We start from the raw sequence: 113,758 nt of genomic DNA on the forward strand, positions 1-113,758 counted from the left end.
CCGGGCGCTCACGGGGGCGATGGAGTTCAGCAAGGTGTGCGAAGAGCTCGGCGCACCCCCAGCGGCCGTGGCCCAATACGAAGCAGCGGCCGAAGCCCTCCTGGCAGCCACCGTCTCGGCCCGCCAAGACCGACTGACACAGGAGCACTTCGCGGCCGTCGCCCACTCGCCCGGCGGCGACGGCGGACCCGAGTCGGACCGGGCGGTCGTGGACGAGATCGTCCGGAGCTTCGACGAGGAGCAAGCACAGGGCTAGAAGGTTACGCACCGTTTTGACTTGCGCACGGACGATCATTCCGGACAAGATCCACTGATCGTTCTGTCTGTGTTGAAACGGGGACGCATGACTTCCCATGCCTTCGACCGCATCGGCGCCACCACGCGGCAGGGACTCGTGCCGCCCCAACGCCGCCCTGCCCGTGTGCCCGCCCGTGCGGCCTACTCGCCATGGGACAGCGCCGAAGAACTCGGCCTCCACATCCGTTACGCGCCCCTGCGCGACTCCTGGGCATGGTGGGTGCCCTCCCGCCGGCTGATCGTGATCGCCGACCGACTCACCCGCGCCGAAGAACGCTGCGCACTCGCTCACGAGATCGAACACGCACGCTTCGGCGACACCGAATGCCGCCGCACCAGCGCCGCCGAACGGGTCTGGGCGCGCCGTCAGGAAGACCGCGCGGACGAGGCTGCGGCCCGCAAGCTCATCCCGGCCGTCGACCTCCAGTCGACGCTGCACTGGGCGACCACTTACGAGGAAGCGGCCCAGGAGCTGAACGTCACCGAACACATGCTCCGGGTGCGCCTCCGCATACGCAGGATGGAACTTGAATGCCTGGATACATCGAGGACCGCTGGCTGACCAAGAAGAAAGACCCGGTCACCGGCAAGCGCCGACGGACCAGCCGTTACGGCAAGGGGAAGCGGTACCGAGTCGCCGGCATACCCGGCGTCTCGGACGCCTCCTTTGGGATCGAGCAAGACGCGAAGGACTGGCTGGCCGCCGCTCAGACGGACGTGAGCCGCGGAACCTTCGCCGACCCCAGAGACGGCCTGATCACCCTCTCCGAATACATCAACTCCGTCTGGTTGCAAGGCAAAAGCGGCACGGAGAAGAGCAAGCGGAACATCGGCCATCAGCTCAACCACATCCACGACTTCCTCGGTGACCGCCCTCTGCTGAACATCGATGCTGCAGCCGTGCGAAGGTTCATCGTCCTGCTGGACGAGGTAGCCAAGCTGGCGAACACCTACGCGCACAGCATCTGTTCAACTCTGCGCAACATCCTCGATGTTGCGGTGGACGACAAGCGCATCGGAACGAACCCCGCCCGCTCCAAGTCAGTGGTCTTCCCCTCGAAGAAGATCAAGGAGAAGAGGGAAGCGTGGGCGGCGGCGGTCGTCCAGCGGGTCCTGGCGGCGATCAACCGCCGTCATCGTCTGACGGTCGCGCTCGGCGCCGGGTGCGGTCTGCGGCAGGGTGAGGTGTTCGGCCTCGCGGAGGAGGACTTCGACTTTGAACGGCACGTGATCCATGTGCGCCGACAGGTGCAGATGATCAATAACCGGATCTTCTTCAAGCTCCCCAAGGGCGAGAAAACCCGCATCGTGCCCATGGCCCCGTCGGTCGAGGCAGGGGTAATCGATCACATCGCGGAGTTCCCGCCGGTCGCGGTTGAACTTCCGTGGGGCAAGTCGACGTCCGAGGAGACGCAGACCCACCGGCTGGTACTGACCACGGTCAACGGCCGTGTGAACAACTTCAACACGTGGAACATCCGCACCTGGAAACCCGCCCTCGTCACGGCCGGCGTGATCCCCCCGTCTGCCCCGGGAGCCCGGCGCGGGAGTTTCAAGATGCCCCGCAAGTTCGGCTTCCACATCACCCGCCACACGTACGCCTCCACCGTGCTCCAGGGCGGCGAGGACATCGTCACGCTCTCTCAGTGGCTCGGCCACGAGACGGCTACGATCACCTTCGAGCACTACGCGCACTTCATGCCGCAGTCCGGCCACAAGGGCGCCGCGGCGGTCGACCGGATGATGGGCTACACCCCGCCCGCCGCTCCCCCGGTGCTCATTCTCCCCAGATTCTCCCCAGAGCACATATGGAAGCCCTACCCGTACTACAAACCGGCAGGTCAGGATGTGCGGACAGGGGAGACGGCTCAAGCCTCCCCCCTCTTGGCTTGAGCCGTCACAGCCGGCCGGAGAACACACGACGGGCCGTGCGACCAAGGCTAGTTGACTCTGCGTCAGTGTCCAATCACGCGGGCGACACATCCCTATCGACTTATTTATAGTTCCCGTACCGACGGGTGTCCCGGCCCAGGGGAGACAGCATGGATCTGACCCTCTTACGCACCTTCGTCACCGTGCACCGGGCCGGGTCCTTCACGCGGGCCGCCGCGCTCCTCGGGCTCTCCCAGCCGGCCGTCACCAGCCAGATACGCGCGCTGGAGAAGCAGCTGGGGCGCCCCCTCTTCCTCCGGCAGGCGCGCGGCGTCACCCCCACCGGCATCGGCGACGAACTCGCCCACAAGGTCGCGCCCCACGTCGACGCCCTCCTGGAGATCGCCGAGGCCGGCGGGCTGGACGACCCGTCCGCCACCACCACGCTGCACCTCGCCGGCCCGCCCGAATTCCTCGCCCTGCGCGCCCTGCCCGCACTCACCCCGCTCATCACCCAGGGCCTGGCGGTCCGCGCCGCGCACGGCACCGCCGACGAGCTCTTCGAGGGGCTCGCGGCAGGCCACCACGAGCTCGCGATCACCACCTCGCGCCCCCGCGGGCGCCTGCTCACCGCCACCCCGCTCTGCGACGAGGAACACGTGCTGGTCGCCGCCCCGCGCTGGGCGGCCCGCCTCGGCGGCGCGGCCGTCCTCCGCGACAAGGGCGCCCCGGCCCTGGAGAACCTGCCCGTCGTCGAGGTCCACGAGAGCCTGCCGCTCGTGACCCGCTACTGGACGGCCGTCTTCGACACCAAGCCCGTCACCGACGGCAGCGTCATCGCCCCCGACCTGCGCGCCGTCCTCACCTGCGTCACCGCGGGGGCCGGGCTCGGCGTGCTGCCCCGCTACCTGTGCTCCGACGCGCTCGACACCGGCGAGATCGTGGCCCTGCTCGACCCGCCCGTCCCGCCGCTGCGCACCTATTTCCTGGTCGTACGCACCGGCAGCCTGGCCCACCCGCACCTCGCCCGCGCACACGAGTGGCTGCTGCGCGCTGCCGACTCCTGGTGAGAAAGGCCCGCACGGAAGGGTTTCACCAGGGCGGTCACGCGGCAGATGTCCCCTATGACCGAACGTCCAGTGGTCAAGCGCACCGCCCGTGCCATCCTGCTCGACAGCACCGCACCGGGATCCACCGGCGACTCCGACCTCGAAATGATCCTCATCAAGCGGACCAAGCCCGGCGAGGCCCCGTACTGGATCACCCCCGGCGGCGGCATGGAGCCCGAGGACTCCACCGTCGTCGCCGCCCTCCACCGCGAGGTCGACGAGGAGCTCGGCGCCAAGGTCGTCGACATCGTCCCCGCCTTCGTCGACACGGTCTCCCACTCCACTCACCATGCGGCCCACGGCGTCAAAGTGCAGCACTTCTTCGTCTGCCGCCTCGCCTCCATGGACTACTCGCTGCGCCACGGCCCCGAGGTGGACGAGCCGTGCGGGACGTACGAGGTGGTGCGCATCCCCTTCAGCCGCGCCGGGATCGCCTCCGTCGAGCTGGTGCCGCCGTCCCTGCGCGCCTACCTCGACGCGAACATCGAGGGCGTACGGGCGCTCCTGGCGGACGACCTCGGCTGACGCGTCAGCCCGGCGTCACGCCTTGGTCGCCGAAGGAGTCGTGTCTGATCCGGTCCGGGGGAACGCCGATGCGTCTGAGGGTGTCCACGCCGCTGCGGATCATCCCCGGCGGGCCGGAGAGGTAGGCGTCGTAGGCGTTCCACGGGCCGTACTGCCGGACGATGTGCGGCAGTTGCCCGACCAGCCCGCGGGTCGGCCCCTCCGCGACGACCGGGCGGACGGACAGCCAGGGGTGTGAGCGCTGCAACCGCAGCATGGTGTCGATGTCATAGAGGTCGCCGTCGTGGCGGGCGCCGTAGAAGACCTCGACGGGACGCCGTCTGCCGTGCTCCGCGACGTCCTCGACCAGCGCCTTGATGGGTGCGATGCCGGTGCCGCCGCCCAGGCACAACAGGCCGTTGTCAGTGGTGTGGTCCACAATCATGGAACCGGTGGGAGGACCGAGCCGCAGGACGTCGCCCGGGCGGGCGCGATGGACGAGCGCACCGGACACCCACCCGGCCGGAACGGCCTTGACGTGGAAGGAGAGCAGCCCGTCCTGGCGGGGCGCGGCGGAGAAGGAGTAGTGCCGCCATATGCGCGGCCACCAGGGGGTTTCCAGGCTGGTGTACTGCCCGGCGACGAAGGGATAGGGCTGATCGGGCCGTACGGTCACGACGGCGACGTCCGGCGTGCGCAGTTCATGGCCGATGATCTCGGCCTGCCACCAGGCGGGGGAGCACGCCTCGTCCTCGGCGGCCGCGTCGATCATGATCTGTGAGATCGCGGTGTAGATCCGCACCCAGGCGGCCTCGGCCGCCTCGTTCCAGGAGTCCCCGGCGTAGCGCGCGAGCGAGGCGATCAGGCACTCGCCGACGGCGGGGTAATGCGTGGGCTGCGTGCCGTACTTGCGGTGTCCGCGCCCGAGTCCGGAGAGGTAGGCGGTGAGCGTGGGGGCGTCGTCGGCGTGGCGTGCGGCGGTCAGCAGCGCCTTGAACAGCCGGTCACGCTGGAGATCCATCGCGGCGGGGAAGAGGGCCCGCAGATCGGGGTGGCGCACGAACAGCAATGCGTAGAAGTACGAGGTGGCCTTGTCGGCGACGGGCTCGATCCCGGCCAGCGTCCGCCGTATCAACTGGGCGTCGGGAGACGGGGATTGCCCGGAAGCGGGAGGCGGAGCGGGACGGGTGGGGCGGTCCGGCGGGCCGTCGGCCGGGCGCTGGTGCTCGCCCTGCGGTCCTGACGCGAACCACGGTGGTTCCGGGGCCGGTTGACGAGGAAGCCGCTCGTCAGGGCGGTGCGGGAGGCCCGTCGGGCGTTCAGGTGGGGCAGCAGGGTGTTCGGGCGGCGCGGCCGGATGCTCCCACCGCTGCTCCTGCCGCAGCTCCGGCCGCTGCCCAGGCCGCACGGGTCTGCCGTCCGGTGGATTCGCGTAGTGGCGGCGTACGGGGTCCGCCGGGGGGCGGTCCACGGGGCGGTCGGGGGCCACCGCCCGCACGGGCACCCACTTCGCGGCCCGTACGGCGGGACGCTCCGGCGCGCCGCCCGGCGGGTCGTCGGCCGGGCGGCCGTCGTGCTCACCCGGGGGGCTGCCGTCCGCGCGCTGCCCGGGGGTGGTGAACCAGCCCCGGTCACCCCGGCCGGCGTCGCTGCCGCCGTCGCCTGTCGTGGTGGTCGGAGCGTCCCTCATCGTCTCGCCTCGAACATGTCTCGGTCGGTCCTCCCCCTTCCGGCCGCGCCGGAAGGTGCCGTCCGCGCAGCATGTCACTTTCCTGGGGGACTCCGGGGAAATAGTGAGAACTCCGGGTAATCACACGGCGGTTGAGGCTAGGCTGACCCGCTCCCGGGCCCGGCTGGGGCCCCCGGCGGTTCCCCGCGAGTCAGCCCTGCCGACAGACAGGCGAGCGTCGGCCGCGGCAGGTCAGCGCACCAGCTCGTAGGCCGCCCTGAGGTCCGTGCCCGTGTACGCGTGCGCCGCCACGTCCCGCACATGGTGATCCGCGTTGACCGCCACCGACACCGGCACGGCGGCGAAGAGCTCGGTGTCCGACATCGAGTCCCCGTAGGCCACGCAGTCCGCCCGGCCCAGTCCGTAGCGCGCGCAGAGTTCGTCGGCGATCCGCACCTTGGCGTCCGCGTCGAGGATCGCCGTCGGGTCGACGGGGTCGCGGAAGGGGACGGCGGGCCAGCGGGAGCCGTGGGCCGCGTCCGCGCCCCAGGTCAGCAGGCGGTCCACGAAGAAGCTCGGGGACAGTGAGATCACCGCGCAGCGCTCGCCCCGGGCGCGGATGTCCGCCCATACCTCCCGGATGCCCTCCATCCAGGGCGCGCCCTCGAAGGCGGCGGCGACGTGTTCCTCGGTGAGTTCGCTCCACAGCTCGCACGCCAGGGCGGCGAAGCGGGGCGGGGTCAGCTCACGGGCGGCGAAGGCCCGCTCCAGCTCGGCGATCTCGCGCTCCAGGCCGAGTTGCCGGGATATCTCGACGGCCGCCGCGGACCCGCGCATGAGGGTCCCGTCCATATCGAAAACGTGCAGTCTGGTCACAGTGTCCGAGCGTAGGCGCACCCGCCCGGCCTCAGCGCCTGATCATCTGGGTGGCCTGCTCGTCGAGGTCGCCGACGGGCTCGGGCGGTGGCTTGCGCGCAGAGTCGCTGATCTTCAGCAGCACCGCGATCAGCACCCAGTTGGCCACCTGGGAGGAGCCTCCCGCGGCGAGGAACGGCAGGGCCTTGCCGGTCAGCGGCAGCAGCCCGGTGACGCCTCCGGCGACCACGAAGACCTGGAGGGCCAGCGCGCCGGCGAGGCCGGTCGCCAGGAGCTTGCCGAAGGAGTCCCGGGCGTCCAGCGCCGTCCGCAGGCCGCGCTCGATCAGCAGCGCGTACAGCAGGAACACGGCCATCATGCCCGCGAGCCCGAGCTCCTCGCCGACCGTGGTGAGGATGAAGTCGCTGCGCCCGGCGAAGCCGATGAGATCGGAATGCCCGCGTCCGAGGCCGGTGCCGAGGACGCCGCCGCTGCCGAAGCTGAACAGCGCCTCCGCAGCCTGCGGGGAGGTCAGACCGGTCGGCGGGTGCGGAAGGTAGTAGTCCATGGGGTGCAGCCAGGCGACGATGCGGCCGTGCACATGCGGCTCCATGGAGCCCACGACGAACGCCCCGACGGCGAACATGCCCAGGCCCGACACCACCCAGCTCGGCCGTTCCGTCGCGGCGTAGAGCATGATGACGAACAGCCCGAAGAAGATCAGCGACGTGCCGAGGTCCCGCTCGAAGATCAGCACGAGCAGGCTCAGCACCCACACCGCGGCGATCGGCCCGAACTGCCGCCCGCGCGGCAGATAGAAGCCCAGCACCCGCCTGCTGGCGAGCGCGAGCGCGTCCTTGTGCATGGTGAGGTAGCCGGCGAAGAACACCGCGATGGCGATCCTGACGAACTCACCGGGCTGGAAAGACAGCGCCCCGAGCCGGATCCACCGCTTCGCGCCGTAGGAGTCACCGGGGAAGAAGGCCGGTGCCATCAGCAGCACCAGGGCCGCGAAGACGGTGACGTACGCGTAGCGCTGGAGGTGGCGGTGATCCTTCAGGAAGACCAGGACGGCCAGCAGGACGGCCAGTCCGATGGCGCTCCACATCACCTGGTTCGAGGCGGCCGGCGGGGAGTGGTAGCGAATGGCGTACGAGATGTCGAGCCGGTGGATCAGCACCAGGCCCAGGCCGCTCAGCGCGAAGGCGAGCGGCAGGATCAGCGGGTCGGCGTGCGGGGCGAAGCGCCGCACCGCGAAATGCGCGAGCGCGGCCGCGGCCACCAGCCCGAAGGCGTAGCCGAGCAGCTCGCCCGGCAGCTCACCGGCCGTGGCCAGCCCCACCGAGGCATAGCCGAACAGCGTCAGCAGCACCGCTCCGCCCAGCAGCAGCAACTCCGCGTTCCGGCTGCGCGCCGTGCGGGCCGTGGCCCTTCCACCAGCGCTCATCCTGTCTCCCTCGGCTCTGACGGCCCCGCTTTTCCGACGGCGACCGCACTTCTCCTTCACTCAAGGAGGGATGGGACGAGGGAAAAGGTTGCGTGATCGCGCAACCTTTGTGGAGGGCTATCTCACGCGGACCCGGCCGGAAGGGCGCGGGGGCCCGGCTCCGGGGCCCCCGCGGGCGGTCAGGCGACCGGCAGTGCCGCGGTCGCGGCGGTCGCGATGGCGTGGTCCTGGTCCGGCGCGCCGCCGCCGACCCCGATCGCGCCGATCAGCCGGCCGTCGCGGCGCAGAGGGACCCCGCCCGCGATGAAGAGCAGCGGCCGGTCCAGGGCGGTCGGCAGCGTGTGGAAGAGCCCCTCCGGCCGCACGGCCTCGACCAGGTCGGCGGTGGGCGCGTCCAGCTGCGCCGCGGTGAACGCCTTGCGCGTGCTCGTCTCCCCCGCGATCAGCACGGCCCGGTCGTCCCGGCGGAAGGCCAGCAGGTGGCCGCCCGCGTCGAGGACGGTGACGGCGATCCGTACGCCCTGCTCGTCGGCGGCCCGGCGGGCGGCGGTCACGAGAGCGTCCGCTTCGTCCGTGGTGAGCGGGCGGACGGAGGCGGAAGTGGTGTCGGTCATGAGGTGGTGCTCCTAGCGGGATGCGTACGGTGTTCCGGTGATGGCCTGAGGTGTCTGGGGCTCCTGAGGGGCGGGAGCCGTGGCGGACCGTGCCGCGATCCGGCCGCCGCCCCCGCCCGCGCGCCGCTCCAGGGCGGCGGACAGCACGGCCAGGGCGACCGCGGAGGCGGCCATCGCGGCGCCGACCCAGGTGGGGGCCGCGTAGTCGAAGCCGGCCGCGATGACGAGCCCGCCGAGCCAGGCGGCGATGGCGTTGCCCAGGTTGAAGGCGCCGATGTTGACGGCGGAGGCGAGCGTCGGCGCGTCGGAGGTCTGGTCGAGGACGCGCTTCTGCAACGGGGGCACGGACGCGAAGCCGAAGGCCCCGATCAGGGGGACGGCGACGGCGGCCGCGGCCTTGCTGTGCGCGGCGAACGGCATCAGCGCGAGGACGATCGCGAGCGCGCTCAGCGAGACGTACAGCAGGGGCATGAGCGCCCGGTCCGCGTACCGCCCGCCGACGAGGTTGCCGATGACCATGCCGATGCCGAAGAGCACGAGCAGCCAGGTCACGGACGACGGCGCGAAGCCCGTGACGTCGGTCATCATCGGCGCGAGGTAGGTGTTCATGGTGAAGACGCCGCCGAAGCCGAGCACGGTCATCCCCATGGCGAGCAGGACCTGCGGGTTGCGGAAGGCGGCGAGTTCGCCGCTGACGCGCGCCCGCTCGGCGCGCGGCTCCTCGGGCAGCCGGGGCACGAGCGCGGCGATGCCGAGCACCGCGAGCACGCCGAGCCCGGCGATGAGGAAGAAGGTCAGGCGCCAGCCCGCGTTCTGGCCGACCACGGTCCCCAGCGGCACACCGACCACATTGGCCACGGTCAGGCCCGTGAACATCATCGCGATCGCGCCCGCCTTCTTCTGCGGGGCGACGAGCCCGGCGGCGACGATCGCGCCGATGCCGAAGAACGCGCCGTGCGCGAGCGAGGCGACGATCCGCCCGGCCAGCATCAGCGCGAAGACGGGGGAGACGGCGGAGAGCACGTTGCCCGCGACGAACAGCCCCATCAGGGCCATCAGCATCCGCTTCCGCGGCACGCGGCTGCCGATGATCGCGAGGATCGGGGCGCCCACGACCACGCCGAGCGCGTAGCCGGTGGTCAGGTAGCCGGCGGTGGGGATGGAGACGCCGAACTCCGCCGCGATCTCCGGCAGCAGCCCGGAGGTCACGAATTCGGTGGTGCCGATACCGAAGGCGCCGATGGCGAGCGCCAGCAGTGCAAGGGGCATGACAGGGGTCCTTCAGCAAAGGGAGGGGGTGGCCGCGCCCAGGAACGCGTGATTGCAGGCGAGCCTTATGAGCGTCGACAATAATTGCATACGCGGGTTATTTGCAAGCGCGGGCTATTGCGGTGGAGGGCTATCCTGTCCGTACGGGCCCAGCGGGAAGCGCCCGCGGCCGCGCGCCCCGCGCGTGACCCCGGACACCCGGCGCGTGCACTCCGCACGCGCGCCCGCCACGAAGACTCCGCATGCGAAGGAGGACCCGCCCCATGTCCCGCACCCCGGATCCCGCTCTGCTCGGGCTGGCACAGGGCTGGTGCGCGCTCTCCGCGCTCCACGGCCGGATCGAGTCGCACATCGAGCGCGCCCTGCAGGCCGGGCACGGCCTGAGCGTCCGCGAGTTCAGCGTCCTCGACGTGCTCAGCCGCCAGCACAGCGGCGAGGGCGGCCACCTGCGCATGAACCAGGTCGCCGACTCCGTCGTCCTCAGCCAGAGCGCGACGACCCGCCTGGTCAACCGGCTGGAGGACCGCGGCCTGCTGACGCGCTACCTCTGCCTCACGGACCGCCGGGGCATCTACACGGACGTGACGGAGGCGGGGCTGGCGCTCCTCGCGGAGGCCAGGCCCACGAACGACAAGGCGCTGCGGGAGGCGCTGGACGAGGCGTCGAAGCGACCGGAACTGGCGCCGCTGGTGGCAGCGGTGGAGTCACTGGCGCCGGTCGTCTGAGCGCTCAGCTGCAAGTGCGGTCAGCTGGAAGTGCGGTCCGGCCGCCGCGGGCCGGTGGGGGATTGATCGCGCCCACGCTGCGGGGCCGCATATCGAAAGAGCCCCGCGCCCCTTACGGCCTACCGCTGACGCGACCGGTACGCCCTCTGCCGGCACGCCCCACCGCAGTACCGCGCCCGCCGCCCCGTACGCGCCGTGGCCACCGGCCCGCCGCACTCCGCGCAGGCCGTTTCGTCACGCTCGACCGCGACAGCGGGCAGTTTCGTCACGTTCCGGCCCGGCCGGAGGCTGTCGCACATCAGCGCCGTCATCCTCCCGGGCGCTCCCGCCGTCCCCCGCCGCCGCTCCATGGACAGGCAGCCGGAGAGCAGCGTGACGACGTCCTCGACGTCGACGTCCCGCCTTACGGCGCCCGCTTCCTGAGCCCGCGTCAGCAGTACGCCCAGTGCCTCCTGGAAGCCCTTCTCCACTCCCGGGGTGGGCTCGAAGAGGCCCTCGGCGCTCGCGTCCAGCGCGTCCAGGAGCGCCCTGTTCCGCGCCGAGAGCCGCACCACCGCCGCGAGATAGCGGAAGAACACCGTGCCGGGTTCGTCCGCGTCCGCCAACTCCCGTGCGGCGTCCGTGAAAAGCCTGATCCGGTCCACGACCGTGGCCCTGAACAGCGCTTCCTTGGAAGGGAAATGGCGGTGAACGGTGCCCGTGCCGACGCCCGCGCGGCGCGCGATCTCCCCCAGCGGCACCCCCAACCCCCGTTCCCCGAAGGCCGATCGCGCGGCGTCGAGGATGAGCGCCCTGTTGCGCCGGGCATCCGCGCGGAGAGCCGCCGAAGCGGTCACCGGCACCGTCGCGTTCCTGCGGCGCGTCATGCGGGGAACCTCCGGAGGGCGATCGAACGAAACGGGCTGGGCATTCCGATTCTATCCGGGCAGTTGAACGAGGTGCGGCAGTGGCCATAACGGGGCGAAGACATAAAAAAGCCGCTGTCGGCGCATAACGCACCGACAGCGGCTCACGCTGCTGCCTTGAGGATCAGGACGCGTCAGGGCGTCAGCTCCCGGTCACCGCGTCCCAGGCGACGGCCGCGGCATCCAGGGCCTCGTCCGTCCCACCGGCCTCGATGCCCAGCGCCCGCAGCGCGGCGCCGAGCGCCGAGAGGGAGTCCAGGACGACAGCACGGTCCGCGGCGAGCCCGTAGTGGTTCACGCGAATCATCTCCTTGGCCAGCGCCCCGCCCGCCGCCTGCACGGGCACGGCCGGGCCGGCGGCCAGGGCGGCCGCGACGATCTCCCGGGCGTCGACACCCCCGGGGGCACGCAGGGTGGTCGCCGCGGGCGCGGCATCCGCGTCCCGTGTGACGTACGGGGAGAGCGCGCCCAGCACGCGCGCACCGGCGCGGGTGGCCGCGGCGGCGGCCCGGTGGCGGAGGATCACGGCGTCCAGGCCGGCCGCCTCGATCCGGTCGACCGCCTGCTCCAGCGCGAGCATCTCCAGCTGGGCGGGGGCGTGCGGCAGGACCTCGCGCCCCCCGTCGATCCAGCGCTCCTTCCAGTCGAGCAGGGAGAGGTACGAGCGGCGCGGGGCCTGCTCGTTGGCGGCGATCCGCTCCCACGCGCGGGCGCTGACCGACACGGCCGACACGCCCGCCGGGCCCGCCATCGCCTTCTGCCCGCCGATGACGCACAGGTCGACGCCCCACTCGTCCGTGAGGAGCGGCTCGGCGGCCACGGACGCCACCGCGTCCAGCATCAGCAGCGCGCCGTGCTCCCGTACGACGGCGCCGATCTCCGCGACCGGGTTGGTGTTGCCGGTGGCCGCCTCGGCGTGCACCAGGCTCACGAAGTCGATCTCCGGATGCGCGCGCAGCGCCTCGGCCACCTGCTCCGGGCCGGCCGCGCCGCTGAACGGCGCCGCCACCGTGATCACTTCGGCGCCGCAGGAACGCAGCCAGCCGCCGAACGTCTCCCCGTACGGGCCCGTGATGATGTTCAGCGCGGTGCTGCCGGGGCGCACGGCGGAGCGGATGCACGCCTCCAGGGGCAGCAGCGCCTCGCCCTGCATCGCGACGACGCTCTCGCGCGTGCGCATCAGTGCGGCGACCTTGTCCTCGATGCGCGCGAAGTGCGCCGCGTCGAGCGGTGCGAGGTCGAGCAGGACCGGTGCGGTGTTCGCAGTCACGGTGGCCTTCCAGGGGTGGTATCGCGCCGCATACGGGCGCCCGCCAATCTCTCCCCGACCCTACGTCCGCGCCGCGCGGGCCGCCCCTGCCCGGTGCCGGCCCGCCTTCGCCCGACCCGGTGCCCGGCGGGCCCTACCGCCAGCCGGCCTTCCCGACCCCGCCGGGCACCGCGTCGCCCTGCTCGTAGGGCTCGCGGGTGAGCACGAAGGTGCCGACGTCGAGGTGGCTGACCGCGTACTCCGCATTCCGCACGACCGTCAGCGTCTCCCCCGCGTAGTACGCGTCGAGGCCCGTCCAGGTGCCGTCGTCCTCCGCGCGGAACCGCGAGCCGCGGCCCGTGCCGGAGAGCGGGGTCAGCTCCAGGCCGCGGTCCGCGCGCAGGCGCAGGGCGAACGGCGCGGCACCCCAGTACCAGGGCCCGGTCAGCTCCAGCAGCGTGCTGTCCACCTCGCCGAGCGGGCGCCAGGTCTCGGGGATCCGCGGCTCGTTGCGCGCGACCGTGTCCACCAGCGCGGCGGCCGCCGCGTCCACCCCGGGGCAGGAGGTCCGGTTCGTCAGGACCACCCCGGCCAGCGCCTCGTCCGGGCTCGCCCACAGGGTCGCCACGAAGCCCGGCATCGATCCCGTGTGACCGATCAGCGTGCGGCCGTTCCGGCGGGTGAGCTGCACGCCGAGGCCGTAGCCGAACTTCCAGCCCGGGTCCTGCGGGCCGGACTCCGGCACCCGCATCCTCGCGACCGCCTCCCGGCCGAGCACGCGCTCGTCACCGTCCAGCAGGAACGCGGCGAACCGGCACAGGTCCGCCGCCGTGGACCAGACCTGCCCGGCGGGTGCCATCCGCCCGGTGTCCACCGCCGGTTCCGGAAGAAGCGCGTCCGCCCAGGGGTGCACGGCCCAGCCCTCCGCGTGCGGCGCCTCGGGCAGGAGGGTCGTACGGTCCATGCCGAGCGGCACCAGCACCTCCCGGCGCAGCACCTCGCCCCAGGGCTTCCCGCGCAGCCGCTCCACGAGCGCGCCGAGCAGCGCGTAGCCGGGGTTGGAGTAGTGGTACGTCCGGCCGGCCGGGTGCCGCTGGGGGCGCTCGCCGAAGATGTCCGCGAGCTCGGGGCGCAGCGCGCCGTCCGTGCGCTCCCACCAGGGGCCGCGCGCCTCGGCGGCCAGCCCGGAGGTGTGGGCGAGCAGTTGGGCGACGGTGGCCTCGCCGGCCTCCGGGGTGTCGAGATAGGTGGCGAGCGGGGCGTCCAGGTCGACGCGCCCCTCCTCGTAGAGCCGCATGACCAGGACCGCGACCAGGCTCTTGGTGATCGATCCGATGCGGTACTGCGTATCGGCCCCGGGCGCCCGCCCGGCGACCTCCCCCCGGCCCGCTGACCACACCATCCGCCCCTCCCGCATCACCGCACCCACCAATGAGGGCGTGCGGCCCTCCGACTGCGCGGTGGCGATGCGGTGCAGGAGGGCCCGCCGGGTACCAGGGAGCAACTCGGTGAACTGGGGGCCATCCATGGATACTTCGTACGACGCGGTCATGTCCGCACCCTAACCAACCGCGCCGCGCCCCGGCCCTGGCGTTGACGTCCACGTCAACGTCTACGGTCGTGTCCATGCGCATCGGGGAACTGGCCCAGCGGGCGGGCACCACCACTCGCACCCTTCGGCACTACGAGTCGCTCGGCCTCCTGCCGGCCCGCCGGGCCGGCAACGGCTACCGCACGTACGACGAGGACGACCTGCGTCTCCTCCAGCAGATCCGCGTCCTCCAGGACTTCGGGTTCGGGCTGGAGGAGACCCGGCCGTTCGTGGACTGCCTGCGCGCTGGCCACCCGGCGGGCGACTCCTGCCCGGCCTCGCTGGAGGTCTACCGCCGCAAGCTGGCGGAGCTCGACGACTGCATCGACCGCCTCCGGCGCGTACGGGCGGAGGTGAGCGCCCAACTCGCCCGCGCCGAACGGGAGACCGCCGCCCTCAGGGCCGCCGCGGAGGTCCCGGCGGCCCGCCCCCGCTCTGCGCCCTCACCCCACCCGGCCCCGAAGAGGAGCTCAGCACGCCATGACGACCACCGCAGACCCCACATCCGCAGCGCCGATCCCTTCCGTCACGGACGACACTTTCGCCACCGAGGTCCTCGCGTCGGAGCTCCCCGTACTCGTCGACTTCACCGCGGCCTGGTGCGCGCCCTGCCGCATGATCACACCCGTACTCGCCGAGCTGGCCCGGCAGGAGGCGGGCCGCATCAAGATCGTCCAGCTCGACGTGGACACCAACCCGCGCACACAGGCGACGTACGGCGTCCTCTCCATGCCGACCCTCCTCCTCTTCCGCGCCGGCACCCCGGTCCACTCCCTGGTCGGCGCCCGCCCCCTGCGCCGCCTCCGCCAGGACCTCGCCTCCGAACTGCCTTGGATCGCGCCGGAATGAGACCGCCCTGTCACGTGATCACGCGTCTTCCGCGCCGACGCGACAGTGGCGATCTCCGCCCGTACCGGGCAGAGCGTTTTCGGTGGCAGGTGTAGGTTCCGCGACTGAGCGTCGAATGGCGGAGCGTTGAGCTGGGGTTTCCTTCGGGTCCGCGTCAGTTGTCGTCGACGTCTGTCCGCAGAGTCGTGTCCAACCCTCGTGGTCAGCCGTTCGTGCCGAGGACGATCCAGTCGAGTGCGGATCCCAGGAGGGCATGGAGTTCTTGCTCGGTTTGGAGGTCTCGATGCTCGGGACGGTTGTCACCGCTGCTGAGGTCCATAAAGTCGAGTTCGGCTTCACCGCTGTTCCAGACGGTGATCTGTATGGCCCGGTTCCCGGCCTCGGCAGTCAGCCATGCGCTGTTCTTGAGTCGGCCGTCTTCTGGGGAGTGCCGCAGTTCAGCGGTGATCCCACGTGTGCGGAGAAGCGCTCCGTTCTTGGCAAACCATGTCGTGAGCGCGCCCGGAAGGTTCGGCGGTCGATGGCTGCTCTCGAAGATCATCACTGCGACAGGGTAGTCGTGCGGTCGCAGTAGGGACCCGGCCTTCAGGGCCGGGTCCCGTCAGCTGGCCCTAGCCCGCACCGGCCTTTCGTGCTCCCTTGAGGCGACGCCTACGTCTGCGCCATGTCGACGAAGCGCGAGTAGTGGCCCTGGAAGGCCACCGTGATCGTGGCCGTCGGGCCGTTTCGGTGCTTGCCGACGATGATGTCCGCCTCGCCCGCGCGGGGCGACTCCTTCTCGTAGGCGTCCTCACGGTGGAGCAGGATGACCATGTCGGCGTCCTGCTCGATGGAGCCGGACTCACGGAGGTCGGAGACCATCGGCTTCTTGTCCGTGCGCTGCTCGGGGCCACGGTTCAGCTGCGAGAGCGCGATGACCGGCAGTTCGAGCTCCTTGGCCAGCAGCTTGAGGTTTCGGGACATGTCCGAGACCTCCTGCTGGCGGCTCTCGGCGCGCTTGGCGCCGCCGGACTGCATCAGCTGGAGATAGTCGATGATCACGAGCTTGATGTCCGCGCGCTGCTTGAGACGGCGGCACTTGGCGCGGATCTCCATCATCGACAGGTTCGGGGAGTCGTCGATGTAGAGCGGCGCGGCCGAGACGTCGGGCATCCGGCGGGCCAGGCGCGTCCAGTCCTCGTCGGTCATGGAGCCGGAGCGCATGTGGTGCAGCGCCACCCGCGCCTCGGCGGACAGCAGGCGCATCGCGATCTCGTTGCGGCCCATTTCGAGCGAGAAGATCACGCTCGGCATGTTGTGCTTGATCGAGCAGGCGCGGGCGAAGTCCAGCGCGAGGGTCGACTTACCCATGGCGGGACGGGCGGCGATGACGATCATCTGGCCCGGGTGCAGGCCGTTGGTCAGCGCGTCGAGGTCGGTGAAGCCGGTGGGGACGCCGGACATCTGGCCGCTGCGCGAGCCGATGGCCTCGATCTCGTCGAGCGCGCCCTCCATGATGTCGCCGAGCGGGAGGTAGTCCTCGCTGGTGCGCTGCTCGGTGACGGCGTAGATCTCGGCCTGGGCGTTGTTGACGATGTCGTCGACGTCGCCGTCGGCCGCGTATCCCATCTGCGTGATGCGCGTGCCCGCCTCGACCAGCCGGCGCAGCACGGCGCGCTCGTGGACGATCTCGGCGTAGTACTCCGCGTTCGCCGCGGTGGGGACGGACTGGACCAGCGTGTGGAGATACGCGGCGCCGCCGACGCGGGTGATCTCGCCGCGCTTGGTGAGCTCCGCGGCCACGGTGATGGGGTCGGCGGGCTCGCCCTTGGCGTAGAGGTCGAGAACGGCCTGAAAGATCGTCTCGTGTGCCGGGCGGTAGAAGTCGATGCCCTTGAGCACCTCGACCACGTCGGCGATGGCGTCCTTGGAGAGCAGCATGCCGCCGAGGACGGACTGCTCGGCGTCGAGGTCCTGCGGGGGGACGCGCTCGAAGCCCTGCGTCCCGTGGGAGGAGGAGCCGCGGTCCCAGGAGCCACCGTCGTCGCCACCGCGGTCGTGGCGCTCACCGCGGGACTGGCCGTCGCCGCGGCGGGGGCGGGAGACGGGGAGCCGGTCGCCGGGGCCGGCGTCCGCCCAGGGGTCGTCCATGGGCTCGGGGATGCTCACCCCGCCACCTCCTCCCGTCCGCTGTGCGGACCTCGCCGTGCTGTTCTTTCTTACGGCACGGCTCTGACAAATAGCCCGCCCGACTCCGGTTGGCGTGCGTCGAGTTCGTGTCGATCTCGTAAGGTCTTCGAGGCCGGAACAGGCGGCGGGCGCCGGTCCACGGTAGGCCCGCGGGCACCGTCAGCCAATCTGGTTATCCACAGGGCGTGTGGATGATGGCCCCCATCCTGTGGAGAACCCCGCGGATCCTGTGTACGGCACGGGGGAAAGCGCTGTGGACAAACACACAATCACTCCCTCGCTACCCGCCTGACCTGCGGTTTCCCCATCCACCGGCTGTTGAGGAGAAAAACTTTCCCGCTCGGCGCAAGATCGCGACAAACGTCGCAGAGAAGATCGCCGCAGCGCGCCGAATGTAAGGGTCACTAATGGCTTGCAGTGATTACCTGTGGAAGATTAGGTTGAGCGCATGACCAAGGCCACCGCGCGAGGACCGCACAGCGCCCGAGGCCACGACCGCGAGATCCTCTCGCTGGCCGTGCCCGCCTTCGGCGCACTCGTCGCGGAACCCCTCTTCCTCATGGCCGACAGCGCCATCGTCGGCCACCTCGGCACACCCCAGCTCGCCGGCCTCGGGGTCGCCGCGGCGCTGCTCACCACCGCCGTCAGCGTCTTCGTCTTCCTCGCCTACGCCACCACCGCCGCCGTCGCGCGGCGCGTCGGCGCCGGTGACCTCCAGGCCGCGATCCGCCAGGGCATGGACGGCATCTGGCTCGCCCTCCTCATCGGCGTCGCCGTCATAGCCGTGACCCTCCCCGCCGCGCGACCGGTCGTCGAGCTCTTCGGCGCCTCACCGACCGCCGCCCCGTACGCGACCACGTATCTGCGGATCAGCGCCATCGGGATACCGGCCATGCTCATCGTGCTCGCCGCCACGGGCGTGCTGCGCGGCCTCCAGGACACCCGCACGCCGCTGTACGTCGCCATCGGCGGCTTCGCCGCCAACGCGGCCCTCAACCTGGGCCTCGTCTACGGCGCCGGGCTCGGCATCGCGGGCTCCGCCTGGGGCACCGTCATCGCGCAGTACGGCATGGCCGCCGCCTACCTCACGGTCGTCGTCCGGGGCGCCCGGCAGCACGGCGCCTCGCTCCGCCCCGACGCCGCGGGCATCCGGGCCTGCGCCCAGGCGGGGGTGCCCCTCCTGGTGCGCACGCTCTCGCTGCGCGCCGTCCTCATGATCGCCACGGCGGTGGCGGCCCGGCTCGGTGACGCGGAGATAGCCGCCCACCAGATCGTGCTGACCCTGTGGAGCCTGCTCGCGTTCGCCCTGGACGCCATCGCCATCGCCGGCCAGGCCATCATCGGGCGCCATCTCGGCGCCGGTGACGCCGACGGGGCCCGGGCGGCCTGCCGCCGCATGGTGCAGTGGGGGATCGCGTCAGGGGTGGTGCTGGGGGTGCTCGTGGTGGCCGCGCGGCCGCTCTTCATCCCCATGTTCACCTCCGACGCCGCCGTACGGGACGCGCTGCTGCCCACGCTCCTGATCGTGGCCCTCAGCCAGCCCGTCTCGGGCGTCGTCTTCATCCTGGACGGCGTCCTGATGGGCGCGGGGGACGGGCCGTATCTCGCCTGGGCGATGCTGGTCGTCCTCGCCGTCTTCGCCCCCGTCGCGCTGCTCGTGCCCACCCTCGGCGGCGGCCTCACGGACCTGTGGTGGGCGATGACGCTGATGATGACCGTGCGCATGCTGAGCCTGTGGCTGCGCGCCCGCTCCGGCCGCTGGATCGTCACCGGGGCCGTACGGGCCTGACGGCGTCTCCCCGAGCGGCCCCGGGCCCGGCCCGGAACGGCGGAAGGGCCGCACCCCGAGGGGTGCGGCCCTTCCCACGTCACCGATCGCCAGGCGATCAGGCAGCGACGACCTCGATGCCGAGCTTGGCAACGACGTCGGCGTGCAGACGCACGGAGATCTGGTGCGAGCCCAGCGTCTTGATGGGCGAGCCCACCTCGACACGGCGCTTGTCGACCTTCGGACCACCCGAGGCCTCGATCGCGGCAGCGATGTCGGCGGGGGTCACGGAGCCGAACAGGCGGCCGGCGTCGCCGGCACGGGTCGCCAGGCGCACCTTGGTGCCCTCGAGCTGACCCTTGACCTCGTTGGCCTGCTCGATCGTGGCGATCTCGCGGATCTTGCGACCGCGACGGATCTGCGCCACGTCCTGCTCGCCACCCTTGGTCCAGCGGATCGCGAAACCGCGCGGGACCAGGTAGTTGCGGGCGTAGCCGTCCTTGACGTCCACGACGTCGCCGGCGGTGCCGAGGCCGGAGACCTCGTGGGTGAGGATGATCTTCATTTTTCGGTCACCCTTCCCTTATCGCGCGGACGACGTGTAGGGCAGCAGCGCCATCTCACGGCTGTTCTTCACGGCCGTGGCGACGTCGCGCTGGTGCTGGGTGCAGTTGCCGGTCACGCGACGGGCACGGATCTTGCCGCGGTCGGAAATGAACTTCCGCAGCATGTTCGTGTCCTTGTAGTCCACGTAAGCGGTCTTGTCCTTGCAGAACGCGCAGACCTTCTTCTTAGGCTTGCGCGGAGGCGGCTTCGCCATTGTCTCTCTCCTGTGTGATCAAGAAGTTGTGGTGCTTCGCCCTCGGATCCGCGAGGACCCGGGCCCGTGAAGGGCCTAGAAGGGCGGCTCGTCCGAGTAGCCGCCGCCGGAGTTGCCGGAGCCGCCGCCCCAGCCGCCTCCGCCGCCGCCCTGCTGGCCGCCGGACGGAGCGCTGGTCGCCCACGGGTCGTCGGCGGGAGCCCCGCCGCCACCCTGCTGGCCGCCGGCGGGGCCGTTGCCCCAGCCGCCGCCCTGCTGGCCGCCACCGCCGCCACCAAAGCCACCACCCTGGCCACCGCGACCCGAGGTCTTGGTGACCTTCGCCGTGGCGTTCTTCAGGCTGGCGCCGACCTCTTCGACGTCGAGCTCGTAGACCGTGCGCTTGACGCCCTCGCGGTCCTCGTAGGACCGCTGCTTCAGCCGGCCCTGCACGATGACGCGCATGCCTCGCTGGAGCGACTCGGCGACGTTCTCCGCCGCCTGCCGCCACACCGAGCACGTGAGGAAGAGGCTCTCGCCGTCCTTCCACTCGTTGGTCTGGCGGTCGAAGGTGCGGGGAGTGGACGCGACGCGGAACTTCGCGACCGCCGCACCGGACGGGGTGAAGCGCAGCTCGGGGTCGTCGACGAGATTGCCGACGACCGTGATGACGGTCTCGCCTGCCATGGATGAACCTCTCGGCGGGTGTGCTGCTGGCTGCTTGCTACTCGTTGCGATGCAGCCCGATTACCTCTGAACCGCTGGGGTTCAGTGGGTCTCGGGACGGAGGACCTTGGTCCGGAGGACCGACTCGTTCAGGTTCATCTGGCGGTCGAGCTCCTTGACGACCGCAGGCGTGGCCTGCAGGTCGATGACCGAGTAGATGCCCTCGGGCTTCTTCTTGATCTCGTACGACAGACGACGACGGCCCCAGGTGTCGACCTTCTCGACCTTTCCGTTGCCCTCACGGACGACGGAGAGGAAGTTCTCGATCAGCGGGGAGACAGCGCGCTCCTCGAGATCGGGGTCGAGGATGACCATCACCTCGTAGTGACGCATGTGGAACCCACCTCCTTTGGACTCAGCGGCCACGGTCGTTCCGTGGCAGGAGGGTCGTGATGCGTAAGCAACGGTATCGGCCGACACTGACATTCAGCGGAGAGTCCCTGGGTCGCCCCTGGGACCGAAGCTGGGTCTGGGCAGACACCGGTGCAGACCGTACACAGTACCCGCACTCGGGCTTCCGGTTGAAATCGAGCGGTCCCGCACCGCAATCTGGACGCATCGGGTGTGACCGGCGCTACAGTGCGCCGCCTGCCTTCAGGAGGTAGCCCCATGACACAGGCAGCTCGCCAGCCCCGCGGCCCCCGGGCGCTGATCAACTCCGCTCTCAACAGCGACGGCAAGCCCCACCCCCTCGAGAACACCTTCGCCGCGGTGACCATCGTGCTCGGCGCCCTGGCCTTCATCAGCTCGGCATTCTCCAACCTCCACCTGCTCAGCTCCTGGAGCGGCCTCGTGGGCATCCTCACGGGGGCGTACGGCCAGTTCATATCGGCGACGACCGGCGAGCGCTTCCTGCTGATCATCGGGCTGGGGGCGTCGGCCGTCGGCTTCTTCCTGGGCATGGCGCACGGCGGGCTCTTCGGAGGTCTGATCGGGTAGCGGTGGGTACGCCCAGACGAGGCGCTCCTTTGTCGCAGTAGGCTTCGGCGCGAGAGCCGGAGCCCCGACCCTGGGGACACACCTGCCGAGGAGCGCCCCGCATGAGCCTGACCCTGAGGACAATCAGCCGAGAGCAGCATCTGGCATACATCCAGAGCCTGCCCGCGGCGAGTCACATGCAGGTGCCGGCGTGGGCCGATGTGAAGGCCGAGTGGCGCTCGGAGAATCTGGGCTGGTTCGACAAGAACGGCCAGATGGTCGGCGCGGGCCTGGTGCTCTACCGCCAGCTCCCCAAGATCAAGCGCTATCTGGCCTACCTCCCCGAGGGCCCGGTCATCAACTGGCTCTCGCCGAACCTCGAGGACTGGCTGCGCCCGATGCTCGCCCACCTCAAGCAGCAGGGCGCCTTCTCCGTGAAGATGGGCCCGCCGGTCGTCATCCGGCGCTGGGACTCGAACGCCATCAAGTCCGGCATCGCCGACCCCGACGTCAAGCGGCTCCGGGACGTCGAGGCCACCCACATCGAGCCCCGCGCCTTCGAGGTCGCCGACCAGCTGCGCCGCATGGGCTGGCAGCAGGGCGAGGACGGCGGCGCCGGCTTCGGTGACGTCCAGCCGCGCTACGTCTTCCAGGTGCCGCTGTCGAACCGCTCCCTCGAGGACGTCCACAAGGGCTTCAACCAGCTGTGGCGCCGCAACATCAAGAAGGCCGAGAAGGCCGGCGTCGAGGTCGTCCAGGGCGGCTACGAGGACCTGCCCACCTGGCAGCACCTCTACGAGATCACGGCCGAGCGTGACAAGTTCCGCCCGCGGCCGCTCAGTTACTTCCAGCGCATGTGGTCGGCCCTCAACACCGAGGACCCCAACCGCATGCGGCTGTACTTCGCGGTGCACGAGGGCGAGGCCGTCGCCGCCGCCACGATGCTGATCGTCGGCGGACACGTCTGGTACTCCTACGGTGCCTCCGCCAACCACAAGCGCGAGGTCCGTCCGTCGAACGCGATGCAGTGGCGCATGCTGCGCGACGCCTACGCCCTGGGGGCGAGCGTCTACGACCTGCGCGGCATCGGTGACTCCCTGGACGAGAGCGACCACCTCTTCGGCCTCATCCAGTTCAAGGTGGGCACCGGCGGCCAGGCCGCGGAGTACCTCGGCGAGTGGGACTTCCCGCTCAACAAGCTGCTCCACAAGGCCCTCGACATGTATATGTCGCGTCGCTGACCTCTCCGTTCCACCACGCAGCACCGCCGTCAGGCACACGATCACGTCATCCAGCAGGCACAGGGAAAGGCTCCGGGACCGGCCATGGCGCTCACGCTCTACGTCGACACCGCGCGTTGGCGGGCACACCAGCAGTCCATCCTCCAGCAGTTCCCGGGCATCGTCCCGGTCTGCAAGGGCAACGGCTACGGCTTCGGCCACGAGCGGCTGGCCGACGAGGCGACGCGCTTCGGCTCGGACATCCTCGCCGTGGGCACGACCTACGAAGCGGCCCGGATCAAGGACTTCTTCAGCGGCGACCTGCTGGTGCTCACCCCCTTCCGGCTGGGTGAGGAGCCGGTGCCGCTGCCCGACCGCGCCATACGGTCCGTGTCCTCGGTCGAAGGGGTGCGCGGCCTGGTCGGCGCCCGGGTCGTCGTCGAGGTCATGAGCAGCATGAAGCGGCACGGCATCAGCGAGGAGGACCTCCCCAAGCTGCACGCCGCCATCGAGGACGTGCGCCTGGAGGGCTTCGCGATCCATCTCCCGCTGGACCGCACGGACGGCTCCGACGCGGTCCAGGAGGTCAGCGCCTGGATGGAGCGGCTGCGCAACGCCCGGCTGCCCCTGCACACCATGTTCGTCAGCCACCTGAAGGCCGAGGAACTCGGGCGCCTCCAGCAGCAGTTCCCGCAGACCCGCTTCCGCGCCCGCATCGGCACCCGCCTGTGGCTCGGCGACCACGACGCCACCCAGTACCGCGGCGCGGTCCTGGACGTCACGCCGGTGACCAAGGGCGACCGCTTCGGCTACCGCCAGCAGAAGTCCCCCGGCGACGGCTACCTCGTGGTGGTGGCGGGCGGCACCTCGCACGGCGTAGGCCTGGAGGCGCCGAAGGCGCTGCACGGCATGATGCCGCGCGCCAAGGGCGTCGCCCGTGCGGGCCTCGCGACCATGAACCGCAACCTCTCGCCGTTCGTCTGGGCGGGCAAGCAGCGCTGGTTCGCGGAGCCCCCGCACATGCAGGTCTCGATCCTCTTCGTGCCGGGTGACGTCGCCCCGCCGCAGGTGGGCGACGAGCTGGTGGCCCACCTGCGGAACACCACCACCCAGTTCGACCGTCTTCTCGACCACTGACCCACTCCCCCTGGGTACGGGGCCCGGAGCCGCCCTACTGCGGGCGGCGCTCCGTCCCCCATTGGACATACGTGCCGTGGGCGTGCTCCGTGGGCCGGGACCGGCGCGCGGAGCCGAGGACGAATATGTCGGGAGCTCCGTCCAGCACCCCGCCCGAGGGGTCGTCCGAGCCGTCCCGGCGGACGACGTCCCGCTCCGGCAGCAGGATGTCGCGCACGACGATCGCGCAGAGATACAGCGTCCCCAGCAGGTGGACGGTGATGGCCAGTTGATAGCCCTCTGTGGGCAGGCCCTGGTGCTTGTCACCGCTGCCCGTGTAGGCGAGATACATCCAGATGCCGAGGAAGTAGAGCACCTCGCACGCCTGCCAGACGAGGAAGTCACGCCACTTGGGGCGCGCCAGCACCGCCAGCGGGACGAGCCACAGCACGTACTGCGGCGAGTAGACCTTGTTGGTGAGGATGAAGAGCGCCACCAGCAGGAAGGCCAGCTGCGCGAAGCGCGGGCGCCTGGGGGCGAACAGCGCCAGGGCGCCGATGCCCAGCGAGCCCACGATCATCAGCAGCGTCACATACGTATTGGCGTTGCTCAGCGGGTCGCCCGTGCGCTGGGAGATCAGGAGCCAGACCGAGCCGAAGTCGATGGGGCGCTCCTGGCTGAAGGTGTAGAACTTCGCCCAGCCTTCGCGGATGTGGAACCCGCTCCCGTCGTGCGTGATCATGACTGGCAGGTTCACCACCAGCCAGGCGGCGGCCGCGGACAGCGCCGCCGTACGGAAGGCCCGCAGCCGGCCCGCCCGCCAGCACAGGACGAGCAGCGGCCCCAGCAGCAGCACGGGATACAGCTTGGCGGCGGCCGCGAGCCCGATCAGCACGCCCGCCAGGGCAGTCCGGCCGCGTGACCACATCAGCATCGCCGCCGCGGTGAGCGCGACCGCGAAGAGGTCCCAGTTGACGGTGGCGGTCAGGGCGAAGGCGGGTGCGAGGGCGATGAGCAGGGCGTCCCAGGGCCTGCGCCGGTGAGTGCGGGCCGAGCAGACCGCGATGACCGCGGTGCAGGCCATCAGCAGGCCCGCGTTGACGAACCAGTTGAGCTGCTCGCGGTGCTGAAGGGTGCCGCCGCCGGGTGTGAGCCAGGCGGCGACCTGCATGAACAGGCCGGTGAGGACCGGGTATTCCAGATAGTCCATCCCACCGGAGACCGCCTGGGGAATGCGGTCGAAATACGGGATCAGCCCGGTGTCGAAGCCGCGCCCGCTGTACAGATGCGGGATGTCGGAGTAACAGGCATGGGTGTACTGGGTGGTGGCGCCGAAGAACCAGCCGTAGTTGTAGCAAGGCATCTTCTGCACCATGCCGAGCGCGAACATCCCGATCGCCACGAGCGCGACCACCCGGACGGGCGTCCACCAGCTCACGCCGGTCAGCGCCCGGCGCCCCACCGGGCCGCCGATGAGCTCGCTGCCGGCGGCGGCCACCCCGTCCTCGACGGTGGGCCGTACAAGCTGATCGTCCCGCTCGCTCCTCATGCGACCATCCTGCCGTACGGCGCCAGTCGCCGTCGGAGCCTGTGGATAACCTCGAGGGCCGCCTCGCGCGAACGCGGGACGGCCCTCGGGTCGGATGGCTCAGCCGAGTCTCTCGGCCTGGTGTTTCAGCTGGTCAGCCGCGCATTCCGGCGAACAGCCCACCAGGGCGCCCATAACTGGGCTCCGGGGACGGCGACTCGCCCGGATTCCCGCCGGGGCCGCCGATGCCGCCCGGTCCGCCACCGGGACCGCCGTCGGCCCCGCCGTTGTGACCCCCGGGCGGGCAGTGCCGGTCGAACGGCGAGCAGGGCTTGCTGGCCGACGGGCTGGGCGAAGCGGGCTTCGACGGGGTCGCCGACGGGGTCTGCGACGGGCTCGCCGAGGGGGGCGCGGACGGGACCGCGCTGGGCGAGGGGCTCGTGCCGTCCCCGAAGACCTTCTGACCGATCGGCTTCGCCGGGTCGAACTGCTCGATGGGCTGGCCCTTCAGCGCCTTGCCCATGTAATCGGCCCAGATGTCCGCCGGGAACGACGCACCGTGAATGGTCTCCTTGCCACCCACGCCACGCATGGAAAGGAATTCCTGCTTCTTGGCATTGGGGTCGACGCGGTACATACCGATCGAGGTGGACAGCTGCGGGGTGTAACCCGCGAACCACGCCGAGCGGTTGCCGTCGGTCGTACCCGTCTTGCCCGCCACCGGACGGTCGCCGAGCTGCGCCGACGTACCGGTACCCGCCTCGACGACCGTCTTCAGCACATCGGTGACGTTGTTGGCGACATTCGGGTCGAAGGCCAGCTTGCTGGACGCCTCGTGCGTGTAGATCGGCTTTCCGTCCTTCTCGACCTTCTCCACCGAGTACGGGTCGATCTGCTTTCCGCTGGCCGCGAAGGTCGCATAGGCACCCGCGAGACGGATGGCACTGGGCGCCGAGGTGCCGAGGGAGAAGGTCGGCGTCGTCGCGGCGAGCTGGTCCTTGTCCAGACCCGCCTTCAGGGCCGCTTCCTTGACCAGGTCGGTGCCGACGTCCATACCGAGCTGGATGTACGGCGTGTTGACCGAGAACTGCATGGCGGTGCGGAGGGAGATGGGCCCCCTGTCCTCGTCACCGTCGTTCGGCTGGTGCCATTCGCTGCCGTCGGTGTCGTCGTGCCAGATCTTGCCGTCGTACGTCCTGAGCGTCAGCTTGTTGTTGCCGTTGTAAATGCTCTCCGGCGAGACGAGCGTGCGCTGGCTGTCGTCCTGCGTCGGGCCGAGTGAAGGGTCCCGCTTGCCGTGCGTCATCGCGGCCGCGAGCACGAACGGCTTGAAGGTCGAGCCCACCTGCACACCGGTGTAGTCGGCGTTGTTGGTGTAGTGCTCCAGCGCGTTCTCACCGCCGTAAATGGCGACGATCTTGCCGGTCTTCGGGTCCACGGAGGCGCCGCCGAACTGGACGTATTTGTCGACGTCCCGCACATCGGGCTTGATATTGGCCTTGCGGACGTCCTCGACGGCCTTGGAGAGATAAGCGACCTTGTCGCGGTCGAAGGTCGTGTGGATCTGATATCCGCCGCGGTCCAGCTGGCTCTTGCTGATCCCGGAGTGGGCGACGATGTAGTTGTCGGCGAGATCGGTGAGATAGCCGATCTGCCCAGCCCGGTTGGTCGCCGGCTTGGGCGGCTGCGGGTTCGGGAAGCCCTTGCTCACCCATTTGTCGCGCTCCGCGGCCTCCATGTGGCCGACCTGGACCTCACGGTCCAGAGTCCACTTCCAGCGGTCCGTGGCCCTCTTGAGGTTCTTCTCGGGCGTTGCCGCGGGGCCCTGACCGCCGGAGGGGTCGTAGAGGTTCGGGCCGTTCAGCGTCGCCGCGAGATAAGCGCTCTGGCTGGGCGTCAGCTGGGTGCAGTCGGTGTCGAAATACGCCCGCGCCGCGGCCTGGATGCCATAGGCGCCACGCCCGTAATAGGCCGTGTTGAGATAGCCCGCGAGGATGGAGTCCTTGTCCTTGGTGGCCCCCACCTTTATGGAGATCAGCAGCTCGGTGGCCTTGCGCTTGAGCGTCTGTTCCTGGCTGAGATAGGTGTTCTTCACGAACTGCTGGGTGATCGTGGAGCCACTCTGGACCTCACCGCCCTGCGCCATCTTGGCGACCGCGCGCAGGATGCCCATCGGGTCGACGCCCCAGTCCTTGCGGAAACTGGCGTTCTCGGCGGAGATCACCGCGTCCTGCATGGACTTGGGGATCTTGGAGATCGGCACGATCTGGCGGTTGAGTGCACCACCGCCGGCGACGACCATCTGCTTGCCGTCCGCCCAGTAATAGACGTTCTTCTGGACGGCCGCCGCCTTCTGCTCGCTCGGCACCTGAACCACCGCGAGCGCGATGCCCACAGTGCCGAGGATGAGCACGACGAAGGTGAAGCACGTGCCCAGGACCAGCTTCCAGGACGGCAGCCAGCGCCGCACGCCCGTCTTGCCGGCCCGGGGATAGTCGATGAAGCGCTTCTTCCCCGGCCGGCCGCCGTCCCTGCGTCCCCGGCCGCCGCCCGCGGGGCCCGGCTCTCCCGGACGTCTGCGCCCGCCGCCCCGGCCGCCTCCGCCGCCTCCGCCACCGCGCTGGGTCGCGCGGCGGGCCTCGGCACGGCTGCCGTACTGGGAGCCTTCACCGCGGCCGGTACCCGGCGCGGCGGAACTGCTTGGTGGTGCGGCACGGCGGCCGGGCGTCGGCTGGGCCGCGCGCCTGGCCGCGGCTCGTCCGCCGCCCTGAGGCTGCGGCGGCTTGCGGCGGTGCTCGCTCATCGAACGACTACTCCTCGGGCAGGCACGATCGCCTGGAAGCGGCAGGTGGCTTGCTTTCCCCCCGATGCGCTGTCCGGTAGCCCCCCTGCGCAACCGGGCGCACTGCATCCGGGACGAGGACGCCTGTCGATGTCACTCGGTTCCCGGTGGTCTGCATGGCGCACAGACTACGCACGGTCAAATCGCTCCCACTGCGGATGTTCACTCCAATTCAGGCAGGTTGTGTCCCACGAATCGGTGATGTGACCTCGTTCACCGTGCTCCCTCTTGTCGCATCAGGGTGCTCGTTCTATCGTCTGGATGTATCGAGTCGATACATCAGCTCGGCATAAGGGACCTAAGGGACCAAGGAGGCGACATATGAGCAGACGCTCCGGCATCCTCGAGTTCGCTGTCCTCGGCCTGCTCCGCGAGTCCCCGATGCACGGCTATGAACTGCGGAAACGCCTCAACACCTCACTCGGGGTGTTCAGGGCGTTCAGCTACGGCAGCCTCTACCCCTGCCTGAAGACTCTCGTCGCCAACGGCTGGTTGATCGAGGAACCCGGCAGCGCCCCGGAGGACGCCCGCGCGGCGTCCCTCGCCGGGCGGCGGGCGAAGATCGTCTACCGGCTGACGGCCGAGGGCAAGGAGCACTTCGAGGAGCTGCTCGCCCACACCGGCCCGGACGCCTGGGAGGACGAGCACTTCGCCGCCCGCTTCGCGTTCTTCGGGCAGACCTCGCGGGACGTACGGATGCGGGTGCTGGAAGGCCGCCGCAGCCGGCTGGAGGAGCGCCTGGAGAAGATGCGCGCCTCCCTGGCCCGTACCCGCGAGCGGCTGGACGACTACACCCTCGAGCTCCAGCGGCACGGAATGGAGTCGGTGGAGCGCGAGGTCCGCTGGCTGAACGAGCTGATCGAGAGCGAGCGGTCCGGGCGCGACATGCGCCGGGGCACCGCTCCGCAGGACACATCAGGAGATACGGGCGGCACTCACCGGGACCGGGGGAGTTCCCGGACGGATCCGTCCGACCCCACTGCCAAGTGAGCTCTGCACTCCGCAGGGCTTTGTCGAGTACAAACAGGGAGCAACCGGAATGGGTTCGGTTCGCGTAGCCATCGTCGGCGTGGGCAACTGCGCCGCCTCGCTGGTGCAGGGCGTCGAGTACTACAAGGACGCCGACCCGAACGGCCGCGTGCCGGGTCTGATGCACGTGCAGTTCGGCGACTACCACGTGCGTGATGTGGAATTCGTGGCCGCTTTCGACGTCGACGCGAAGAAGGTCGGCCTCGACCTCGCCGACGCCATCGGCGCCAGCGAGAACAACACCATCAAGATCTGCGACGTGCCGGCCACCGGCGTCACCGTCCAGCGTGGCCACACCCACGACGGCCTGGGCAAGTACTACCGCCAGACCATCGAGGAGTCCGCCGAGGCCCCGGTCGACATCGTCCAGACCCTCAAGGACAAGCAGGTCGACGTCCTCGTCTGCTACCTCCCGGTGGGCTCCGAGGACGCCGCGAAGTTCTACGCGCAGTGCGCCATCGACGCCAAGGTCGCCTTCGTCAACGCCCTGCCGGTCTTCATCGCCGGTACCAAGGAGTGGGCGGACAAGTTCACCGAGGCGGGCGTCCCGATCGTCGGTGACGACATCAAGTCGCAGGTCGGTGCCACGATCACGCACCGCGTGATGGCGAAGCTCTTCGAGGACCGGGGCGTCATCCTGGACCGCACGATGCAGCTGAACGTCGGCGGCAACATGGACTTCAAGAACATGCTCGAGCGCGAGCGCCTGGAGTCCAAGAAGATCTCCAAGACGCAGGCCGTCACCTCCCAGATCCGCGACCGCGAGCTGGGCGAGGACAACGTCCACATCGGCCCGTCCGACTACGTGGCCTGGCTGGACGACCGCAAGTGGGCCTACGTCCGCCTCGAGGGCCGCGCGTTCGGTGACGTCCCGCTGAACCTGGAGTACAAGCTCGAGGTCTGGGACTCCCCGAACTCCGCCGGTGTCATCATCGACGCCGTCCGCGCCGCCAAGATCGCCAAGGACCGCGGCATCGGTGGCCCGATCCTCTCCGCCTCCTCGTACTTCATGAAGTCGCCGCCGGTGCAGTACTTCGACGACGAGGCCCGCGAGAACGTCGAGAAGTTCATCAAGGGCGAGGTCGAGCGCTAAAGCGGCGCACAAGGGCGGCGGAGCGCCGTGCGGGACGCCGCACACCGCTCCGGCCGCGCCTGATCCACCGCGGTGATCGTGGGCCCCCGGGTAATGCACCCGGGGGCCCACGCCGTATGTGAGGCTGGGCCGCATGCCTGTTGTGCGCGACCTGCGCGTCCTGCTCCAACTGCCCGACTTCCGGCGCCTGCTGGCCGTCCGGCTGCTGTCGCAGGGAGCCGACGGCGTCTACCAGGTGGCACTCGCCGCGTACGTCGTCTTCTCCCCCGAGAAACAGGCATCCCCCGCCGCCATCGCCTCCGCCATGGCCGTCCTGCTGCTGCCCTACTCGCTCCTCGGCCCGTTCGCCGGCGTGCTGCTGGACCGCTGGCGCCGCCGACAGGTCCTTCTGTACGGCAATCTGCTGCGTACGGCGCTGGCCACCGGCACCGCACTCCTCATCGTCGCGCGCGTCCCCGACTGGCTCTTCTACGCCTCGGCCCTGTCGGTCACCGCAGTCAACCGCTTCGTCCTCGCCGGGCTCTCCGCTTCCCTGCCCCGCGTCGTCGACTCGCCGGACCGCCTGGTCATGGCCAATGCCCTCTCGCCGACGGCCGGAACGCTCGCGGCGACCGCGGGCGGCGGGCTCGCCTTCATCGTGCGCCTGGTGGCCCCCGAGGGCACGAGCTCCGACGCCGTGGTCGTCCTCTTCGGCGCGGTGCTCTATCTGGCCGCCGCCCTGTGCTCCCTGAGCATGCCCGTCGGCCTGCTGGGGCCGGACCTCCGCGCGCCCAGGTCCGAGCTGCGCACGACGCTGCTGGCCACCGTCCGCGGGCTGGCCGCGGGGCTGCGGCACCTCGCGGAGCGCCGCACCGCCGCCCGCGCCCTGGCGGCTATGACCCTGATGCGGTTCTGCTACGGCGCGCTGACCGTCACCGTCCTGATGCTCTGCCGCTACGCGTGGACGGACTCGGAGTCCGACGGCCTGGCCCTCCTCGGCCTCGCCGTGGCGGTCTCGGGGGCGGGGTTCTTCGCGGCCGCGGTCGTCACCCCCTGGGCCGTGGGCCGACTGGGCCGGCTCGGCTGGATGCTGGCCTGTGCCCTCGCCGCGGCCGTCCTGGAGCCCGCGCTCGGCCTCCCCTTCGAACGCGGCCCCATGCTGATCGCCGCGTTCGTCCTGGGTCTCACCACCCAGGGCGCGAAGATCGCCACGGACACGGTGGTCCAGTCGTCGGTCGACGACGGCTTCCGGGGGCGGGTCTTCTCGCTCTACGACGTCCTCTTCAACGCGGCCTTCGTCGGCGCCGCGGGCGTGGCGGCTCTGATGCTGCCACCCGACGGCAGGTCGCCCGCACTGGTGGTGACAGTGGCCCTGATCTACGCGGCGGTCGCCGCCGCCCTGGCGGCGTCCCGCCGCTCCTGACAGGCGAAAGGGCGGTGTTTCACGTGAAACACCGCCCCTCGACGATCACCCACTCGCCGCTGTTTCACGTGAAACAGCGAGCCGCGGGGCTCAGTCCTGTGTGGCCCACCACTCCTTGAGAGCCGCGACGGCGGCGTCCCGCTCCATCGGGCCGTTCTCCAGGCGCAGCTCCAGGAGGTACTTGTACGCCTTGCCGATCTGCGGGCCCGGGCCGACGCCGAGGATCTGCATGATCTCGTTGCCGTCCAGGTCCGGGCGGATCGCGTCCAGCTCCTCCTGCTCCTGGAGCCGCGCGATGCGCTCCTCCAGCCCGTCGTACGCGCGCGACAGGGCGTTGGCCTTGCGCTTGTTGCGCGTCGTGCAGTCGGAACGCGTCAGCTTGTGCAGCCGCTCCAGCAGCGGCCCCGCGTCCCGGACGTACCGGCGCACGGCGGAGTCGGTCCACTCGCCCGTGCCGTAACCGTGGAAGCGCAGGTGGAGCTCGACGAGCTTCGAGACGTCCTTCACCAGCTCGTTCGAGTACTTGAGCTTGGTCATCCGGGCCTTGGTCATCTTCGCGCCCACCACCTCGTGGTGGTGGAAGGAGACCCGGCCGTCCTTCTCGAAGCGACGCGTCCGCGGCTTGCCGATGTCGTGCAGCAGCGCCGCCAGGCGCAGGACCAGGTCCGGGCCACCCCCGGGCTGGTCGCTCGGGGCCTCCAGGTCGATGGCCTGCTCCAGGACGGTGAGCGTGTGCTCGTACACGTCCTTGTGCCGGTGGTGCTCGTCACGCTCCAGGCGCAGGGCCGGCAGCTCGGGCAGGACGAGGGCGGCGAGGCCGGTGTCGACGAGGAGCTTGAGGCCCTCGCGGGGGTGGGCCGAGAGGATCAGCTTGTTGAGCTCGTCCCGGACCCGCTCGGCGGAGACGATCTCCAGGCGGCCGGACATCTCCGTCATCGCGGTGACGACCTCGGGCGCGACCTCGAAGTCCAGCTGCGCGGCGAAGCGGGCGGCCCGCATCATGCGCAGCGGGTCGTCGGAGAAGGACTCCTCCGGGGTGCCAGGGGTGCGCAGGACCCGCGCGGCCAGGTCCTCCAGGCCGTTGTGCGGGTCGATGAACTCCTTCTGCGGCAGCGCGACGGCCATCGCGTTGACCGTGAAGTCGCGACGGACCAGGTCGTCCTCGATGGAGTCGCCGTAGGAGACCTCCGGCTTGCGCGAGGTGCGGTCGTACGCTTCCGACCGGTATGTCGTGACCTCGATGTCGAAGTCGGACTTGCGGCATCCGACGGTCCCGAAGGCGATGCCGACCTCCCAGACCGCGTCGGCCCACGGTCGGACGATCTTCAGTACCTCATCGGGGCGGGCGTCGGTGGTGAAGTCCAGGTCGTTGCCGAGCCGGCCGAGCAGCGCGTCCCGCACCGATCCGCCGACCAGGGCAAGAGTGAACCCGGCCTCCTGGAATCGACGGGCGAGATCGTCGGCCACGGGGGAGACCCGCAGGAGCTCGCTCACGGCACGGCGCTGCACGTGGCTGAGCTCGTTCGTCGACGACTGGGGGTGGCTGTCATTGTTGGCGTTCGGCACAACAGAACAGGGTACGTGGCCACACGCCCGAGAGCCTCCTCGTTATGGACGCATGGCGCCGGTCAGCACAAAGCGGGCGCAGCCGGGACATCGGGCGCGGTGGCGATCTTGCGGAGTGGTCCGCGGCACTTCGCCACAGCGGGCCTCGTTACCATTCGTGGACGCATAACCGACGACCACTGACGACGAGGGACGGGCGAGCGCGTGGCCGAGGCGGCAGAGTTCCAGGGGACGACCTCCGCTCCTGCCTGCCGGTGGGCCCGGCACATCGCGACGGTGCTGGCCGGTCTGCTGCTGCTCGTGGGTCTGGTGCAGCTCCCGGCGGCCCCGCGAGCACACGCCGAGTCGGCCGGCTCCCGCACGGTCGACGTCTCCATCGGCTCCCTGACGCCCGTCGCGCCCACGCAGAACGACACGGTCACCGTCTCGGGCACGGTCACGAACAACGGCGGCTCCAAGATCACCGGCGCCCACGTGGGCCTGCGGGTGGGCCCGCAGGTCAGCGGGCGCAGCGACATCGACGACATCGGCGGCCGGTCCGGCTTCTCGGAGGGCTCCGACGGGCCCGAGATCGGCGGCCACACACAGAAGATCGACGATCTGGCTCCGGGCGTCAGCCGCGAATTCACTCTCTCCCTGCCCGCGAAGGACCTGAACCTCGGCGGGGACGGTGTCTACCAGCTGGGCGCCTCCCTCTCCGGGCAGACCTCCGGCCAGCCGTACGAGCGGGTGCTGGGCATCCAGCGGACCCTGCTCCCCTGGCAGCCGTCCGCGACCGAGGGCAAGAAGACGCGGCTCACCTTCCTGTGGCCCCTGGTCTCCTCGACGCACCTGACCGCCCGCACGGAGTCCGACCAGCAGCAGACGCCGATCTTCCCCAACGACGACCTCGCCGCGGACCTGGCGCCCGGCGGCCGGCTCCAGCAGCTGGTGGCACTGGGCAAGAACCTGCCGATCACGTGGGTGATCGACCCCGATCTGCTCGCCACGGTCGAGGCCATGACCAAGAGCTACAAGGTCGACGGCCCGGACGGGAAGAGCACGCCGGGCAAGGGCCAGCTGGTCGCCAAGCAGTGGCTCAGCCAGCTCCAGACGGCCGTCGCGGGCGATCAGGTGGTGGCGCTGCCGTTCGGTGACCCGGACCTGGCGTCGCTCGCCCACCACGGCAAGGAGGTCCCGGGCTCGCTCAGCCACCTCCAGTCCGCCACGGAGCTCGCCGCGACCACCGTGGACACCATCCTCGGCGTGAAGCCGCGCACGGACTTCACCTGGCCCTACGAGGGCGCCGTCGACTCCTCGATCATCGACGTGGCCACCTCCGCGGGCGCCCACAACGTCATCGCCCGCAGCGACAGCCTCCGCGAGACCCGCACCTCGTACACCCCCAGCGCGGCCCGCCAGATCGGCGGCGGCAACACGGCCGTCGTCGCGGACGACCGGATGTCCACCGCCTTCCAGGGCGATCTGATCCGGGCCGACGACTCCTCGCTCGCCGTGCAGCGCTTCCTGGCCCAGAGCCTGCTGGTGAACAAGCAGGCCCCGGACGACGAGCGCAGCATCGTCGTCGCCCCGCAGCGCATGCCCACCACGAGCCAGGCGCAGGCGATGGCGGCGGCCTTGGGCGGTCTGACGGACGGACGCTGGACGCAGCCCGTCGACCTCGGCGACGCGGCCAGGGCCAAGCCCGACCCGGCCGCCAATCAGCAGGTGCCCGGCCCCGGCGCGTACCCCGAGAAGCTGCGCAAGCAGGAGCTGTCCACCGCCGCGTTCGAGGAGATCCAGAAGACCCAGGAGACCCTGGACAGCTTCAAGGTGATCCTGACCTCGCAGGACCGGGTGGTCACCCCGTTCGGCAGCGCGATCATGCGGGAGATGTCGAACTCCTGGCGCGGTGACAGCCGGGGGGCGGCGGAGTTCCGCAACGCCGTGCAGTCGTATCTGGACCAGCTCAAGCGCCAGGTCCAGCTCATCCCGAAGTCCGACGCCACCCTCTCGGGGCGCAGCGCGACGATCCCCGTGACGGTGCGCAACGGCCTTCTGCAGAGCATCTCCGGGCTCCGGCTCGTCCTCGAATCCAGCCGGCCGAGCCGCCTGAAGGTCGGCGAGGCCCAGCAGATCAAGATCGACGGCGGGCACAGCCAGTCGGTGAAGTTCGAGACGCACGCCAACGCCAACGGCCCCGTCCAGGTGACGGCCCGGCTGTACACGGACGACGGCCAGCCCTACGGCGACCCCATCTACTTCACTGTGCATGTCACGTCCATCACCCCTATGGTGCTGGTCGTCATCGCCGGTGGCGTACTCCTTCTGGTCCTCGCGGGCCTGCGCATCTACATCCAGCGCAAGCGGTCCGCCGCGGATGGGACGGCGGACGGGGGAGACTCCGGGACCAGCGGTCCGGGCGATGACAGCCCCCAGCAGCCGGACGATCCGGCTCCGGACACCGGACCGGAAAGCACAGACCGATCCGGCGCAGGTGAGAAAGTGGACCGTTGACGTGTAGTGGGGCCGGCCGGCCGCGGACGATGAGGTGGGGTAGCGATGAACGCGCCGTACGACGGTGACCGCGGGCAGGGCGCGGGCGGTGAACAGCGGGGCCAGTACCCGCCGCCTCCGCCTGCCCCGGACTCGTCCCGTCCGGGCCCGTACGCCCAGGACCCCTATCTCCGGGACGCGTACGCCGCAGACCCCTACCCCGAGCACGACCCGGCCGCCCACGACCCGGTGAGCGACGCGCTGTACGACCGTGCCGCGCACCCCCCGCCGCCGCCCGGCACCTACCAGAACACCTTCCCGCTGCACCAGCAGCAGTCCGCCCCGCAGCAGGGCCCGGACCCCCGGCTGTGGGCTCCCGAGCCGCACCAGCCCGGGGCGCCCGAGCGCGCGTACGGCGACGAGCCCACGACGCAGTTCGCCGGGATCGGCGGGTTCGCCGGACAGCCCTCCCCCGACGACCGCCCTGAGCGGGACGCCTTCGCGCACCTGTACCGCGACCAGCAGCAGCCGTACGAGCCGCAGCGCCCGTCCGGCCAGCCGATCCCGGCGCCCGGCCAGTACACCGCCCCGGCCCCGCAGGTCCCGCCCCCGGTGCCCGAGCCCACACCCGTCTCCGAGACGGAGGCCCCGTCGGCCCCGGCGAAGGGCGGCAAGGCGGCGAGCCTGCTGAAGTCGAGCGCGGTGATGGCCGCGGGCAGCTTCGTCTCCCGCATCCTGGGCTTCGCCCGCAACCTCGTGATGGCGGCGGCGCTCGGCGTCGGCACCCTCAACGACAGCTACCAGGTCGCCAACACCCTGCCGACGATGATCTACATCCTCGTCGGCGGCGGCGCGCTGAACGCCGTCTTCATCCCGCAGCTGGTGCGGTCGATGAAGAACGACGAGGACGGCGGCGAGGCGTACGCCAACCGGCTCTTCACGCTCGTCGTGGTCCTCATGGGCGCGGTCACGACCGTCTGTGTGCTGGCGGCTCCGCTGCTGGTCGGGATGATGATGCCGGACAACGGCGACAGCCCCGGCCAGTTCGACGTCGCCGTGGCGTTCGCCCGCTACTGCCTGCCCACCATGTTCTTCATGGGCGTGCACATCGTCATGGGCCAGATCCTCAACGCCCGCGGCAAGTTCGGCGCCATGATGTGGACCCCGGTCCTCAACAACGTCGTCGTCATCGCCACCTTCGGCGCCTTCATCTGGGTCTACGGCGGCTTCGGCGCGAGCGGCGTCAGCGCGGCCAACATCCCCTCCGAAGGCGTGCGGCTGCTCGGCATCGGCACCCTGCTCGGCCTCGTGGTGCAGGCGCTGGCGATGTTCCCGTACCTCCGCGAGACCGGCTTCCGGCTGCGGCTGCGGTTCGACTGGCGCGGCCACGGCCTCGGCAAGGCCATGGGGCTCGCCAAGTGGACGTTCTTCTTCGTCCTCGCCAACCAGCTCGGCATGGTCGTCGTCACCCAGCTCGCGACCCGGGCGGGCGCCCTCGCCGAGAAGGCGCACCACCAGGGCACCGGCATCACGGCCTACAACTTCGCGCTCCAGCTCTGGCAGATGCCGCAGGCCATCATCACGGTCTCGGTGATGACCGCGGTCCTCCCCCGGATCTCCCGCGCCGCCCACGACGGCGACGTGGCGGCCGTGCGCGACGACCTCTCCCACGGGCTGCGCACCTCGGCCGTCGCGATCGTGCCCTGCGCCTTCGCGTTCCTCGCGCTCGGCGTGCCGATGGCCACGCTGATGTTCTCCAGCTCCGGCACCGGCGGTGCCACGAACATCGGCTTCATCCTGATGGCCTTCGGCCTCGGCCTCATCCCGTACTCCGCGCAGTACGTGATCCTGCGCGGTTTCTACGCCTACGAGGACACCCGCACCCCCTTCTACAACACCCTGATCGTCGCCGGCGTCAACGCGGTCGGTGCCGCCCTCAGCTTCGTCGTCCTGCCGGCCCGCTGGGCCGTGGCCGGCATGGCCGCCTCGTACGGCCTGGCCTACGCCGTGGGTGTCGTCGTCGCCTGGCGCCGGCTGCGTACCCGCCTCGGCGGCGACCTGGACGGCTCCCACGTCATCCGTACCTACGCCCGCCTGGCCGGTGCGTGCGTCCCCGCCGCCCTGATCGGCGGGGCCATCTCCTACGGCATCGGTGAAGTTCTCGGTCACGGATTTGTCGGTTCGCTCGCGGCTCTGATCGGCGGCGGTCTCATCCTGATCGGCGTCTTCTATATCGCCGCCAAGCGGATGCGCGTAGAGGAACTGACCGCCATGGTCGGTATGGTCCGCGGACGGCTCGGACGCTGACCGGAGAACAACCATCGCCCGCTGCCGCGTGTCGTGCATAGCGCCGGACTGTGGGCACAATTGTCTTGGCTGTGGACAGCGTGCAACGGATGGGGAGGCAGGAACGACGGTGGCGGAACGGAGCACAGCTGCCGTCGACGTGGCAGACACCAGCGGCGGCAAGCCGCTGACCGCCAAGGCGGACAAGGCCACGACCGACGGGGCGCAGGCCGCGATCAAGACCGGTACGCACAAGGACACCGCGCGCACGGAGGGCCCGAGCACCGCGCGCGACGCCGAGAGTCCCGAACTCCACAGCGGCCACAAGCTCGCCAAGCGGTACCGCTTGGAGGAGTGCGTCACCCGTCTGGAGGGATTCAGCAGCTGGCGCGCGGTCGACGAGAAACTCCGTCGCGCCGTCGGCGTCCACATCCTGCCCGCCGAGCATCCGCGCGCCCGCCCGGTGCTCGCCGCCGCCCGTTCCGCCGCCCTGCTCGGCGACCCCCGCTTCGTCCAGGTCCTCGACGCCGTCGAGGAGAACGAGCTCGTCTACGTCGTCCACGAATGGCTTCCCGACGCCACCGAGCTCAGCTCCGTGCTGGCCTCGGGCCCCATGGAGCCGCACGACGCCTATCAGCTCGTCAGCCAGGTCTCCCAGGCCATGGCCGCGGCCCACCGCGAGGGCCTCGCCCACCTCCGCCTCCACCCCGGCTCCGTGCTGCGCACCGAGTCCGGGCAGTACCGCATCCGCGGCCTGGCCGTCATGGCCGCACTCCGCGGCATCTCCTCCGACCACCCGCAGCGCACCGACACCGAGGCCATCGGCGCCCTGCTGTACGCCGCGCTGACCCAGCGCTGGCCCTACGAGAGCAACGCGTACGGCCTGCCGGGCCTGCCCAAGGGCACCGGCCTCATCGCACCCGACCAGGTGCGGGCCGGGGTCCACCGCGGCCTCTCGGAGCTGGCGATGCGCGCGCTCGTCAACGACGGTGCCACCGCGTCACGACAGGAAAAGCCGTGCGCCACGCCGGAGGAGCTGGCCAAGGCGGTCGCCGCGATGCCGCGCATCCGGCCGCCGGAGCCCTCCTTCACCGCCCCGCCAAGCGGCTACCCCCGCACGACGTACCAGCAGGGCACCTACGGCGGACCACCGACGCGTGCGGGCCGGCCCGTGCAGCCCGCGCCCGTCCCCCCGCCTCCGCCGCTTCAGAGCCGCACCGGGAGGGCACTGAAGTGGTGCGTCTCCGCCCTGCTCATCGCGGCGCTCGGGCTGGGCAGCTGGCAGCTGGCGGACACGCTGCTCAAGGAGGGGGATTCCTCGGGCGGCGGGAACCACGCGCCGTCCGACGACAGCGAGAGCGACAAGAAGCCGGCCATAAAGAAGCTGCCCATCCAGGGGGCGACCGAGTTCTCGCCCAAGGACAGCCCCATGGCCGAGTCCAAAGTGCCCCTCGCCATCGACGGTGATCCCCATACCGCCTGGATCACCAAGGCGTTCTACGGCCACTCGAACTTCGGGAATCTCGACAATCGCTCGAAGGGCAGCGGCATCGTCGTCGACCTCGGCAGCGTCAAGAGCGTCACCGGCGTCGACGTGAACATGTACGTGCCGGGCCAGACGGTAGAGGTGTTCGGTGCCGATCCCTCGGCATCCGCCCCCTCGCAGCTCGGCGACTTCCCGACGAAGATCATCGGCAGCGGCCAGGTCGGCGACGAGCTGAAGGCGAACGCCGACAAGCCGGTGAAGACGCGCTACGTGCTGATCCACATCACCGACCTGCCATCGGAGAGCGGGGGCGGCTCCTATCGGGGCGGCATCCGGGAGATCAAGGTTCTCGGCAGCTAGCCACTCCGAGCCCGGGGGGAGGGTCTCGACGTTGGACGACGTCACGCGCGACGGCACGAGCGACGCCGAACTCCTCGCCCTCCACGTGGAGGGCGATCCTGATGCCTTCTCGGAAATAGTGCGGCGCCACCGGGACCGCCTCTGGGCCGTGGCGCTTCGCACACTCGGCGACCGGGAGGAGGCCGCCGACGCCGTTCAGGACGCGCTGGTCTCCGCCTACCGCGCCGCCCACACCTTCCGCGGCCAATCCGCCGTCACCACCTGGCTGCACCGCATCACCGTCAACGCCTGCCTGGACCGGGCCCGCAAGGCCGCCTCCCGGCGCACCTCGCCGCTCGCCGAGACCGAGCGGCTCGAGCAGCTCCTCGAACCCCATGAGTCCGCGGCGGCGCCCGCGGAGCGCGGCGATCTGCACCGTGAGCTGCTCCAGGCACTGGCCACCCTGCCACCCGACCAGCGCGCCGCCCTCGTCCTGGTGGACATGCAGGGGTATCCCGTCGCCGAGGCGGCCGAGGTGCTGGGCGTCCCCATCGGCACCGTGAAGAGCAGATGCGCGCGAGGACGGGCCAGACTGCTGCCCATGCTCACCCATCTGCGCGCCGACGGCATGGGTAACCCGCCCCTCGGCGGGGGAAGGAACCGGTCGCAGGGGACGTCCGTCCCACCACCGGCAGGACAGAGTGACGCGGATCCAGTGAAGGGTGGAGGTGGGCGAGCGTGACTTCGACGACCGGCACGGATGAGCACCCGGAGGTCGCGGAGATCTCCGCGCTCGCCGAGGGCGCTCTGTCGCCGTCGCGGTCGGCGGATGTGCGGGAGCACTTGGCCGGCTGCCCTCTGTGTGAGGACGTCCGGACCTCCCTGGACGAGATCCGCACCCTGCTCGGCACTCTTCCGGGGCCGCCCCGGATGCCCGACGACATCGCCGAGCGCATCGACGCGGCCCTCGCCGCGGAGGCCCTCCTCGACTCCACCGCGCACACCGCGACTGTCGTTGATGAGGACGACGCGCTGGTTTCACGTGGAACGAGCACCTCTGAGGCCGTTTCACGTGAAACGGCGGCACGGCCCTCGCGGCACGTTTCACGTGAAACCGCGGCGCCCGCACCCGAGCGTGTTTCACGTGAAACCGACGACCGCCGCCCGGCCGCACGCCCCCGCGCCGCGACCGGGCCGGGCCGGCAGACCCCGTCGCCCGGCAGGACCCGCCCGGGCCGCTCCCGGCGGTGGCCGAAGGTTCTCCTCGGCACCGCGTGTGCCGCCGCCGTGCTCGGGGTGGGCAGCCTCTTCCTGCCGTCCGGAAGCAGTGGGGACCACCACGGTCCCCAGGCGCTGCAGGAGAGCCCGTCCCCGGTCGTCCTCGCCTCCGGTGACCTCAAGTCCCGGGTGCACGATCTGCTGAAGGTGTCCTTCAAGGCCACGGAACCCCGGGGCAAGAGCTCCGAGAACGCTCCCGAGACGATGTTGCGCGACAACGGCACCGACGCCCCCGTCTGCGTCCAGCAAGGCATCGGCCGCCCGGAACCCTCCCTCGCCGCACAGCCGGACAGCTACAAGGGCGAGAGCGCCTATCTGGTGGTCATGCCGCACCCCACCGACGCTTCGCTCGTCGACGCCTATGTCGTCGCGTCGGCCTGTGTCGGCACCACTCCCACGGCTCCTGGGAAGGTCCTGCTGAAGCAGACTCTGCCACGCTACTGAGTCGCTCCTGAGCACTGCCGGCGCCCTACGGGAATGCTCGCCCCGTAGGATCCGTTGGGTGGGGTGAGACCCCGCAAGGACCCGAGACAGCAGTCGGCAGACAAGGAAGACTCCCGTGAGCGACGTCCGCAACGTGATCATCATCGGTTCCGGGCCCGCGGGTTACACCGCCGCGCTCTACACCGCCCGCGCCTCCCTGAAGCCGCTCGTCTTCGAGGGCGCCGTGACCGCCGGCGGTGCGCTGATGAACACCACCGACGTGGAGAACTTCCCCGGCTTCCGTGAGGGGATCATGGGCCCGGACCTCATGGACAACATGCGGGCCCAGGCCGAGCGCTTCGGCGCCGAGCTGATCCCGGACGACGTCATCGCCGTCGACCTGAGCGACGAGATCAAGACCGTCACGGACTCCGCCGGCACCGTCCACCGCGCCAAGGCCGTCATCGTCACCACCGGCTCCCAGCACCGCAAGCTGGGCCTGCCGCGCGAGGACGAGCTCTCCGGCCGTGGCGTCTCCTGGTGCGCCACCTGCGACGGGTTCTTCTTCAAGGACCAGGACATCGCCGTGATCGGCGGCGGCGACACCGCGATGGAGGAAGCCACCTTCCTCTCGCGGTTCGCGAAGTCCGTCACCGTCGTCCACCGCCGTGACACCCTCCGCGCCAGCAAGGCCATGCAGGAGCGCGCCTTCGCGGACCCGAAGATCTCCTTCGTGTGGGACAGCGAGGTCGCCGAGATCCACGGCGAGAACAAGCTCTCCGGCCTGACCCTGCGCAACCTCAAGACCGGTGAGACCTCCGAGCTGCCGGTGACCGGTCTCTTCATCGCGATCGGACACGACCCGCGCACCGAGCTCTTCAAGGGCCAGCTCGACCTGGACGACGAGGGCTACCTCAAGGTCGACGCCCCTTCCACGCGCACCAACCTGACCGGCGTCTTCGCCGCCGGTGACGTCGTGGACCACACCTACCGTCAGGCGATCACCGCCGCCGGTACCGGCTGTTCCTCCGCTCTCGACGCCGAGCGTTACCTCGCGTCCCTCTCGGACAGCGAGAGCGTCCGGGAGCCCGAGAAGACCGCCTGACCCCCACCCCCCACCCGCAGAAGATGAGGAGACCTCCGTGGCTCTCAAGGCCGTAACCGACGCGTCCTTCGACGAGGACGTTCTCAAGAGCGACAAGCCCGTCCTGGTGGACTTCTGGGCCGAGTGGTGCGGCCCGTGCCGCCAGATCGCCCCGTCCCTGGAGGCGATCGCCGCCGAGCACGGCGACAAGATCGAGATCGTCAAGCTGAACATCGACCAGAACCCGACGACCGCCGCCAAGTACGGCGTCATGTCGATCCCGACGCTGAACGTCTACCAGGGTGGCGAGGTCGTCAAGACCATCGTCGGCGCCAAGCCCAAGGCCGCCCTCGAGCGCGACCTGGACCCGTTCATCGGTGCCTGAGCAACAGCTCTGTTTCACGTGAAACGGGCCCGCCCCCTTCGAGGGGAGCGGGCCCGTTCGTGTGTCGGCCGGATGTGACGGCTACAGCGGCCGGAGAGCGGGCTCCTTCTGCACCGCGCCGAGCAGCCGGTCCAGCGCCAGCTCGACGTCCTCCTTCCAGGAGAGCGCCGTGCGCAGTTCCAGCCGCAGCCGGGGATACCTCGGGTGCGGCCGTACGGTCTTGAAGCCCACCGCCAGCAGGTGATCCGCCGGCAGCACGCACGCCGGTTCCTTCCAGTGGGCGTCTCCGAACGCCTCGATCGCCTTGAAGCCGCGCCGGAGCACGTCCTTGGCGACTGTCTGCACCATGGTCCGGCCCAGCCCCTGCCCCTGATATGCCGGTGCCAGCCAGGCGGTCATCAGCTGCACGGCGTCCGCGGCGACGGGGCTGGTGGAGAAGGCCGCCGAGCGCGGGACGTAGGCCGGCGGTGCGTAGAGCACAAAGCCCACCGGCACTTCGTCGACATAGACCACCCGGCCGCACGACCCCCACTCCAGCAGGACGGCCGAGATCCAGGCTTCCTTCTCCAGCTCCGGGCGGCCCGCCTTCAGCGCGGCTTCGCCGCTGACGGGGTCCAGCTCCCAGAAGACGCAGGATCGACAGCGCTTGGGGAGGTCCGGGAGGTTGTCCAGCGTGAGCGGTACGAGCCGACGCCCCATGGAGCCAAATCCTCATTTCCGTCGTGGGCCACACCCCGGGCGGCGCTCAGCGCGCTGCGCTCCCTGAAGAGGCTTCCGACGAATCCGCCGACCGCCCCCAGGCCTAGGCCCGTTGCCACCAGTCCGGTCCGGCTCACCGTTCGCATGGACCCGCCCTCCGTGAACTGTGTCCAACGTGGATGCGCCATACCCAACGCATCGTATCCGCGCGGCGATTGGGCGAAAAGCGGGGAAAGGCAAAAGGCGGGTTGTGTTCCACGTGAAACACAACCCGCCCGAAGTCACGACGCCCGACGGGCTACTCCGCGTCCGCCTCGCCCTGATCGGCGAGCTTCTGCTCCAGCACCCGGCCCTCACCGGGGGCGAGCGTGCCCAGGATCCGCTCGAGGTCCTCCATCGAGGCGAACTCGACGACGATCTTGCCCTTCTTCTGCCCGAGGTCGACCTTCACCCGGGTCTCGAAGCGGTCCGACAGCCGCGAGGCCAGACTGTTGAGAGCCGGGGAGACCCGAGCACCGGCACGCGGCCCCTTGGGCTTCGCCGAGCTCCGGGTGGCCGGCTTCATGACCGTCACGATCTCTTCCACCGAACGCACCGACAGCCCCTCGGCCACGATGCGCTTCGCGAGCTCGTCCTGCTCCGTGAAGTCCTCGACGGAGAGCAGCGCGCGAGCATGACCGGCAGTGATCACGCCCGCCGCGACCCGGCGCTGCACCGGGGGTGCCAGCTTCAGCAGCCGCAGCGTGTTGGAGACCTGCGGGCGCGACCGCCCGATCCGGTCCGCCAGCTGGTCGTGGGTGCAGTTGAAGTCCTTGAGCAGCTGGTCGTACGCGGCCGCCTCCTCAAGGGGGTTCAGCTGGGCGCGGTGCAGGTTCTCCAGCAGCGCGTCGAGCAGCAACTTCTCGTCGTCGGTCGCCCGGATGATGGCCGGGATCTTCTCCAGCCCGGCCTCACGGCACGCCCGCCAGCGCCGCTCACCCATGATGAGCTCATAGCGCTCGGCGCCCAGCTGGCGCACGACGACCGGCTGGAGCAGGCCGACCTCACGAATGGAGGTGACCAGCTCTGCCAGTGCGTCCTCGTCGAACACCTCGCGGGGCTGGCGAGGGTTGGGCGTGATGGAGTCCAGCGGCAGCTCGGCGAAGTGAGCACCGGCTACGGCATCGTCCTCCACCGGCGCGGCCGCCTTGGGCGGCACCGCTTCCGTTTCACGTGAAACGGCGGCATCCTCCATGGGCAGGGACGTCACCCTCGACGCCGCCATGGTGCGCTCGGCCGTCAGCACCGGTACCGCGCTGGGCGACGTCGCGCCGGGCCCCACGGTCGCCCCCGCGCTGTCCGGGGTCTTCGGCGCCGCCGGAATCAGCGCACCGAGCCCCCGGCCCAGTCCTCTACGTCGCTCACTCACTGAAGCCCCTCCGACATGCTGTGCTGGTCCTGCTGTGGTTGACGGCCCACCATGTGGGCCTTACTGCCGTCGTAACGCACGCCGACCCCCCGCAGCGCGATCTCCCGGGCCGCCTCCAGATAGGACAGCGCCCCGCTGGAACCCGGGTCATAGGTGAGAACGGTCTGCCCGTAGCTGGGCGCCTCCGAGATACGCACCGACCGGGGGATGCTCGTGCGCAGCACCTCATGGCCGAAGTGGGTGCGGACCTCGTCGGCCACCTGGGAGGCCAGCCGGGTGCGGCCGTCGTACATCGTCAGCAGGATCGTCGACACATGGAGCTTGGGGTTGAGATGCCCCTTCACCAGCTCGACGTTGCGCAGCAGCTGACCCAGCCCCTCCAGCGCGTAGTACTCGCACTGGATCGGGATCAGCACCTCCGCGCCGGCGACGAGGGCGTTGACCGTCAGCAGACCGAGCGAGGGCGGGCAGTCGATGAGGATGTAGTCGAGCGGCTGCTCGTACGCCTGGATCGCCCGGTCCAGGCGGCTCTCGCGGGCCACCAGCGAGACCAGCTCGATCTCGGCACCCGCCAGGTCGATGGTGGCCGGGGCGCAGAAGAGCCCCTCCACATCGCGCACCGGCTGCACCACGTCGGAGAGCTTCCGGCTGTCGATCAGGACGTCGTAGATCGACGGGACGTCGGCGTGGTGGTCGATGCCCAGCGCCGTCGAGGCATTGCCCTGGGGGTCCAGGTCGATGACCAGCACGCGGTTGCCGTCCAGCGCCAGCGAGGCCGCCAGGTTCACGGTCGTGGTGGTCTTGCCCACCCCGCCCTTCTGGTTGGCGACGACCATCACCCGGGTCTGGTCCGGCCGGGGCATCGGGGGCGGTGGCGTTTCACGTGAAACGACCTCACCGGTGGCCAGGGGACCGGGGTCGATCCCTGGCTCGGTGTCGGCAGGACGGGGGCCGGGGACCGGGTCGGCCATCGGCCCCGCGATATTGGCGTCGGACCGCAAGGATTCACTCTCCTCGACATCAGGCTCGCAGTAGACAGAGCCTGCCATGCTTTCGGGGTCGTGAACCAGCGAGGCCCGTTCTCCTGTGGATGAATCCACCGAGCCTGTGGATGAACCTGGGCTTCCGGGGGCCGGGCGGTCGCGCGGAGTGTCCTCCATGCGACCACGACCGATGATTCCCAGCAGCAAGGAGCGACGTTTCACGTGAAACACGATGCACCGGACGCTCCACTACGGCGCCACGACACTCCGTAATGGGTAGTTTTGGCAGCTTGTATGGAGCAGGGTCAGGCTGCCGGGCGGCGGAACCGCCGGTCAGCGCCGACGGCGCGTGGTCCTGCCGACCCGGGCCGCCTTGGCCCGCTTCGCCGCGAAGCGCACACCGCCGGGGCTCTCCCCGACCTCGACCCGCACGACGGTGGACATCGGGTCCACCACGCCCTCGCCGACCTGGAGCACCGAGGTGCGCACGACGCCGAGCTTGCTCAGCGCGGCGCGGGCGCCCTTGAGCTCCTCCTCTGCCGTGTCGCCCTTGAGTGCCAGCATCTCGCCGTACGGGCGCAGGAGCGGCACGCCCCAGCCGGCGAGGCGGTCCAGCGGGGCCACCGCGCGGGCCGTCACCACATGGACGGGCTGCACCTTGCCGAGCATCTCCTCGGCGCGGCCGCGGACGACCGTCACATGGTCCAGCCCCAGCAGCTCGACGACCTCCTGGAGGAACGTCGTGCGCCGCAGCAGCGGCTCCAGGAGGGTGATCTGGAGGTCCGGGCGCACCAGAGCCAGCGGGATGCCCGGGAGACCGGCACCCGAGCCCACGTCGCACACCGAGACGCCGTCGGGCACGGCCTCGGAGAGCACCGCGCAGTTCAGCAGGTGACGCTCCCAGAGCCTCGGCACCTCACGGGGGCCGATCAGGCCGCGCCGCACGCCCGCGTCCGCGAGCAGTTCCGCGTACCGGACGGCCTCTGGCAGGCGGTCGCCGAAAACCGCCTGCGCCTCCGGGGGCGCCGGGGGGAGCTCCGCTGCCTCTTCCACGGGGAACCGTCCTTCCGTACGACGTCTCTCTGAGAGTCAGAGTCTGAATATCAGGCTGACAAGGATCGGCCCCGCCTGCGAGCAGACGGGGCCGTACCCACCTGGAAGTGGGATGAAGAAGGGTAAAGATCAGGCCGGGAGGACGACCACGCGGCGCTGCGGCTCCTCGCCCTCGGACTCGCTGCGCAGCCCCGCGGCGGCCACCGCGTCATGGACGACCTTGCGCTCGAAGGGCGTCATCGGGTCGAGCTTGACGGCCTCGCCGGTGCTCCTGGCCTCTTCCGCGGCCTTGGCGCCCACCTGCGCCAGCTCCTCGCGCTTGCGCGCCCGGAAGCCCGCGATGTCGAGCATGAGGCGGCTGCGGTCACCGGTCTCCCGGTTCACCGCCAGCCGGGTGAGCTCCTGGAGCGCCTCCAGCACCTCGCCGTCGCGGCCGACCAGCTTCTGGAGGTCGCGGCTGGTCGAGTCGCTGATGATCGACACGGCAGCGCGGTCGGCCTCGACATCCATGTCGATGTCACCGTCGAGGTCGGCGATGTCCAGCAGACCCTCGAGGTAGTCGGCCGCGATCTCGCCCTCCTGCTCCAGGCGGGACAGGGTGTCGGTGCCCTCGGCGGCGACCTCGGTGGTCTGACGCTGCGTGTCCGTCACGGTGGACTCCTTCATTACTTCTTGGACGGGTGCTTGGGTCGCTGCGGGCCCTTGCGCTGCCCGGACTTGGCGGTGCGGGAGGAGCCGCCGCCCTGCTTGGGCTTGGCGTCACCGGGCTGCTGCTTCTCCAGCGAGGGCGAGGACTTCTTCTCCTCGGCACCGGCAGCCTGCTCGGCCTGCGGAGTGCTCGCGAGCTGGCGCTTGGCCTTCGGCTGCCGCTTGGGCTGCTGCCGGTTGGCCCGGGCGACCTCTGCGGCCTTCTTCGCCTCGACCTCCGCCGGGTCCTCCTTGAGCTTGCCCTTGGCCCGCAGCCGCTCCTGGCGCTGCTGGAAGGCGATGCTGCCCGGGGTGGGGTTGCGGCGGATGACGAACATCTGCTGACCCAGGGTCCACACGTTGGTGGTCAGCCAGTAGACCAGGACACCGACCGGGAAGTTGATGCCGAAGACGGCGAACATGATGGGGAAGACGTACATCAGCATCTTCTGCTGCTGCATGAACGGCGTCTTCACCGAGAGGTCGACGTTCTTCGTCATCAGCTGGCGCTGCGTGTAGAACTGCGACAGCGACATCAGGACGATCATGATGATCGTGACGACCCGGACGTCGGTCAGCGTGGCGCCCAGCGCCTCGACCTTGGACGCGGAGTCCATGAACTTCACGGACAGCGGGGCACCGAAGATGTGCGCCTTACGCGCGCTGTCCAGCAGGTCCGTGTTGATGACGCCGACGGTCTTGCCCTGAGCGATGTGGTTCAGGACCTGGTACAGCGAGATGAAGAAGGGCGACTGGGCCAGGATCGGGAGACAGCTCGAGAGCGGGTTGGTGCCCGTCTCCTTGTAGAGCTTCATCATCTCTTCGGACTGGCGCTGCTTGTCGCTCTTGTAGCGCTCCTGGATCGCCTTCATCTTCGGCTGGAGCGCCTGCATGTTCCGCGTCGCCTTGATCTGCTTCACGAAGAGCGGGATCAGGCAGATACGGATCAGCACCACCAGCGAGACGATGGACAGACCCCACGCCGCGCCACTGTCCTTGTCGAAGATCAGACTGTAGAACGAGTGGAACTGGACGATGATCCAGGAAACAGCGGTATAGAGAGGACCGAGGATCGTGTCCACGAATCAGGCTCCTTGGGCGTTGGGCTGAGTCTCGGGCTGTGCGGCGGGACCCACGGCGGGATGCCCACCCAGTCGGCTCCTCAGCCGCTGGTGCCAGACCGGACGCTTCCGGGGAGGAACGTGGTCGACGCCACCGAGCGACCACGGGTTGCAGCGCAGGATGCGCCAGGCCGTCAGCGCCGTTCCTTTGACCGCGCCGTGCCGGTCAATGGCCGTGTAGCCGTAATGCGAGCACGACGGGTAGTACTTGCAGACCGGGCCCAGGAGTGGGCTGATGGTCCACTGGTAGAGCTTGATCAACCACAGCAGCGGATACTTCACTGTGCGCTCCCTCCCGGGCCTCGGCCGGGGTTCCGGGGGGTCTCCCCCGAGGGACCGGAACAGCGCGGCGCCCCTCCCAGCAGCCGCTGCAGTGCGGTGTCGAGGTCGCGGGCCAGCTGATCGTGGTCCGCCTCGCCCGCGCCGGGCAGGGCCCGTACCACCACCAGGCTACCGGCGGGCAGCAGATCCAGCCGTTCACGCATGAGATGGCGCAGCCTTCGCTTCACCAGATTGCGTACGACCGCGATACCGACGGCCTTGCTCACGACGAAACCCGCACGCGCCGGGGGAGCAGTCTCCCCAGGCGTGTGCGGGTCCGTTGTACCGGTGCGTAGGTGGACGACGAGGAGCGGGCGGCCGGCCCGGCGCCCTCGGCGAACCGCGGTCGCAAAGTCCTCGCGCCGCCTCAGCCGAGACTCGGAAGGCAGCACGTCATGGACCTTGACGTCGGGCTGGTCAGGCCGACAGGCGGGCGCGACCCTTGCCACGGCGGGACGCGAGAATCGCGCGGCCGGCACGGGTGCGCATGCGCAGGCGGAAGCCGTGGGTCTTCGCGCGACGGCGGTTGTTCGGCTGGAAGGTGCGCTTGCTCACTCGGGGGCTCCAGAAATGAATCGTGTGATGGCGGGACATCGCCTGGCTGTCACCGTGCGCCCACGAGAAGCTCGCAATACGCCCGAGTGCACCGCTTCATGACCGCGATCCTGGTGGAACGCGGCCGTTGCCCATCGGAGGCAGGCGGCAGCAGCCATCGACAACTCGACCTGGTCACGGTACGCGCGGCTACGCCATTCGGTCAAACCGGCAGTGCACCAGGAATACACCGTAGCCTCCCACAGGCCGGGGAGGTGCCACGCCTCACGCCATGGCACATTTGTACACACCCTGTGGACAACGACTTGAACCGCACACCTCGGCCTGACTACCGTGGCTGAACTCTGAATCCTTCCCGCCCGTCCCGAGAACCACACATTCGTGGGACTGGGGGGCGCCCCCCGCTGACTGAGAGAGCGTGCCCTGTGGCTGACCTGCCTGCCGATCTTGCCGCAGTGTGGCCGCGCGTGCTCGAACAGCTCCTGGGGGAGGGCCGGGGCCCGGGCGGCCAGGGTGTCGAGGGCAAGGACGAGCACTGGATCAAGCGGTGCCAGCCGCTGGCGCTGGTCGCCGACACCGCGCTGCTCGCCGTGCCCAACGAATTCGCCAAGGGCGTACTCGAGGGCCGGCTCGCGCCGATCGTCAGCGAGACCCTGAGCCGCGAGTGCGGCCGCCCCATCCGGATCGCGATCACCGTCGACGACTCCGCCGGCGAGCCTCCCCCCGAGCGGCAGCAGGCCCCGCAGCAGTCGCGTTACGAGGAGCCCACGGGCCCGCACGCCGGCGGCCAGGGCCGCGACGCGTACGAGAGCCGTGACGCACGCGACACCTACGAGAACTACGACAGCCACGGCGGCTACGACGGCCGGGAGAGCTACGGCCGCCAGGCCCCCGCCGACGAGCTGCCGTCCGTCCGCCCCGCCTACCCCGACTACCAGCAGCCCCGCGCCGAGCCGGGCGCCTGGCCGCGCCACCAGGGGCCGTCCGCGCCGGACCGGGGGGACCGCGGCGACTACGGCTGGCAGCAGCCCCGCCTCGGCGGCTTCCAGGAAGCCGAGCGCGATCCTTACGCCTCGCACAACGGTCAGCAGCACGCGCCGTACGAACAGCAGCAGTCGTACGAGCAGCAGCAGGACTACCGCTCGCAGCAGCCCGAGCGCCTTCCGTACGAGCCGCCGCAGCGGCGTGAGCTGCCCGAGAGCCACGGCCGGGGCGGCCAGGGCGGTCCGCCCGCGTCCGGCGGTACCTCCGGCCCGCTCGCCTCGAAGCCGGCGTCCTCCACGGGCTCGGGCGAGCCGACCGCCCGGCTGAACCCGAAGTACCTCTTCGACACCTTCGTCATCGGCGCGTCCAACCGCTTCGCGCACGCGGCCGCGGTGGCGGTCGCCGAGGCGCCGGCCAAGGCGTACAACCCCCTCTTCATCTACGGCGAGTCGGGGCTGGGCAAGACCCACCTGCTGCACGCCATCGGGCACTACGCGCGCAGCCTCTATCCCGGCACGCGCGTGCGCTACGTGAGCTCCGAGGAGTTCACGAACGAGTTCATCAACTCCATCCGCGACGGCAAGGCGGACGCGTTCCGCAAGCGCTACCGCGACATGGACATCCTGCTGGTCGACGACATCCAGTTCCTCGCGAGCAAGGAGTCGACGCAGGAGGAGTTCTTCCACACGTTCAACACGCTCCACAACGCGAACAAGCAGATCGTGCTGTCCTCGGACCGGCCGCCCAAGCAGCTGGTGACCCTGGAGGACCGGCTGCGGAACCGCTTCGAGTGGGGCCTGATCACGGACGTGCAGCCGCCGGAGCTGGAGACGCGCATCGCGATCCTCCGCAAGAAGGCGGTCCAGGAGCAGCTCAACGCCCCGCCGGAGGTCCTGGAGTTCATCGCCTCCCGCATCTCGCGGAACATCCGCGAGCTGGAGGGCGCGCTGATCCGGGTCACCGCCTTCGCGAGCCTGAACCGGCAGCCGGTCGACCTCGGGCTCACCGAGATCGTCCTCAAGGACCTGATCCCGGGCGGCGAGGACGCCTCGCCGGAGATCACCGCGCCCGCCATCATGGCGGCGACCGCCGACTACTTCGGGCACACGGTGGAGGACCTGTGCGGAGCCTCGCGCAGCCGGGTGCTGGTGACGGCCCGGCAGATCGCGATGTACCTCTGCCGGGAGCTCACGGACCTGTCGCTGCCGAAGATCGGCGCGCAGTTCGGCGGCCGTGACCACACGACGGTCATGCACGCGGACCGCAAGATCCGCGCGCTGATGGCCGAGCGGCGGTCCATCTACAACCAGGTGACCGAGCTGACGAACCGCATCAAGAACGGCTGACGGACGGTCGCTGCGGGCCGCTCACGCACCACTGAGGGCGCCTCGGGAGCCTCCCGGGGCGCCCTCAGCCGTTCCCCGGGAGCGATCCTCAGCACCGCGCGGGCGGCCCGGAAACCGGTCCCAAGGTCCCTGTGGAGCGTTCCGGAAGGGCCCCGGAGCGGCAGCGGGGGAGGTCCGGAGCGGCTGCTCGTCCCCACCCTTGTTCGAATACGGAGCCTCCGGTGCCGGTTCTCCACAGATTTCCGGCCGACCGGCTGTCCACACCCTGGGGATCGCGAAGTTGTCCAGACGCTGTCCACAGCCGAGCCTGTTGATAGGCCATCAGGGGAGGTCAGCGGGGTGTGGATTTGTGGTCGACGACGTTCCACACCCTGTGGATGACGGATTCACCCACAAGGCCCCCTCGCGGTTGTCCACCGGCCGCCCACAGGGAAGTGGATGTTGTACACAGTCTTTCCACACCCCTGTCCACTGTTCGGTAACGAAACACTCCAGCTCACCGCACCGAGTGAAAGGCGTCACACGAAGTTGCCGGGTTGGGCTGTGGGGAACGTGGGTAAAACTGGGGACAGCGCTGGGGAGAAGTACCCCCCGCCTGTGCACGGGGTGTGCAGAACTTTCCGTGGTCCACAGAACACCCCGCTTTTCCACCGCCGCCGCCCACAGGGCCGGTGGACAAAAAATCCGCGCTGACCTGGGCAAAGACGGTTTTCCACCGTTTCCACAGGCCCTACTACTACGACCACAGAGATCTAGCGGGGAACTCGTTTCGAAGTGGGGCCTGTGCACAACTCGGCCGCGGGCCGCGCCACGCCCTCCGACCTGACTTGACCCCGAGGCGCACCGACTGTCAGCGACGTGCGTCAGACTGGTCTCCGGCAAATCGGCCGACGACGTAGCCAGCAGGGCGAGCCAGCAACAAGCAGGAGGCGGTTCCGGTGAAGATCCGGGTGGAGCGCGATGTACTCGCGGAGGCAGTGGCCTGGGCGGCCCGCAGCCTCCCGGCCCGTCCGCCGGTGCCCGTCCTCGCGGGCCTGCTGCTGAAGGCGGAGGAGGGCTCCCTGAGCCTCTCCGGCTTCGACTACGAGGTCTCGGCCCGCGTCTCGGTCGACGCGGACGTGGAGGAGGACGGCACCGTCCTCGTCTCCGGCCGCCTGCTCGCCGACATCTGCCGCGCACTTCCCAACAGGCCTGTGGAGATCTCCACCGACGGTGTGCGCGTCACGGTCGTCTGCGGCTCCTCGCGATTCACACTCCACACCCTTCCTGTGGAGGAATACCCGGCGCTGCCGCAGATGCCGACCGCCACGGGCACCGTCCCCGGTGAGGTCTTCGCCGCGGCCGCCGCCCAGGTCGCCATCGCCGCCGGCCGTGACGACACGCTGCCGGTGCTCACCGGTGTCCGGATCGAGATCGAGGGCGACACCGTCACCCTCGCCTCCACCGACCGCTACCGCTTCGCCGTCCGCGAGTTCATGTGGAAGCCCGAGACCCCGGACATCTCCGCGGTCGCCCTGGTGCCCGCCAAGACCCTGCTGGACACCGCCAAGTCGCTCAGCGGCGGCGACACGGTCTCCATCGCCCTGGCCGGCTCCGGCGCGGGCGAGGGCCTCATCGGCTTCGAGGGCGCCGGCCGCCGCACGACCACGCGCCTGCTGGAGGGTGACCTCCCGAAGTACCGCACGCTCTTCCCCACGGAGTTCAACTCCGTCGCCGTGATCGAGACCGCCCCCTTCGTGGAGGCCGTCAAGCGCGTGGCGCTCGTCGCCGAGCGGAACACCCCGGTCCGGCTGAGCTTCGAGCAGGGCGTGCTGATCCTGGAGGCCGGTTCCAGCGACGACGCACAGGCTGTGGAGCGGGTGGACGCCCAGCTCGACGGCGACGACATCTCGATCGCGTTCAACCCCGGCTTCCTGCTGGAGGGCCTCTCCGCGATCGACTCCCCGGTCGCCCAGCTGTCCTTCACGACCTCCACCAAGCCGGCGCTGCTCAGCGGCAAGCCCGCGGTGGACGCCGAGGCGGACGACGCGTACAAGTACCTGATCATGCCGGTGCGGCTGTCCGGCTGACCTGCGGAAACTCGCGGTAGGAGTGGGCCGGCTGTGACCAGTCGGCCCACTCCACTGTTGAGCGCCCGAGCCCACAGGTGTGCGCGGGCCGGCGGGCGTAGGCTCGGACCCGGACGTCACGGAAATCAAGGCATAGAGGATCACCCATGGAGCTCGGTCTCATCGGTCTCGGCAAGATGGGCGGCAACATGCGCGAGCGCATCCGCCGCGCGGGCCACACCGTCATCGGGTACGACCGCAATCCGGACCTCGGGGATGTCCACAGCCTCAAGGAGCTTGTGGATTCCCTTCAGGGTCCCCGCGTCGTCTGGGTCATGGTCCCGGCCGGCGCCGCGACCCAGTCCACCATCGACGAGCTGGGCGAGCTGCTCTCCCCCGGCGACGTCGTCGTCGACGGCGGCAACAGCCGCTGGACGGACGACGAGAAGCACGCCGAGGAGCTCGCGGCCAAGGGCATCGGCTTCGTGGACTGCGGCGTCTCCGGCGGTGTCTGGGGCCTGGAGAACGGCTACGCCCTGATGTACGGCGGCGACGCCGTCAACGTCGCGCGGGTCCAGCCGGTCTTCGACGCGCTCAAGCCCGAGGGCGACTTCGGCTCCGTCCACGCGGGCAAGGTCGGCGCGGGCCACTTCGCGAAGATGGTCCACAACGGCATCGAGTACGCCATGATGCAGGCGTACGCCGAGGGCTGGGAGCTGCTGGAGAAGGTCGACTCCGTCACCGACGTGCGCGAGGTCTTCCGCAGCTGGCAGGAGGGCACGGTCATCCGCTCCTGGCTGCTCGACCTCGCCGTCAACGCCCTGGACGACGACGAGCACCTGGACAAGCTGCGGGGCTACGCCGCGGACTCCGGCGAGGGCCGCTGGACGGTCGAGGCGGCGATCGACAACGCCGTGCCGCTGCCCGCGATCACCGCTTCGCTGTTCGCCCGTTTCGCGTCCCGCCAGGACGACTCCCCGCAGATGAAGATGATCGCCGCGCTGCGCAACCAGTTCGGTGGCCACGCGGTCGAGAGCAAGTAGTAAGCAGCAGCGAAGCAGTAGCCGGGAGAGGTCGGCGCCACCCCATGCACGTATCGCATCTGTCGCTGGCCGACTTCCGCTCGTACGCCCGGGTCGAGGTCCCGCTCGACCCGGGCGTCACGGCCTTCGTGGGGCCCAACGGCCAGGGCAAGACCAACCTCGTCGAGGCGGTCGGCTATCTGGCGACCCTGGGCAGCCACCGGGTCTCCTCCGACGCGCCGCTGGTGCGCATGGGCGCGGAGCGCGCGATCATCCGGGCCGCCGTCACACAGGGCGAGCGCCAGCAGCTGATCGAGCTGGAGCTCAACCCCGGCCGGGCGAACCGGGCCCGGATCAACCGCTCCTCACAGGTGCGCCCCCGCGACGTGCTCGGCATAGTCCGCACGGTGCTGTTCGCCCCCGAGGACCTGGCGCTGGTCAAGGGCGACCCGGGCGAACGCCGCCGCTTCCTGGACGAGTTGATCACCGCGCGCTCCCCGCGCATGGCCGGTGTGCGCTCCGACTACGACCGGGTGCTCAAGCAGCGCAACACCCTGCTGAAGAGCGCGGCCATGGCCCGCCGCCACGGCGGCCGCGGCCTGGACCTCTCCACCCTCGACATCTGGGACCAGCACCTGGCCCGCGCCGGTGCCGAACTGCTGGACCGGCGCCTCGACCTGATCGCCACGCTCCGGCCGCTGGCGGACAAGGCGTACGAACAGCTGGCGCCCGGCGGCGGCCCGGTCGCCTTCGAGTACCGCGGACCCGCGGCCATTGAAGGCGCCCACACCCGCGACGAGCTCTACGAGGCGCTGATCACCGCGCTCTCCGAGGTCCGCAAGCAGGAGATCGAGCGCGGCGTGACCCTGGTCGGCCCGCACCGCGACGAGCTCCTGCTCAACCTCGGCCGGCTGCCGGCCAAGGGATACGCCAGCCACGGCGAGTCCTGGTCGTACGCGCTGGCGCTGCGCCTGGCCTCGTACGACCTGCTGCGCTCCGAGGGCAACGAACCGGTGCTCGTGCTCGACGACGTCTTCGCCGAGCTGGACGCCCGCCGCCGCGAGCGGCTGGCGGAGCTGGTGGCTCCGGGCGAGCAGGTGCTGGTGACGGCCGCGGTGGACGACGACGTGCCGGGCGTGCTGGTGGGCGCGCGGTACGCGGTCACGGAAGGCACGGTCGAGCGCGCATGACCGGTGGCCAGGAGATGCCCGAGCGGCCCAAGGCGGCCGAGCCGTCCGGTGTGGATCTCGCGCGGGTGGCACTGCGGGCCGCGAAGGAGCAGGCGCGGGCGCGGGGCAACGCCGTGCAGCAGAAGAAGCAGGCGCGCCGCGGCGGCCTGCGCTCGGGCGCGCGGGCGGACGGCCGGGACCCGCTGCCGCTGGGCGCCGCGATCAACCGCCTGATCACCGAGCGCGGCTGGGAGGCGCCCGCCGCGGTGGGCGGGGTGATGGGCCGCTGGCCGCAGATGGTGGGGCCGGACGTCGCGCTGCACTGCGAGCCGCAGAAGTACGACGAGGACGCCCGGGTGCTGACCGTGCAGTGCGACTCGACGGCGTGGGCGACGCAGCTGCGGCTGCTGGCGCCGCAGCTGGTGGCCCGCCTGAACGCCGATCTCGGGCAGGGCACGGTGAAGGTGATCAAGGTGCTGGGGCCTGGCGGGCCCGGCCGCAGGTACGGGCCGCTGCGCGCCCCCGGGAGCACCGGGCCGGGCGACACCTACGGGTGATCCGGTGTGTCCCGCTGACGTCCGGCGGGCCCCGGCGGCACCCGGCGCGCTCACGGAGTGCGGGCGCCGCGCGCCGACGGCGGGGGAAGGACTCCGCTCACGGTAGCGGGCGGTTGACAGCCCGAAGCGCTGAGTGCCGCTGTGAGCCTCTTCGGGGCCGGTCCCACATATAGGGAGTCGGCTGATGCCGGTTCAGGGCGGCACGTGAGGACTCAGGCACCGCCAAACCCCCATTCATGTCAGTGCTACCGGTAGACTGGTGACAATCCCGCCGGTTCGCGGGACACGTCGACCAACGCAGAACGACGCAGCCGCTCCTGCCTGCCCCGGGTGGGGTCTCCCCGCCGTAGGCAGGGATGGCCTGTGCTGTGCCAGAAAGGGCGCTTCGTGGCCGATTCCGGCAACCCCAACGAGAACATCCCTTCCACGAGCGGCGCGGCCCCCACGGGCTCACCCGCGGGTGAGGCGGCGTCGTACGACGCCAGCGCGATCACCGTCCTGGAAGGACTGGACGCGGTCCGCAAGCGGCCCGGCATGTACATCGGCTCGACCGGTGAGCGTGGCCTGCACCACTTGGTGCAGGAGGTCGTGGACAACTCCGTCGACGAGGCCATGGCCGGTCACGCGGACACCATCGAGGTGACGATCCTTCCCGACGGCGGCGTGCGCGTCGTGGACAACGGCCGTGGCATCCCGGTCGGCATCGTCCCCTCCGAGGGCAAGCCCGCCGTCGAGGTCGTCCTGACCGTGCTGCACGCGGGCGGCAAGTTCGGCGGCGGCGGCTACGCGGTCTCCGGCGGTCTGCACGGCGTCGGCGTCTCGGTCGTCAACGCGCTGTCGACGCGCGTCGCGGTCGAGGTGAAGACCGACGGCTTCCGGTGGACCCAGGACTACAAGCTCGGTGTCCCCACGGCCCCGCTCCAGAAGAACGAGGCGACGGACGAGACCGGCACCTCCGTCACCTTCTGGGCCGACGGCGACATCTTCGAGACCACCGAGTATTCCTTCGAGACGCTGTCGCGGCGCTTCCAGGAGATGGCGTTCCTCAACAAGGGCCTGCGCATCTCGCTGACGGACCTGCGCGCCGACCACGTCGACGAGGAGGGCAAGCCCCTCTCGGTGGACTACCACTACGAAGGCGGCATCGTCGACTTCGTGACGTACCTCAACGCCCGCAAGGGCGAGCTGATCCACCCGACCGTCATCGACATCGAGGCCGAGGACAAGGAGCGCATGCTCTCGGTCGAGATCGCGATGCAGTGGAACAGCCAGTACAGCGAAGGTGTCTACAGCTTCGCCAACACCATCCACACCCACGAGGGCGGCACCCACGAAGAGGGCTTCCGCTCCGCGCTCACCGGTCTGATCAACCGCTACGCCCGCGAGAAGAAGCTGCTCCGCGAGAAGGACGACAACCTCACGGGTGAGGACATCCGCGAGGGTCTGACCGCGATCATCTCCGTCAAGCTCGGCGAGCCGCAGTTCGAGGGCCAGACGAAGACGAAGCTCGGCAACACCGAGGCGAAGACCTTCGTGCAGAAGGTCGCCCACGAGCACCTGACGGACTGGCTGGACCGCAACCCCAACGAGGCCGCGGACATCATCCGCAAGTCCATCCAGGCGGCGACCGCGCGCGTCGCGGCCCGCAAGGCCCGCGACCTCACCCGCCGCAAGGGCCTGCTGGAGTCGGCGTCGCTGCCGGGCAAGCTCAGCGACTGCCAGTCCAACGACCCGACCAAGTGCGAGATCTTCATCGTCGAGGGTGACTCCGCCGGCGGCTCGGCCAAGTCCGGCCGCAACCCGCAGTACCAGGCGATCCTCCCGATCCGCGGCAAGATCCTCAACGTCGAGAAGGCGCGGATCGACAAGATCCTCCAGAACACCGAGGTCCAGGCCCTGATCTCGGCCTTCGGCACCGGTGTGCACGAGGACTTCGACATCGCCAAGCTCCGCTATCACAAGATCATCCTGATGGCGGACGCCGACGTCGACGGTCAGCACATCAACACCCTGCTGCTCACCTTCCTCTTCCGCTTCATGCGGCCGCTGGTCGAGGCCGGGCACGTCTACCTCTCCCGTCCCCCGCTGTACAAGATCAAGTGGGGCCGGGACGACTTCGAGTACGCCTACTCCGACCGCGAGCGCGACGCCCTGATCCAGCTCGGCCGGGAGAACGGCAAGCGGATCAAGGACGACTCGGTCCAGCGCTTCAAGGGTCTCGGTGAGATGAACGCCGAGGAGCTGCGCATCACCACCATGGACGTCGACCACCGCGTGCTCGGCCAGGTCACCCTGGACGACGCCGCGCAGGCGGACGACCTGTTCTCGGTGCTCATGGGCGAGGACGTCGAGGCACGGCGCTCCTTCATCCAGCGCAACGCCAAGGACGTCCGCTTCCTCGACATCTGAGCCTGTCGGCCCACGAGAAACAGCCGCAGCGCGAAAGGACTTTGAACAGCAATGGCCGACGAGACCCCCGAGACTCCCACCGCCCCCGTGCCCGAGGTGACGCCCGAGGGCGCCCCCGCCCCCCTGGAGGGCGTCGGGATGCGCGTCGAGCCCGTCGGGCTCGAGACCGAGATGCAGCGCTCGTATCTGGACTACGCGATGAGCGTCATCGTCTCGCGTGCGCTCCCGGACGTGCGCGACGGCCTCAAGCCGGTGCACCGCCGCGTGCTCTACGCGATGTACGACGGTGGCTACCGCCCCGAGAAGGGCTTCTACAAGTGCGCCCGCGTCGTCGGTGACGTCATGGGTACGTACCACCCGCACGGTGACGCCTCGATCTACGACGCGCTCGTCCGCCTCGCCCAGCACTGGTCGATGCGGATGCCGCTGGTGGACTCCAACGGCAACTTCGGTTCCCCGGGCAACGACCCGGCCGCCGCCATGCGGTACACCGAGTGCAAGATGATGCCGCTGTCCATGGAGATGCTCCGGGACATCGACGAGGAGACCGTCGACTTCCAGGACAACTACGACGGCCGCAACCAGGAGCCGACCGTCCTGCCGGCCCGCTTCCCGAACCTGCTGATCAACGGTTCGGCGGGCATCGCGGTCGGCATGGCCACCAACATCCCGCCGCACAACCTCCGCGAGGTCGCCGAGGGCGCCCAGTGGTATCTGGCGAACCCCGACGCGAGCTCCGAGGAGCTCCTCGAGGCGCTCATCGAGCGGATCAAGGGCCCCGACTTCCCGACCGGCGCCCTCGTGGTGGGCCGCAAGGGCATCGAGGAGGCGTACCGCACCGGCCGCGGGTCGATCACCATGCGCGCCGTCGTCGCGGTGGAGGAGATCCAGAACCGCCAGTGCCTGGTGGTCACCGAGCTGCCCTACCAGGTCAACCCGGACAACCTCGCGCAGAAGATCGCCGACCTGGTGAAGGACGGCAAGGTCGGCGGCATCGCCGACGTCCGCGACGAGACCTCCTCCCGTACGGGCCAGCGCCTGGTCGTCGTGCTCAAGCGGGACGCGGTCGCCAAGGTCGTCCTCAACAACCTCTACAAGCACACCGACCTCCAGACGAACTTCGGCGCCAACATGCTGGCGCTCGTCGACGGTGTGCCGCGCACCCTCTCGATCGACGCCTTCATCCGCAACTGGGTCACGCACCAGATCGAGGTCATCGTCCGGCGCACCCGCTTCCGGCTGCGCAAGGCCGAGGAGCGCGCGCACATCCTGCGCGGTCTGCTGAAGGCCCTGGACGCCATCGACGAGGTCATCGCGCTGATCCGGCGCAGCGACACGGTCGACATCGCGCGCGAGGGCCTGATGGGCCTGCTGGCGATCGACGAGCTCCAGGCCAACGCGATCCTGGAGATGCAGCTGCGTCGCCTGGCCGCCCTGGAGCACCGGAAGATCACCGCGGAGCACGACGAGCTCCAGGCGAAGATCAACGAGTACAACGAGATCCTCGCCTCGCCCGAGCGGCAGCGGATGATCATCAGCGAGGAACTGACCGCGATCGTCGAGAAGTTCGGCGACGACCGGCGCTCCAAGCTGGTCCCCTTCGACGGCGACATGTCCATCGAGGACCTGATCGCCGAGGAGGACATCGTCGTCACCATCACCAACGGTGGTTACGTCAAGCGCACCAAGACCGAGGACTACCGCTCGCAGAAGCGCGGCGGCAAGGGCGTCCGGGGCACCAAGCTGAAGCAGGACGACATCGTCGACCACTTCTTCGTCTCGACCACGCACCACTGGCTGCTGTTCTTCACCAACAAGGGCCGGGTCTACCGCGCCAAGGCGTACGAGCTGCCGGACGCCGGCCGGGACGCCCGTGGCCAGCACGTGGCGAACCTGCTGGCCTTCCAGCCGGACGAGAAGATCGCCCAGATCCTCGCCATCCGCGACTACGAGGCGGCGCCCTATCTGGTGCTCGCCACCAAGTCCGGTCTGGTGAAGAAGACTCCGCTGAAGGACTACGACTCGCCCCGCTCGGGCGGTGTCATCGCCATCAACCTCCGGGAGACGGAGAGCGGCGCGGAGGACGAGCTGATCGGTGCCGAGCTGGTGTCCGCCGAGGACGACCTGCTGCTGGTCAGCAAGAAGGCACAGTCGATCCGGTTCACCGCAACGGATGAAGCTCTCCGCCCCATGGGCCGCGCGACCTCGGGCGTCAAGGGCATGAGCTTCCGCGAGGGCGACGAGCTGCTCTCGATGAACGTGGTCCGGGCCGGGACGTTCGTGTTCACCGCCACCGACGGTGGGTACGCGAAGCGGACGAACGTCGACGAGTACCGCGTCCAGGGCCGTGGCGGCCTCGGTATCAAGGCGGCCAAGATCGTGGAGGATCGTGGCTCGCTGGTCGGCGCTCTGGTGGTCGAGGAGACCGACGAGATCCTCGCCATCACCCTCAGCGGTGGTGTGATCCGGACCCGGGTCAACGAGGTGCGGGAGACAGGCCGTGACACCATGGGCGTTCAGCTGATCAACTTGGGCAAGCGCGACGCCGTCGTGGGTATCGCGCGCAATGCCGAGGCCGGTCGCGAGGCTGAAGAGGTCGAGGAGTTGGCCGACGCAGCCGCGGGCGACGGGCCCCAGATGGCCGAGGGCGCGGAGCCCCCGGCCGAGGACACCGAGGAGTAAGTCGTGAGTCGAGCCACGGGCGCCGCGGCAAGCGGTGCGGGTGCCAAACCCACCACCGCCGCCCCTGCCGCAGAGAAGGCCGGCGCTCGTGGCTCCGGCACGTCCGGGGCCGACTCCAAGTCCAAGGGGGGGACTGTGACGGACACCCGCGACCCGAAGCCCTACCACCCGCCGAAGGCGTACGAGCCGCCGGCGGAGGGTTCCGCTTCGGGTTCCGGTTCCACGAGCTCCAAGAGCTCCGGCGCCAAGGACGGGAAGGCGGCGAAGGCCGCCAAGGAGCCGAAGGGCCGGGCGGCCGCAGAGGACGCCGGGAAGCCCGGGAGCGCCTCCGCCGCGGAGCCCGCCGGGAAGGACTCCACGGCCGCGGCCAAGGCACCGGCGGCGGATCGGGGCACCCCGGCCGCCAAGGGCCCCGCCAAGGGCCGTCCGCCCGCCCAGCGGGCCGCACAGGAGCAGCAGCCCCGGGCGCCCCGCCCGGCGGCTCCGGCGGCGGCAGCGGCCCGTCCCGCGCCGCGTACGCGCTCGGCGCGGCTGCGGGTGGCCAAGGCCGACCCGTGGTCGGTGATGAAGGTCAGCTTCCTGCTGTCCATCGCGCTGGGCGTGTGCACGATCGTGGCGGCCGCGGTGCTGTGGACGGTCATGGACGCCATGGGCGTCTTCTCGACCGTCGGCGGCACGATCAGCGACGCCACCTCCAGCGAGGGCGGCGGCTTCGACCTCCAGTCCTTCCTGTCGCTGCCGAACGTCCTCCTCTTCACGTCGGTCATCGCGGTGATCGACGTGGTCCTGGCGACCGCGCTGGCGACGCTGGGTGCCTTTGTCTACAACCTCTCGGCGGGCTTCGTCGGCGGTGTGGAGCTGACCCTCGCCGAGGACGAATAGCGGCGACCTGCACCGGGGGCCCGGACGATTTTGGGACTGGGCCCCAAGTGCGCTAATCTTTCGGTGTCGCGCGGGGCTATAGCTCAGACGGTTAGAGCGCTTCCCTGATAAGGAAGAGGCCACAGGTTCAAGTCCTGTTAGCCCCACCGCACGATCGGGCCGGACGGAGAATTCTCCGTCCGGCCCGATCTGTTTTCCGTGCCGGGGAGTTGGGCCCGTACCGGGTGTGAGAAGTGGACCCGGCACAGGTCACCGGTCGGTATCGGTCGGTGTGTATCATCGGCCACCAGAGGTCCCCTTACGTCAAGGAAAGACGAGGTCGCGCGGTGAAGAAGCTCCTCCTGGTCGCACTGGCCGCCATCGGCGGGCTCCTCGTGTACCGCCAGATCCAGGCGGATCGCGCCGAGCAGGACCTGTGGACGGAGGCGACCGACTCCGTGCCCGCAGGTTCGGGTGTGTAAGACAAAAGAGTCCTGACGCAGGGCCCCGGCCGCCGACGCGGCCGGGGCCCTGTTGTGTTTGCGGCAGTAAACAAAATGGTTGCGAACGTGAATCAGTGTGTGGGTCAGCCGACGGCCAGCGCCCAGATGCCCACCGCGAGGCAGAGCAGCGCCACGATCAGCACCGGCACGGCGACCTTCGCCGGCGGCGGCCCCACGGCCCGGGACGGCGGAGGCGAGGCCGCAGCGGGCGGACGTACGGGCACGGGAGGCGTTCGCGGCACGGCAGGGGCGGTAGGGGGCGTGGGGCGGCCGGTGGCGGCCGAGGCGGGCGGGAAAGGGGGCTCAGGAGGCGTTCCGGGCGCCTGACCGGGCGGCAGCCGGGGCGTCGGGGGCGTACCGGCGTCCCCGGGCGTCTCGCGCGGCTCGGGCCCCTCGGGGCCGAACCCCGGTGGCAGGGGCCCCAGATGGTCGAAGACCTCGATCGGCTCCTCGTCCGGCCCCGGCCCGTCCATCAGCTCCACGGCCTCGGCCAGTGCCTTCCGGGCGCCCGTGGCCGTACGGAACCGCATGCACGGGTCGGGTTGCAGCAGGCCCGCGAGAACGTGCCAGAGCGGTTCCGGTACGCCCTCCGGCGCGGTCGGTGTGCCGTGTTCCAGGAATCTCCGCACCAGCGCTTCCGCGTCGGGTTTGCGGCCGGTGAGGAGGTAGAGGGCCATCAGCCCGACGGCGAACAGGTCCGCGGGGAAGTCGGGTTCGTCGCCCAGCATTTGCTCGGGGGCGAAATAACCGGGCGTCCCCATCACGTAGTTGGTGTCCGTCAGTCTCGGTTCGCCCTTGCGCATGGCGATGCCGAAGTCGGAGAGCCGCACATGGGGGCGGCCCGTACCGGTCGCCTCCAAAAGGACGTTGGCCGGTTTGATGTCCCGGTGCACCACCCCCTCCGTATGCACCGCCGACAGGCCCGAGAGCAGCTGATCGAGCACGAGACACACGAAATACGGCGGTAATGGGCCGTAGTCACCGATGAGATGGGCGAGCGAACCGCCGCGCACCACATCCATGGTGAACAGCACCTTGTCGTCGTCCGCCGCCCAGCTCATCGGCGCCAGCACATGGGGGTGGTCGATGCGCAGACCCTGCTCGCGGACGAATCTCAGCAGGGTGTGGGCATCGCTCTGCTGAAGCACCTTCGCCGCCACATAGCGCCGCCTGCGGTGGTCCCAGGCCCGCCAGACGGCTCCCACCCCGCCCCGCCCGATCGGGTCGACCAGCTCGTACCGCCCCGCGAAGACCTCACCCATCGCGTTCGCGTCGGTCAGCTCTGGTGCGCCTCGTAGTGGGCGACCGCCTCGGCGGTGCGCCCGGCGCCGTACACCCGCAGGAACTCGGCCAGTTCGGGATGGGTGGGGGCGAGGGTCTGCGCGGCGTCGATGATGTCGCCCGCGCCGGCCACCGAGCGCAGCAGCGACTGGATCTCCCGCACCACGCGCCGCACGGTCGGGGCGCCGCTGCTGGCCGTGGTCTGGGTGGAGTTGAGGACCGAGCCGCCCGAGCTCTTCTTGACCTCCTCCATCCGGTCGGCGGCCTCGGCGGCGCTCACGCTGCCGTCGGCGACCTGGCTGGAGAGCTCCTGGAGGGCCTGCACCCGCTGCACCACCGCGGGGTTGCCGATCTTCGCCCGCTGACCGCTCATCAGCTGCGAGAGCATGGGCGCGGACAGGCCCAGAACGGAGGCGAGACGGGCCTGGTTGAGGCCGAGATCGTCGATGAGACGGCGGAACAGCGCCCCCAGGGGCTCTCCGTACCAGCTCCGCTGGAGCTCCCGTGCGCGGGCGGTGGCTTCCTGCTGTGCTGCGTCCATCTCGCTCTCCCCTTCGCTTCGCTGCCGCGAATCTTGCGGTGCATCCTACGGAGAGTGGTGGGTCGCGGCGATACCCGGTCGGGAAAGGGGGCCGTCACCGGGTATCCTGATCGGCGAAGGGGCCTTAGCTCAGTTGGTAGAGCGCCGTCTTTGCATGGCGGATGTCAGGAGTTCGACTCTCCTAGGCTCCACAGGAGAACAGCCGCGAGGCGGGAGACCCGATCGGTCTCCCGCCTCGCGGCTTTTTGTCTGTCCTGAGGGCGTCGGCCCAGGTCAGAGCCGGTCGTCGCGCTCCTCGATGTCGTCCTCGGCGAGGTCTTCGCGGTCCTGCTTGGCCTGCACGTCGGGGTCCAGGGAGCCGGCGCTGCCGTCCACCGAGCTCAGCGGGTTCCGGTCGGAGACCTCGGTGGGGGCGGGCGGCTCGACCAGCCAGTCCGGGTTGGCCTGTTTGTCCCACCACTTCCAGGCGGCGTACGCGCCTCCCGCCAGCAGCCCCAGCAGGACGAAGCGCTTGGCGACCCGGCCGGCACGGCAGCGGCGGCCGCGCTTGGCCAGCAGCTTCTCGATGTCGGCGGCGGACACCTGGCCGCGCAACGCGGCGATCGCCGCGGCGCCCCGGGCGACGGCCTCGTCGCGCACCGGCTCGGCGGCGGCGCGGGCCCGGGCGGCGGCCTGGTCGACCTTCGGGGGCAGGGACTCGCGGACGTGCTCCAGGCGCGGGGCCAGGTGCGCGTGGTACTGCTCGCCGGCGCTGCTGCGCGCCTGTCGCGTGGCGGCCGAGACCTTGGGAGCGAGCCGGGTGCGGGTTTCGTGCGCATAGTGCACGGCGGCGTCCTTGGCCGTGCCGGCGTAGGGCGCCACCACTTCCGCGGCGTGCCGCACGCTGTCCTTCGCCGTGTGGGTCGCTGCGCGCACGCTGTCTTTGCGGGTCACGAGAACCTCCTCCTCGGTGGCGTATGTTTTGTCGCCTTTCCACCCAGTGGAAAATCATGCCTGCCGGTGGGCGGTCCGGCACCTGCGAGCGGGCATCCGGGTCATCGAGCGGCGCTCCGGCACCGGGCACACCGGTGAACGCCCGTAGGCATCAATGGGCACTAAGAGGGCATCAGCGGGTTACGAAGAGCTTCGATCGACAATGCCACGATTTCGCGCCGCGCGAGGGCGTTTGACCGCTACTCGGCGCGAAGCCGTCCGTGCAAGGATCGGTAGCCGTCCAGTGAAGACTTATGGAAGGTAGAACGTGGCCGAGCAGCTGTACGCCACCCTGAAGACCAGCCAGGGCGACATCGAGATCCGGCTGCTGCCGGACCACGCGCCCAAGACGGTGCGGAACTTCGTCGAGCTCGCCAAGGGCGAGCGGGAGTGGGTCAACCCGCAGACCGGCCAGAAGTCCACGGACAAGCTGTACGACGGCACGGTCTTCCACCGCGTCATCCAGGGCTTCATGATCCAGGGCGGCGACCCGCTGGGTAACGGCACCGGCGGCCCGGGCTACACCTTCGCGGACGAGTTCCACCCCGACCTGGCCTTCACCAAGCCCTATCTGCTGGCCATGGCCAACGCGGGTCCGGGCACCAACGGCTCGCAGTTCTTCATCACGGTCTCGCCCACCGCCTGGCTCACCGGCAAGCACACGATCTTCGGCGAGGTCAGCGGCGAGGCCGGGCGCAAGGTCGTCGACGCCATCGCCAACACCGCGACCAATTCGCGCACCGACCGCCCGGTGGACGACGTCGTCATCGAGTCGGTCGTCGTCGAGTCCCGCAAGGGCTGACGTCACCGAGGCCGGACGTCACCGGATCCGACGACATCGACGTCAGACATCGGCGTCAGACATCGACGCCACCGGATCCGACGTCATCGAGGGCTGACGTCACCTTCCGAGCCGTGGCCTCACCCTTACGAGGCGTGGCTTCCGGGAACCCGGCGCCCTGCCCGTCCGTATGACGGGCGGGGCCGCACGCCACCCGACGACAAGGCCCGCCCGTGACAGGCGCAAGGGGAACGCATGAACGACCAGGCTCTCGGCTGCTACCGGCACCCGGACCGGGAGACAGGCATCCGCTGCACCCGCTGTGAGCGGCCGATCTGCCCGCAGTGCATGGTCAGCGCGTCGGTCGGTTTCCAGTGCCCGGAGTGCGTCGGCGCCCATGCCGGCAGCGCGGGTCCGGGCGGGCCGCCGCCGCGCGCCGGTGCGCCGCGCACGATCGCGGGCGGTGCCCACGCGTCCGACCCCCGCCTGGTGACCAAGATCCTCCTCGGCCTCAATGTGGCCCTGTGGGTCGCGGTGATGATCGCGGGCGACCGGTTGGTGGAGGATCTGGAGCTGTTCGGCAGAGCGCGGCTGACCTTCGCCGGTCCGGTCGAGGGCGTCGCGGAAGGCCAGTGGTACCGCCTGCTGACCTCGATGTTCCTGCACCAGGCGCCGATGCACATCGCGTTCAACATGCTCTCGCTGTGGTGGCTCGGCCCCCCGCTGGAGGCGGCGCTCGGCCGTGCCCGCTATCTGACGCTCTATCTGCTGGCCGGCCTGGGCGGCTCGGCGCTGACCTTCCTGGTCGCCGACCCGGCCCAGCCCTCGCTCGGCGCCTCCGGCGCGATCTTCGGTCTGCTGGGTGCGACGGCCGTGCTGATGCGACGGCTGAATTACGACATGCGGCCCGTCGTCGCGCTGCTCGTGCTCAACCTGATCTTCACCTTCGCCTGGTCGAACATCGCCTGGGAGGCCCACATCGGCGGGCTCGTGGTGGGCACCGCCGTGGCGTACGGCCTGGTGCACGCCCCCAGGCAGAAGCGGGTGCTGGTGCAGCGGGCGACCTGTGGGCTGGCGCTGCTGGTGATCGCGGGAGCCGTGGTCGTCCGGACGCTTCAGCTCACCGGGTGATCTTTTCCCCCGAGGGCCCCGGACTCCGGAGAGCCGGGTTGTCCACAGCGCGTGCGGGATCTTGTGCATGCCGTGGGGAACAGCTGTCCGACATCGCACAGAGCTACGTTTGTGCTGGGTGGGGCCCTGTGACCCGGGCTACACCGCGCCGGTGATCAGTCACACCGGTGTCAACGCCGGGGAAGTTATCCACAGATCTTCTGAGTTTTTCCCCACTGTGGACGAGGCTGTGGATAACTCCCCGGAAGGCTGACCGGAGGGCTTGCGCGAAGCCCGGTCAGGCCCCTACTTCCACTGGGTGGAGACCACGAATCCCGCGGCGATGAAGCCGAAGCCGACCACGATGTTCCAGTTGTGCAGCGACTCGACCGGCATGTCGCCACTGGTCACATAGAAGATGACGATCCACGCCAGCCCGATCAGGAACATCGCCAGCATCAGAGGGGCGACCCAACCGCGGCCGCTGCTCAGCTTGATGTTCTGTTGCTGCTTCGCCGGCGGTGGCGTGAAGTCGTCCTTCTTGCGGATCCGTGACTTCGGCACGAGGAACTCTCCTGTCGATGCGCTGCGTGACCGCGCTGGGGATACAAGGGCTGGCCGCCGAGTCGGGAAGCGCCGGGAACGCTCCCTTCCCCCGGGCGTCCGTTAGCGTAGTGCTTCCGCGGCGTCGGAGAGGATAAGGGTACGTTGAGCAATTCTGCGGACTCCACCAGCACGCCTTCCCGGCGATTCCGGCCGGTGCGGCTGCTGACCGGCGGGGTCTTCGCGCTCGCCGGCCTCATCTTCTGGACGAGCTTCAACACCGCGCACGGCACCAACATCCGCACCGACGACTCGATGCTCCGGCTGTCCGACCTCATCCAGGAGCGCAGCCGCAAGAACGCCGACCTGGACGACAGTGCCGCGGGCATGCGCTCGCAGGTCGACGCCCTCGCCCGGCGCGACAACGGCAACAGCGCCGCCGAGAACAAGAAGCTCGCCGACCTGGAAGCGGACGCGGGCACCAGCAAGATCCAGGGCACGGGCCTCTCCGTCACCCTCACCGACGCGCCGCCCAACGCCACTCCGCGGATCCCCGGCGTCCCCGACCCGCAGCCGAACGACCTGGTCATCCATCAGCAGGACCTCCAGGCCGTGGTCAACGCCCTGTGGCGGGGCGGCGCCAAGGGCATCGAGGTCATGGACCAGCGCCTGATCTCCACCAGCGCGGTCCGCTGCGTCGGCAACACCCTCATCCTCCAGGGCCGCGTCTACTCCCCGCCGTACAAGGTGACCGCCGTCGGCGACCGCGGCGCCCTGCGCAAGGCCCTGGACAGCTCGCCCGCGATCCAGAACTACCTGCAGTACGTGACGGCGTACGGCCTCGGCTGGAAAGTCGACCAGCACGACGCGGTGACTCTTCCCGGCTACTCGGGCACAGTGGATCTCCACTACGCCAAGCCCATGGGGTAAACCCGGGAGGGGGTCGGCCGATGAGCGCGAGACTCGTCGTCCGGACACTCAGCGAGCTGTGCGTCACCATCGGCACCCTGATCGTCCTGCTGGTGGTCTACGTCCTCTACTGGACCGGCGTACGGGCGGACAGCGCGATGGACGGCGAGCTGGACCGCCTCCACGAACGGTGGTCGGCCGCCGCACCGCCGACGGAGCGGCCGCCGGACGGGCCGGCCACGCGGGCACCGGGGCAGGCGGCGGGACAAGCACCAGGCGGCACGGCAGGCGGAACGGCGGAGCAGCCGGCCGGGCAGCCGGCCGGAGAGGCGTCGGCGCCGACGGCGGCGGGAGAGCCAGGGGGACGGCAGAGCGGCACCGGCGGTGGTGGTGAAACGGTTCCGCGACGACCGTCCGCCTACGTCCCCGGCGACGCCTTCGCCGTCATGTACATCCCCCGCCTCGGCTCCGGCTGGGCCAAGCCCGTCCTCCAGGGCACCGGCACCGCGAACCTCAAGAAGGGCCTCGGCCACTACGACCGGACCGCCGGGCTCGGCGAGACGGGCAACTTCGCGGTCGCCGGTCACCGCCGCACCTACGGGGACCCCTTCAAGGACCTCCCCGAACTGCGCGCCGGTGACGCGGTGGTGCTCACCGACGGCACGACGTGGTTCACCTATCGCGTGGACGGCGCCCCCTACCGGACCCGCCCCGACGACATCGGCGTCATCGACCCCGTGCCCGCCGAGTCCGGCTACCGCGAGCCCGGCCGCTATCTCACCCTCACCACCTGCGAACCCGAGTGGGGCCACAGCCACCGGCTGATCGTCTGGGCCCACCTGGAGGCCACCGGCCCGGTCGCCGAGGGCAAGCCCAAGGCTTTGCTCAGCTGACCCACCAGGCTCTCCCGCGCCCCTTACCCTGGTGCTGCAAATCGATACTCCATCGACCTGTATCGACTACGTCATCGGCAAGTGGGGACAGCATGTACGGCTGGATCTGGCGGCATCTGCCGGGCAACGCATGGGTGCGGGCACTGATCTCGCTGCTGCTCGTGCTGGCGATCGTCTACGTCCTGTTCCAGTACGTCTTCCCCTGGGCGGAACCGCTGCTGCCGTTCAACGATGTGACGGTCGACAACGGAATGGCGGTCAGCCGGTGAGTGCGCGCATCCTCGTCGTGGACAACTACGACAGCTTCGTCTTCAACCTCGTGCAGTACCTCTATCAACTCGGCGCCGAATGCGAGGTCCTGCGCAACGACGAGGTCGAACTGAGCCACGCCCAGGACGGCTTCGACGGCGTGCTCCTGTCGCCCGGTCCGGGCGCGCCCGAGCAGGCGGGCGTCTGCATCGACATGGTGCGGCACTGCGCCGCGACGGGCGTGCCGGTCTTCGGCGTGTGCCTCGGCATGCAGTCGATGGCCGTCGCGTACGGCGGTGTCGTCGGCCGGGCCCCCGAGCTGCTGCACGGCAAGACCTCGCTGGTGACCCACGGCGGTTCCGGCGTCTTCCAGGGCCTGCCCTCGCCCTTCACGGCCACCCGCTACCACTCGCTCGCCGTCGAGCGCGAGAACTGGCCGGACGAGCTGGAGATCACGGCCTGGACCGAGTCGGGCATCGCGATGGGCCTGCGCCACCGCGACCTGCCGGTCGAGGGCGTCCAGTTCCACCCCGAGTCGGTGCTCACCGCGTGGGGCCACCGGATGCTCGCCAACTGGCTGGTGACCTGTGGCGACAAGGACGCGGTGGAGCGCTCCGCGGGGCTCGCCCCGGTGGTGGGCAAGGCCGGGGCGTGACCACGCTCCGCCCCGAACCGGCCCCCAGGGTCGTATCGCAGCCGCTGCCGCCCGAGGACCACGCGACCATGGAGCTGCGCAGGGTGGACGCGCTGGTTCCGGCGCAGGCGGTGCGACCCGGTGGCCGGGCCGAGCGGCGGAAGGCGGCACACAAGGCTCAGAAGGCCCGCAGGACGCACAGATCACACAGGGCGCAGCGGAGCGCCGGGGCGGCGGCCGCGGGCCGGGTGGCGCCCAAGGAGAGCCTCGGCATCCTGCTGTGCCGCCTGGTGGGCGAGCTGTTCATCACCGCCGGGGCGCTGATGCTGCTGTTCGTCGCGTATCAGCTGTGGTGGACGAACGTGATAGCCCATCAGCAGGCGGGCGGCGCTGCCAAGCACCTCCAGAAGACCTGGGACAAGGGCGCCGGGGTGGACCGGGACGCGGGGGCGTTCTCGCCCGGCGAGGGCTTCGCGATCATCTACATCCCCTCCCTGGACGTGAAGGCCCCGATCGCCGAGGGCACCGGCAAGCACCAGGTCCTGGACCGGGGCATGGTCGGCCACTACGGCGAGAACCCGCTGAAGACCGCGATGCCCTGGGACAAGCAGGGGAACTTCGCGCTGGCCGGCCACCGCAACACCCACGGCGAGCCGTTCCGTTACGTCAACCGGCTGAAGCCCGGCGACAAGATCGTCGTGGAGACGCGGAGCACGTTCTACACCTATGAGATGACGAGCCGCCTGGATCAGACGTCTCCGGCGAATGTCACGGTCATCGCACCCCTACCCAAGGGTTCGGGGTTCTCGGGGCCCGGCCGCTACATCACGCTCACGACCTGCACGCCGGAATTCACCAGTACGTACCGCATGATCGTCTGGGGCAAGATGGTCGACGAGCGGCCCCGGAGCAAGGGCAAGCCGGACGCCCTCGTCGAGTGAACGAGTTGACGGCACACAGCGGCACAGCGGAACGAAACGGGGTACGGCGCGGTGGCACGGAACGACGACGGTGAGCCACGGCGGCGGGAACCCGCCCGGAGGCGGATCGCCGCCACCGTCGGAGTGATCGGCGAGCTGCTGATCACCGCGGGCGTGCTCATGGCCCTCTTCGTCGTCTACTCCCTGTGGTGGACGAACGTGCTCGCCGACCGCGAGGCGAAGCGGCAGAGCAACCACGTGCGCGACACCTGGGCCAAGCCGGGACCGGGCGCCCTCGACACCAAGGACGGCATCGGCTTCCTGCACGTGCCGTCGATGAAGAACGGCGAGGTGCTCGTCAAGGGCGGCACCGGCACGGACGTCCTCAACGAGGGCGTCGCCGGCTTCTACCGCGACCCCGTGAAGGCCGCGATGCCCTGGGACAAGCAGGGCAACTTCACGCTGGCGGCGCACCGTGACGGCCACGGCGCGAAGTTCCACAACATCGACAAGATCAAGACCGGTGACGCGGTCGTCTTCGAGACGCGCGACGTCTGGTACGTCTACAAGGTCTACGCCGAGCTGAAGCAGACCTCGAAGTACAACGTCGACGTCCTGGACGCGGTCCCGAAGGAGTCCGGCAAGAACACCCCGGGCCGCTACCTGACCCTGACGACCTGCACCCCGGTCTACACCTCGGACTACCGCTACATCGTCTGGGCCGAGCTGGACCACACGGAGAAGGTCGACAGCGCGCGGACGAAGCCGAGGGAACTGCGCTGAGACGGACGAACGCCGGAGGGGCTGGAAAATTTCCAGCCCCTCCGGCGTTTGAGAACAACCTCGCGCAGAAGGTCAGTGGCGTCGTCCGCCGGTGAACCCGCCGATGAAGCCGGTGTCACCGCCGGTGTCCCCGGGCTGCCCCGTGTCACCGTTCGCCCCGCCCGGCGCTCCCGCCAGCGTGAAGAGGTTCACCGGGGTGTTCTTGTCGAGCTGGGTGCCGGCGGCCGGGGCGGTCGCGATCACGGTCGCGTTGTCGTCCTGCGGGCCGGAGATGTTGCCGACCTTCAGACCCGCGTCCGTCAGCGTCTTCTTCGCGTCCTTGAGCTTCTGGTTGCTCAGCGCGGGCACGGTCGCCTTCTGGTTCGCCTTGGCCTTGGCGACGGTCAGGGTGACCGTGGAGCCGGGCTTGGCGTTGGTGTTGCCGTCGGGGCTCTGCCGCAGGACGGTGCCCGGAGTCTGGTCCGACTCCTCCTCCTGCTTGTTCACCACGAAGCCGAGGTCCGACAGCTGCTTGCTCGCCGCGTCGAACGCCTGGCCCACCACGGACGGCACCTGCTTGGCCTGCTGGGCCGCGGCGACCGTGAGCGTGACCTTGGAGCCCTTGTCGGCTTTGGTGAGGCCCTTGGGGTCCTGGTCCATGACGCTGCCCGCGGGGGCGCTGTCGGTGACGGTCGTCTTCACGTCGACGGTGAAGCCCTTGTCCTCCAGGATCTGGCGGGCCTTGTCGGCCTGCTTCTCCGTGACGTCCGGGACCTCGACCTGCTCGGCGCCCGAGGAGACGGTCACCTTGACCTCGCCACCCCGGTCGATCTTGCCGCCGTCCTTGGGGTCCTGGCTGCAGATCTTGCCCTTGTCCTGGTCACACGGCTTCGAGCCGCTCTGGACGACCTTGAAGTCGCCGTTGACGCCCTGCTGCTGAGCGTCCTTGAGCGTCTGCCCGACGAGATTGGGCACCGTGACCTGGGAGCTGTTGGAGTTGCCGCCGAACAGCGACTTGCCGATGAAGATCGCGCCGACGAGCACCAGGATGCCCGCGATGATCAGCAGGATCGTGGAGAGGCTGCTCTTCTTCCCGCCCCCGCCACGACGGCGGCCGTTGCCGTCGTCGTAACCGCCGAAGCCCCCGTCGTCGTCGCGCACCGGCGGCAGCATGGACGTCTGTCCGGCGCCGTGGTCCTGCGGGCGGAGCATGGTGGTCGGCTGGTCCTCGGCGTAGCCGGCGGGCCGGTACGCGCCCGCGGCGGCCGCCACCGGCTGGCCCTCCAGGGCGGCCTCGATGTCGGCCCGCATCTCGTCGGCCGACTGGTAGCGGTAGTCCGGGTCCTTGGTCAGCGCCTTGAGGACGATCGCGTCCATCTCGGGCGTGATCTCGGGGTCGTGGACGCTCGGCGGGTTCGGGTCCTCCCGCACGTGCTGATAGGCGACGGCCACGGGGGAGTCGCCGATGAACGGGGGCCGCACGGTCAGCAGCTCGTAGAGCAGGCAGCCGGTGGAGTAGAGGTCCGAGCGGGCGTCGACCTGCTCGCCCTTGGCCTGCTCCGGGGAGAGGTACTGGGCGGTGCCGATGACGGCCGCCGTCTGCGTCATCGTCATGCCGGAGTCGCCCATGGCGCGGGCGATGCCGAAGTCCATGACCTTGACCTGGCCGGTGCGCGTCAGCATGACGTTCGCGGGCTTGATGTCGCGGTGGACGATGCCGGCCCGGTGCGAGTATTCGAGCGCCTGGAGGACGCCGATGGTCATCTCCAGCGAGCGCTCGGGCAGCAGCTTCCTGCCGGAGTGCAGCAGCTCGCGCAGCGTGGACCCGTCGACGTACTCCATGACGATGTACGGGATCGAGACCCCGTCCACGTAGTCCTCGCCGGTGTCGTAGACGGCGACGATCGACGGGTGGTTGAGCGAGGCGGCCGACTGGGCCTCCCGGCGGAACCGGGCCTGGAAGGACGGGTCGCGGGCGAGGTCCACCCGCAGCGTCTTCACGGCGACGGTGCGGCCGAGCCGGGTGTCGTGGGCGAGATAGACCTCGGCCATGCCACCGCGGCCGAGCACCGAGCCCAGCTCGTACCGGCCGCCGAGGCGACGCGGCTCTTCCATAGCTCCAGCCCTTCCGTTTTCCTGACCGCACCGGCGTGGGTCCGGCGGTGTGCTGTCCGGGCTTACCGTACCCGGCACGCTGCGCCCCTTCCGGGCGCCACCGTCACCTGATACACGACCGGTACCGTCAGCTACGGCGCACGGCTGCTGGGGTGAGCGGCGTCACTTCGACGTCTTGAGCACGGCCTCCATGACGTTCTTGGCGATCGGCGCGGCGAGCGCGCCACCGGCGACGTCGTCACGTGCCGTCTGGTCGTCGCCCTCGACCACCACGGCGACCGCGACGGGCGAGCCGTTGTCGGTCTTGGCGTAGGAGATGAACCAGGCGTAGGGCTTGCCGCTGTTGTCGACGCCGTGCTGGGCGGTGCCGGTCTTGCCGCCGACCGTGACGTTGTCGATCTTCGCGCCGGTGCCGGTGCCGTTCTCGACCACCGTCTCCATCATCGATTGGATCTTCTGCGCGTTCTGCGCGGAGAGCGGCTGCGACATCTCCTTGGGCTGGTGCGTCTCGATCACGTTGAGGTTCGGGGCGCGCACCTTGTCGACCATGTACGGCTCCATGAGCTTGCCGTTGTTGGCGATCGCGGAGACGACCATGGCCATCTGGAGCGGGGTGGCGCGGTTGGACGCCTGGCCGATGCCGTCCATGGCGTTCTGCGGCCGGTTGTCCTTGGGGTAGACGCTCTTCTCGGCACGTACGGGCGTGAGGATCTCGCTGTTGAAGCCGAACTTCTCCGCTTCCTTCTTCATCTTGTCGTTGCCGAGGTCGGCGCTCATCTTGCCGAAGACGGTGTTGCAGGAGATCCGCAGAGCCTCGCGCATGGTGGCGTTCTCACACTGGATGCTGCCCTCGTTCGCCAGCGGCGTGGTGGAGTCCGGAAGGATGTACTTGTTCGGCGTCTGGGTCTTCTGGTCCGGGTCGCCGTACAGCCCGTTCTCCAGCGCCGCGGCCGCGGTCACGACCTTGAACGTCGAACCGGGCGGGTAGGTGGCCCGCAGCGCCCGGTTGAGCATCGGCTGGTTCTTGTCCTTCTCCAGCGCCGTCCACGCCGCGCTGTCGTTCGCGCCCGCGATCTTCGACGGGTCGTACGACGGGGTGGACGCCAGGGCCAGGATCTTGCCCGTGCGCGGGTCGAGGGCGGCGACGGCGCCGCGCTTGTCACCGAGGCCCTTGAAGGCGGCCTCCTGGGCCTTGGTGTTGAGGGTGGTGATCACGTCGCCACCCTTCTGGCCCTTGCCCGTGATCATGTCGACGGTGCGGTTGAAGAAGAGCTTGTCGTCGTCCCCGGTCAGGATCTTGTCGTAGAGCTTCTCCAGCTGGGAGCCGTCGAAGACCTGCGAGCTGTATCCGGTGACCGGCGCCCACATCTCGCCGTTCTTGTACGTCCGCTTGTACTTGTAGTCGATGCCGTTGGTCTCGGCCGAGCCGGTCACTTCCTGGCCGTCGACGATGATGTTGCCGCGCGGCTGGCTGTAACGGGCGATCGCGACGCGGTGGTTGTGCTTGTTCGTCTTGAGCTCGTCGGCCTGGACGAACTGGAGCCAGTTGTCGCGCAGCAGCAGGGCCAGCACGAGCAGGCCGCAGAAGATCGCGATCCGGCGCACGGGCTTGTTCACGGTCGGACCACCTGGGTCATCTCGGCGTCGGGGGAGGGAGCGGGCGCCGGCGCGGGGCGGCGCGCGGTGTCGCTGATCTTGATGAGGATGGCGATCAGGGCCCAGTTGGCGAGCACGGAGGAGCCGCCGTAGGCCATGAACGGCATGGTCATACCGGTCAGCGGGATGAGGCCCATGACACCGCCGGCGACGACGAAGACCTGGATGCCGAAGGCGGCCGACAGACCGCACGCGAGCAGTTTGCCGAAGGGGTCACGGGCGGCGAGGGCGGTGCGCACGCCGCGCTCCACGATGATCGCGTAGATCATCAGGATCGCCATGGTGCCCGCCAGGCCGAGCTCCTCGCCGACGGTGCCGAGGATGAAGTCGGAGTTGGCGGCGAAGCCGATGAGGTCGGAGTAGCCCTGGCCCCAGCCCGAGCCGAAGACGCCGCCGGAGCCGAAGGCCATCAGGGCCTGCGAGATCTGCTCGCTGGCCGCGGACTTGCCCCAGCCGCCGAACGGGTCCAGCCAGGCGTTCACACGGGCCTGGACGTGCGGCTCGAAGGAGGCGACGCCGACGGCACCGGCCGCCGACATCAGCAGGCCGAAGACGATCCAGCTGGTGCGCTCGGTCGCGACGTAGAGCATCACGACGAACATGCCGAAGAACAGCAGCGAGGTGCCGAGGTCGGTCTCGAAGACGAGGATGAGGATGCTGAACGCCCAGACGGCCAGGATCGGGCCGAGGTCGCGGCCGCGCGGCAGATAGAGCCCCATGAAGCGGCGGCTGGCCAGGGCGAGCGCGTCGCGCTTCACCATCAGATAGCCGGCGAAGAAGATCGCCAGGATGATCTTCGCGAACTCGCCCGGCTGGAGCGAGCCCAGGCCCGGCAGGGTGATCCAGATCCGCGCGCCGAACTTGGCGGGGAAGAAGATCGGGGCGATCAGCAGGGCCAGCGCGGCCGCCATCGAGATGTAGGTGTAGCGCTGGAGGATGCGGTGGTCCTTGAGGAAGATCACCACGGCGACGAAGAAGGCGATGCCCAGCGCCGAGTACATCAGCTGGTTGGGCGCCGACGCCGCGTACTTGAAGCCTTGGTTCTTGGCGAGGTTGGCCAGCCGGGGCGACTGGTCCAGCCGCCAGATCAGGACGAGGCCGAGGCCGTTGAGCAGCGTGGCCATCGGCAGCAGCAGCGGGTCCGCGTACTTGGCGAACTTGCGGATGACGAGGTGGCCGACACCGGCCAGCAGGCCGAGGCCCAGGCCGTAGCCGAGCATGCCCGAGGGCATCTCACCGCTGAGGGCGAGGCCCACGTTGGCGTACGCGAAGCACGGGATGAGCACCGCGAAGGCGAGCAGCGCCAGTTCGGTGTTGCGCCTGCTGGGCGGGCCGACCGTGCTGATCGTTGTGGTGTTGCTGGTACCCGGCATGGATGACATGGCTGACATGAGTTGATGGCCCCCTACGGCTTCACTGCTGCGTGCTGCACTGCGGGACCAACTTCTGCTCTTCCTCGCTGAGGGTGGGGCCCGGTGCGGGCGTGGGCGCCGTCGTGGGGGCGGTCTGGGCGCCCGGCTTGCCGTCGGACTTCGGGTCCTTGGCCTCGCCCACCGCGCCACCGGCCCGCTCGCCGCTCTGCTTCTCCTTCTCCCGGGCCTGCTGCTCGGCCTTGCGCCGCTCGTCCTCCTTCTTGCACGCGCCCGCGAGCAGGCCGAGGTCCTTGACCTTCTGCACGGCCTTGTCGCGGCCGTCGAGCGCGATGGTGTCCTGGACGCGGCCGCGCTGGTCGACCGGGAGGTACTTGAGTTCGATCTCGGGGTGGTCCTGATACAGCTTGCTCAGGCTGACCCAGGCCAGCTTCTGGTTGATGCCCTGGTAGACGGCCACGTGGTCGTTGTCCTTGGCACCCACGAAATACTGCGTCTGGGTCCAGCCGTAGCCGCCGTAGAGGCCGCCGGCGACGACGCCGAGCACCACGGCCACGATGAGGGACCGCTTGATCCACCGGCCGCGGCGGACGGGCTTGACGTACTCCTCGTCCATGAAGGCGCCGAAGGAGCCCTCCGGGGCGCCGCCCATGTCCGTGTCGCCGCTGCCGGGCGGGCCGAAGCCGCCGCCCTGCGGAGGCACGGGACGGTTGGCGCGGGCGTGCTCGGCGGCCCGGCCGGCGGGGGTGTGCAGGGCACCGTCGTCGCCCAGCTGGAGCTGGTTCTCGGCCACCGCGCCGACGATCACCGGGGTGTCGTTGAGCTGGCCGGCCATGGTGTCACCGCCGTCGACGTCGAGGACGTCGGCGACGATGCAGGTGATGTTGTCGGGGCCGCCGCCGCGCAGCGCGAGCTGGATCAGCTCCTGGATGGTCTCGTGCGGGCCCTGGTAGCTGGCGAGCGTCTCCTCCATCGTCTGGTGGCTGACGACGCCGGACAGACCGTCGGAGCAGATGAGATAGCGGTCCCCGGCCCGGACCTCCCGGATGGAGAGGTCGGGCTCCACGTGGTCGCCGCTGCCCAGCGCGCGCATCAGCAGGGAGCGCTGCGGGTGGGTGGTGGCCTCTTCCTCGGTGATCCGGCCCTCGTCGACGAGGCGCTGCACCCAGGTGTGGTCCTGCGTGATCTGGGTGAGCACGCCGTCGCGCAGGAGGTACGCGCGGGAGTCGCCGACGTGGACGAGGCCGAGCCGCTGCCCGGTCCACAGCAGGGCGGTGAGCGTGGTGCCCATGCCTTCCAGCTGCGGATCCTCCTCGACCATGAGCCGGAGCTGGTCGTTGGCGCGCTGCACGGCCGTGCCGAGGGAGGTGAGGATGTCGGAGCCCGGTACGTCGTCGTCGAGCGTGACCAGCGTGGAGATCACCTCGGAGGAGGCGACCTCGCCCGCGGCCTGGCCGCCCATGCCGTCGGCGATGGCGAGCAGGCGGGGGCCGGCGTAACCGGAGTCCTCGTTGCCCTCCCGGATCATGCCCTTGTGCGATCCGGCGGCGAAACGCAGTGACAGACTCATGCGCACCTCGCCCGTCGGCTCCGGGTACAGCCCCTTCCCAGACACGCTGCCCACCCTCCGGTCGTCATGGTCCTACTACTTCCGCAGCTCGATGACGGTCTTGCCGATGCGGATCGGCGCGCCGAGCGGGATCGGGGTCGGGGTGGTCAGCCTGGTCCGGTCGAGATAGGTGCCGTTGGTGGAGCCGAGGTCCTCGACGATCCACTGGCCGTCGCGGTCCGGATAGATCCTGGCATGCCTGCTGGAGGCGTAGTCGTCGTCCAGCACGATCGTGGAGTCGTGGGCGCGGCCGAGCGAGATGGTCTGGCCCTGGAGGGCCACCGTGGTGCCGGTCAGGGAGCCTTCGGAGACCACGAGCTTGGTGGGCGCGCCGCGGCGGCCGCGGTCGGCACGCCGGCCGCCGCCCTGCTGCTGGCGCTGCTGCGGCGGTGCGGTCTGCTGCTGCGCGCGCTGCGTCTGCCGCTCCGGGCCGCCGCGGCGGGAGCCGCGCTGGGTGACCCGCGTGCCGAAGAGGTCACTGCGGATGACCTGGACGGCCACGATGACGAACAGCCACAAGACGGCGAGGAAACCCAACCGCATGACCGTGAGGGTCAGCTCTGACATTGCCCCCGCTTCACCCTTCGGCTTGCCGATAAACGATGGTGGTGCTGCCCACGACGATGCGTGAGCCGTCGCGGAGCGTAGCGCGCGTGGTGTGCTGTCCGTCCACCACGATGCCGTTGGTCGACCCCAGATCCTGGATCGTCGCGGGGGTGCCGACCCGGATCTCGCAGTGCCGGCGGGAGACGCCGGGGTCGTCGATCCGTACGTCCGCTTCGGTACTGCGGCCCAGCACGAGGGTGGGGCGTGAGATCTGGTGCCGCGTGCCGTTGATCTCGATCCAGCGCCGGGTCTGGCCACCGGACGCCGGAGCGGCCGTGGGGCCGGCTCCGCCGCCGCGCTGTGCGCGCCCGGCACCGCCGGGCGGCGGGCCCGCGGGCATGGGCGGCAGCCCCGAGGGCGGCGCCGGATAGCCGGCACCGTGGGTGACGGGACCGCTGCCGCTGCCGCCGCCGGGGCGGGGCGCGGCCGGGCGCTGGGCCTGCGGATCCTGCGACTCACTGGCGGCGAGGGTGCGGCTGCGCACCCGGTACAGCCCGGTGTCGAGGTCGTCGGCCTTCTCCAGGTGGACCTTGATGGTCCCCATGAAGGTGTAGCGCTGCTGCTTGGCGTAGTCGCGGACCATGCCGGAGAGCTCGTCGCCGAGCTGGCCGGAGTACGGGCTGAGGCGCTCGAAGTCCGGGGCGCTCAGCTCCACGATGAAGTCGTTGGGGACGACGGTGCGGTCGCGGTTCCAGATGGTGGCGTTGTTGTCGCACTCGCGCTGGAGCGCGCCCGCGATCTCCACCGGCTGCACCTCGGACTTGAACACCTTGGCGAAGGTGCCGTTCACGAGACCCTCGAGTCGCTGCTCGAAGCGCTTCAGTACTCCCACGGGGCACCTCCTTCCCTCAGTGACGTTCCTGATGCTCAGGGTCGTTCCTGATACTGCTTACTGATCGTATCCACGCGTCGGGAAAACGGCTGGTTCCCCTTCGGCGCCAGGAGTGACGAGTGTCGCCTTCACCCGGTGTCCCGGTGCCGCCTTCACTAGGGATCGTAGAGGCGGCTGCGAGCCAGTGTCCCGCAACCGGTGGGGTGCCCGCGGTCCCGCCGGCCCGACGGGGTCCGGATGACCTTCCGGACGGCCTTCCGACGATCTTCCGGAGGCCCTTCCGGCGAGCGCGGCGGACTCCGGTTCGTCCCGCTCCTCCCTCCCGTGGACGTTCCGTGCCCGGCAGGTCGCGAGGGGCCGGTGCCGGTCGGGGCCCTTCCAGGCTGCCCACCAGGAACGAGTGTGAAGACACCCGCCACAGCGTGCTAATGTTCTCGATGTCGGAAGGCGAACGCGCAAGAACCGGACGGAAAAGTCCGAGGGTGGCGCGGGAAGACTGAAGACAACACCCATGCGCGGGTGGCGGAATAGGCAGACGCGCTGGATTCAGGTTCCAGTGCCCGAAAGGGCGTGGGGGTTCAACTCCCCCCTCGCGCACCATGAGGTATCGAAACGGACCTCTCCGAAGTGACGTAAGTCACACGGAGGGGTCCGTTTCGCTTTGTCCCGCTCTTGTCCAGTCCTTGTTCGAACCATGGCTGGATTTGCGGGGTCCTGAGCGAAGTCTTGGCCGGAATCGCTGCACACGGTAGCGGCGGCAGTGGGAACATCATTCCGTAATCGCGCTGGGGCTCTGTGTGAAGAGCGTCGAGTCCGGTGTCGCGGGGAGCCTCGTCTGCAACCGGAATGGGGGACGCTGTGGCGTGGGGCCAGTCGTCCGTGCTGTCGGAGTGGGTGCTGCCCGCCGCTGTCTGCGTGCCTGTGACCTGGGTGTGTCTGGTCTGGCGCTTCCGTGAGGAGGGGCGGCTGCTGGGCACTGTGCGGTCGGCCGCCGCCGCGTTCGCCGTGGTGATCTGGACCTCCGGCATGGCCGCCCTGGCCAGTGGACTGCTGCTCCCGCACGCGTCGAGCGTGCCTCCGGCGGCCGTGGGCGCGGTGGCGGGCCTGGGGCTGGTGCCCAAGCGCAGGGCGGGGGAATCCGGTGAGCACCCGCTGATGGCGATCGTGACCCTCGGGGACTCGCTGCTGCTCAACAGCCTGGCCCTGCGCCTGCGGACGGACCGCGCCGAGTGGTGCCACGCGATGGTGACCGGCTTCCCCGACGGCTGGGACCTCGACGCCTTCGCGGACCGGGTCAGGGCGCATCTGATGACGCGGGTCGACATCCCGGGGCGTACTGCCAGGGGGCGCACTCACCTCAAGCGGGAGATCTGCGAGCGTCACCGCGAGGTGCGGACGGCGGCGCAGAAGTGGATAACCATCGAGACGAAGATCGAGAAGCTGTGCGAGCAGCAGCGGCGTGAACGCACGCGGGAGGAGATCCGGCAGGCGCGACGGGCGTTCGGCGAGGCCGAGCACCTCTGCGCGTATCTGCTCGATCTGGCACACGCGCACGGCAAGCGCAGCGACGACAGGGTGCTTCTCGCTCTGCGGCACGAAGTGTGCGGTTCAGCGGTGGGACGGAGTTAAGGGACGCAGCGGGCCCGCGGTCTCCGGTCGTACGGTCTCCAGCGGGTCTCTGTGCTCGGCGGCGGGCTGCTCGCAGAACGAGATCTCCATGCTCACGTCCAGGGCCTCGGCGACGGCCGCCAGTGAACGGAGCGTCAGATTCTCGTCCCCCGACAGGATTTGGCTGACCCTGCCGGGCGAGACGCCCATGCGATCGGCCAACTCCTTGCGGGACATCCCGCGTTCCGCGACGAGGCCCGCGAGTGAGGCGGTGGCGTGCCGTGCCGCGCGGGCCCCTGCCAGATCGGCATAGCGGCTGCGCTCCGTACCGTGGCGCCAGGCCATGGCTACCCCCCCAGAATCGCGGCGTCGGCCGTGATGCCGACGGCCACTTCCTCGGCCGCCGTCCGGCGGCTGTTGAAGACCTCTAGTGAAGAGAATGCCACCTTTAGGCTTAGCTAAAAGCCGGGATTCGGCTAAAGATTCCGCCAGTGCCCTGGGATTTCGTCTGCCTGGTCACTCGTGACCAGGCATGACGCGGCGAACGGTCGATTTCGGCCAGATGTTGTCGGGGCGGGCGTCCGGGGAGCTCCCGGCGGTGCCCCGGGTGTCAGGCCGCGAAGCGCGCGGCCGTCTCCTTGCCCTTGGCGGCGGCGTCCTCGTGGGCCTGGGCGCGGGAGGCGTCGGCCTTGTCGACGAGGCCGGCCATGGCGGGCACGGAGTGGGCCAGGGTCAGCTCGGGGACGATGAAGTCGACGTCCAGGCCGAGCATGTCGCCCAGGACCTTACCCAGGTAGGTCGTCACGAACTCGGCGTCCTCGCGCGGGGTGCCCGGCGCGTAGGAACCGCCGCGGGAGGCGACGACGGTGGTCGGCGTACCGGCGGCCGAGGGCGTCTCCACGCCGGCCGTGCGGCCCATGATGATCACCTGGTCCAGCCATGCCTTGAGGCTGGAGGGGATCGAGAAGTTGTACATCGGGGCGCCGATCAGCACGGCGTCGGCGCGCTCCAGCTCCTCGGCGAGCTCGGTGCGCAGCGCGAAGGCGGCCGCCTGCGCTTCCGTGCGCGCCTCGGGGGCGGTGAAGAGGGCCTGGACGCCGTCGGCGGTGATGTGCGGCAGCGGGTTCGCGGCGAGGTCGCGGTAGACGACCGTGCCGTCGGGGTGCTGCTCCTCCCACGCCTTGCGGAAGGCGGCGGTGACATCGCGGGAGTGGGAGCCCTGCGGGAGGGCGGAGGAGTCGAGGTGCAGCAGCGTGGCCATGGGTTTCTCCTGCTTGACGGGCGTGACGCCGGCGGGACGGACCTACGGGATGTAGTTCCGTATGCAACTATTAATAACACAGGGACTTACTTTTCTATAGGGACGATGGGGAACGCAGTACCCTGGACCCATGGCGGACCGTGGTGAGCAGGCGTGCAAGAGCGTCGACGAGGGCATGACGCGCGTCTTCGAGCTGTTCGGCAAGCGCTGGACGGGGCTGATCGTCGCCACGCTGTTGCAGGGACCGGTCCACTTCGCGGACCTGCGGCGGGCGATCCCGGGCATCAGCGAGCGCATGCTGTCGGACCGGCTCACCCAGCTCGCCGCGGCCGGGCTGCTCGTCCGCGAGGTGCACGCTGGCCCGCCGCTGCGCGTCGCGTACCGGCTCACGGAGGCGGGCGCGGCGCTGGAGCCCGCGCTCAAGGAGCTGGGGCGGTGGGCCGGGAAGCATCTCCCGGGGAGCAGCGCGCAGTGCCCGAAGGAATTCCGCTGATCCGCGTACGGCGCCTGCCGGGCGGGGCCGTTGTCAGTGGGTGCCGGTAGATTCCTGGCAGTTGGTCCTGAAGGGGGAGGGGCGCGCCGTGTCGCGACTGCCGTACGTACCAGGATTCGCGGGGCCGGGCGGGGCCGGGAAGCCGGGCTCGCCGAAGGCCGAGGGCAAGGCGCTGCGGGCGCGCGTGCCCAGGTCGTCGCACGCCGGGTGGGCCGCCGACGCGGGGCGCCCGGGGGCCGTGGAGACGGTCGAGGCGTCGAACGCCGGCCGGCTTCCGGAGCTCACGCCGATACGGGTCGGTCGGATGGCCGCCTCCCCGTTCGCCTTCCTGCGCGGCTCGGCCGGGCTGATGGGGCACGACCTGGTGCGTACGTCCGTGACGGGTGTCGGCGCGCAGATCTGCGGTGACGCCCACGCCGCCAACTTCGGCCTCTACGGCGACGCGCGCGGTGAACTCGTCATCGACCTCAACGACTTCGACGAGACCCTGCACGGGCCGTGGGAGTGGGACGTCAAGCGCCTCGCCACCTCCTTGGTGCTGGCCGGGCGCGAGGCGGGCGCCGACGAGGACACCTGCCGGGCCGCCGCGCGCGACGCCGCGGGCGCCTACCGGCACACGATGCGGCTGCTGGCCCGGCTGCCCGCCGCCGACGCCTGGAACGCCATCGCCGACGAGGAGCTCGTCGCGCACGCGGACGCGCGGGCGCTGCTGGGCACGCTGGAGCGGGTCGCGGCGAAGGCCCGGCGGAACACCAGTGCCCGCTTCGCGGCGAAGGCGACCGAGAAGGCCGAGGGCGGGGGCCGGCGCTTCGTGGACGCACCGCCCGTGCTGAGGCGGGTGCCGGCCGGTGAGGCGGCGGCGGTCGCCCTGTCGCTGGAGGACTATCTGGGCACTCTGCCGGAGGAACTGCTGCCGTTGCTCGCGCGGTACGAGGTGCAGGACGTGGCGTTCCGCGTGGTGGGCACGGGGAGCGTGGGGCTGCGGTCCTATGTGGTGCTGCTGCTCGACCACCGCGGCGAACCGCTCGTGCTCCAGGTCAAGGAGGCACGGCCCTCGGTGCTGCTGCCGTACGCGAAGAAGGCCGGGTTCGCGCCCGGCCGGTCCCCGGAGGGGCACGAGGGCCGCCGGGTGGTGCTGGGGCAGAAGCGGATGCAGGTGGTCAGCGATGTGCTGCTCGGGTGGGCGACGGCCGACGGCAGGCCGTATCAGGTGCGGCAGTTCCGCAACCGCAAGGGCAGCGTCGACCCGGCCGCTCTCGCCCCCGGTGAGCTGGACGACTACGGCCGGATGACGGGCGCGCTCCTCGCACGGGCCCACGCGCACACCGCGGACCCCCGGCTCATAGCGGGCTACTGCGGCAAGGCGCCCGAGCTGGACGAGGCGCTGGCCGATTTCGCGGTGACCTACGCGGACCGCACGGAGGCGGACCACGCGGAGCTCGTGACGGCGGTCCGGAGCGGCCGGGTGGCGGCCGAGACGGGGGTGTAGCCGAGGGGCGGGGTGTGTGTTCCGGCACGTCCGGGACTTCTCAGGTGCGTACGGCGGCTTCCGCGCCTGCCCCGGCGCCTCCGCCGGCTGAGGACGGAGGGGCCGGTGAGGCGCGGGGGGATCCGGAGGGCGCGGGAGCTCGTACGCTGGGCGGGTGATGAATCCGGAAGCCGAGAATCTCCACGCCGAGGAGCCGGGCACCCAGCGCCTGGCTCAAGCCGTCCGCGCCGCGGAACAAGCGCTGATCGAGTTCGAGATCGCGGTGGAGACCTTCCGGGTGGAAGTGGAGAACTTCTCCCGGCTGCACCACCAGCGGCTCGGCCCCGTTTACGCGCAGCTCGACGAGCTGGACGCGCAGATCGCGGAGGCCCTGGCGGCCCGCAGCGGCGACGCCGAGGACCTCCGCCGGGCCCGTGAGGCACGCGCCCTCGTGCAGCCACTGCCGGGGGTGGAGGAGCTGCTCGGCGGCTGGATGGACTCGGAGGGCCTGTCGCCCGAGGCGTCGGCGATGCTCACGGAGCGGCCGGTGCGGCCCCCGGAGCGGGTGCGCCCGAGCGACGAGGCCCGGCGGATCTTCCGCGAGCTCGTCCGCAAGGCCCACCCGGACCTGGCGCAGGACGAGACGGAGCGCGTACGGCGCGAGGAGTTCATCGTGCGGGTCAACGCCGCCTACGCGGACGGTGCCGAGGCCCTGCTGCGCGAGCTGGCCGAGGAATGGGCCGCGGGCCCCGCGCCGGAGGAGCCGCGGCCGAGCCCGGCCGAGGAGCTCTACGCCCGCCTGGAGTGGCTGGCCCGGCGCAAGGAGATGCTGGCGGCGGTGGCCGCCGAGCTGGAGGGCTCCGCGATCGGCTCGATGATCAAGATGGCGGCCGACGACCCGGACCGGCTGCTGGAGGAGATCGCCGAGGGCCTCGCCGCCCAGGTCGCCGAGCGCAGGGCCCAGCTGGCGTCGCTGGTCGGGTAGCGTCGGGGACATGCTTTTTGGTTCCGGTGTACCCACGGTCGGCGTCGACGCCCTCTCGCCCGAAGACTTCCTGCTCGACGTCCGTGAGGACGACGAGTGGGCGGCGGGGCACGCCGACGGCGCGCTCCACATCCCGATGAGCGACTTCGTCGCCCGCTTCGGCGAGCTGACCGAGAAGGCCCCCGACGGCGCCAGGATCAATGTCATCTGCCGCTCGGGCGGGCGTTCCGCCCAGGTGACCGCCTACCTCGTCCAGCAGGGCCTGGACGCGGCGAACGTCGACGGCGGCATGCAGGTCTGGGAGGCCGCGGGCCGTCCGGTCGTCGACGGCAACGGCGCGCCCGGCGCGGTGATCTAGCTCCTGGCAGCCTGTGGGCTCTGCTTCCCGGAGCCCACAAGCGGTCAGCCGGCCGTCAGTCGACCGGACAGGCGGCCAGCAGGTCGCCCAGGGCCTCCTCATGGGCCGCCGCGGGGCCGAGCGAGAGCTCCAACTGCTTGGCCCACGCGTGATACCGGTGCAGGGCGTAGCTGGTGTCCGCGCCGAAGCCGCCGTGCAGGTGCTGCGCGGTCTGCACGACGCGGCGCACGCCCTCGGAGGCCCAGATCTTCGCGACGGCGATGTCCGCGTCGACCGGGAGCTCCCCGGCCGCCCCCGACTCCAGGCGCCAGGCCGCCTGCCAGAGGGTGGCCTCCATCGCACGCAGGTCGATGTACCGGTCGGCGGCCTGGACGGCGACGGCCTGGAACGTGGCGATCGGATGGCCGAACTGCTCGCGCTTCGTGGCGTACACACTGGTCATGCGGGCCACCGCCGTACCCACCCCGAGCGCGAGCGCGCTCGTGCCGAGGGTGAGCAGCCGCCGTAGCCGCTCCCACGCCCCCACGGCGGTGATCAGCTCCTCGTCACCGACCCGCACGGAGTCGAGGCCCACTTCCGCGTACCGCTCGCCGTTGGTGGAGACCTGGTCGGCCAGGGTGACCCCGGGGCGGTCGGGCGGGACGAGCGCGAGCACGGTGTGCCCCTCCTCCGTACGCGCGGGCAGCAGGACACGGTCCGCGCTCCGGGCCCAGGGCACGGCAGTCTGCGCTCCGTCGAGCACCCAGCGAGTCCCCTCCGCGCCGGAAGTGTCCAGCTTGCGTACGGCGACGGCGAGTTCGGCCGGATCGTGACCGGTGCGCCCGCTGGACGCGGTGGTGATGACGAGCTCCCCCCGCTCCACCTGAGGCAGCAGCTTGGTGACGGCCGGGCCGCCGTGGCTGCTCAGCACGGCGGCGGCCGCGCCGGTCTCCAGCAGTGGTACCCGGGCCAGGACCTGCCCCGCCTCGCGCAGCACCAGACACAGCGCGAGGGGCCCGAGCCCCGCGCCGCCGTGCTCGGGAGTGACGATCAGGCTCAGCAGGTCACCGCTCGCGAGCGATGCCCACAGGGCCCGGTCGAAGTCCTCCGCGACCGCGCCCCTGGTCAGGGCCGGACTGGGCACGCCATCGGGGGTGACCCCGGAGAAGACCGCCCTGGCCGCCTCCTCGGCGGCCTGCTGCTCCTCGGTGAAGGTGAAGTCCACTGTCCGTCCTCCCGCACACCGGCACTGCCACTGTCACTGCCATTGCCACTGCCATTGCCGTCCGGAACTGATGGAGCGTCAAGGTAGAACAGGTTGCAGGAATTGGGAACAGGCGGTCGGGTGCGGAGGGTTCGGACCAGAGCGCGGGTCTCACGTATCGGTTGTCAGGTCTCAGGTGCCAGGTGCCAGCTGTCATCGCCGGGCGCGTCGGCGTCGTCCGCCACCGCTCAGCGGTCGAAGTCCAGCTCCACCTCCTCCGTGACCGGGTGCGACTGGCAGGCCAGCACATACCCGGCCTCCAGTTCCTCCGGCTCCAGCGCGAAATTCCGGTCCATCCGGACCTCACCCCTGACCAGGAAGGCCCGGCAGGTGCCGCACACCCCGCCCTTGCAGGCGTACGGGGCGTCGGCGCGGCTGCGCAACACGGCGTCCAGCAGCGGCTCGCCCTCCCGCACCGGCCAGCTGCCGCTGCGCCCGTCCAGCGTCGCGGTCACGGTGCTGTGCGCCGGGGCGGGGGCGGCAGTGGTGGGGGAGCCGGCCGGGGCCGTGTCCGAGGCGGTGTCCGAGGTGGTGTCGACGTGGAATATCTCCTGGTGGACACGGTCACGGCCGACCCCCAGGGCGCGCAGCGCCCGCTCGGCCTCCCGCACCAGGCCATGAGGGCCGCACAGGAACCAGCCGTCCACCTCCTCCACCGGGAGCAGTGCGGGCAGCAACCGGGTCAGCCGCTCCTCGTCCAGCCGCCCGGACGGGAGCCCCGCCTGCTGCTCCTCGCGGGAGAGGACGTGCACCAGCTGGAAGCGGTCGGGCCAGCGGTCCTTGAGGTCGGCGACCTCCTCCAGGAACATCGCGGACGCGGTGGTCCGGTCGCTGCGTATGAGGCAGAACCTGGCGTCGGGCACCCGCGCGAGCAGGGTCGAGGCGATGGACAGGACGGGGGTGATCCCGCTGCCGCCGACGATCGCCGCGAAGTGCCCCGGGCGGGGCTCCAGCACGAACCGTCCGGCCGGTGCCATCACCTCCACCGTGTCCCCCGCGGCCAGCTCCTTCAGCGCGTAGGTGGAGAACACCCCGCCGTCCACCAGCCGCACCCCGACCCGCAGTTCGGCCACTTCGCCGGTGCCCGGTGCCGGGGCGGGGCCGCAGAGGGAGTAGGTGCGCCGGGCCTCGCCGTCCTCCGTGCTCCTGCGGAGGGTGATGTGCTGGCCCGCCGCGTAGCGATAGACCTCCCGCAGCTCCGGGGGGACGGCGAAGGTCAGGGCCACCGCGTCGTCCGTGAGCGGGTCGACGGCCGTCACTCGCAAGGGGTGGAAGGCGCCGTGGCGGGCTGCTACAGGCATCTACAACTCCTTGAAGTGATCGAACGGTTCGCGGCACGCCTCGCAGCGTCGCAGGGCCTTGCAGGCGGTCGAGGAGAAGCGGCTCAGCAGCGTGGTATCCGTGGAGCCGCAGTGCGGGCAGCGGATGCCGAGCGACACCGGGACCGGCCCCTCCGGCCTCGTGCTCCGAGGCGGTGCCACCCCGAACTCGGCCAGCTTGCGGCGCCCTTCGGGCGTGATGTCGTCCGTGGACCACGCCGGGGCGAGGACCGTGCGCACCTCGACCTCGGGTATGCCCTGACCGTGCAGGACCCGCTCTATGTCCGCCGACATCGCCTCGATCGCCGGGCAGCCGGTGTAGGTCGGGGTGAGCTCCACCTCCACCCGCCCGGGACCGCTCAGGTGCAGGCCACGCAGCACGCCCAGCTCGGCCAGGGTCAGCACGGGCAGCTCCGGATCGGGCACGGCACCGGCCAGCTCCAGAAGACGCTGCTCCAGCGCGGTCGGGGCCGGCGGGGTCGGGCCCGGAGCGGTCGGGTCCGGCGCCGTCGGGTCCGGCCGGGTCGGGGCTGGCGGGGTCGGGTCCGGCCGGGTCGGGGCTGGCGGGGTCGGGCCCAGTGCCGTCGGGTCCCCCGGGGTCGCGTCGGGCGGGTCCGGATCCACCGGGGTCGCGTCGCGTGGGATCGGTTCCAGCGGGGCCGGTTCGGTCACCATGTCGCCCCCGGGTGGCTGCGGTGCAGATGCTGCATCTCCGCGAGCATCCGCCCGAACGGCTCGGTGTGGAGGCCCTGTCGACCCGCTCCGGCCGTCCATGCGCCGGACTGCGGGCCGGTGGGCAGCGTCAGGGTGGCCTGTTCGAGGGTCCTGGTGATCAGGGCCAGCCAGCCGTCGCGCAGGGCGGACACATCGACATCGAGACCGTCGACCGGGTCGAACAGCTCTCCCGTATACCGCCACAGTGCGTCGAGCGCGGTCTGCATCCGCCGGTGGCTCTCCCGCGTGCCGTCGCCGAGCCGGAGCGTCCAGTGCTCGGCGTGGTCACGGTGGTAGGCGACCTCCTTGACCGCCTTCCCCGCCAGGGGCGCGAAGGGGCCGTCCCCCGCGGCCAACTGCCCGTACAGCAGCTCCTGGTAGGTGGAGAAGTACAGCTGGCGGGCGATGGTGTGGGCGAAGTCGCCGCCTGGCTGCTCGACCAGCTGGACGTTGCGGAAGGCGCGCTCCTCCCGGAGATAGGCCAGCTCGTCCTCGTCGCCGATGAGGGAGAGCAGGAAGCGGGCCTGGCCGAGCAGGTCCAGCGCGATATTGGCGAGGGCGACCTCCTCCTCCAGGACGGGCGCGCGGCCCGCCCACTCCCCCAGCCGGTGGGACAGCACGAGGGCGTCGTCACCGAGGGCCAGAGCCGCGGCGAAGGGGACGTCGGCGCTGGCCGGTGCCTGCGGTGAGGTGCCCGGGAGCGGGGGCTTCACAGGTGCCGCACCCCCTCCGGGATCTCGTAGAAGGTCGGGTGGCGGTAGGGCTTGTCCGCGGCGGGTTCGAAGAAGGGGTCCTTCTCGTCCGGTGAGGAGGCGGTGACCTGGGCGGAGGGCACGACCCAGATGGAGACGCCTTCGGAGCGCCGGGTGTAGAGATCCCGGGCGTTGCGCAGCGCCATGGCCGCGTCCGGTGCGTGCAGGCTTCCGGCGTGGGTGTGCGACAGCCCGCGCCTGCTGCGCACGAACACCTCCCACAGTGGCCAGTCGGTGCTCGTCATGCCCCTGCCTCCCCTGGTGCGCCGCCGTGCTTGCGGGCATGGGCGGCGGCGGCCTCGCGCACCCACGCGCCTTCCTCGTGTGCCTGCTTCCGTCGGCTGATCCGCTGTTCGTTGCACGGGCCGTTGCCGCGCAGCACCTCGTGGAACTCGTCCCAGTCGATGGCGCCGAAGTCGTGGTGGCCACGCTCCTCGTTCCACCGCAGGTCCGGGTCGGGGAGGGTCAGGCCGAGAGATTCGGCCTGGGGGACGCAGATGTCCACGAACCGCTGGCGCAGCTCGTCGTTCGAATGGCGCTTGATCTTCCAGGCCATGGACTGGGCCGAATGGGCGGATTCGTCGTCCGGGGGGCCGAACATCATCAGGGACGGCCACCACCAGCGGTCCACGGCGTCCTGCGCCATGGCGTGCTGGGCCTCGGTGCCGCGGCTGAGGGTGAGCAGCAGCTCGTAGCCCTGGCGCTGGTGGAAGGACTCCTCCTTGCAGATGCGGACCATGGCGCGGGCATAGGGCCCGTAGGAACAGCGGCACAGCGGGACCTGGTTGGTGATGGCCGCGCCGTCCACGAGCCAGCCGATGGCGCCCACATCCGCCCAGGTCAGCGTGGGGTAGTTGAAGATCGACGAATACTTCTGGCGACCGGAGTGCAGCTTGTCGAGCAGCTCGTCGCGCCCGGTGCCCAGGGTCTCGGCGGCGCTGTAGAGATACAGGCCGTGGCCCGCCTCGTCCTGCACTTTGGCCATCAGGATGGCCTTGCGGCGCAGCGAGGGCGCGCGAGTGATCCAGTTGGCCTCGGGCTGCATGCCGATGATCTCCGAGTGGGCATGCTGCGCTATCTGGCGGACGAGCGAGGCGCGATAGGCGTCGGGCATCCAGTCGCGTGGCTCGATGCGCTCGTCGGCCGCCAGCGCGGCGTCGAAATCCGCCTCATATGTCCGTGCGTCCGGCGCCGTCGTCGTCATGGCACGCCCCCTGCCCTTCCCTGAACTCCCGACCGACCGATCGTTCGGTTCAATGGTGGGCTGCCGGATCGGGAGGTGTCAAGCCTGTGGATAGCTCCTCCGCGCTGGGCCCTTCGGGAGGTCCTGGGTACGGTTCGGGTGCACGAATACAGGCAGCGCGCAGGATCGGGGCGGGACATGGAGACGGATGACGAGCACGACGAGCGGGCCGGCTCCGTCGCGGGGCTGTCCCTGCCCGCGCGCGTCGCCGTCGCCCTCGGCGTCGCCGTCGTGACGGTGGCCACCGCGGTGCACCTGGCGATGGTGTTCCTGCACGTCGCGCCGCCGAACGCGATCAGTAAGCAGCACGCGGCGGCCATTGGCGATTACATCTATCCGGAGTTCGAGCAGAACTGGAAGCTCTTCGCCCCGAACCCCCTTCAGCAGAACATCGCCGTCCAGGCCCGCGCCGAGCTGCGCGGCCAGGACGGCCGTTCCGTGTTCACCCCGTGGATCGACCTCTCCGCCCAGGACGGTGCCGAGATACATCACAACCTCTTCCCGAGCCACACCCAGCAGAACGAGGTGCGGCGCGCCTGGGACTTCTACGTGAGCACGCACGACACCCGCGAGCAGCCCAACGGCCTGCGCGGAAACCTTTCCGAGCAGTACATCCGGCGCATCGTCCTGCTCCGGCTCGGCAGCGAGCGGGACGGCCGGCCGGTCGACCGCGTCCAGGTGCGGTCGATGACCCGGTCCGTGGCGCCGCCGCCCTGGAGCGACGAGAAGGTGGGGACCAAGCCCGCCTACCGCGTGCTGAACTGGTGGCCGGTCACCACCGCCGACCTCCCGGAGGCGAAGAACCGGTGAGCGCTCCCCTCGCCCCGCTCGCCCGGGGAATCGACCGCGTCACCCGCTCCGCCCTCGGCCGCTACCAGACGGCCGTGATCCGGATCGGCATCTCCTTCGCATGGCTGTGCTTCCTGCTCCGCGAGTGGCCCAACCGCCATGAGATGTACGGGCCCGACGGCCCGTGGAGCTGGGACATGGCCCGTCGGCTGACCGCCGACAACCACGCCTTCACCGCGCTCGTCTGGTCCGACAGCACCCTGTGGTTCGAGACCGTCTACGCCCTCGCCATCGTCTCCAGCGCCCTGCTGATGCTCGGGTGGCGGACGCGGACCATGTCCGTGCTGTTCATGATCGGAGTGCTGTCGCTCCAGAACCGCAGCGTCTTCCTCGGCGACGGCGGCGACAACGTCATCCACCTGCTGGCCCTTTACACCGTCCTCACCCGCTGCGGACTGGTGTGGTCCCTCGACGCCCGGCGCGCCCGCCGGCGGCGGGACGAGGCGGCGGACGACGGGCGGACCGGCGGAACGGGCCCCGGTGCCCCTGCCGGCCTGGATGTCACCGGCATCCTCCTGTGGGCCGGCTGCGGCCTCGCGCTGGCCGTCACGGAGGCCCTCGGCAACAGCCGGATGTCCTGGACCGCCGACGGCCCGCTCCCCGGCCTCGGCTGGTCGGCCGTCTTCTGGGGGCTCTGGCTCGTACAGGGCCTGTGGTGGTGCGTGCGGCGCTACGCCCCAGGGGAGCCGCGCACGGTCCTCGACGCGTTCGCCAACCTGGCGCACAACGCCACGCTGCTGGTCATCATGGCGGAGGTCTGCCTGATCTACTCCACGGCCGGCTGGTACAAGATCCAGGGCTCGCGCTGGCAGGACGGCACGGCGCTCTACTACCCGCTGCACCTCGACTACTTCTCGCCCTGGCCCGAACTCTCCGACATCCTCGGGGGCAACAGCGTCATCGTGCTGCTGCTCAGCTACGGCACGGTGGCGGTGCAGGTCGCGTTCCCCTTCACCCTGCTGAACCGGCGGGCCAAGAACGTCCTGCTGGCCGTGATGATGTGCGAGCACCTCGGCATCGCCGTCACCCTCGGGCTGCCGTTCTTCTCCCTGGCGATGATCGTGGCGGACGCCGTCTTCCTGCCCACCTCCTTCCTGCGCCGCGTCGGCGCGCTCACCGGTCGCGCCCGCGACCGGCTGTTGCCCGCCCGCGCGGCCTCGATCCCCTCGCAGCGCGAGGACGAGGAGAGCCCCCGCAGCCTCGTGGGCTGAGCGGGGGCGGCCCACCCGGGGCGGGACCGTAGGCTGAGGGGCATGACCGAGGACGTAGCCGTGGCCGCAGTACGACAGTGGGGCGAGCTCGCCCCTGACGCCGTACTGCTCGACGGCTTCCACGCCTTGAAGCACGCGCTTCGCTTCGGCGCGGACGTGCGGTCGGCCCTCTGCGCCGACAAGGAGGCCACCCTGGCGCTCGCCGCCGAGCTGGCCGACGACCTCACCGAGGAGCTCGCCGAGCGGCTCGTGGAGATCCCGGCGCGGGACCTGCGGGAGCTGCTGCCCCGGATCCACCCCACGGGGGTGGCCGCGCTGGCGGTCAGGCCGGATCGCCGGAAGAACCTCGACATCCTGTCGCGGGCACCGCGGCTCGCACCCGTCATCGTGCTGGACAATCCCCGCAACCTCGGGAACGTCGGTGCCGTCATCCGCCTGGCCGCGGGCTTCGGCGTCACCGGCGTGGTCACGACCGGTGACATGGACCCCTGGCACCCCAACGCCGTACGCGCCGGGGCGGGACTGCACTACGCGACCGCGGTCGAGCGGCTGCCGCTGCCCGAGCTGCCGCCCGGCCCCGTCTTCGCGCTGGATCCGGAAGGCGACGACATCCGGTCCGTCGACTTCCCGGACGACGCGCTCATCGCCTTCGGCTCCGAGCGGCACGGCATCTCGCCCGACCTGCGGGAGAGGGCGACCCGGCTGGTCGCCCTTCCCATGCGGCCGCAGGTCTCCAGCTACAACCTCGCCACGAGCGTCGCCATGGCCCTCTTCCACTGGGGCGGACCGGGCGCGGACCGGCCTCTCGGCTGAGGGCCGCCCGCCGTCCGCGGCGCGAGCCCCGGCCCGCGCGGCCTAGACCGGGCGCCGCACTTCCACCGTCCGGAAACGGCTCGCGACGAACGCGCTGTCGCACAGCACCGCGTTGGCCGCCGGATTGCCGCCGGAACCGTGGAAGTCGGAGAAGGCGGCGGTCTGGTTGACGTACACCCCGCCCGTCAGGTTGAGGGAGAGCTGGGCGCACTCCTCCAGGCAGGCCGCCTCCACCAGCCGCTCGACCTCCGGCGAGGTGGTGTACGCGCCGACGGTCATCGCGCCCTTCTCCCGCACCGTGCGCCGCAGCAGTTCGACGGCGTCCGCGGCCGAGTCCACCGCGACGGCGAAGGACACCGGACCGAAGCACTCCGACAGATAAGCCGCCTCGGAGTCGGGCTTGGCGCCGTCCAGTTTGACGATCACCGGCGTGCGCACCGTGGCGTCGGGGAAGTCGGGGTTGGGCACGGCCCGTGAGGCGAGGGCGACTTCACCGAGCTGCGCGGCGGCGTCGAGGCGCTCCTTGACCTGGCCGTTGACGATCGCGCCCAGCAGGGCGTTGGCCCTGGCGTCGTCACCCAGCAGGCCCTCCACGGCGGCGGCGAGGTCGGCCACCACCTCGTCGTACGTCTTCGGCCCGGCGTCCGTGGTGATGCCGTCGCGCGGGATGAGGAGATTCTGCGGGGTGGTGCACATCTGGCCGCTGTAGAGGGACAGCGAGAAGGCGAGATTGCTCAGCAGGCCCTTGTAATCGTCGGTGGAGTCGATGACGACCGTGTTCACCCCGGCCTTCTCCGTGAAGACCTGTGCCTGGCGGGCGTTGGCCTCCAGCCAGTCGCCGAAGGCGGTGGAGCCGGTGTAGTCGATGATGCGGATCTCCGGGCGCACGGCAAGGGACTTGGCGATGCCCTCGCCGTCGCGCTCGGCGGCCAGCGTGACCAGGTCGGGGGAGAAGCCCGCCTCGCGGAGGACCTCGCGCGCCACGCGCACCGTCAGGGCCAGCGGCAGCACGGCGCGCGGATGCGGCTTGACCAGGACCGCGTTGCCCGTGGCCAGGGAGGCGAACAGGCCGGGGTAGCCGTTCCACGTCGGGAAGGTGTTGCAGCCGATCAACAGCGAGATGCCGCGCGGCACCGCGGTGAATTCCTTGCGCAGCTCCAGCGGTGGGCGCTTGCCCTGCGGCTTGGACCAGTCGGCCGACTCCGGGGTGCGGATCTGCTCGGCGAAGGCATAGGCGACGGCCTCCAGGCCGCGGTCCTGGGCGTGCGGGCCGCCGGCCTGGAAGGCCATCATGAACGCCTGGCCACTGGTGTGCATGACCGCGTGGGCGAACTCGTGCGTACGGGCGTTGATCCGGGTGAGGATCTCCAGACAGACCGCGGCCCGCGCCTGGGGACCCGCCTCGCGCCACCCCGGCATCGCCGCGCGCATGGCCGGGAGCAGCGCCTCGACGCCTGGGTGCGGATACTCGATCCCCAGCTCCGGTCCGTACGGCGAGACTTCGGAGCCCGCCCAGCCGTCCGAGCCCGGCTGGTCCAGCTCGAAGCGCTTGCCGCGCAGCGCCTCGAAGGCGGCCTGGCCCTCCGCCGCGCCCAGGCTGCCGGGCACGGCGCCCTCCGGGCCGTACGCCTTCGGATGCTCGGGGAAGGGGGACCAATAGACGCGCGTGCGGATGGCGTCCAGGGCCTGGTCGAGCGTGGGGAGGTGCTTCTCGATCAACTGGGCGGTGCTGGGTCCGGCGGTCACGGCTGACCAACTCCTCGTCGAGCTGGGCTCGGATGGGGCGACAGGCTTCGGGCGACAGAGCGCGGGCGACACTTCGGGAGGCCGGGAACTCCCCCCGGTAGATACAGTAACCGAACGATCGGTCGGGACAAGGGGGCCCGGCGAACCTGTGGACAACTCATCGGGGAGGATCACCGGCATGACCGCAATCGAGCCGAACGCGACCGTCGCAGTCGTCGGCACCGGCACCATGGGCCAGGGAATCGCCCAGGTCGCCCTGGTGGCGGGCCATGGTGTGCGGCTGTACGACGCGGCCGAGGGGCGGGCCGTCGAGGCCGCCCGGACCATCGGAGCCCGCCTCGACCGCCTCGTGGAGAAGGGCAGGCTCACCGCCGCGGGCCGCGACGCGGCGCTGGCCCGCCTGCACCCCGCCGCGCGACTGGGCGATCTCGCTGACTCGGCGCTCGTCATCGAGGCGATTCTGGAACAACTGCCCGTCAAACAGAAGCTGTTCGCGGAGCTGGAATCGGTCGTTCCTGACGACTGCCTGCTGGCCACCAACACCTCGTCCCTGTCGGTGACCGCCGTCGCGGGCGCACTCCGGCTGCCCGGCCGTCTCGTCGGCCTGCACTTCTTCAACCCCGCACCGCTGCTGCCGCTCGTGGAGGTCGTCCGGGGCTTCGCCACCGACGAGGCCGTGGCGGAGCGGGCGTACGACACCGTGGCCGCCTGGGGGAAGAAGCCGGTGCGCTGTGCCGACGCCCCGGGCTTCATCGTCAATCGCGTCGCCAGGCCCTTCTATGCCGAAGCGTTCCGCCTCCACGAGGAACGGGCCGCCGACCCCGCGACCATCGACGCCGTCCTGCGCGAGTGCGGCGGCTTTCCCATGGGCCCCTTCGAACTCACCGACCTCATCGGTCAGGATGTGAACGAAACCGTCACCCGTTCGGTCCATGAGGCGTTCTTCCACGATCCGAAGTTCAGGCCCTCGCTCGCGCAGCGCCGCCTCGTGGAGGCCGGGCGGCTCGGCCGCAAGAGCGGCCGCGGCTGGTACGACCACACGGCCGGAGCCGAGCGGCCGCGGCCGCGTACCGAGGAGCCGTGCGATGCCCCCGCGGAAGTCACCGTCCACGGACGGCTTCCCCGCGCCTGCGCGGTGGTGGCCGAGCTGATCCGGGAAGCCGGCATCACCCTCACCGAGGCCCCTGGGCCGGAGGCGGAGGGATATCTCGTCCTTCCCGGCGGCGCGGAGCTCTCCCTCACCCAGGGCCGCCCGGCCACCACGGAGCCCACCGGCACCCGGATCCACTTCGACCTGGCCCTCGACTACCGCACCTGCGCCCGCGTCGCCCTCGCGCCCTCCGCGACCGCCTCCCCGGCGGACGTACGGGCCGCGACCGGCCTCTTCCAGGCACTCGGCAAGCAGGTCAGCGTCATCGGTGACGCACCGGGCATGATCGTGGCCCGTACGGTCGCCATGCTCGTCGACTTCGCCGAGGACGCCGTCGGCCGGGGCGTCGCGGGCCCGGAGGACGTCGACACCGCCATGTGCCTCGGCGTGAACCACCCGCGCGGCCCGCTGGAGTGGGGCCGGGTCCTCGGCCCGGCCCGGGTGAGCCGGATGCTGCGCAACCTGCACTCCGAATATCCCGACGGCCGCTACGCGCCGTCCCAGCCGCTGCTCCGCCGTGCAGCCGTCGAAGAGAGCCTGCTGTAATCATGACCATGGCCAAGCGCGACACCTACACGCCCGAATCGCTGCTCGCGGTCGCCGTCGAGGTGTTCAACGAGCGGGGCTACGACGGCACGTCCATGGAGCACCTCTCCAAGGCGGCCGGAATCTCCAAGTCCTCCATCTATCACCACGTGAAGAGCAAGGAGGAGCTCCTCCGGCTCGCGATAAGCCGCGCTCTCGACGGGCTCTTCGCCGTCCTGGACGAGCCGCGCGCCACCGAGGGACGGGCGATCGAACGGCTGGAGTACGTCACCCGGCGGACCGTGGAAGTCCTGATGGACGAGCTGCCCTACGTGACGCTGCTGCTGCGGGTGCGGGGCAACACGGACACGGAGCGCTGGGCCATGGAGCGGCGCCGCGAGTTCGACCACCAGGTCGCCGAGCTGCTGAAGCGGGCCGCGGCCGACGGCGACCTGCGGGCCGACGTCGACGTCCGGCTGGCGACCCGGCTGCTCTTCGGAATGATCAATTCCGTGGTGGAGTGGTACCGGCCGGGGCGCGGCGGGGCCACGAGCGACGAGGTGGCCGACGCGGTGGTCCGCACGGCCTTCGCGGGGCTGCGCACCACCGGCTGACCCGGGCGCTGCCACCGGCTGACCCGGGCCGACTCGGGTGCCCGCCGTCGGCTGATCCAGGCCCGGGTGCCTGCCACCGGCTGATCCAGGCTGACGCGGGCCGCGCACCACGGGCCGGCCCGGTCAGGCCTCCCCGGGCACCCGCCCCTCCTCCAGGTCCGTCTCCTCGAAGATCAGGAGGGTGCGGGTGCTGAGCACCTCGTCCATGGCCTGGATGCGGGTGAGCACCAGCTCCCGCAGAGCGTGGTTGTCCTTGGTGTGGACGAGCAGCAGCACATCGAAATCCCCGCTGACCAGGGCGATATGGGCCGCTCCCGGAAGGGCCCGGAGCTTTTCGCGGACCGTGCGCCAGGAGTTCTGGACGATCTTCAGCGTGATGTACGCCGAGGCGCTCTGGCCCGCGCGCTCCTGGTCGATCCGGGCGCTGAAGCCGCGTATCACGCCGTCGTCGATGAGGCGGTTGATCCGGGCGTAGGCGTTGGCGCGCGAGACGTGCACCCGCTCGGACACGGACCGTATCGAGGCGCGGCCGTCGGACCGGAGCATCCGCAGGATCGCGCGGTCGATCTCGTCGAGCGGCCGGGCGGGTGGCCTGCCGCCCGAGAAGGCCATCTGTTCGTCCGCCATACCGCCCCGCCTCCCCTTCGTGGACGTCCTGTCCATATCTCAGGCTGTGGAGAACCGTTTGTCCACAGGCTCGGGTCGCCTGTAGCCAAAATGTGCCGACGACCGAACAATCGGTAGGGAGGGCGTGCGGCGTGCTGAGCCGTGCGGCCGGTCAAGCCCGCCCAAAAGGAGGTGCTCGTCATGACGGTTCTGGAGCAGCCCGGCTCGTACCGGCCTGTCCCGCCCCCTGCCTGGCAGCCCCGCACCGACCCCGCGCCGCTGCTGCCCGACCCGGAGCCGTACCGCCTGCTGGGCACCGACGCCGCCGCCGGGCTGGACCCGGAGCTGCTGAAGCGGCTCTACGGCCAGCTGGTGCGCGGCCGGCGGTACAACGGCCAGGCCACCGCGCTCACCCGCCAGGGCCGGCTGGCGGTGTATCCCTCCTCCACCGGGCAGGAGGCGTGCCAGGTCGCCGCCGGGCTCGTGCTGGAGGAGCGGGACTGGCTGTTTCCCAGCTATCGCGACACCCTCGCGGCCGTGGTCCGGGGGATCGATCCCGTGCGGGCGCTGACGCTGCTGCGCGGTGACTGGCACACCGGATACGACCCGCGCGAGCACAGGGTGGCGCCGCTGTGCACCCCGCTGGCCACCCAACTGCCGCACGCCGTCGGGCTCGCGCACGCCGCGCGGCTCAAGGGGGACGACGTCGTCGCGCTCGCCATGATCGGTGACGGCGGCACCAGCGAGGGCGACTTCCACGAGGCTCTCAACTTCGCCGCCGTGTGGAAGGCCCCCGTCGTCTTCTTCGTGCAGAACAATGGCTTCGCGATCTCGGTGCCCCTGGCGAAGCAGACCGCCGCACCCTCCTTCGCGCACAAGGCCGTCGGTTACGGCATGCCCGGCCGGCTGGTCGACGGCAATGACGTGGCAGCCGTCCACGAGGTCCTCGCCGAGGCCGTCCGCCGCGCCCGCGGCGGCGCGGGGCCCACGCTGGTCGAGGCCGTCACCTATCGCGTCGACGCCCATACGAACGCGGACGACGCCACGCGCTACCGCTCGGACTCCGAGGTCGAGACCTGGCGGGCGCACGACCCGATCGACCTGCTGGAGCGGGAGTTGACCAGCAGGAAGCTGATCGACGCGGCCGTGATCGAGGCCGAGCGGGAGGCCGCGGAGCGGCTGGCCGCCGATCTGCGCGAGCGGATGAACCAGGACCCCGTCCTGGACCCCATGGAGCTCTTCACCCATGTCTACGCCGAGCAGACCGCCCAACTGCGCGAGCAGGCCGACCGGTTGCGTGCCGAGCTCGCCGCCGCCGGGGAGTCCGGCGCTCAGGAAGGGGCGCGGTGATGACCACAGCGGCCGTCAGGGCCGGCCACAAGCCGGCCACCATGGCGCAGGCGCTCGGCCGGGCACTGCGTGACGCCATGGCCGACGATCCGTCCGTCCACGTCCTCGGTGAGGACGTGGGCGCCCTGGGCGGCGTCTTCCGGGTCACCGACGGGCTGGCCAAGGAATTCGGCGAGGACCGCTGCACGGACACACCGCTGGCCGAGGCGGGCATCCTCGGCGCGGCCGTCGGGATGGCCATGTACGGCCTGCGGCCGGTGGTGGAGATGCAGTTCGACGCCTTCGCCTACCCCGCGTTCGAGCAACTGATCAGCCATGTCTCCCGGATGCGCAACCGCACGCGCGGGGCCGTGCCGATGCCGCTCACGGTGCGGGTGCCCTACGGCGGCGGGATCGGCGGGGTCGAGCACCACAGCGACTCCTCCGAGGCGTATTACATGGCCACACCGGGCCTCCACGTGGTGGCCCCGGCGACCGTCGCCGACGCGTACGGACTGCTGCGCGCCGCGATCGCCTCCGACGACCCGGTGATCTTCCTGGAGCCCAAGCGGCTCTACTGGGCGAAGGACCACTGGGACGCCGCGCATCCGGAGACGGTGCCCGGCATCGGCCGCGCGCTGGTCCGGCGCCCGGGCTCGTCCGCGACCCTCATCACCTACGGGCCGTCGCTACCGGTCTGCATGGAGGCGGCCGAGGCGGCGCTCGCGGAGGGGTGGGACCTCGAGGTCGTCGACCTGAGATCCCTGGTGCCGTTCGACGAGGAGACCGTCTGCGCGTCCGTACGGCGCACCGGCAGGGCCGTCGTCGTGCACGAGTCGGCCGGTTTCGGCGGTCCCGGCGGGGAGATCGCCGCACGGGTCACGGAGCGGTGCTTCCACCACCTGGAGGCCCCGGTGCTGCGCGTCGCCGGGTTCGACATCCCCTATCCGCCGCCGATGCTGGAGCAGCACCATCTGCCCGGCGTGGACCGGGTGCTGGACGCTGTCGCGCGCTTGCAGTGGGAATCGGAGTGGACGTCCACGGGGCACGAGGGGGGTGGGCGCTGATGGCCGTGGTGCGCGAGTTCAAGCTGCCCGATCTGGGCGAGGGGCTCACCGAGGCGGAAGTCGTCCGCTGGCTGGTGAAGGTGGGGGACGTGGTCGCCGTCGACCAGCCCGTGGTGGAGGTCGAGACGGCCAAGGCCATGGTCGAGGTGCCGTGCCCCTACGGAGGCGTGGTGACGGCACGGTTCGGCGAGGAGGGGACCGAGCTCCCGGTCGGAGCACCGCTGTTGACGGTGGCGGTGGGCGAGCCGGTCCCGGTGGGGCCGGACGGCGACGGGCAGGCCGGGGGAGCCGTGGGCGGCACGCCGGAAGGCTCGGGGAACGTCCTGGTCGGCTATGGCACCCGGGCTCCCGCGGCACGGCGGCGACGGCTCCACGCACCGGACGGAGACCGCCCGGGGCCGGCGGAGCACGCGGCACCCGAGGCGCCCGGGAGCGCCGTCGCGGCGGCCAGGGCGGTGATCTCCCCGCTCGTCCGGAGGATCGCCCGGGAGCGGGGGCTCGACCTCGCGCAGGTGCGCGGCAGCGGCCCCGACGGCCTGATCCTGCGCGCCGATGTCGAACGGGCGACGGCGGAGCGGCGGGACGGGCGGGAGACGGCTCTCCGGGGCGCCGGTGCGGCACAGAGGCCGATGCGGCCAGAGGCGCTGCGCATACCGCTGCGCGGAGTGCGCGGCGCGGTCGCGGAGAAGCTCGGCAGGAGCCGCCGGGAGATCCCGGACGCCACCTGCTGGGTGGACGCCGACGCCACCGAACTGCTCGCCGCCCGCCGGACGATGAACGCGGGCGACGCGCCCAAGATCTCGCTCCTCGCCCTGCTGGCCCGGATCTGCATCTCGGCGCTGGCGGAGTTCCCCGAGCTGAACGCCACCGTGGACACCGAGGCACAGGAGATCGTGCGGCTCCCCGGCGTGCATCTGGGCTTCGCCGCGCAGACGGACCGCGGGCTCGTCGTCCCCGTCGTGCGGGACGCCCACACCCGCAACGCCGCCGCCCTGTCGGCGGAGATGGCCCGGCTCACCGAGGCGGCGCGGACGGGCACGCTCGGCCCGGCGGAGCTGACCGGAGGCACGTTCACGCTGAACAACTACGGGGTGTTCGGTGTCGACGGCTCCACGCCGATCATCAACTACCCGGAGGCAGCGATGCTCGGGGTGGGCCGGATAGCGCCGAAGCCCTGGGTGCGGGAAGGAGAGCTGGCCGTACGGCAGGTGGTGCAGCTGTCCCTCACCTTCGACCACCGGGTCTGCGACGGAGGCACGGCGGGCGGCTTCCTGCGGTACGTGGCCGACTGCGTCGAGCGCCCGGCGGTGCTGCTGCGCTCCCTGTGAACGGAGGGCAGCGGACGGCGTCGCGCGAGCGGCCATACTCGACGGGTGACTGCTTATGACGCCGTAGTGCTTGCCGGAGGTGCGGCCGGCCGACTGGGCGGTGCGGACAAGCCTGCCCTGAGTGTGGGCGGTCGTACGCTGCTCGACCGGGTGCTCGGCGCGTGCGCCGAGGCCGGGGACACCGTCGTCGTCGGGCCGCGCCGGCCGACCGTACGGCCCGTGCGGTGGACACGCGAGCGGCCCCCTGGCGGCGGGCCGCTCGCCGCGCTCGACGCGGGGCTCCGGCACACGGCCGCCGCCACCACGCTCGTGCTCTCCGCCGACCTGCCGTTCCTGCGCGCCGAGACCGTACGGGCCCTGCTCCGCGAGGTCGGCCGCGAGGGCTCCGCGGTGGAGGGCGTCCTGCTCGCCGACCCCGGCGGTCGCGACCAGCCGCTGGTCGCCGCCTACCGGACGGAGCCCCTCCGCCGTGAACTGGCGCTGCTCGCCGCCGAGTACGGCTCGCTGTCCGGGCTCCCGCTGCGGCTGCTCACGGCGGAGCTGTCGCTCGGCCGCCTTCCGCACCCGGACGCCTCCTTCGACTGTGACACCTGGGAGGACGTCGCCGCCGCCCGCGCGCGCATCAGGGACGATGGAAGGGTGCTGGATGAATGGATCACCGCTGCCAAGGCCGAACTCGGCATCGATCTCGATGTCGACACGGCCGCCCTTCTGGATCTCGCGCGCGACGCCGCGCACGGTGTGGCCCGCCCTGCCGCGCCCCTGACGACGTTCCTGGTCGGCTACGCGGCCGGGCTGCGGGGCGGAGGCCCCGAGGCCGTCGCCGAGCTCACGCGGAAGGCGGTCGCGCTGGCCGAGCGCTGGGCCGCCGAGGAGGCGGAAACCCCTGGACGAGCCGCGCCCGCGGGTCAGGCTGCGCCCGTAGTGTCCGCTGCGCCTGCTGCGCCTGCTGCGCCTGCTGCGCCTGCTGCGCCTGCTGCGCCTGCGGGTCAGGCTGCCCCCGCCGCACCTTCCACGCCTTCCACGCCTTCCATGCCTTCCACGCCTGCCGCGCCCGCCGGACAGGCCGCGCCTGCCACGCCTTCCACTCCCGCCGCCCCCACGGAGCAGCAAGCCGCGACCGCACAGGGCAAGCCCGCAGACGGCAGGGGAGACCGGCCCGCAGCCCCCGTGAACCCCGAGGCCCCCGTGAACACCGAGGCCCCCGCGGCCCCCGCGGACAAAACCCCCCGCTCCGACGACAAGGCCGAAGAGTCGGAATGACCGACAAGGACGCGGATTCCGCACTCGACCGGGCCGCCGACGAGGCGTTGGCATTGTTCGCTCGTGACCCGCGGACCGGAGGTCATGCCGACGGCCCTGCCGCGTCACCGGATGCGCCTTTGCATGAGGACGAAACCCCCATCGCATATTTCCCCTTCGGCGAGATGCCGATAGGAAGTGGCGTGGTCGGCGGCGGCCGCGGCGGCATGTCCACGAACGGGTCCCGACGCGAAGGCACTTCCACGGACGGGATCCGCGGCAACACTTCCTCGGCACGAGACGACGAATTCCTCTTCGCCGACGACCCTTTCGGGGAATTCGCCCCTCGCGCGTCCTGCTCTCCCGGTTCTCCCGGCCCTCCCGGTTCTCCCGGCCCTTCCGGCCCTTCCGGCCCTTCCGGCCCTTCCGATTCCGCCTCCTCCCCCGAGCCCGCTTCCCCGGGCGCGTCTGCCTCGGACTCCGCCGCCCCCTCCCCGACCGGCAACCCGACCCACCAGCCCCACCAGTCCCACCCGTCGTCGTCCCCCCGCCCCCCGTCCGGCACCTCCATGGCTGACCACCTGCCCCCGCGACCCCACTCCGCCACGCCCTGGCCGCGCGCCCACCTGACCGCCGCGCGGGCGGCCGAGGCGCTGCCCGCCGAGGAACGGACTCTCGGCGAAGCCCTGGGGCAGGTGCTGGCGGATCCCCTGGACGCCCTCACCGACCTCCCGTCGTTCGACACCTCGGCCATGGACGGCTGGGCGGTCTCCGGCCCCGGCCCCTGGCGGCTGCCGCCGCCCCAGGACGGCACCGACGTCCTGGCCGGAGCCGACAACTCCGGTGCCACGCCCCTCCGCGACGGACACGCCGTCCGCATCGCCACCGGCGCCCGCGTCCCGCCGGGAGCCACCGCCGTCCTGCGCAGCGAGCACGGCAAGGTGACCGACCAGGGCGAACTGCACGCCACCCGCCGCGTCACCCACGGCCAGGACATCCGCCCCCGCGGCCAGGAGTGCCGCCACGGCGACCACCTGCTCCCCGAGGGCACCACCGTCAGCCCGGCCGTGGCCGGCCTGGCCGCCGCCGCGGGCTACGACCGGCTGCGCGTCACCCGGCGGCCCCGCGTCGAGATCCTCGTGCTCGGCGACGAACTGCTCCGGGAGGGCCTGCCCCAAGGCGGCCGGATCCGGGACGCCCTGGGGCCCATGCTCGGCCCCTGGCTCGCCGCGCTCGGCACCGAGATGATCGCGACCCGGCGCCTCGGCGACGACGCGGACGACCTGCACGACGCGGTCACCGCCTCGGACGCCGACCTGGTGCTCACCACGGGCGGCACCGCCTCCGGCCCCGTCGACCACGTGCACCCCACCCTGCGCCGCGTCGGCGCCGAGCTGCTGGTCGACGGCGTCGCCGTACGGCCGGGCCACCCCATGCTGCTGGCCCGGCTCGCGCCCGGCCGCCATCTGGTCGGCCTTCCCGGCAATCCACTGGCCGCCGTCGCGGGTCTGCTGACCCTCGCGGAGCCGCTGCTGCGCACGCTCTCCGGCCGTCCCGCGCCGGCCCGCACCCGGGCCACCCTCGCCGAGGCCGCGCAGGGGCACCCCACGGACACCCGCCTGATGCCGGTGCTGCGGCTGCCCGGCGACCGCGTACGGCCCCTGGCCTTCCACGGGCCCGCCATGCTGCGCGGCCTCGCGGCAGCCGACGCGCTGGCGGTCGTCCCGCCCGGAGGCGCGGCACCGGGCGACACGGTGGGCCTGCTGAGCCTGCCTTGGGCGGCCCCGGCGGCGGCCTGACCGGAACTCAGCCCGCCTCGCTGCCCACCGGGGACTGGATGGTGATCACCCGGTCGGCGAGGTGGAGCGTCGCCGCCTCCGGGTCGGTGAAGTGCAGGAGCCGGTGGCCGCGTACGACCGCCACCACCAAGTCCTCGCAGTCGCGTGGCGAATTGCCCGCTTCGTGCTTGGTGACCGGGCGCTCGACGACGTCCAGGCCGTTGCCGTACGTCAGGAGGTCCTCCAGGACCGTGCCGACGTTCGGGCTCACCATCGACATGCCGAGCAGCCGGCCCGCCGAGCTGGAACTGGTCACGACGGTGTTGGCGCCGCTCTGCCGCAGCAGCGGCACGTTCTCGTCCTCCCGGACGGCCACCACGATCGTGGCCCGCTTGTTGAGCTGCCGCGCCGTCAGCGTCACCAGGGCCGCGGTGTCGTCCCGCTCGGTGCAGATCACCACCTGCGCGGCCCGTGTCAGCTCGGCGCGCTGGAGGGTGTCGGAGCGGGTGGCGTCGCCCAGGACGCCCACCAGGCCGTCGCTGGAGGCCGCGTCCACGACCTTCTTCTGCGGGTCGACCACCACGATCTTGTCCTTCGGCTTGCCCTGGCCGATCAGGGTCTCGATCGCGTGACGGCCCTTGGTGCCGTATCCGACGACGACGGTGTGATCTCGCATCCGCGACCTCCAGCGGTGGATGCGCACTTGCCGGCGCGTCCGTTCGGTCAAGACTTCCAGGGTCGTACCGACCAAGATGATCAGGAACAACACACGCAACGGCGTGACCACGAAGATATTCGTCAGCCGCGCCCCGTCGCTCACGGGCGTGATGTCGCCGTAGCCCGTCGTCGAGAGGGTGACGGTCGCGTAGTAGGCGGAGTCCAGGAAGCCGACCGCGCCGTCCGCGTTGTCGTGATAGCCCTCGCGGTCGGCATAGACCAGCAGCGTCGTGACACCGAGCACCAGCAGCGCCATGATCAGCCGGCGCAGCACCTGGCGCAGCGGGGCCGCCACGTTCTGGACGGGCATCACGATGGAACGCCCGGCCTCCGCGTCGTCCTCGGCCTCGCCGCGGGTGCGGTGCCAGAGCGAGCGGAAGAGCGAGAGCCGGGTGGGCGGCTTCCAGGAGTCCGGGCGCTGCGGGTTTGTTGCCATGGGCCCCATGTTCCGGGATCGGCGGGGGGACCCGGGAGTAGCCTCGCGAGCATGCATGCGATCACCATTCCCCAGCCCGGCGGGCCGGAGGCCCTCGTCTGGGCCGAGGTCCCCGATCCCGTCCCCGGCAGCGGAGAGGTCCTGGTCGACGTCGTGGCCAGTGCCGTCAACCGCGCCGACGTCGTGCAGCGGCAGGGCTTCTACGACCCGCCGCCCGGCGCCTCTCCCTACCCCGGCCTGGAGTGCTCCGGCCGGATCGCCGCCCTCGGCCCCGGGGTGAGCGGCTGGGCGGTCGGCGACGAGGTCTGCGCGCTGCTGGCGGGCGGCGGTTACGCCGAGAAGGTCTGTGTGCCGGTCGGTCAGCTGCTGCCCGTGCCCGAGGGCCTGGACCTCGTCACCGCGGCCGGTCTGCCCGAGGTGACGGCCACCGTCTGGTCCAACGTCTTCATGGTCGCGCACCTGCGCCCCGGCGAGACCCTGCTCGTCCACGGCGGCGGCAGCGGCATCGGGACGATGGCGGTGCAGCTGGCGAAGGCCGTCGGCGCGCGCGTCGCCGTCACCGCGGGCAGCCGGGACAAGCTGGAACGCTGCCGGGAGCTGGGCGCGGACATCCTCATCGACTACCGCGAGCAGGACTTCGTCGAGGAGCTCGCGAAGGTCACCGGCGGCGTCGGCGCGGACGTCATCCTCGACATCGTCGGGGCGAAGTACCTCGCGCGCAACGTGGACGCCCTCGCCGTCAACGGACGGCTCGTCATCATCGGCCTCCAGGGCGGCCGCAAGGCCGAGTTGGACCTCGGCACGCTGCTCACCAAGCGCGCCGCCGTGATGGGCACCTCGCTGCGGGGCCGTCCGCTCGCGGAGAAGGCGACGATCGTGGCGGCCGTACGGGAGCACGTCTGGCCGCTGATCGCCGGAGGGCGCGTACGGCCCGTGGTCGACCGCACGATGCCGCTCAGGGAAGCCGCGGAGGCCCACCGCGTCCTGGAGGAGAGCTCGCACGTCGGCAAGGTGCTGCTGACCACTGATGACCGCTGATGACCACCGACACCTGAGCCGTCGGCATTAAGCGCGAGGGCGGCGGCAAACATGCCGCTCGCGCATGATCCGCGCCTGCCTTCCCCCGCTGCCCGCCCGCCGCCTGCCCGTTCGTCACCGTCACCCGATCGGCCGCTCGTACGCGCCGGACGGCGGAGTGCGTGTGAGGGTGAGGCTGTTGGCGTGGGGGCCGGCGGTTCGGGCGGAGGGCGGCGGCGTGAACGGTGGAATACGGGCGGCCTCCCGCGCCGCCTCGGCAGCGGTGGTCGTCGCGGCGCTCATAACGGCCGCGCCCGGCGCGCAGTGCGCCGGACGCCCCGCCCCGCCACCGCCCGTACGCCCCTTCGCCGCACCCACGGCCCTTCCCTCCGCCGCCCCCTCCCTGCCGCCCGCCGCGCCGTCGTCCACCGGACGGGCACCGCGCGGCGTGGCCGGAGTGTCGCCCAAGGCGCCCGCGAAGGCACCGCACAGCAGGGCGAACCTCGTGCCCTCACCGCCGTTCGCCTACCCCTCCGGCCCCACGCCCGCCCCGCCGGGCGGTGACGGCCGGCTCGCCGGCAACGCCGCCGGTGAGGGACGTACGCACCCGGGGCGGGCCACCGATCCGGTCCCCTCCGAGGAGCCCTCGGACGACGCGGAATCCGAGGCGGACGACGAGACGGCGTCCGCCGAGCCCGTGCCTGGCGGGTCCCCGTCCGCGACGCAGCGGACGGGTGGACGGGCGGACGCGGCGCGTCCCCGGCATCCGGGCACGCGTCCGGTGCCGGAAGACGGGCGGGGTTCCGGGGCGGACGGGCGAGGCGGCGAACAGGCCGCCTACGAGGACCGCGTCATGCGCGTACTGCCGCTGGGGACAGGGATGATGCTCACCGGCCTGGGACTGGGCTTCATCGCGCTGAGGTTGCGGCGGACCGGCTGAGGGTGTGGCCTGGGCAGAGGGCGGGACGCGTGGCGTTCCCCGGCCACGCTCGCGCGGATTCGGCCGAGGCGGGGCGAAAAGGCCGGACGGCGCGCGGAGTGAAGCAGGGGCGCGCGGCGGGGCGTGTGGCACGGTGGATCAGGCGTGTACGGGGGCATCAACAGGGGGAAATCACCTGTGCGAGAGAATGGCGGCATGGATATGCCGAGGAACGAACGGTCGCAAGAGAGCCCGCAGGTCCTGGTCGTAGGCCCGGACGGCATGGCTCTCGGCAGCGCCAGCCCCGGCGGCGGGGAGGGTGACGACGAGTCGCGCGAGGTCCCGGTGACGGAGATGGTCGAACAGCCCGCCAAGGTCATGCGCATCGGCAGCATGATCAAGCAACTGCTGGAGGAGGTCCGGGCCGCTCCTCTGGACGAGGCGAGCCGTGTGCGCCTCAAGGAGATCCACCACAGCTCCGTCAAGGAGTTGGAGGACGGCCTCGCGCCCGAGCTGGTGGAGGAGCTGGAGCGCCTGTCGCTCCCCTTCACCGAGGAGACGATCCCCACCGAGGCCGAACTGCGGATCGCGCAGGCACAGTTGGTCGGCTGGCTGGAGGGGCTCTTCCACGGCATCCAGACCACGCTGTTCGCCCAGCAGATGGCGGCACGGGCGCAGTTGGAGCAGATGCGCAGGGCGCTCCCGCCCGGCGTCCTGGGGGACGACGAGGAGGGCGGCCACCAGCACGGCGGCGCGCGCTCCGGCCCGTATCTCTAGTCCGTCGTCCCTCCGGCCGGTCAGCGGCACGGACGCGCGTGTGCCCGGTACGTCCCCCGAGGACGTACCGGGCACACGCGTACCGGGCGGCGCTGTGGCCCTTACGAGGCCGGGTCGCCCGTCGACACGGTCAGCACGAACTCGTCGCTCGGCGACTTCGGGTCGAAGGGGTCGCCCTCCTTGGGTGTCTGGCTGAGCACCGTCCCCTTGCCCCAGGTGTTCTCGGGCTGCACGTCGACGCGGTACTTCCAGCCCGCTGCCTGGAGGCACGCCTTGACCGAGTCGACGTAGAAGTAGCTGAAGTTGGGCGCGGTCTTCTTCGTCTTGTCGCTGTAGTAGTCGTAGGCGTTGGTGCACTTCTGCTTGTCGATGGTCTTCGTCTTGTCGCCCTCTTTGTGCTGCGACTGCGAGCCACCGGTGCCGCCGCCCGAGGTCGACCCCCCGGCGGACCCGCCGCCGGAGCCGGCCACCGGGGCGGCGGACTGGGACTCCTTCGCCTTGTTGCCGGAGTCACCGCCGCCGCCGTTCAGCGAGATCGCCGCGATCACACCGATGACCGCGAGCACCGCGACGACGGCGGAGCCGATGAGCACCGGCTTGTTGCTCTTGCCGCCGCCGTTGCCCGGCATCGGGGCCGGCGTCGCGTACGGCGGAGGGGTCCCCGGGCCGCTCTGGCCGCCCTGGAAGGACTGGGCGGGGGTCGGGTATCCCGGGGGGCCCGGCGGGGGCGTGGAGGGGCCGTAGCCGCCGTTGTACGGGCTCTGGGCGGGCGGCTGGTACGGCATCTGGACGCCCTGCGGGCCCGGCGCCTGTGCCTGGTCGACCGGCGGGAAGACCGCGGAGCCCACGCCCGCGCCGCTGCGGGGTGGCACCCCGCCCGCGATGATCACCGGCGAGGCCGCGGACTGGGCGGTGCCCACCACGCGCGCGCACTCGTCGCGCATGGACTCGGCGCTCGGGAAGCGCTCGTTCGGGTTCTTCTTCAGCGCGCGGGCGACGAGCGCGTCGACGGCCGGCGGGACCGAGCGGTTGATCGTGGACGGCGCGACCGGCTCCTCCTGGACGTGCGCGTACGCGATGGCCAGCGGGGAGTCCGCGTCGAAGGGCAGCCGCCCGGTCAGCAGCTCGAAGAGCATGATGCCGACCGAATAGAGGTCGGAACGGGCGTCCACGCCGCGGCCGAGCGCCTGCTCGGGCGAGAGGTACTGCGGGGTGCCCACGACCATGCCGGTCTGCGTCATGGAGGTGACGCCGGACTGCATGGCGCGCGCGATGCCGAAGTCCATGACCTTGACCACGTTGCGCTTGGTCATCATCACGTTGCCGGGCTTGATGTCGCGGTGGACCAGGCCCATTTCGTGGCTGACCTCGAGGGCGGCCAGCACATCGGCGGTGATCTTCAGCGCCTTCTCGGTGGGCATCGCGCCGTACTGCCGGACGTCGGTGTCGAGCACGGAGCGCAGCGGCTGGCCCTCGACGTACTCCATGACGATGTACGGCATGGTCGACCCGTCGAGGTCGTCCTCGCCCGTGTCGAACACCGAGACGATGTTGGTGTGTGTGAGCTTGGCGACGGCCTGGGCCTCGCGGCGGAAGCGCTCGCGGAAGGACGCCTCGCGCCCGAGCTCCGTGTGCAGGGTCTTGATGGCGACCTGGCGGTCCAGCACGCTGTCGTAGGCCAGGTGCACGGAGGCCATGCCGCCCTCGCCGAGGAGGTCGCGCAGCTGATACCGGCCACCGCCGACCGACCGGCCCGCATAGCGGCCTTGTGCGCCGTCCTGGCTCATCGTTCCACTTCCCCCTTGGGCGCACTGCCTGCTGTACTGGTCCGGACCGGGCCCGGCCGTCGATATATCTCGGCCAAGTCTGCCCGAGGGCGCGGGCACGTCAAGCCGCGTGCCCGTTCCGTGACGGGATGAGCGACAAGCCGTCACGAGATTTGCCTTGCTCAGGCCCGTACGGGTTTGATAGCGCGTCCATCCCGGACCGGCGCGCGGCCCGGAGCCTGTAGCGTGCCTTAGCGGAAGACCGTTTTCCCCGCGCAGCGCCTTCCCACGCGCAGCGGCCAGACACGACGGCGAGGACTGATGGCACAGACGCAGAGCGCCCAGGGTCCATCCGACCCTGACGCCAACGGGGGCGGTATGCCCGATGTGCCTGAAATGTGGGGTAACGGCGGGCTGGTCGGTGACGGCCGCTACCGCCTGACCCACCGGCTCGGGCGCGGTGGCATGGCAGAGGTGTTCGCCGCCGAGGACGTACGTCTCGGCCGCACGGTCGCGGTGAAGCTGCTCCGCGCCGACCTCGCCGAGGACCCGGTCTCGAAGGCGCGCTTCACCCGCGAGGCACAGTCCGTCGCCGGGCTCAACCACCACGCGGTGGTCGCGGTCTACGACTCCGGCGAGGACACCGTCGGCCGCAACGTCGTGCCGTACATCGTCATGGAGTTGGTTGAAGGCCGCACTATTCGCGACCTGTTGCTGAACGCCGAGGCCCCGCCGCCCGAGCAGGCGCTGATCATCGTCTCGGGTGTGCTGGAGGCGCTGGCCTACAGCCACCAGCACGGCATCGTGCACCGTGACATCAAGCCCGCCAACGTGATCATCACCAACAACGGCGCCGTCAAGGTCATGGACTTCGGCATCGCCCGCGCCCTGCACGGCGCGGCGTCCACCATGACGCAGACCGGCATGGTCATGGGCACCCCGCAGTACCTCTCGCCCGAGCAGGCGCTCGGCAAGACGGTCGACGCGCGCTCGGACCTCTACGCCACCGGCTGTCTGCTGTACGAACTGCTGGCGCTCCGCCCGCCGTTCACCGGCGAGACCCCGCTGTCGGTGGTCTACCAGCACGTGCAGGACACCCCCGTGCCGCCCTCGCAGGTCCTCGGCAGCGTGCCGCCGGAGCTCGACGGGCTGGTCATGCGCTCCCTCGCGAAGGACCCGGACGACCGGTTCCAGAGCGCGGAGGAGATGCGCGGGCTGGTGCAGTACGCGCTCCAGATGCTGCACGACGCGGGTGCCCACACGGGCTCCTGGGACACCGGACCGGTCGCGCACGCCACCGCCGCCACACAGGCCCTCGGCATGGGTGGCGGCATGGGCGGCGGCAT

103 protein-coding genes, 3 tRNA genes and 3 pseudogenes (2 of these 109 cut by a window edge) are annotated in these 113,758 nt (G+C 70.7%); 61 read left to right on the top strand and 48 right to left on the bottom strand.

What is annotated here, in order from left to right:
* The 5 genes from ACFY1P_RS16140 to ACFY1P_RS16160 all read left to right on the top strand — a co-directional run.
* Positions 1-256, top strand: the end of a protein-coding gene (locus ACFY1P_RS16140) for a helix-turn-helix domain-containing protein (protein WP_390750925.1). 302 nt of this gene lie to the left of the window's left edge; 256 of the gene's 558 nt are visible here — the last part of the coding sequence; its start codon lies beyond the left edge, outside the window; it ends in the stop codon at positions 254-256.
* Between the two features lie 87 nt (positions 257-343).
* Positions 344-859, top strand: a complete 516-nt coding sequence (locus tag ACFY1P_RS16145) for an ImmA/IrrE family metallo-endopeptidase (RefSeq protein WP_390750926.1) — start codon at positions 344-346, stop codon at positions 857-859.
* Positions 829-2,190 (top strand): tyrosine-type recombinase/integrase, encoded by a 1,362-nt coding sequence (locus tag ACFY1P_RS16150; protein ID WP_390750927.1) that lies wholly within the window; start codon positions 829-831, stop codon positions 2,188-2,190. Before ACFY1P_RS16145 ends, ACFY1P_RS16150 begins: the two co-directional genes overlap by 31 nt.
* Before the next feature lie 149 nt (positions 2,191-2,339).
* Entirely contained in the window at positions 2,340-3,239 is a 900-nt protein-coding gene (locus tag ACFY1P_RS16155; protein WP_390750928.1) for a LysR family transcriptional regulator, read from the top strand.
* 54 nt (positions 3,240-3,293) lie between these two features.
* Complete coding sequence (locus tag ACFY1P_RS16160) at positions 3,294-3,803, top strand: NUDIX domain-containing protein (RefSeq protein WP_361519478.1); 510 nt, start codon at positions 3,294-3,296, stop codon at positions 3,801-3,803.
* 4 nt (positions 3,804-3,807) lie between these two features.
* On the opposite strand, the gene ACFY1P_RS16165 is transcribed toward ACFY1P_RS16160, so the two are convergent.
* The 5 genes from ACFY1P_RS16165 to ACFY1P_RS16185 all read right to left on the bottom strand — a co-directional run bounded on the left by ACFY1P_RS16165 (position 3,808) and on the right by ACFY1P_RS16185 (position 9,636).
* The gene (locus tag ACFY1P_RS16165; protein WP_390750929.1) at positions 3,808-5,472 is read right to left on the bottom strand and encodes a globin domain-containing protein; all 1,665 of its coding nucleotides are present in this window, start codon (positions 5,470-5,472) and stop codon (positions 3,808-3,810) included.
* A gap of 231 nt (positions 5,473-5,703) precedes the next feature.
* Positions 5,704-6,327 (bottom strand): HAD family hydrolase, encoded by a 624-nt coding sequence (locus ACFY1P_RS16170; RefSeq protein ID WP_390750930.1) that lies wholly within the window; start codon positions 6,325-6,327, stop codon positions 5,704-5,706.
* Positions 6,328-6,358: 31 nt separating this feature from the next.
* On the bottom strand, positions 6,359-7,753 hold the full coding sequence (locus ACFY1P_RS16175; protein WP_390750931.1) for an FtsW/RodA/SpoVE family cell cycle protein: 1,395 nt from the start codon (positions 7,751-7,753) through the stop codon (positions 6,359-6,361).
* Positions 7,754-7,932: 179 nt separating this feature from the next.
* Entirely contained in the window at positions 7,933-8,367 is a 435-nt protein-coding gene (locus ACFY1P_RS16180; protein WP_390750932.1) for a heme-binding protein, read from the bottom strand.
* Between the two features lie 12 nt (positions 8,368-8,379).
* Entirely contained in the window at positions 8,380-9,636 is a 1,257-nt protein-coding gene (locus ACFY1P_RS16185) for an MFS transporter (protein ID WP_390750933.1), read from the bottom strand.
* Positions 9,637-9,899: 263 nt separating this feature from the next.
* Here ACFY1P_RS16185 and ACFY1P_RS16190 point away from each other — a divergent pair, with 263 nt between their 5' ends.
* Positions 9,900-10,361, top strand: coding sequence for a MarR family transcriptional regulator (locus ACFY1P_RS16190; RefSeq protein ID WP_361519494.1), 462 nt, complete (start codon positions 9,900-9,902; stop codon positions 10,359-10,361).
* Between the two features lie 119 nt (positions 10,362-10,480).
* Here the strand turns inward: ACFY1P_RS16190 and ACFY1P_RS16195 are convergent, their stop codons facing one another.
* The 3 genes from ACFY1P_RS16195 to ACFY1P_RS16205 form a co-directional block, all read right to left on the bottom strand.
* Positions 10,481-11,227: a TetR/AcrR family transcriptional regulator gene (locus ACFY1P_RS16195; protein ID WP_390750934.1), complete on the bottom strand. Its 747-nt coding sequence runs from the start codon at positions 11,225-11,227 to the stop codon at positions 10,481-10,483.
* Between the two features lie 181 nt (positions 11,228-11,408).
* Positions 11,409-12,536, bottom strand: a complete 1,128-nt coding sequence (locus ACFY1P_RS16200) for a pyridoxal-phosphate-dependent aminotransferase family protein (protein ID WP_390750935.1) — start codon at positions 12,534-12,536, stop codon at positions 11,409-11,411.
* 133 nt (positions 12,537-12,669) lie between these two features.
* A complete protein-coding gene (locus tag ACFY1P_RS16205) occupies positions 12,670-14,043 on the bottom strand; it encodes a serine hydrolase domain-containing protein (protein ID WP_361519503.1) in 1,374 nt (457 codons plus the stop codon).
* A gap of 98 nt (positions 14,044-14,141) precedes the next feature.
* Between ACFY1P_RS16205 and ACFY1P_RS16210 the strand changes: the two are divergent.
* A pseudogene (locus tag ACFY1P_RS16210) lies at positions 14,142-14,590 on the top strand (MerR family transcriptional regulator).
* Entirely contained in the window at positions 14,587-14,955 is a 369-nt protein-coding gene (gene trxA, locus ACFY1P_RS16215; protein ID WP_361519509.1) for a thioredoxin, read from the top strand. Before ACFY1P_RS16210 ends, trxA (ACFY1P_RS16215) begins: the two are co-directional and overlap by 4 nt.
* 202 nt (positions 14,956-15,157) lie before the next feature.
* Here the strand turns inward: trxA (ACFY1P_RS16215) and ACFY1P_RS16220 are convergent, their stop codons facing one another.
* Both ACFY1P_RS16220 and dnaB read right to left on the bottom strand, forming a co-directional pair.
* The gene (locus ACFY1P_RS16220) at positions 15,158-15,499 is read right to left on the bottom strand and encodes a hypothetical protein (RefSeq protein WP_390750936.1); all 342 of its coding nucleotides are present in this window, start codon (positions 15,497-15,499) and stop codon (positions 15,158-15,160) included.
* A 107-nt stretch (positions 15,500-15,606) separates the two neighbouring features.
* Positions 15,607-17,103, bottom strand: a complete 1,497-nt coding sequence (gene dnaB, locus ACFY1P_RS16225; RefSeq protein ID WP_361519511.1) for a replicative DNA helicase — start codon at positions 17,101-17,103, stop codon at positions 15,607-15,609.
* Between the two features lie 469 nt (positions 17,104-17,572).
* Here dnaB and ACFY1P_RS16230 point away from each other — a divergent pair, with 469 nt between their 5' ends.
* Positions 17,573-18,913, top strand: coding sequence for an MATE family efflux transporter (locus tag ACFY1P_RS16230; RefSeq protein ID WP_361519514.1), 1,341 nt, complete (start codon positions 17,573-17,575; stop codon positions 18,911-18,913).
* A 97-nt stretch (positions 18,914-19,010) separates the two neighbouring features.
* Here ACFY1P_RS16230 and rplI read toward each other — a convergent pair whose 3' ends face one another.
* From rplI to rpsF, 4 genes are all read right to left on the bottom strand, one after another.
* On the bottom strand, positions 19,011-19,457 hold the full coding sequence (gene rplI, locus ACFY1P_RS16235; protein WP_102918483.1) for a 50S ribosomal protein L9: 447 nt from the start codon (positions 19,455-19,457) through the stop codon (positions 19,011-19,013).
* An 18-nt stretch (positions 19,458-19,475) separates the two neighbouring features.
* Complete coding sequence (gene rpsR / locus ACFY1P_RS16240) at positions 19,476-19,712, bottom strand: 30S ribosomal protein S18 (RefSeq protein ID WP_004950692.1); 237 nt, start codon at positions 19,710-19,712, stop codon at positions 19,476-19,478.
* Positions 19,713-19,787: 75 nt separating this feature from the next.
* Entirely contained in the window at positions 19,788-20,378 is a 591-nt protein-coding gene (locus tag ACFY1P_RS16245; RefSeq protein WP_361519518.1) for a single-stranded DNA-binding protein, read from the bottom strand.
* 81 nt (positions 20,379-20,459) lie between these two features.
* Complete coding sequence (gene rpsF / locus ACFY1P_RS16250; protein WP_058045341.1) at positions 20,460-20,750, bottom strand: 30S ribosomal protein S6; 291 nt, start codon at positions 20,748-20,750, stop codon at positions 20,460-20,462.
* Positions 20,751-21,026: 276 nt separating this feature from the next.
* On the opposite strand from rpsF, the gene ACFY1P_RS16255 reads away from it, so the two are divergent.
* The 3 genes from ACFY1P_RS16255 to ACFY1P_RS16265 all read left to right on the top strand — a co-directional run bounded on the left by ACFY1P_RS16255 (position 21,027) and on the right by ACFY1P_RS16265 (position 23,692).
* Positions 21,027-21,356: a hypothetical protein gene (locus ACFY1P_RS16255; RefSeq protein WP_361519522.1), complete on the top strand. Its 330-nt coding sequence runs from the start codon at positions 21,027-21,029 to the stop codon at positions 21,354-21,356.
* A 101-nt stretch (positions 21,357-21,457) separates the two neighbouring features.
* Positions 21,458-22,576 (top strand): lipid II:glycine glycyltransferase FemX, encoded by a 1,119-nt coding sequence (locus ACFY1P_RS16260; protein ID WP_390750937.1) that lies wholly within the window; start codon positions 21,458-21,460, stop codon positions 22,574-22,576.
* A gap of 84 nt (positions 22,577-22,660) precedes the next feature.
* Entirely contained in the window at positions 22,661-23,692 is a 1,032-nt protein-coding gene (locus ACFY1P_RS16265; RefSeq protein WP_361519528.1) for an alanine racemase, read from the top strand.
* A 34-nt stretch (positions 23,693-23,726) separates the two neighbouring features.
* Here the strand turns inward: ACFY1P_RS16265 and ACFY1P_RS16270 are convergent, their stop codons facing one another.
* Entirely contained in the window at positions 23,727-25,220 is a 1,494-nt protein-coding gene (locus ACFY1P_RS16270) for a glycosyltransferase family 87 protein (RefSeq protein ID WP_390750938.1), read from the bottom strand.
* 133 nt (positions 25,221-25,353) lie between these two features.
* Positions 25,354-28,002, bottom strand: coding sequence for a transglycosylase domain-containing protein (locus ACFY1P_RS16275; RefSeq protein ID WP_390750939.1), 2,649 nt, complete (start codon positions 28,000-28,002; stop codon positions 25,354-25,356).
* A gap of 360 nt (positions 28,003-28,362) precedes the next feature.
* On the opposite strand from ACFY1P_RS16275, the gene ACFY1P_RS16280 reads away from it, so the two are divergent.
* The 3 genes from ACFY1P_RS16280 (at position 28,363) to ACFY1P_RS16290 (ending at position 31,565) form a co-directional block, all read left to right on the top strand.
* Complete coding sequence (locus ACFY1P_RS16280; RefSeq protein ID WP_390750940.1) at positions 28,363-29,031, top strand: helix-turn-helix transcriptional regulator; 669 nt, start codon at positions 28,363-28,365, stop codon at positions 29,029-29,031.
* A 49-nt stretch (positions 29,032-29,080) separates the two neighbouring features.
* A complete protein-coding gene (locus tag ACFY1P_RS16285) occupies positions 29,081-30,163 on the top strand; it encodes an inositol-3-phosphate synthase (protein ID WP_361524994.1) in 1,083 nt (360 codons plus the stop codon).
* A 133-nt stretch (positions 30,164-30,296) separates the two neighbouring features.
* The gene (locus ACFY1P_RS16290) at positions 30,297-31,565 is read left to right on the top strand and encodes an MFS transporter (protein WP_390750941.1); all 1,269 of its coding nucleotides are present in this window, start codon (positions 30,297-30,299) and stop codon (positions 31,563-31,565) included.
* A gap of 90 nt (positions 31,566-31,655) precedes the next feature.
* On the opposite strand, the gene ACFY1P_RS16295 is transcribed toward ACFY1P_RS16290, so the two are convergent.
* Positions 31,656-33,131 (bottom strand): CCA tRNA nucleotidyltransferase, encoded by a 1,476-nt coding sequence (locus tag ACFY1P_RS16295; RefSeq protein WP_361524989.1) that lies wholly within the window; start codon positions 33,129-33,131, stop codon positions 31,656-31,658.
* 204 nt (positions 33,132-33,335) lie between these two features.
* Here ACFY1P_RS16295 and ACFY1P_RS16300 point away from each other — a divergent pair, with 204 nt between their 5' ends.
* The 7 genes from ACFY1P_RS16300 to trxA (ACFY1P_RS16330) all read left to right on the top strand — a co-directional run bounded on the left by ACFY1P_RS16300 (position 33,336) and on the right by trxA (ACFY1P_RS16330) (position 42,887).
* Positions 33,336-35,627 carry a DUF6049 family protein gene (locus ACFY1P_RS16300; protein ID WP_390750942.1) on the top strand — a complete coding sequence of 764 codons (2,292 nt, stop codon included), beginning with the start codon at positions 33,336-33,338 and terminating at the stop codon, positions 35,625-35,627.
* Between the two features lie 45 nt (positions 35,628-35,672).
* Positions 35,673-37,913: a murein biosynthesis integral membrane protein MurJ gene (gene murJ, locus ACFY1P_RS16305; RefSeq protein WP_390750943.1), complete on the top strand. Its 2,241-nt coding sequence runs from the start codon at positions 35,673-35,675 to the stop codon at positions 37,911-37,913.
* 109 nt (positions 37,914-38,022) lie between these two features.
* Complete coding sequence (locus ACFY1P_RS16310; RefSeq protein WP_361524980.1) at positions 38,023-39,738, top strand: protein kinase family protein; 1,716 nt, start codon at positions 38,023-38,025, stop codon at positions 39,736-39,738.
* Positions 39,739-39,769: 31 nt separating this feature from the next.
* Positions 39,770-40,459 (top strand): RNA polymerase sigma factor SigM, encoded by a 690-nt coding sequence (sigM, locus tag ACFY1P_RS16315; protein WP_390750944.1) that lies wholly within the window; start codon positions 39,770-39,772, stop codon positions 40,457-40,459.
* Entirely contained in the window at positions 40,456-41,439 is a 984-nt protein-coding gene (locus ACFY1P_RS16320) for an anti-sigma factor family protein (RefSeq protein ID WP_390750945.1), read from the top strand. Before sigM ends, ACFY1P_RS16320 begins: the two co-directional genes overlap by 4 nt.
* A gap of 115 nt (positions 41,440-41,554) precedes the next feature.
* Positions 41,555-42,523: a thioredoxin-disulfide reductase gene (gene trxB / locus ACFY1P_RS16325; RefSeq protein WP_361524972.1), complete on the top strand. Its 969-nt coding sequence runs from the start codon at positions 41,555-41,557 to the stop codon at positions 42,521-42,523.
* A gap of 37 nt (positions 42,524-42,560) precedes the next feature.
* Positions 42,561-42,887 carry a thioredoxin gene (gene trxA, locus ACFY1P_RS16330; RefSeq protein ID WP_361524970.1) on the top strand — a complete coding sequence of 109 codons (327 nt, stop codon included), beginning with the start codon at positions 42,561-42,563 and terminating at the stop codon, positions 42,885-42,887.
* A gap of 81 nt (positions 42,888-42,968) precedes the next feature.
* Here trxA (ACFY1P_RS16330) and ACFY1P_RS16335 read toward each other — a convergent pair whose 3' ends face one another.
* The 9 genes and pseudogenes from ACFY1P_RS16335 to rpmH all read right to left on the bottom strand — a co-directional run bounded on the left by ACFY1P_RS16335 (position 42,969) and on the right by rpmH (position 49,714).
* On the bottom strand, positions 42,969-43,586 hold the full coding sequence (locus ACFY1P_RS16335) for a GNAT family N-acetyltransferase (protein ID WP_361524967.1): 618 nt from the start codon (positions 43,584-43,586) through the stop codon (positions 42,969-42,971).
* Between the two features lie 298 nt (positions 43,587-43,884).
* Positions 43,885-44,994: a ParB/RepB/Spo0J family partition protein gene (locus ACFY1P_RS16340; protein ID WP_361524965.1), complete on the bottom strand. Its 1,110-nt coding sequence runs from the start codon at positions 44,992-44,994 to the stop codon at positions 43,885-43,887.
* A complete protein-coding gene (locus ACFY1P_RS16345; RefSeq protein ID WP_390750946.1) occupies positions 44,991-46,043 on the bottom strand; it encodes a ParA family protein in 1,053 nt (350 codons plus the stop codon). The genes ACFY1P_RS16340 and ACFY1P_RS16345 overlap by 4 nt, the downstream gene beginning before the upstream one ends.
* Before the next feature lie 267 nt (positions 46,044-46,310).
* On the bottom strand, positions 46,311-47,030 hold the full coding sequence (rsmG, locus tag ACFY1P_RS16350) for a 16S rRNA (guanine(527)-N(7))-methyltransferase RsmG (protein WP_361524960.1): 720 nt from the start codon (positions 47,028-47,030) through the stop codon (positions 46,311-46,313).
* Between the two features lie 129 nt (positions 47,031-47,159).
* Complete coding sequence (locus tag ACFY1P_RS16355) at positions 47,160-47,681, bottom strand: R3H domain-containing nucleic acid-binding protein (protein WP_361524957.1); 522 nt, start codon at positions 47,679-47,681, stop codon at positions 47,160-47,162.
* 14 nt (positions 47,682-47,695) lie between these two features.
* Positions 47,696-48,799: a membrane protein insertase YidC gene (gene yidC / locus ACFY1P_RS16360; protein WP_361524954.1), complete on the bottom strand. Its 1,104-nt coding sequence runs from the start codon at positions 48,797-48,799 to the stop codon at positions 47,696-47,698.
* 3 nt (positions 48,800-48,802) lie between these two features.
* The gene (yidD, locus tag ACFY1P_RS16365) at positions 48,803-49,120 is read right to left on the bottom strand and encodes a membrane protein insertion efficiency factor YidD (RefSeq protein WP_116212846.1); all 318 of its coding nucleotides are present in this window, start codon (positions 49,118-49,120) and stop codon (positions 48,803-48,805) included.
* A gap of 62 nt (positions 49,121-49,182) precedes the next feature.
* Positions 49,183-49,551: pseudogene (rnpA, locus tag ACFY1P_RS16370) on the bottom strand (ribonuclease P protein component); the annotation flags it as partial.
* Positions 49,552-49,576: 25 nt separating this feature from the next.
* Complete coding sequence (gene rpmH / locus ACFY1P_RS16375) at positions 49,577-49,714, bottom strand: 50S ribosomal protein L34 (RefSeq protein WP_003949374.1); 138 nt, start codon at positions 49,712-49,714, stop codon at positions 49,577-49,579.
* 425 nt (positions 49,715-50,139) lie between these two features.
* On the opposite strand from rpmH, the gene dnaA reads away from it, so the two are divergent.
* The 10 genes from dnaA to ACFY1P_RS16425 all read left to right on the top strand — a co-directional run bounded on the left by dnaA (position 50,140) and on the right by ACFY1P_RS16425 (position 63,274).
* The gene (dnaA, locus tag ACFY1P_RS16380; RefSeq protein WP_361524951.1) at positions 50,140-52,044 is read left to right on the top strand and encodes a chromosomal replication initiator protein DnaA; all 1,905 of its coding nucleotides are present in this window, start codon (positions 50,140-50,142) and stop codon (positions 52,042-52,044) included.
* A gap of 938 nt (positions 52,045-52,982) precedes the next feature.
* Complete coding sequence (dnaN, locus tag ACFY1P_RS16385) at positions 52,983-54,113, top strand: DNA polymerase III subunit beta (RefSeq protein WP_116212842.1); 1,131 nt, start codon at positions 52,983-52,985, stop codon at positions 54,111-54,113.
* 146 nt (positions 54,114-54,259) lie between these two features.
* On the top strand, positions 54,260-55,135 hold the full coding sequence (gene gnd / locus ACFY1P_RS16390) for a phosphogluconate dehydrogenase (NAD(+)-dependent, decarboxylating) (RefSeq protein ID WP_390750947.1): 876 nt from the start codon (positions 54,260-54,262) through the stop codon (positions 55,133-55,135).
* Positions 55,136-55,179: 44 nt separating this feature from the next.
* Positions 55,180-56,304, top strand: a complete 1,125-nt coding sequence (recF, locus tag ACFY1P_RS16395) for a DNA replication/repair protein RecF (RefSeq protein ID WP_361524944.1) — start codon at positions 55,180-55,182, stop codon at positions 56,302-56,304.
* A complete protein-coding gene (locus ACFY1P_RS16400) occupies positions 56,301-56,840 on the top strand; it encodes a DUF721 domain-containing protein (protein ID WP_390750948.1) in 540 nt (179 codons plus the stop codon). The genes recF and ACFY1P_RS16400 overlap by 4 nt, the downstream gene beginning before the upstream one ends.
* A gap of 363 nt (positions 56,841-57,203) precedes the next feature.
* The gene (gene gyrB, locus ACFY1P_RS16405; RefSeq protein ID WP_361524938.1) at positions 57,204-59,249 is read left to right on the top strand and encodes a DNA topoisomerase (ATP-hydrolyzing) subunit B; all 2,046 of its coding nucleotides are present in this window, start codon (positions 57,204-57,206) and stop codon (positions 59,247-59,249) included.
* 51 nt (positions 59,250-59,300) lie between these two features.
* Entirely contained in the window at positions 59,301-61,931 is a 2,631-nt protein-coding gene (gene gyrA / locus ACFY1P_RS16410) for a DNA gyrase subunit A (protein ID WP_361524935.1), read from the top strand.
* Positions 61,932-62,066: 135 nt separating this feature from the next.
* Entirely contained in the window at positions 62,067-62,813 is a 747-nt protein-coding gene (locus ACFY1P_RS16415) for a DUF3566 domain-containing protein (RefSeq protein WP_361524933.1), read from the top strand.
* Between the two features lie 72 nt (positions 62,814-62,885).
* Positions 62,886-62,959: transfer RNA gene (locus ACFY1P_RS16420), tRNA-Ile, on the top strand.
* A gap of 180 nt (positions 62,960-63,139) precedes the next feature.
* Positions 63,140-63,274 (top strand): DLW-39 family protein, encoded by a 135-nt coding sequence (locus tag ACFY1P_RS16425; protein ID WP_003958712.1) that lies wholly within the window; start codon positions 63,140-63,142, stop codon positions 63,272-63,274.
* A gap of 104 nt (positions 63,275-63,378) precedes the next feature.
* On the opposite strand, the gene ACFY1P_RS16430 is transcribed toward ACFY1P_RS16425, so the two are convergent.
* Together ACFY1P_RS16430 and ACFY1P_RS16435 are read right to left on the bottom strand one after the other, a co-directional pair.
* The gene (locus ACFY1P_RS16430) at positions 63,379-64,557 is read right to left on the bottom strand and encodes a serine/threonine-protein kinase (RefSeq protein WP_361524930.1); all 1,179 of its coding nucleotides are present in this window, start codon (positions 64,555-64,557) and stop codon (positions 63,379-63,381) included.
* A 14-nt stretch (positions 64,558-64,571) separates the two neighbouring features.
* The gene (locus ACFY1P_RS16435; RefSeq protein ID WP_301894166.1) at positions 64,572-65,117 is read right to left on the bottom strand and encodes a DNA-binding protein; all 546 of its coding nucleotides are present in this window, start codon (positions 65,115-65,117) and stop codon (positions 64,572-64,574) included.
* A 118-nt stretch (positions 65,118-65,235) separates the two neighbouring features.
* Here ACFY1P_RS16435 and ACFY1P_RS16440 point away from each other — a divergent pair.
* Positions 65,236-65,308: transfer RNA gene (locus ACFY1P_RS16440), tRNA-Ala, on the top strand.
* A gap of 82 nt (positions 65,309-65,390) precedes the next feature.
* On the opposite strand, the gene ACFY1P_RS16445 is transcribed toward ACFY1P_RS16440, so the two are convergent.
* Complete coding sequence (locus tag ACFY1P_RS16445; RefSeq protein ID WP_390750949.1) at positions 65,391-66,050, bottom strand: DUF5324 family protein; 660 nt, start codon at positions 66,048-66,050, stop codon at positions 65,391-65,393.
* Positions 66,051-66,357: 307 nt separating this feature from the next.
* On the opposite strand from ACFY1P_RS16445, the gene ACFY1P_RS16450 reads away from it, so the two are divergent.
* Positions 66,358-66,891: a peptidylprolyl isomerase gene (locus tag ACFY1P_RS16450; RefSeq protein ID WP_361524010.1), complete on the top strand. Its 534-nt coding sequence runs from the start codon at positions 66,358-66,360 to the stop codon at positions 66,889-66,891.
* A gap of 234 nt (positions 66,892-67,125) precedes the next feature.
* Complete coding sequence (locus ACFY1P_RS16455; protein ID WP_361524007.1) at positions 67,126-68,001, top strand: rhomboid family intramembrane serine protease; 876 nt, start codon at positions 67,126-67,128, stop codon at positions 67,999-68,001.
* Between the two features lie 285 nt (positions 68,002-68,286).
* On the opposite strand, the gene crgA is transcribed toward ACFY1P_RS16455, so the two are convergent.
* Positions 68,287-68,544: a cell division protein CrgA gene (gene crgA, locus ACFY1P_RS16460; protein ID WP_361524004.1), complete on the bottom strand. Its 258-nt coding sequence runs from the start codon at positions 68,542-68,544 to the stop codon at positions 68,287-68,289.
* Between the two features lie 144 nt (positions 68,545-68,688).
* Here crgA and ACFY1P_RS16465 point away from each other — a divergent pair, with 144 nt between their 5' ends.
* The 6 genes from ACFY1P_RS16465 to ACFY1P_RS16490 all read left to right on the top strand — a co-directional run bounded on the left by ACFY1P_RS16465 (position 68,689) and on the right by ACFY1P_RS16490 (position 72,911).
* Complete coding sequence (locus ACFY1P_RS16465; protein ID WP_361524001.1) at positions 68,689-69,453, top strand: DUF881 domain-containing protein; 765 nt, start codon at positions 68,689-68,691, stop codon at positions 69,451-69,453.
* 20 nt (positions 69,454-69,473) lie between these two features.
* Entirely contained in the window at positions 69,474-70,325 is an 852-nt protein-coding gene (locus ACFY1P_RS16470) for a class E sortase (protein ID WP_390750950.1), read from the top strand.
* A gap of 92 nt (positions 70,326-70,417) precedes the next feature.
* On the top strand, positions 70,418-70,594 hold the full coding sequence (locus ACFY1P_RS16475) for a hypothetical protein (RefSeq protein WP_361523995.1): 177 nt from the start codon (positions 70,418-70,420) through the stop codon (positions 70,592-70,594).
* The gene (locus ACFY1P_RS16480; RefSeq protein WP_390750951.1) at positions 70,591-71,229 is read left to right on the top strand and encodes an aminodeoxychorismate/anthranilate synthase component II; all 639 of its coding nucleotides are present in this window, start codon (positions 70,591-70,593) and stop codon (positions 71,227-71,229) included. The genes ACFY1P_RS16475 and ACFY1P_RS16480 overlap by 4 nt, the downstream gene beginning before the upstream one ends.
* The gene (locus tag ACFY1P_RS16485) at positions 71,226-72,149 is read left to right on the top strand and encodes a class E sortase (RefSeq protein WP_390750952.1); all 924 of its coding nucleotides are present in this window, start codon (positions 71,226-71,228) and stop codon (positions 72,147-72,149) included. Before ACFY1P_RS16480 ends, ACFY1P_RS16485 begins: the two co-directional genes overlap by 4 nt.
* 51 nt (positions 72,150-72,200) lie before the next feature.
* The gene (locus tag ACFY1P_RS16490; protein ID WP_390750953.1) at positions 72,201-72,911 is read left to right on the top strand and encodes a class E sortase; all 711 of its coding nucleotides are present in this window, start codon (positions 72,201-72,203) and stop codon (positions 72,909-72,911) included.
* A gap of 72 nt (positions 72,912-72,983) precedes the next feature.
* On the opposite strand, the gene pknB is transcribed toward ACFY1P_RS16490, so the two are convergent.
* The 6 genes from pknB to ACFY1P_RS16520 form a co-directional block, all read right to left on the bottom strand.
* Entirely contained in the window at positions 72,984-75,005 is a 2,022-nt protein-coding gene (gene pknB, locus ACFY1P_RS16495) for a Stk1 family PASTA domain-containing Ser/Thr kinase (RefSeq protein ID WP_390750954.1), read from the bottom strand.
* A gap of 162 nt (positions 75,006-75,167) precedes the next feature.
* A complete protein-coding gene (locus tag ACFY1P_RS16500; RefSeq protein WP_390750955.1) occupies positions 75,168-76,622 on the bottom strand; it encodes a peptidoglycan D,D-transpeptidase FtsI family protein in 1,455 nt (484 codons plus the stop codon).
* Complete coding sequence (locus ACFY1P_RS16505) at positions 76,619-78,034, bottom strand: FtsW/RodA/SpoVE family cell cycle protein (protein WP_361523983.1); 1,416 nt, start codon at positions 78,032-78,034, stop codon at positions 76,619-76,621. The genes ACFY1P_RS16500 and ACFY1P_RS16505 overlap by 4 nt, the downstream gene beginning before the upstream one ends.
* 40 nt (positions 78,035-78,074) lie before the next feature.
* Positions 78,075-79,601: a PP2C family serine/threonine-protein phosphatase gene (locus tag ACFY1P_RS16510; RefSeq protein WP_361523980.1), complete on the bottom strand. Its 1,527-nt coding sequence runs from the start codon at positions 79,599-79,601 to the stop codon at positions 78,075-78,077.
* 75 nt (positions 79,602-79,676) lie between these two features.
* Entirely contained in the window at positions 79,677-80,207 is a 531-nt protein-coding gene (locus tag ACFY1P_RS16515) for an FHA domain-containing protein (protein ID WP_361523977.1), read from the bottom strand.
* A gap of 10 nt (positions 80,208-80,217) precedes the next feature.
* Positions 80,218-81,078: an FhaA domain-containing protein gene (locus ACFY1P_RS16520; RefSeq protein ID WP_390750956.1), complete on the bottom strand. Its 861-nt coding sequence runs from the start codon at positions 81,076-81,078 to the stop codon at positions 80,218-80,220.
* 513 nt (positions 81,079-81,591) lie between these two features.
* Between ACFY1P_RS16520 and ACFY1P_RS16525 the strand changes: the two genes are divergently transcribed.
* Both ACFY1P_RS16525 and ACFY1P_RS16530 read left to right on the top strand, forming a co-directional pair.
* A tRNA-Leu gene (locus ACFY1P_RS16525) sits at positions 81,592-81,678 on the top strand.
* Positions 81,679-81,924: 246 nt separating this feature from the next.
* Positions 81,925-82,707 (top strand): hypothetical protein, encoded by a 783-nt coding sequence (locus ACFY1P_RS16530; RefSeq protein WP_390750957.1) that lies wholly within the window; start codon positions 81,925-81,927, stop codon positions 82,705-82,707.
* Here the strand turns inward: ACFY1P_RS16530 and ACFY1P_RS16535 are convergent.
* Together ACFY1P_RS16535 and ACFY1P_RS16540 are read right to left on the bottom strand one after the other, a co-directional pair.
* Positions 82,687-83,031: a helix-turn-helix domain-containing protein gene (locus ACFY1P_RS16535; protein ID WP_390750958.1), complete on the bottom strand. Its 345-nt coding sequence runs from the start codon at positions 83,029-83,031 to the stop codon at positions 82,687-82,689. The two genes, ACFY1P_RS16530 and ACFY1P_RS16535, sit on opposite strands and share 21 nt — an antisense overlap.
* A 265-nt stretch (positions 83,032-83,296) precedes the next feature.
* The gene (locus tag ACFY1P_RS16540; RefSeq protein WP_361523965.1) at positions 83,297-83,947 is read right to left on the bottom strand and encodes an NAD(P)H-dependent oxidoreductase; all 651 of its coding nucleotides are present in this window, start codon (positions 83,945-83,947) and stop codon (positions 83,297-83,299) included.
* A 130-nt stretch (positions 83,948-84,077) separates the two neighbouring features.
* Here ACFY1P_RS16540 and ACFY1P_RS16545 point away from each other — a divergent pair, with 130 nt between their 5' ends.
* The 4 genes from ACFY1P_RS16545 (at position 84,078) to ACFY1P_RS16560 (ending at position 87,251) form a co-directional block, all read left to right on the top strand.
* Positions 84,078-84,440 carry a helix-turn-helix domain-containing protein gene (locus tag ACFY1P_RS16545; protein WP_361523962.1) on the top strand — a complete coding sequence of 121 codons (363 nt, stop codon included), beginning with the start codon at positions 84,078-84,080 and terminating at the stop codon, positions 84,438-84,440.
* A gap of 88 nt (positions 84,441-84,528) precedes the next feature.
* Positions 84,529-85,929, top strand: a complete 1,401-nt coding sequence (locus ACFY1P_RS16550; RefSeq protein ID WP_361523959.1) for a DUF2252 domain-containing protein — start codon at positions 84,529-84,531, stop codon at positions 85,927-85,929.
* Positions 85,930-86,086: 157 nt separating this feature from the next.
* Positions 86,087-86,893, top strand: coding sequence for a hypothetical protein (locus tag ACFY1P_RS16555; RefSeq protein ID WP_390750982.1), 807 nt, complete (start codon positions 86,087-86,089; stop codon positions 86,891-86,893).
* A 10-nt stretch (positions 86,894-86,903) separates the two neighbouring features.
* Entirely contained in the window at positions 86,904-87,251 is a 348-nt protein-coding gene (locus ACFY1P_RS16560; RefSeq protein ID WP_361523956.1) for a rhodanese-like domain-containing protein, read from the top strand.
* A 55-nt stretch (positions 87,252-87,306) separates the two neighbouring features.
* On the opposite strand, the gene ACFY1P_RS16565 is transcribed toward ACFY1P_RS16560, so the two are convergent.
* The 6 genes from ACFY1P_RS16565 to paaA all read right to left on the bottom strand — a co-directional run bounded on the left by ACFY1P_RS16565 (position 87,307) and on the right by paaA (position 92,483).
* Positions 87,307-88,455: an acyl-CoA dehydrogenase family protein gene (locus ACFY1P_RS16565; RefSeq protein ID WP_390750959.1), complete on the bottom strand. Its 1,149-nt coding sequence runs from the start codon at positions 88,453-88,455 to the stop codon at positions 87,307-87,309.
* Positions 88,456-88,682: 227 nt separating this feature from the next.
* Positions 88,683-89,795, bottom strand: coding sequence for a 2Fe-2S iron-sulfur cluster-binding protein (locus ACFY1P_RS16570; protein ID WP_390750960.1), 1,113 nt, complete (start codon positions 89,793-89,795; stop codon positions 88,683-88,685).
* Entirely contained in the window at positions 89,796-90,272 is a 477-nt protein-coding gene (paaD, locus tag ACFY1P_RS16575; RefSeq protein ID WP_390750983.1) for a 1,2-phenylacetyl-CoA epoxidase subunit PaaD, read from the bottom strand.
* Positions 90,273-90,481: 209 nt separating this feature from the next.
* The gene (gene paaC, locus ACFY1P_RS16580) at positions 90,482-91,171 is read right to left on the bottom strand and encodes a 1,2-phenylacetyl-CoA epoxidase subunit PaaC (RefSeq protein ID WP_361524016.1); all 690 of its coding nucleotides are present in this window, start codon (positions 91,169-91,171) and stop codon (positions 90,482-90,484) included.
* Between the two features lie 65 nt (positions 91,172-91,236).
* Entirely contained in the window at positions 91,237-91,524 is a 288-nt protein-coding gene (paaB, locus tag ACFY1P_RS16585) for a 1,2-phenylacetyl-CoA epoxidase subunit PaaB (protein WP_361523947.1), read from the bottom strand.
* Positions 91,521-92,483: a 1,2-phenylacetyl-CoA epoxidase subunit PaaA gene (paaA, locus tag ACFY1P_RS16590; protein ID WP_361523944.1), complete on the bottom strand. Its 963-nt coding sequence runs from the start codon at positions 92,481-92,483 to the stop codon at positions 91,521-91,523. The genes paaB and paaA overlap by 4 nt, the downstream gene beginning before the upstream one ends.
* Positions 92,484-92,660: 177 nt before the next feature.
* Between paaA and ACFY1P_RS16595 the strand changes: the two genes are divergently transcribed.
* Genes ACFY1P_RS16595 through ACFY1P_RS16605 form a run of 3 tightly spaced genes read left to right on the top strand, consistent with a single transcriptional unit; the run spans position 92,661 to position 95,395 of the window.
* Positions 92,661-93,332 carry a DUF5819 family protein gene (locus ACFY1P_RS16595; protein WP_390750961.1) on the top strand — a complete coding sequence of 224 codons (672 nt, stop codon included), beginning with the start codon at positions 92,661-92,663 and terminating at the stop codon, positions 93,330-93,332.
* A complete protein-coding gene (locus ACFY1P_RS16600; RefSeq protein ID WP_390750962.1) occupies positions 93,329-94,582 on the top strand; it encodes an HTTM domain-containing protein in 1,254 nt (417 codons plus the stop codon). The genes ACFY1P_RS16595 and ACFY1P_RS16600 overlap by 4 nt, the downstream gene beginning before the upstream one ends.
* A 42-nt stretch (positions 94,583-94,624) precedes the next feature.
* Complete coding sequence (locus ACFY1P_RS16605) at positions 94,625-95,395, top strand: TrmH family RNA methyltransferase (RefSeq protein WP_361523935.1); 771 nt, start codon at positions 94,625-94,627, stop codon at positions 95,393-95,395.
* 42 nt (positions 95,396-95,437) lie between these two features.
* On the opposite strand, the gene paaN is transcribed toward ACFY1P_RS16605, so the two are convergent.
* Positions 95,438-97,141 (bottom strand): phenylacetic acid degradation protein PaaN, encoded by a 1,704-nt coding sequence (paaN, locus tag ACFY1P_RS16610; protein WP_390750963.1) that lies wholly within the window; start codon positions 97,139-97,141, stop codon positions 95,438-95,440.
* Positions 97,142-97,319: 178 nt separating this feature from the next.
* Between paaN and ACFY1P_RS16615 the strand changes: the two genes are divergently transcribed.
* Both ACFY1P_RS16615 and ACFY1P_RS16620 read left to right on the top strand, forming a co-directional pair.
* Positions 97,320-98,837: a 3-hydroxyacyl-CoA dehydrogenase gene (locus ACFY1P_RS16615; protein ID WP_390750964.1), complete on the top strand. Its 1,518-nt coding sequence runs from the start codon at positions 97,320-97,322 to the stop codon at positions 98,835-98,837.
* Between the two features lie 2 nt (positions 98,838-98,839).
* Positions 98,840-99,430 carry a TetR/AcrR family transcriptional regulator gene (locus ACFY1P_RS16620; protein ID WP_361523926.1) on the top strand — a complete coding sequence of 197 codons (591 nt, stop codon included), beginning with the start codon at positions 98,840-98,842 and terminating at the stop codon, positions 99,428-99,430.
* A 123-nt stretch (positions 99,431-99,553) separates the two neighbouring features.
* Here ACFY1P_RS16620 and ACFY1P_RS16625 read toward each other — a convergent pair whose 3' ends face one another.
* Entirely contained in the window at positions 99,554-100,057 is a 504-nt protein-coding gene (locus ACFY1P_RS16625; protein ID WP_361523923.1) for an Lrp/AsnC family transcriptional regulator, read from the bottom strand.
* Between the two features lie 180 nt (positions 100,058-100,237).
* Between ACFY1P_RS16625 and pdhA the strand changes: the two genes are divergently transcribed.
* From pdhA to ACFY1P_RS16650, 5 genes and pseudogenes are all read left to right on the top strand, one after another.
* On the top strand, positions 100,238-101,386 hold the full coding sequence (gene pdhA, locus ACFY1P_RS16630) for a pyruvate dehydrogenase (acetyl-transferring) E1 component subunit alpha (protein WP_361523921.1): 1,149 nt from the start codon (positions 100,238-100,240) through the stop codon (positions 101,384-101,386).
* Positions 101,386-102,432, top strand: coding sequence for an alpha-ketoacid dehydrogenase subunit beta (locus ACFY1P_RS16635; RefSeq protein ID WP_361523919.1), 1,047 nt, complete (start codon positions 101,386-101,388; stop codon positions 102,430-102,432). The genes pdhA and ACFY1P_RS16635 overlap by 1 nt, the downstream gene beginning before the upstream one ends.
* Positions 102,432-103,760 (top strand): dihydrolipoamide acetyltransferase family protein, encoded by a 1,329-nt coding sequence (locus ACFY1P_RS16640; RefSeq protein WP_390750965.1) that lies wholly within the window; start codon positions 102,432-102,434, stop codon positions 103,758-103,760. Before ACFY1P_RS16635 ends, ACFY1P_RS16640 begins: the two co-directional genes overlap by 1 nt.
* A gap of 45 nt (positions 103,761-103,805) precedes the next feature.
* Positions 103,806-104,648, top strand: a pseudogene (locus ACFY1P_RS16645) (NTP transferase domain-containing protein); the annotation flags it as partial.
* A gap of 581 nt (positions 104,649-105,229) precedes the next feature.
* On the top strand, positions 105,230-106,801 hold the full coding sequence (locus ACFY1P_RS16650; RefSeq protein WP_390750984.1) for a molybdopterin molybdotransferase MoeA: 1,572 nt from the start codon (positions 105,230-105,232) through the stop codon (positions 106,799-106,801).
* A 7-nt stretch (positions 106,802-106,808) separates the two neighbouring features.
* Here the strand turns inward: ACFY1P_RS16650 and ACFY1P_RS16655 are convergent, their stop codons facing one another.
* A complete protein-coding gene (locus ACFY1P_RS16655; protein WP_390750966.1) occupies positions 106,809-107,933 on the bottom strand; it encodes a potassium channel family protein in 1,125 nt (374 codons plus the stop codon).
* A 51-nt stretch (positions 107,934-107,984) separates the two neighbouring features.
* Here ACFY1P_RS16655 and ACFY1P_RS16660 point away from each other — a divergent pair, with 51 nt between their 5' ends.
* The 3 genes from ACFY1P_RS16660 (at position 107,985) to ACFY1P_RS16670 (ending at position 110,646) form a co-directional block, all read left to right on the top strand.
* On the top strand, positions 107,985-108,971 hold the full coding sequence (locus ACFY1P_RS16660) for an NAD(P)H-quinone oxidoreductase (RefSeq protein WP_390750967.1): 987 nt from the start codon (positions 107,985-107,987) through the stop codon (positions 108,969-108,971).
* A 217-nt stretch (positions 108,972-109,188) separates the two neighbouring features.
* Entirely contained in the window at positions 109,189-109,890 is a 702-nt protein-coding gene (locus tag ACFY1P_RS16665) for a hypothetical protein (protein WP_390750968.1), read from the top strand.
* Between the two features lie 195 nt (positions 109,891-110,085).
* Positions 110,086-110,646 (top strand): bacterial proteasome activator family protein, encoded by a 561-nt coding sequence (locus ACFY1P_RS16670; RefSeq protein WP_361523901.1) that lies wholly within the window; start codon positions 110,086-110,088, stop codon positions 110,644-110,646.
* A 101-nt stretch (positions 110,647-110,747) separates the two neighbouring features.
* On the opposite strand, the gene ACFY1P_RS16675 is transcribed toward ACFY1P_RS16670, so the two are convergent.
* A complete protein-coding gene (locus ACFY1P_RS16675) occupies positions 110,748-112,433 on the bottom strand; it encodes a protein kinase (RefSeq protein WP_361533692.1) in 1,686 nt (561 codons plus the stop codon).
* Between the two features lie 300 nt (positions 112,434-112,733).
* Here ACFY1P_RS16675 and ACFY1P_RS16680 point away from each other — a divergent pair, with 300 nt between their 5' ends.
* On the top strand, positions 112,734-113,758 hold the 5' portion of the coding sequence (locus ACFY1P_RS16680; protein WP_390750969.1) for a protein kinase. It continues 604 nt past the right edge of the window; 1,025 of the gene's 1,629 nt are visible here — the first part of the coding sequence; it begins with the start codon at positions 112,734-112,736; the stop codon falls past the right edge of the window.

The sequence above is a fragment of the Streptomyces sp. NPDC001407 genome, assembly GCF_042895325.1.
In the GTDB taxonomy this organism is placed as follows: domain Bacteria; phylum Actinomycetota; class Actinomycetes; order Streptomycetales; family Streptomycetaceae; genus Streptomyces.

Excerpts from the sequence above, each read along its gene's own strand:
- ACFY1P_RS16675 (WP_361533692.1), bottom strand. The coding sequence starts at position 112,433 with ATGAGCCAGGACGGCGCACAAGGCCGCTATGCGGGCCGGTCGGTCGGC.
- ACFY1P_RS16605 (WP_361523935.1), top strand. The coding sequence starts at position 94,625 with ATGACCGAGGACGTAGCCGTGGCCGCAGTACGACAGTGGGGCGAGCTC.
- ACFY1P_RS16470 (WP_390750950.1), top strand. The coding sequence starts at position 69,474 with ATGAGCGCGAGACTCGTCGTCCGGACACTCAGCGAGCTGTGCGTCACC.
- pdhA (WP_361523921.1), top strand. The coding sequence starts at position 100,238 with ATGACGGTTCTGGAGCAGCCCGGCTCGTACCGGCCTGTCCCGCCCCCT.
- ACFY1P_RS16625 (WP_361523923.1), bottom strand. The coding sequence starts at position 100,057 with ATGGCGGACGAACAGATGGCCTTCTCGGGCGGCAGGCCACCCGCCCGG.
- ACFY1P_RS16260 (WP_390750937.1), top strand. The coding sequence starts at position 21,458 with ATGAGCCTGACCCTGAGGACAATCAGCCGAGAGCAGCATCTGGCATAC.
- gnd (WP_390750947.1), top strand. The coding sequence starts at position 54,260 with ATGGAGCTCGGTCTCATCGGTCTCGGCAAGATGGGCGGCAACATGCGC.
- ACFY1P_RS16165 (WP_390750929.1), bottom strand. The coding sequence starts at position 5,472 with ATGAGGGACGCTCCGACCACCACGACAGGCGACGGCGGCAGCGACGCC.
- ACFY1P_RS16620 (WP_361523926.1), top strand. The coding sequence starts at position 98,840 with ATGACCATGGCCAAGCGCGACACCTACACGCCCGAATCGCTGCTCGCG.
- ACFY1P_RS16510 (WP_361523980.1), bottom strand. The coding sequence starts at position 79,601 with ATGAGTCTGTCACTGCGTTTCGCCGCCGGATCGCACAAGGGCATGATC.
- ACFY1P_RS16455 (WP_361524007.1), top strand. The coding sequence starts at position 67,126 with ATGAACGACCAGGCTCTCGGCTGCTACCGGCACCCGGACCGGGAGACA.
- ACFY1P_RS16555 (WP_390750982.1), top strand. The coding sequence starts at position 86,087 with ATGAATCCGGAAGCCGAGAATCTCCACGCCGAGGAGCCGGGCACCCAG.
- ACFY1P_RS16290 (WP_390750941.1), top strand. The coding sequence starts at position 30,297 with ATGCCTGTTGTGCGCGACCTGCGCGTCCTGCTCCAACTGCCCGACTTC.
- recF (WP_361524944.1), top strand. The coding sequence starts at position 55,180 with ATGCACGTATCGCATCTGTCGCTGGCCGACTTCCGCTCGTACGCCCGG.
- trxA (WP_361519509.1), top strand. The coding sequence starts at position 14,587 with ATGACGACCACCGCAGACCCCACATCCGCAGCGCCGATCCCTTCCGTC.
- ACFY1P_RS16280 (WP_390750940.1), top strand. The coding sequence starts at position 28,363 with ATGAGCAGACGCTCCGGCATCCTCGAGTTCGCTGTCCTCGGCCTGCTC.
- ACFY1P_RS16205 (WP_361519503.1), bottom strand. The coding sequence starts at position 14,043 with ATGGATGGCCCCCAGTTCACCGAGTTGCTCCCTGGTACCCGGCGGGCC.
- ACFY1P_RS16475 (WP_361523995.1), top strand. The coding sequence starts at position 70,418 with ATGTACGGCTGGATCTGGCGGCATCTGCCGGGCAACGCATGGGTGCGG.
- ACFY1P_RS16180 (WP_390750932.1), bottom strand. The coding sequence starts at position 8,367 with ATGACCGACACCACTTCCGCCTCCGTCCGCCCGCTCACCACGGACGAA.
- ACFY1P_RS16640 (WP_390750965.1), top strand. The coding sequence starts at position 102,432 with ATGGCCGTGGTGCGCGAGTTCAAGCTGCCCGATCTGGGCGAGGGGCTC.
- ACFY1P_RS16570 (WP_390750960.1), bottom strand. The coding sequence starts at position 89,795 with ATGCCTGTAGCAGCCCGCCACGGCGCCTTCCACCCCTTGCGAGTGACG.
- ACFY1P_RS16595 (WP_390750961.1), top strand. The coding sequence starts at position 92,661 with ATGGAGACGGATGACGAGCACGACGAGCGGGCCGGCTCCGTCGCGGGG.
- ACFY1P_RS16245 (WP_361519518.1), bottom strand. The coding sequence starts at position 20,378 with ATGGCAGGCGAGACCGTCATCACGGTCGTCGGCAATCTCGTCGACGAC.
- paaB (WP_361523947.1), bottom strand. The coding sequence starts at position 91,524 with ATGACGAGCACCGACTGGCCACTGTGGGAGGTGTTCGTGCGCAGCAGG.
- rpsR (WP_004950692.1), bottom strand. The coding sequence starts at position 19,712 with ATGGCGAAGCCGCCTCCGCGCAAGCCTAAGAAGAAGGTCTGCGCGTTC.
- pknB (WP_390750954.1), bottom strand. The coding sequence starts at position 75,005 with ATGGAAGAGCCGCGTCGCCTCGGCGGCCGGTACGAGCTGGGCTCGGTG.
- ACFY1P_RS16545 (WP_361523962.1), top strand. The coding sequence starts at position 84,078 with ATGGCGGACCGTGGTGAGCAGGCGTGCAAGAGCGTCGACGAGGGCATG.
- ACFY1P_RS16615 (WP_390750964.1), top strand. The coding sequence starts at position 97,320 with ATGACCGCAATCGAGCCGAACGCGACCGTCGCAGTCGTCGGCACCGGC.
- ACFY1P_RS16160 (WP_361519478.1), top strand. The coding sequence starts at position 3,294 with ATGACCGAACGTCCAGTGGTCAAGCGCACCGCCCGTGCCATCCTGCTC.
- ACFY1P_RS16515 (WP_361523977.1), bottom strand. The coding sequence starts at position 80,207 with ATGTCAGAGCTGACCCTCACGGTCATGCGGTTGGGTTTCCTCGCCGTC.
- ACFY1P_RS16185 (WP_390750933.1), bottom strand. The coding sequence starts at position 9,636 with ATGCCCCTTGCACTGCTGGCGCTCGCCATCGGCGCCTTCGGTATCGGC.
- ACFY1P_RS16530 (WP_390750957.1), top strand. The coding sequence starts at position 81,925 with ATGGGGGACGCTGTGGCGTGGGGCCAGTCGTCCGTGCTGTCGGAGTGG.
- ACFY1P_RS16265 (WP_361519528.1), top strand. The coding sequence starts at position 22,661 with ATGGCGCTCACGCTCTACGTCGACACCGCGCGTTGGCGGGCACACCAG.
- ACFY1P_RS16660 (WP_390750967.1), top strand. The coding sequence starts at position 107,985 with ATGCATGCGATCACCATTCCCCAGCCCGGCGGGCCGGAGGCCCTCGTC.
- ACFY1P_RS16540 (WP_361523965.1), bottom strand. The coding sequence starts at position 83,947 with ATGGCCACGCTGCTGCACCTCGACTCCTCCGCCCTCCCGCAGGGCTCC.
- ACFY1P_RS16270 (WP_390750938.1), bottom strand. The coding sequence starts at position 25,220 with ATGAGGAGCGAGCGGGACGATCAGCTTGTACGGCCCACCGTCGAGGAC.
- ACFY1P_RS16400 (WP_390750948.1), top strand. The coding sequence starts at position 56,301 with ATGACCGGTGGCCAGGAGATGCCCGAGCGGCCCAAGGCGGCCGAGCCG.
- gyrA (WP_361524935.1), top strand. The coding sequence starts at position 59,301 with ATGGCCGACGAGACCCCCGAGACTCCCACCGCCCCCGTGCCCGAGGTG.
- ACFY1P_RS16505 (WP_361523983.1), bottom strand. The coding sequence starts at position 78,034 with ATGCCGGGTACCAGCAACACCACAACGATCAGCACGGTCGGCCCGCCC.
- murJ (WP_390750943.1), top strand. The coding sequence starts at position 35,673 with ATGAACGCGCCGTACGACGGTGACCGCGGGCAGGGCGCGGGCGGTGAA.
- ACFY1P_RS16285 (WP_361524994.1), top strand. The coding sequence starts at position 29,081 with ATGGGTTCGGTTCGCGTAGCCATCGTCGGCGTGGGCAACTGCGCCGCC.
- rplI (WP_102918483.1), bottom strand. The coding sequence starts at position 19,457 with ATGAAGATCATCCTCACCCACGAGGTCTCCGGCCTCGGCACCGCCGGC.
- ACFY1P_RS16175 (WP_390750931.1), bottom strand. The coding sequence starts at position 7,753 with ATGAGCGCTGGTGGAAGGGCCACGGCCCGCACGGCGCGCAGCCGGAAC.
- ACFY1P_RS16345 (WP_390750946.1), bottom strand. The coding sequence starts at position 46,043 with ATGGCAGGCTCTGTCTACTGCGAGCCTGATGTCGAGGAGAGTGAATCC.
- ACFY1P_RS16535 (WP_390750958.1), bottom strand. The coding sequence starts at position 83,031 with ATGGCCTGGCGCCACGGTACGGAGCGCAGCCGCTATGCCGATCTGGCA.
- ACFY1P_RS16560 (WP_361523956.1), top strand. The coding sequence starts at position 86,904 with ATGCTTTTTGGTTCCGGTGTACCCACGGTCGGCGTCGACGCCCTCTCG.
- ACFY1P_RS16145 (WP_390750926.1), top strand. The coding sequence starts at position 344 with ATGACTTCCCATGCCTTCGACCGCATCGGCGCCACCACGCGGCAGGGA.
- ACFY1P_RS16190 (WP_361519494.1), top strand. The coding sequence starts at position 9,900 with ATGTCCCGCACCCCGGATCCCGCTCTGCTCGGGCTGGCACAGGGCTGG.
- ACFY1P_RS16430 (WP_361524930.1), bottom strand. The coding sequence starts at position 64,557 with ATGGGTGAGGTCTTCGCGGGGCGGTACGAGCTGGTCGACCCGATCGGG.
- ACFY1P_RS16335 (WP_361524967.1), bottom strand. The coding sequence starts at position 43,586 with ATGGGGCGTCGGCTCGTACCGCTCACGCTGGACAACCTCCCGGACCTC.
- ACFY1P_RS16230 (WP_361519514.1), top strand. The coding sequence starts at position 17,573 with ATGACCAAGGCCACCGCGCGAGGACCGCACAGCGCCCGAGGCCACGAC.
- ACFY1P_RS16255 (WP_361519522.1), top strand. The coding sequence starts at position 21,027 with ATGACACAGGCAGCTCGCCAGCCCCGCGGCCCCCGGGCGCTGATCAAC.
- ACFY1P_RS16635 (WP_361523919.1), top strand. The coding sequence starts at position 101,386 with ATGACCACAGCGGCCGTCAGGGCCGGCCACAAGCCGGCCACCATGGCG.
- ACFY1P_RS16195 (WP_390750934.1), bottom strand. The coding sequence starts at position 11,227 with ATGACGCGCCGCAGGAACGCGACGGTGCCGGTGACCGCTTCGGCGGCT.
- ACFY1P_RS16655 (WP_390750966.1), bottom strand. The coding sequence starts at position 107,933 with ATGGCAACAAACCCGCAGCGCCCGGACTCCTGGAAGCCGCCCACCCGG.
- paaA (WP_361523944.1), bottom strand. The coding sequence starts at position 92,483 with ATGACGACGACGGCGCCGGACGCACGGACATATGAGGCGGATTTCGAC.
- ACFY1P_RS16150 (WP_390750927.1), top strand. The coding sequence starts at position 829 with ATGCCTGGATACATCGAGGACCGCTGGCTGACCAAGAAGAAAGACCCG.
- ACFY1P_RS16275 (WP_390750939.1), bottom strand. The coding sequence starts at position 28,002 with ATGAGCGAGCACCGCCGCAAGCCGCCGCAGCCTCAGGGCGGCGGACGA.
- ACFY1P_RS16670 (WP_361523901.1), top strand. The coding sequence starts at position 110,086 with ATGGATATGCCGAGGAACGAACGGTCGCAAGAGAGCCCGCAGGTCCTG.
- ACFY1P_RS16155 (WP_390750928.1), top strand. The coding sequence starts at position 2,340 with ATGGATCTGACCCTCTTACGCACCTTCGTCACCGTGCACCGGGCCGGG.
- ACFY1P_RS16435 (WP_301894166.1), bottom strand. The coding sequence starts at position 65,117 with ATGGACGCAGCACAGCAGGAAGCCACCGCCCGCGCACGGGAGCTCCAG.
- rpsF (WP_058045341.1), bottom strand. The coding sequence starts at position 20,750 with ATGCGTCACTACGAGGTGATGGTCATCCTCGACCCCGATCTCGAGGAG.
- ACFY1P_RS16650 (WP_390750984.1), top strand. The coding sequence starts at position 105,230 with ATGTCCACGAACGGGTCCCGACGCGAAGGCACTTCCACGGACGGGATC.